Raw genomic sequence first — 112,852 nt, 5'->3', positions numbered from 1 at the left:
CGCCGCAGGCCCGGCACCCGCCGCCTGCCGTGACCGGGCAGTCCGACCTCCTCGGGCTGGATACGGGCGCGCCGCGAGCGCAGGAAGTCGCCGAGTTCCCGGTCCGGGGATATGTCCATGACGTGATCCTAGGCGCCGGAGCCGCTCCGCTCCTGGTACTGCCAGACCCAGGAAAACGGCAACCCTGGGTAAGGACGGCGGACCGGAGCAAGGTGAGGTCATCGCCGGGGGACGCCCGGCGGCACACCACCTCTCACCAGGAGTTCCCATGTCGTACGACACCCTCACCGGCCGTACCGCCGTCGTCACCGGAGCCGCCAGCGGGATGGGCGAGGCCACCGCCCGGCTGCTCGCCTCGCACGGCGTGCGGGTGGCACTGCTCGCCCGCCGGGCCGAGCGGCTGACGGAGCTGGCCTCGGAGATCGAGGCAGCGGGCGGGCAGGCCCTCGCGGTCGTCACCGACGTCACCGACCCGGCGTCCGTGGAGGCGGCGACGGCACGGGTGCACGCCGCGTACGGCCAGGTCGACCTGGTGGTCAACGCGGCGGGCGTGATGCTGCCGAACCCGATCACCGACGGCCGTGCCGACGAATGGCAGCGCATGCTCGACACCAACGTCGCCGGCGCGCTCCGCGTCATTCGCGCCTTCACACCCGACCTGCTCGCGGTGGCGGAGTCCGGCCGGACCGCGGACCTGGTCAACGTCTCCTCGATCGGCGCGCACATCCCCTTCCCGAATTACGCGGTGTACGGCGCGACGAAGGCCGCGCTGACGTACCTCTCGCAGTCCCTGCGCACGGAGCTGGGCCCGCGCGACGTCCGCGTCACCAACATCGAGCCGGGCCTCACCGACACCGAGCTGGGCGGCCACATCGACAACGCGGAGCTCTCCGGTCAGCTGGACGGGATGTTCGACGCCCTGATCGGCCTGTCCGCGGACGACATCGCGGACCTGATCGCGTACACGACCAGCCGCGCCCGCCACGTCAACCTGCGCCAGGCCATCGTGCTGCCGACCCGCCAGGCGTGAGCCGGGAGAGCGGGCGGGGAGGGGGAGCTGCCCGGTGTGTGAGACCTCGCACATCGGGCCGGTGAATCTGGTGGATTCCCGCGCTTTCCGTGTATGCCTGGTATTTGCCTTCGCCCGGTTGAGGCGAAGTGACCTGGATTACCCGGTGAGGTGCCGAAAGCGCAGCGCAATCACCGATATCCCATCTCCGCATTTCTTTGTCGAATTTCCGTACACCTGGGGGATTGCTCGAGAGGGGCAACAGAACCGTGCATCGTCTGAAGGTGGCCGCGACCACACTTGCCGTCGGGGCGCTCGTTTCCGTCCCGGCGATCGCCGAGGGCGCCGCGAAGTCCTCGTCCCAGCCGTCCACCACCGCCCGCCCCTCGGCTGCCGTCGCCCCCCGGCCCGCATCGGCCGGGCCGGCCGGAATTCCCGGCAGCTGGACGACGAAATTCGCCGATGAATTCAACGGTACGACGTTGTCCCGCACCTGGACGCCCGGCTGGTTCGGCACCGGGGTCACCAAGCCGGTCAACGGCAAGGAACAGGCCTGCTACGACTCCCGCAACGCCACGCTGCCCGGCGACGGCGCCCTGCACCTGAGGGTCAAGGCCGGCAGTTCGACCTGCGGCGGACAGACCAAGCCGAACACCGGGGCGCTGGTCAGCAGCAACGGCCGGTTCTCCTACACCTACGGCACCGTGGAGTGGCGCGCGTACCTCCCCTCCGGCGGGACGCAGATAGCCAACTGGCCCGCCCTGTGGTCCAACGGCCAGAACTGGCCGACGGACGGTGAGAACGACACGATGGAGGGCCTCGGCGGAAAGGCCTGCTTCCACTTCCATTCGCCCTCGGGCGGCCCCGGCAACTGCGTACCCGGCAACCTCAGCGGGTGGCACACCTTCGCCTCCGACTGGGAGCCCGGCAGCGTCACCTACTACTACGACGGCGTGAAGGTCGGCCGGATCGCGACGGGTGTCACCCGCTCCCCGCAGTACCTCGTGATGGACCACACGGTGTCGTCGTCGATCGGCGGACCGACCGTTCTGCCCAAGGACATGAAGGTCGATTACGTACGGGTCTGGCAGCACTGAGGCCCGCCGGGAGGGGCGTCCCGGCCAACCGCCATACTGCGTGCGATCTTTCTCCCCGCCCGAAGGGAATCGCACGACGTGAACCCGCCTGCCTCCGCCTCCTTCACCCGCACCTCGGTCGCCGTCGTCGGCGCCGGCCCCGCCGGGCTCACCGTCGCCAATCTGCTGCGCGCGGCCGGTGTCGACTGCGTGGTACTGGAGGCGGAGAGCAGGGAATTCATCGAACAGCGGCCGCGCGCCGGCTTCATGGAGGAGTGGGCGGTACGCGCCCTGGACCGGCACGGCCTGGCCGGCCGGCTGCTCGAAACGGCCGAGACCCAGGAGAAGTTCGAGTTCCGCTTCGACGGGCAGCGGCACACCTTCCGGACGGCCGAACTCTCCGGCCGCCGGCACTTCGTCTATCCCCAGCCGTTGTTGGTCACCGATCTGGTCGCGGCGTACGTCGACCGGGCGGGCGGTGACGCCCGCTTCGGCGTGCGCGACGTCCGGCTGCACGACATCGACGGCGACCGGCCCGCCGTGTCGTACACCGATCCCCGGACCGGCGCGCGGCACCACATCTCCTGCGACATCATCGCCGGTTGCGACGGCGCGCGGGGGGTGACGCGGGCGGCGATACCCGCCGGTCGGACCGTCCTGACCCGCTACGACCACGGCGTCGCCTGGCTCGCCCTGCTCGCCGAGGCCCCGCCGTCCGCCGCCGGCGTGGTCTTCGGCATCCACGAGCGCGGGCTCGGCGCCCATATGGCCCGCAGCCCTCAGGTCACCCGCTACTACCTCCAGGTCCCGCCCGGTGAGGACGCGGACGACTGGCCGCACGCCCGGGTCTGGGACGAGCTGCACATCCGGCTCGCCGCCGCCGGGGCCCCGCCCCTGACCGAAGGGCCGCTGCGGGAGAAGGTCGTCCTGGACATGCACAACTACGTCGTGGAGCCCATGGCATACGGCCGGCTCTACCTGGCGGGCGACGCCGCACATCTGGTCGCGCCGATCGCCGCCAAGGGCATGAACCTCGCGATCAACGACGCCCTGCTGCTCGCCGAGGCGCTGATCGCGCACCACAACGGCGACGACACCGGCCTGGCCGGCTACTCGGACGCCTGTCTGCGGCGGGTCTGGCAGTACCTGGAGTTCTCGCAGTGGCTCTCCGAGGTGCTGCACGGCGCCTCGTCCGGCGACCGGTTCCGGGCCGGCACGGCCTCCGCCCGGCTGCGGCGGCTGCTGGGTTCCCGTCCGGCGGCCGAGGCGTTCGCCGGTCTGTACCTCGGCGAGGAGGCCGATCTGTGAGGAACCGATCTGTGAGGAAGCCGTTCTGTGAGGAAGCCGTTCTGTGCGGAGGCTGATCTGTGCGGAGGCTCTGTGAGGTCGCCGGTCCGGCGGCCCGGGCGGGACGACTCGGAGGCACGACCCCCTGGCGGGACGGCTTCCGGTGGCATGGCTCACAGGGAGCCGGAGGGTGATGTCCCGGAACGCTGGGTACGGGCCTCATGATCGCCGGGCGGGATACCGCGTCGAAGTGGTAGAAATTCGGCGAAACGATCGATGAGCCGCCAGGGAGAAGGGAGACGCCATGTCCTCGAAGCGCCGTCGCAAGAAGAAGGCACGCCGCAAGAACGGAGCCAACCACGGCAAGCGGCCGCAGTCCTGAACTGAGGACACGACCGCCCTCACCCGTAGCCGGCACCCCTGGGGACGACTCCCGTCAACCCCACGGGCGTCGGCTACGCCTTCGTACGGCCGGGGCCTTACCGGTCCCGGTCAGTGCCCGGACGGGGGCTTCGTCAGGGCGTCGGCCATGCGCAAGGTGGCCTGGACCTGGGTGGCATCGCGCCGGACCGGGTTGAACGACAGGACCGCACGCCGCTGTTGGTCCCGCGTGGCGACCATGGCCGAGGCGTAGCCGAAGCGTTCGCCGGTCTTCCCCCAGAAGGTGATCCCGTTCACCGTGACCGTCTGCAGACCCGCGGCGTACCGCGCCGGGGTGCCGTCCAGCATCCGCACCTCCTCCGGCGGCAGGGTGAACATCCGGTCCAGCTCACGGGGCGGCAGCAGCTCACCGGAGAACAGGGCGGTGAGGAAGCGGTCCAGATCGCCCGTGGTGGAGATCATCTCGCCCTCGCCCCAGGCTTCCGACTGGTCGAAATCGGTGATGTCCAGCAGGGACCCGTCCGTCATCTCCATATAGCCGTGCACATGCGGGCCGTGGATCCGCGGGTCGTTGCCCGGCACGCAGGTGTGGTGCAGGCCGAGCGGGCGCAGTATGCGGTGCGCGACGACCTCTCCGTAGGGCCGGCCGGTCAGCCGCTCGACGAGCAGCGCCAGCAGGACGTAATTGATGCCGCGGTACTCCTGTTTCCGGCCGGGCGTGAACTTCATCGGGCCGGGCGGGAGGAGGGCCACGAGCTGCCGGGGTGTCCACCGGTCGTAGCGGTGCCGGGCGATGGCCTCGGGTGTGGACAGATCCGGTGTGCCCTCCTCGTCGGGGAGTCCGCTGGTGTGGTTCAGCAGCTGCAGCACCGTGATCGGTGGGTACCCGGCCGGCAGCAGCCCGGGCAGATGGCGCTGGATCGGCGACTCCACCACGACCCGTCCCTCGGCCGCCAGCTGGAGCACCACCGTGGCGACGAAGACCTTGGTGATGCTGCCGATGCGGAAGGTGTCGCGGGCCCGGACCGCCCGGCCGGTCTCCCGCTCCGCGACGCCCGCGGTGCCGTACCACCGGCCCGCCGAGCCGCTCACCCGCACCTGCGCCGCGGTCAGCTGCGGATGCTCCAGATCGCCGATGGCGGCCCGCAGCGCCGGAACGTTCAGCGGAGGCACCGGCACCGAGGGAGTGGGGTGGGCGGACGGGGCGGCGGGGACGGACGGGACGGTCCGGTGCGGCGGGCGCGGGCCGGGCGCGCGGCCGGCGGCCTGTGCGAGGCCCGACGTCGCCATGACCGCCGCACCGGACAGCGCCGCACCCACAACTGCCCTGCGGGACAAGGAAGAAGAACTCATGTGACTCAGCATGAGGAAAATCCGCCGCGATTCCGTCAGGGCTTTCCCCGACCTGTCCCTGATCCGCCCCTGAGACAGCCCTGAGACAGTCCTGACAGAGCCCCGATCCGGTGCTGATCCGGCGCTGCTCACGGCCGTGGCACGGCACGGCAGGGCACTGCACTGCGCGGCACTGCACCGAACGGCAGCGCAGACCGTGACACTCACTCTCAAACCCCCGGCTAACAGGAAACATCGGCATGTGATCTAGAATCGACGGATGATCTTCATTGTCGTCAAGTTCCCCGTGAAGCCCGAGTACGCCGAAGAGTGGCCGCAGCACGTCCACGCCTTCACCGGGGCCACCCGTGCCGAACCCGGCAACCTGTGGTTCGAGTGGTCACGCAGCCTGGAGGACCCGAACACCTACGTCCTCGTCGAGGCGTTCCAGGACGACGCCGGCGAGGCGCACGTCAACTCCGACCACTTCCGGGCCGGTCTGGAAACCATGCGCCCGCTGCTGCGCAGTACCCCCGAGATCGTGAGCACCACCATCGAGGGCGCCCACGGCTGGAGCGCGATGGGCGAACTCACCATCGACTGACGAGACCGACGAGACCGACGAGACCGACGAGACCGACGAGACCGACAAGGCTGACAAGGCTGACGACGAGCGAGGGCACCGGCACCGGCACCGGCCCGCTCAGCCGACCAGATGGTCGAGGAACCAGTCCCGGGCGAGCTCGGACACCTGGTCCAGGGCGCCGTGCTCCTCGAAGAGGTGGGTGGCGCCGGGGACCACGTCGAGACGGGTCTCGCAGCGCAGGGCGGATTCCGCGTCGCGGTTGAGGTCGAGGACCAGCGGGTCGTTGCCGCCGACGATCAGCAGGGTCGGCGCGCGGACGCCGGCCAGCAGCGGCCCGGCGAGATCCGGGCGGCCGCCGCGGGAGACCACGGCGCCGATGTCCGCGCTCGGGGAGGCGGCGGCCCGTAGCGCGGCGGCGGCCCCGGTGCTCGCGCCGAAGTAGCCGATCGGTACGGGAACGCGGCCGCGCAGCCACTCCGTGGCGTCGGTCAGCCGCTCGGCCAGCGTCTCGATCGCGAAGACGTTCGCCCGGTTGGCTTCCTCCGCCGGTGTGAGCAGGTCGAAGAGCAGGGTGCCCAGGCCCGCCCGGTTGAGGGCGGTGGCGACCAGGCGGTTACGGGGGCTGTGCCGGCTGCTGCCCGAGCCGTGGGCGAACATCACGACCGCCTTGGCGCCCGCCGGCAAGGTCAGATCGCCGGTCAGCCGGACCCCGGCGGCGTCGATGGCCACTTCTTCCTCGACGTCGACGTCCGCCACGGCGGCCGCGCCCTCCTCGGAGCCCGCGCCTTCCCCGGCGCCCGGGGTCTCCTCGGCGGCCGCGCCGGCACCCGTACCGGGCCGGGCGGCGGCCTGCGCCAGCAGGGAGACCACTTCGTCGTCGGGGGTCTGGGAGAAGTCCTGGTACCACTCGCCCACGGCGGAGAACCCGAACGGCGTGGAGAGGCAGATGAATTCATCGGCGCTGCTGCGGAGCCGTTCGGCCGCGTCCGGAGGCGCCACCGGCACGGCGAGCACCACCCGGGCCGCGCCCTGCGCCCGTACCACTTCACAGGCGGCGGCCGCCGTGGAGCCGGTGGCGATACCGTCGTCCACCAGGATCGCGGTCCGTCCTTCCAGGGACAGCCGGGGGCGGCCGGCGCGGAACTTCTCCGCCTGGCGCACCAGTTCCGCCTCCTCGGTGCGCTCGACGGACGCCAGGTCCGCCTGGCCGAGGTGGCCGCGACGGACGATGTCATCGCTGATCACCCGCACGCCGCCCTCGCCGATGGCGCCGAACCCCAGCTCACGCTGGTACGGGACGCCGAGTTTGCGGACCACGATCACATCGAGCGGCGCGTTCAGCGCCCGCGCCACCTGGAAGGCCACCGGGACCCCGCCCCGCGGCAGGCCCAGCACCACGGGCTCTTCCTGCGCCAGCTGCCGCAGCGCTTCGGCAAGGCGCTGACCTGCGTCGACGCGGTCGGTGAACAGCACGATGGGCACCCCCTGCCCAGGGGACGGACGCCACGTCCAACCCTGTCTCGGACCCCGTACACCTGTCTCCGACGTAACCGCAAGTGGAGGGCGGGCGCAAGTCGGGCCGGTCGCCGTCGGCCGTACACCGGCCGGATGCCGCCGACCGTGGTTACCGTCGTTCCCATGGAACACATCCGGGCGGTGCTGATCGATATCGACGGGGTGCTCACGGTGTCCTGGAAGGCGCTGCCGGGTGCCGTCGAGGCCATGGAACGGCTGCGCGCCGCGGACCTCCCGCTGGCCCTGGTCACCAACACCACCTCGCGCACCCGCGCCGAGATCGCCCGGCGACTGAGCGGGGAGGGCTTTCCCGTCGGCACCGACGACATCCTCACCGCGCCCGCGGTCACCGCCGCCTACCTGCGGAAACACCATCCTGACGCCCGCTGTCTGCTGATCAACAGCGGTGATGTCCGGGCCGATCTGGAGGGCGTCGAGATCGTGCAGGGGACGGACCGGCCGGGGACGGACCGTCCGGAGGCGGACCGTCCGGGGACCGACTCCGGGGCGGCGCCGGATGTGGTGGTCTTCGGAGGGGCGGGCGAGGAATTCAGCTACCCGGCGCTGAACGCGGCGTTCCGGCACCTGCGGTCCGGTGCCCGGCTCGTCGCCATGCACCGCAATCTGTACTGGCGCACGGCACAGGGGCTGGACCTGGACACCGGCGCCTTCCTCCTGGGCCTGGAACGGGCCGCCCGGGTCGATGCCGTGGTCACCGGAAAGCCGTCCGAGGCGTTCTTCGCCGCCGCGCTGGCGCACCTGGGCACGTCCGCCTCCGAGGCGCTGATGGTGGGCGACGACGTCGAGTCCGACGTGCTCGCGGCCCAGCGCTGCGGGATCACCGGGGTGCTGGTCCGGACCGGCAAGTACCAGTCCGAGGCCGTCGAGGCGGCCGACGGGACCCCGGACCGGGTCATCGACTCGTTCGCCGATCTGCCGGCGCTGCTGGGCCGCTGAGCAGCGCGGCGATGTCCGTGGCCGTCCAGTGGCCGTGGGCGCCCGGGCAGCCGGCCAGATAGCCGGCGGCGCGGCGTGCGCTCCAGCCGTGGGAGGCGATGATCCCGGTCGCGATGTGGCGCAGATAGGCCGCGGACGGCGGGTTCAGGTCGACGGCTCCGTCAGCACTGCTCCAGGGGGCCGTGAAGGTCAGCACCGGCAGGCCCTCCAGCCGCCCGGCACACACCAGCGTTTCGTACCGGCCCGGGCCGATGCGCGCCCGTCCCTCGCGCAGCACCTCCGCGAGATCGAGCTCCCCGCCCGGTTCCCGGTACATCTCCTGGGCGGCGATGTCGGAGAACTGCTGATGCGTCAGGAGATAGAGCCGCGCGGGGAGTTCGGGGGCCCGGCCGTCGGCGCCGTGCGGTGCTTGGGGGGCGCGGTGGTCGGGGTCGTAGAAGGCGCGGCCGCCGGTCCACACCTGCGAGGTGGTGGCGAAGTACATCCGGCCGGACAGCATGACCGGCTCGGTACGGGCGGGCGGGCGCGGGTCCCGGCAGCCGGGGTAGCTGCGCAGCCCGCCGGGCGGACGCCCGCCGGCCAGGTAGTACGTCAGCCGGTCGAGGTGCATGTTGGAGCCGTAGGCGGCGTACCACAGGTGACGCTCGCCGTCCGGAGGGGCGGTGGCGTCATCGAGGCGTCGGGGCCTGGTCACGTCTTCACGCTACGCGCCGGGGGAGGCGTTGCGCCTGCTCCGCCCCCGTGCGGTCGCCCGAGGGGGCCGGAAATGGCCTGACCTCGCCGGGTCGGCGAAAGGAGGGCGGCGGCGCGGGTTTTGCGCGGAATCGGCTGGAGAAGCGCACTGGACGGAAAGGGACGCCCGAAGGACGGAGGCAGTGTGCCGGACACCGCGCCAGGAACCGGAACGGACCGGACAGCACGGCGGACAACGGACGGAGCGCCGGGGAGGGCAGCGGGCGTCGGCCGCCGGGAGGCGCTCGCGGCGTCCGTGGCGGCCGGCCTCACGCTGCTCACCGGCTGCGGGGAGGCGCCGTCCGCCGGCCGCTCGGACGCCAAGCCCGCGCCCCGGTCCTCGCACGCCTCGCCCACCACGCCCGGCCCGCACGGTTCTCCCACCCCGGCCCGGACGCCGCACCGCCCCCGCCCTGAACTCCCCCGAGGAGGGCGGGAGTTGTTCCCGCGGTACCGGATGGTCGGCTTCTGCGGTCTGCCCGGTGCGGCGGCGCTCGGCCGGCTCGGGACCGGCGATCCGGCGGAGCGCGCCGACGAGATCGAGAAGACGGCCCGCCGTTTTGCGGCGGGGCGCGAACCGCTGCCCGTACTGGAGCTGCTGGCCGTCGTCGCCAACTCCACCCCCGGCCCGGACGGCACCTACCGCTCCCGGACGCCCGCCGCGACCATCGCCCGCTTCCACCGGCTGGCGCGCCGCCGGCGGGCGATGCTGCTGCTGAACGTCCAGCCCGGGCGGGCGGCGGTGCTCGACGAGGTCAAGGCGCTGCGGGAGTGGCTGGTCCACCCGGACGTGGGGGTGGCGCTGGACCCCGAGTGGGAGATGGGCCCCGGCGCGATACCGGGCGACTCCTACGGGCGGACCGACGGCCATGAGCTGACCTCGGTGGCCCGCTATCTGTCGGGGCTGGTCGAGGCGCACGACCTGCCGGAGAAACCGCTGGTCTTCCATCAGGTCGCCACGTCCGTCGTACGGGAGCAGTCCGCGCTGCGGCCGCAACCGGGCGTGGCGCTGATCAAGAGCGCCGACGGCATCGGCTCGCCGGGGCTCAAACGCGGTACCTGGAAGCGGCTGGTGCGCGAGCTGCCGGACGGGCTGCACACCGGTTTCAAGCTCTTCTACGAGGAGGACGCGCAGGGCGGCAGCCACCTGATGACGCCGAACGAGGTGCTGGCGCTCAGGCCGCAGCCGGAGTACGTGATGTACGAGTGAGCAGGCCGTCCACGGGGGGACTGGAGCTCAGTACCAGTGCCGGTCCGCCCGTTCCCGCCAGGCGTCGTAGGCGCGGGCGCCCAGCTCGGGGTGGAGCTGCTCCATCGTGATCGCGCGCCGGTCGAGCGGTTTGTCGAATTCCTCGTACTGGAACGAGTCGTCGAATCCCAGTTTCCGGGTCTCCTCCAGATCGCAGCCGAAATACACCGCGTCCAGCCGCGCCCAGTAGATGGCGCTCAGGCACATCGGGCACGGTGCGCCGCTGACGTAGATCGAGCAGCCTCGCAGCATCCGGGCGCGTGCGGGGACCGGATCGGAGGAGCCTTCCGGGCGCGGTACGTACGCCAGGGTGCTTTCGCCTTGGCGCTGCCGGGAAATGGACGGCGCCTCGGGGTTGAGCCGGCGCACGGCCTCGCGGATGCATTCCACCTCGGCGTGCGCGGTGGGGTCGCCGGTGAGCAGGACGCGGTTCTGGCCGCGGGCGACGATCTCGCCGTCGCGGGTGAGCACCGCGCCGAAGGGGCCGCCCCAGCCGTTCTCCACGGATTCGGTGGCGAGCCGGGCCGCCTCCGCCATGAGGTCCTCCGGGTCCATCGCACACCCTCCGATCGGCATCGCCCTGCGCGCACCACCGGGGAAGCCGGCTGAGCCGGCAGCTGCCCGTTCGGCGCAGAAATTGCTTGTGGGTGAGGCTACTTCACGGCGGGCCCACCTGCGCCGCGGGCCGTACGGAGGCACCATGGCCCTATGTTGCTGGCCGATCTCGCGCAGGTGTCAGGGGAGGTGGCCGCGACCTCCGCGCGGTCGCGGAAGATCGCGCTGCTGGCCGGGCTGTTCCGGGCCGCGGCGCCGGAGGACGTCCCGGTGGTCATCCCGTATCTGGCCGGGCGGCTGCCCCAGGGGCGGATCGGGGTCGGCTGGAGCGTGCTGCGCGAGCCGGTTCCGGCCGCGGAGCGGGCCACGCTGACCGTGGGGGAGGCGGACGCGGCGCTGACCGGGCTGGCCGGGGTCGCCGGGGCCGGGGCGCAGGCGGAGCGGCGCCGGCGGGTGCGGGAGCTGCTGGGCGCGGCGACCGCCGAGGAGCAGCGGTTCCTGGTCGCACTGCTCACCGGCGAGGTGCGCCAGGGCGCGCTGGACGCCCTCGCGGTCGAGGGGCTGGCCGCGGCGACCGAGGTGCCCGCCGAGGACGTGCGGCGGGCGGTGATGCTCGCCGGCTCGCTGCAGGACGTGGCCCGGGAGCTGCTCGCGGAGGGGCCGGCGGCGCTGACCCGCTTCCGGCTGACCGTCGGCCGGCCGGTCGGGCCGATGCTGGCGCACAGCGCCAAGTCCGTGGCCGAGGCCATCGACAAACTGGGGGCCTGCGCCGTGGAGGAGAAGCTCGACGGCATCCGCGTCCAGGTGCACCGGGACGGCCCGGACGTACGGATCTACACCCGCACGCTGGACGAGGTCACCGGGCGGCTGCCCGAGGTGACCGCCGCCGCCCGGGAGCTGCCGGCCGACCGCTTCATCCTCGACGGCGAGGTGATCGCCCTCGGACGGAGCGGCCGTCCGGTGCCGTTCCAGCAGGTCGCGGGCCGGTTCGGATCACGGGTCGATGTCGCCGCCGCGCAGGCCGCGCTGCCGCTCTCCGCGGTCTTCTTCGACGTCCTGGCGGTGGACGGCCGGGAACTGCTGGAACTGCCGGGCGCCCGGCGGCATGCGGAGCTGGCGCGGCTGGTGCCGGAGCCGATGCGGGTGCGGCGCTGTGTGGTCGAGGACCCGGCCGACCCCGCGGCCCGCGCGGCCGCCGAGGAGTTCTGGACCCGGACGCTGGACCGCGGCCACGAGGGCGTCATGGTCAAGGCGCTCGACGCCCCGTACAGCGCGGGCCGCCGGGGCGCCGCCTGGCTGAAGGTGAAGCCGGTGCACACCCTGGACCTGGTGGTACTCGCGGCGGAGTGGGGGCACGGCCGGCGCACCGGAAAGCTGTCCAACCTCCACCTGGGCGCCCGCGACCCGGACGGCGGGTTCGTCATGCTCGGCAAGACCTTCAAGGGGCTCACCGACACCGTCCTCGGCTGGCAGACCGAGCGGCTGCGGGAGCTCGCGGTGTCCGACGACGGGCATGTGGTGACCGTGCGGCCGGAACTCGTCGTGGAGATCGCCTACGACGGGCTGCAGACGTCCTCGCGCTACCCGGCGGGGGTGACGCTGCGGTTCGCGCGCGTGGTGCGCTACCGGGACGACAAGACGGCCGCGGAGGCGGACACGGTGGGCACCGTCCTCGCCGCGCATCCCGGCGGGGAGGCGTAGGCCGTGGCGGCGCGGCGCAGCGCCGGGCTGCTGCTGTACCGCAGGGGCGGGCCCGGCGTCGAGGTGCTGCTGGCGCACATGGGCGGACCGCTGTGGGCCCGGCGGGACGCGGGCGCCTGGTCCGTGCCCAAGGGGGAGTACCGGCCGCCCGAGGAGCCGTGGGCCGCCGCCCGGCGGGAGTTCGAGGAGGAGCTCGGGCTGCCGCCGCCCGACGGCACCTGTCTGCCGCTGGGGGAGACCCGGCAGTCCGGCGGCAAGGTGGTGACCGTGTGGGCCGTCGAGGGCGATCTCGACCCGGAACGGATCGTGCCCGGCACCTTCACCATGGAATGGCCGCGCGGCTCCGGCACGGTCCGCAGTTTCCCGGAGATCGACCGGGTGGCGTGGTTCTCCCCGGACGAGGCGCACGGGCGGCTGGTGACGGGGCAGCGGGTGTTCCTGGCCCGCCTCGCCGAGCGGCTCACGGCCGGCGACTGACTCCGGGGGCCCGCCAAGGCCCCGCCCCTGCCCCCTGGCCGGAACCGGCCGCCGGGCCGCTCGCGCACCGCGTCCCGCGCTCCCCGCCTTCACCACCTGTGCACACGGCCGGCCGGCCCTCGCCCTGGACACCCCGTCCCCGGCCCGGCAGGCTGACGGCGGGGCCCGGGGGAGGCCCGGAACACAGGGCTCCGGCAACGGGGTCATGAGCATGCTGCGGGGGCCGCATGTTGCGCATCCACTTCGAGGACCGGGACGTCGCGCGGCTGCAGATCGCCGCGGAACCCGACCCGCTCTGGGAAACGGTGCTGGCGATGCACCAGCTGGTGCCGGCCGGTCCCGGAGTGCCGGTGTACGCGGCCTGGCGGGCCCGGGCCCGGCGCGAGCTGGACGCCCGCGGGCTGGTCCGGGCCGCCCGGCTGATCAGCGTCCTCGCCCCGGCCGGCGCCCGCTACTTCCCGGACTTCCTCACCCCCGATGCGGCCCGCGACGGGCTCGCCGCGGGCCTGGCGGCGCTCCGCGACACCCCCGCCGACCGGCTGGTCGCGGAGGCCGCCCGGGCCGCGCTGCCGGCCCGGCTGCCGCGCTGGACCGGTGCGCTGGCCGCGGGCAGCCGGCAGCCGCTCGACGAACTGGCCATCGCCCTTGCGGAGGTGCACCGTGCGGTGGTCGCGCCGGACTGGACACAGGTGGCCGCCACGGTCGGCTGCGACCGCGGCACCCGGACCCGCGCGTTCTGCCGCGGCGGCGTGGACGGCATGCTCAACTCCCTTCGGCCGTCCGCGCGTTGGGACCCGCCGGTGCTGTCCGTGGACTATCCCTGCGAGCGCGAGCTGCATCTGCGCGGCCGCGGGCTGCGGCTGATCCCGTCCCACTTCTGCTGGCGCCGGCCCATCGCGCTCGCCGACCCCGGCCTGCCGCCGGTCCTCGTCCACCCGGTGGAACACGTCACCGGCTGGGCGCCGGATGCCACCCGCGGCTGCCGCCCGGAGGCGCTGTCCGCCCTGCTGGGCCGCACCCGGGCCCGGGTTCTCGCCGCCCTCGACGCGCCCGCCACCACCGGTGAACTGGCCCGCCGCCTCCGGGTCTCCGCGCCGTCGGCCAGCGAGCACGTCAGCGCGCTGCGCGAGGCCGACCTGGCCCGCAGCCGGCGCGACGGCGGCTGCGTCGTCCACGCCCTCACCCCGCTCGGCAGCGCGCTGCTGCACGGCGAGCTCGCGCCGGCACGCCTGGCGGAGTGAGGGCCGGGCACGTCCTACGGGCAGACCTGGATCTTGCGGCCCTGCCCGCCCTGGAACCGGCCGATCGCCTCGGCGTAGTGGTCCAGGGGGAGGCGGTCGCTGATGAAGACCTCCGGGTCGAGGACGCCCGCCGCGAAGAGTTCCGCGGCGCGTTCGTAGCTGTGCAGGACGGCCATCGAGCCGGTGATGGTGATCTCCTGGTTGTAGATCCGGTACGGCTCGATGACGGCGCGGGCGGCGTAGTCGGCCACGCCGAACTGGAGGAACGTGCCGCCCTTGCCGACCCGGCCGAGCGCGTCCTGGATGGCGCGTTCGTTGCCGGTGGCGTCGATGACCACGTCCCAGCCGCGCGGCCGGTCCAGCTCGTCGGCGGAGCCGGCGGCGTTGCTGCAGCCCAGTGTGCGGGCGGTGGCCAGCCGTTCGGGGTTGATGTCGATGACGTCCACGCCGGCCGCACCGGTCCGCTTGGCCAGCTCCAGCATCATCAGGCCCATCGTGCCCGACCCGTAGATCAGCACCTGGCTGCCCAGCTGCTGGGAGCGCAGGATGTCGTAGCCGCGGACCGCGCAGGACAGCGGCTCGATCAGGGCCGCGTCCTCGGTGCGGACGTGGTCGGGCAGCTTGACGCAGTTCGCGACCGGTGCCACGGCGAACTCGGCGGCGCCGCCGGCCGTGGTCACCCCGATCGCGGCCCAGCGCTCGCAGAGGTTGTTGCGGCCGATCCGGCAGTAGTGGCACTCGTGGCAGTACAGGGAGGGGTCGACGGCCACCCGGTCGCCCTCGGCGAGCTCGGTGACCGCGGTGCCGGTCGCGACGACCGTACCGGCGAACTCGTGGCCCGGGACGACCGGCAGGGTGGGCGCGAACTCGCCCTGGAGGATGTGCAGATCGGTGCCGCACAGCCCGCAGGCGGCCACCTGGACCACGACCTCGCGCGGCCCGGGGGTGGGGTCGTCCACGGTGGTGACCTCGACCTTGCCGGGGGCGCTGATCAGTGCGGCCTTCATTTCACGGTTCCCTTCGTTGCACGGCCGCGAGTCATTTCACGGCTCCGAGCGACAGGCCCTGGACGAGTTTGTCCTGGGCGGCGAATCCGGCGACGAGCACCGGGAGCGAGATGACGGTGGCGGCGGCGCACACCTTGGCCAGGAACAGGCCCTGGCTGGTCACGAGTCCGGTCAGGAACACCGGCGCGGTGCCGGCCACGATCCCGGTCAGGACCCGGGCGAACAGCAGCTCGTTCCAGCTGAAGATGAACGAGATCAGCGCCGTCGCGGCGATGCCGGGCAGGGCGACCGGAGCCACGATGCGGGTCAGCGTGGTGGTCAGCCCGGCACCGTCGATCGAGGCCGCCTCCAGCATCTCCACCGGCACCTCGGCGAGGAACGAGCGCATCATCCACACCGCGATCGGCAGGTTCATCGACGTGTAGAGGATGACCAGCAGCCAGACGCTGTCGAGCAGCCCGGTGTTCTGGGCGACGAGGTAGACCGGCAGCAGACCGGCCACCAGCGGCAGCATCTTCGTGGAGAGGAAGAAGAACAGGACGTCGCTCCACTTCCGTACCGGCTTGATGGCCAGGGCGTACGCGGCCGGGACGGCGAGCGCCAGCACGAGCAGGGTGGAAACCACCGATGCCGTCAGGGAGTTGAGCAGCGGGGGCCAGGGGCTGACGCCGCTGTCCGCGCCGAAGAACTCCCGGTAGCCGTGCAGGCTCAGCCCCGCGCCGACGCTCGGCGGGTTGGTCGCCGCGTCCGCCTCGCTGTGGAAGGACGTCAGCACCATCCAGGCGACGGGCAGGAAGAAGGCGATCCCGCACAGCCAGGCCGCCAGGCCCAGCAGGCTCCCGGTCCGCCGTGGGCGCCGGGTCAGGGGTGCGCGGTTCATCGGGTGACCTCCTCGCGCAGCAGGGACGAGACGGTACGCAGCGCGAAGGTCGCCACGAGCAGGGAGCACACGACCACGACGACGCCCTGCGCGGACGCCCGTCCGTAGTCGTGGGCCTGGTAGAAGGTCTGGTAGATGGTGTACGGGAGGTTGGCGGTGCCCAGGCCCCCGGACGTGATGGTGAACACCGCGTCGAAGTTCTGGACGACGTAGACGGTGCCCAGCAGCGCGGCCAGTTCGAGGTAGCGGCGCAGATGCGGCAGGGTCAGGTAACGGAAGATGTCGAAGGCGGTGGCCCCGTCCATCCGGGCCGCCTCGACCGCGTCGGCCGCCCGGCTCTGCAGCCCGGCCAGCAGGATCAGCATCATGAACGGCGTCCACTGCCAGATCAGCGACACCTCGACCGAGGCCAGCGGCACATCGGTCATCCAGTCCGGCTGCGGTGCGTTGTCGCTTCCGAACAGACCCCATATCCAGGTCAGCGAGCCGTTGATCAGCCCGTACGAGGCGTTGTAGAGGGCGTGCTTCCACAGCAGCGCGGAGGCCACCGGAACGACCAGGAACGGGGTGATGAGCAGCGTCCGGACGATGCCGCGGCCGCGGAAGCTGCGGTCCAGCAGCAGCGCCAGGCCCAGCCCGAGCACCAGGCTGACGAGCACCACGGTCACGGTCAGCAGCACCGTCGTGCCCACCGAGGACCGCAGGGCCGGATCGGTGAAGACCGCCCGGTAGTTGGCGAAGGCGGCGAAGCCGCGGTGGTCGGGGGCCAGCGCGTTCCAGCGGGTGAAGGAGATCACCACCGTCGCCACGAACGGGAGCTGGGTGACGACGATCAGGAAGACCAGGGCGGGCAGGAGCGGGGCGCGCCGGGCCCAGTCCTTGGCCCGCCCGGTGCGGCGGGCGCGGGCGGCCGGTCCGCCGGCCGGCGGTGCTCCCGGGGCCGCGGCCTCCCGGGCCGGTTCAGTGGTCTGCGTAGGCATCGGACACCTCCTGCGCCAGTCGCTGGCTCGCGGTAAGGGCCTCGGGCACGCTCTGCTTGCCGGCGATGGCCGCGCTGATCTCGTGCGAGACCTTGGTGCCGAGGTCGGAGAATTCGGGGATGCCGACGAACTGGATCCCGGGGGCGGGGCGTTGCTGGACGCCGGGGTCGCCGGGCCGGGCCGAGCCGATGGCGTGCTGCGTGGCCGCGGCGAAGGCGCCGGCGGACCGGGTGTAGTCGGGGTTGCGGTAGAGCGAGGCCCGTTTGCCGCCGGGCACCCTCGACCAGCCCAGTTCGCGGCCCACCAGCCGTTCGTACGAGGCGCCCGAGGCCCAGCGGATGAACTTCCAGGCGGCGTCCTGGTGCGTGCTGGCCTTCTGCACGCCCCAGGCCCAGGTGTAGAGCCAGCCGGAGGTGCGGGTGCGCTCGACCGGTGCGGGGGCGTAGCCGATCCTGCCGGCGACCTTGGAGCCGGTGGTTTCCAGGGAGCCGGCGCCGGCGGTGGCGTCGTACCACATGGCGACCTTGCCCTGCTGCATGTCGTTGAGGCACTCGGTGTAGCCGGCCTGCGGGGCGCCCGCCTCGCCGTGCTTGCGGACCAGATCGACGTAGAACCGGGTGGCCCGGGTGAATTCCGGGCTGTCGACCCGTGCCTTCCAGTCCTTGGTGAACCACGTTCCGCCGAAGGTGTTGACGACGGTGGTCAGCGGCGCGGCCAGCTGGCCCCAGCCGGGCTGGCCGCGCAGGCAGATGCCCTTCATGCCCTTGCGGAATCCGTCCAACTTGGCTGCGAGTGTGGCAACTTGGTGCCAGGTGGGGTGCGCGGGCATGGTCAGGCCGGCGGCCTTGAGCAGGTCCTTGCGGTACATCAGGAAGGACGATTCGCCGTAGAACGGTTCCGCGTAGATCTTGCCGTCGGCGGCGGTGAGGGAGCTGCGGAGCGGCGGGAGGATGTCGTTCTGGTCGAACGTCCGGTCCTTCGCGGCACGGGTGCCGAGTTCCGCCAGCCAGCCGTTGCGGGCGTAGATGGGGGTCTCGTAATTGCTGACGCTGGCCACGTCGTACTGGCCGGCCTGGCTGGAGAAGTCCTGGCTCATCTTGTCGCGCAGGTCGTCCTCCGGCAGCACGGTGAAGTTGACCTTGATGCCGGTCTCCTTGGTGAAGTGCTCGGCGGTGAGCCGCTGCAGATCCACCATCTGCGGGTTGTTGACCATCAGGACGTTCAGGGTGTTGCGGCCGTCGTTGCCGGCGTCACCGGCGCCGCGGTAGCAGCCGGTGGTGGACAGCGACAGGGCCAGGGCCAGGGCGGTGAGCCCCGCCGCGCGGGGGCCGCGGCGTGGCCCGGGGGATCGTGCTCGCACGGCTCATACCTCTCTTTTTCACTGCATGTCGGCATATCGGGGATACAAGGTCGTGCCGAGGCACGGTGGGGGAACCGCACGAGGGCCCGCGATGCGGTGCGGCCTCGGCGGCGGCTGGTGGTGTGGTGCGGACCGGTCCGGTCCGGGCCCTGGGTCAGACCCGGAGCACCTGCGGCCCCAGGAGGGAGTAGCGGTGGGCCTCCGGCGCGGACAGCCCCGCGTCGGTGACGATCGTGTCGAAGTCGCCGACCTCGGCGAACCGGCAGAAGCTGCTGGCGCCGAATTTGCTGTGCACCCCGACCAGCACCCGCCGCCGCGAGGAGCGGACGGCCTGCTCCTTCACCTCCGCGACCGCCGGGTCGGGGGTGGTCAGTCCGTGCTCCCGGGAGACGCCGTTCGCCCCGAGGAACGCCAGGTCGATCACGAACCGGGAGAGCATGTCGCGGGCCCAGGACCCCACCGTCGCCTGCGTCCCGGAGCGCACCCGGCCGCCGGCGAGCAGCACGGTGGCGGACTCCGCGGCGGAGACCAGGGACGCGGTCCGCAGCGAGGCGGTGATCACGGTCAGCGGGCGGTCGGTCGGCAGCAGCATGGCGACCAGCTCCGGGGTGTAGCCCTCGTCGACGAACACCGTCTCGGCGGAGCCGACCAGTTCCGCGGCGGCCGCGGCGATCCGCCGCTTCTCGGCCACCTGCTGGGTCTCCCGCCGGGCGAGCGTGGTCTCGAAACCGGCGCTCTCGACCGGGTACGCGGCCCCGTGCGTCCGCCGGACCAGCCCGCGGCGCTCCAGCTCGCTCAGGTCGCGGCGGACGGTCTCGCGGGCCACGCCGAACTCGGCCGCGGCATCGGCGACCTCGACCCGGCCGGACTGCCGGGCCAGCGCGAGGATGCGGTGCTGGCGTTCCTCGGCCCTCATGGCTCACTCCTGCCCGGTGTCCGGTGGTTTTCCGGTGGCTTCCGTTCGGTCACGGGCCTGCCCGTTTCCGCCCGCATCAGGTTTATAGCAACCGGGGCCGACCGAAGTCCTGCCCGTCAGGACAGAAAAACTGCCCGTTTTTGCCCGCTCCGGACCGCTTCTGCACCGGCCGCGGCCCCGGGCGGCTGCCCGTACCGCTCCTGTGGGGTGCCCGTCGCCCACTGCGGCCGCCCGATCGGATCCGGCCGCCCGCAGCGGTGGTGCCGGCGGCGGCGCCGCATAGTCTGGACGGCATGAGCTCGGAGATGCGGTCGTTGGCGGTCACCTCGGTCGTGGAGGCGGAGGAGTGCGCGGTGCTGCGGGTCAGCGGGGAACTCGACCTCCGCACCGAGCAGGCGTTCCTCGCCGAAGCGCGGTCGGTGGTCTCGGCCGGTCACCGCTTCCTCGTACTGGACCTGACCGCCCTGCGCTTCTGCGACTCCCGGGGGCTCAGCTGCCTGCTGGCCCTGGAATGGCTCTGCCGCCGCCTGGAGGGCCGGCTGCTGCTGGCCTCCCTCGGCGTACGGATGCTCCGGCTGCTGGTCGGCACGCAGTCCCTGGGCGTCTTCTCCTGCTACCCGACGGTCGGCCATGCGCTGGCCGCCGTCCCCGACGGCGCCCGCCCGGCCTGGCCGCCCGCCGTCGAGGACCCGTCCGTGTGAAGCGGCGGTTCACCCGGGTGACGGCCCCGGGCAGCGCATCCCCAGCCATGCCCCGTCGAACCGGGCGAAGGTGATCTTCCGGTACGGGCCGGTCTCGTAGAGCAGCCCGAACGTGCCGTCCGGCAGCCGGGTCAGCGTCGAGTATCCGGCCGGCCCCGGCACCACGGTCCGGGACACCGGCCAGCTCTTCCCGTCGTCGCACGAGCCCCGCACGGTGAGGTTCTCCCGGGCCCGGGCGCTCGCCGTATTGCTGAACAGCAGCCAGTGCGCCCGCGGCCGGCCGGCCGGCGCCGCCGGGTCGTACCGCAGGATCGAGGCGTTGTTGGCCGGATCGGGCAGCTCGTCGTCGGCCACCGGGGCGCTGTACGACAGCCCGCCGTCCCGCGAGTGCGCGACCAGCCGCCGGGGCGTGCTCGTGGTGCGGCTGTTGAGCAGCACCCGCCCGTCGGCCAGCTCGACGGTCTTGTTCTCGTCCATCCGCGGCCCCACCGGCGTCCCCAGGTGCCAGGTCGCCCCGTGGTCGTCGCTGTACGCGCTCGCCGCCCACATGCCGCCGTCCGCCGTGCGGAACGCGTACTGCTGCAGCAGCCGCCCGCCGGACAGCTGGCTGCCGGACCCGGACGAGGCGAAGATGCCGCGCCAGGACGGGTCCTTCAGGGCGCGGGTGATCCGGCGGTGCCGCCAGCTGCGGCCGCCGTCGTCGGACCAGCTGTAATCGGTGTGCAGCACGCTGGTGCTGTCGTGCGCGTTGCCGGTGCCCGCGGTGCCGAAACCGACCCCCTTGGGCGCGTACGCGTGGAAGAGGAAGATCCGCCCGGTCGTCCGGTCCACCAGCAGGCTCGGGTCCCCGGCCCCCACCCCGCCGTCGTAGTCCACCGCCGCCCGCGGCGCGCTCCAGGTGCGCCCCTTGTCGACACTGCGCCGCACCATCACGTCCACGTCGCCCGGCAGATCGGCCGCGCTGTGGTTCCGCCGGTCGTACGCCGCGATCAGCGTGCCGTCCGGCAGCGTGGCCAGCGCCGGGATGCGGTACGTGTGCGCGCCCTGCCCGGACACCGCCAGGTCCGTGGTCTCGAACAAACCCCGGCCGGCTCCCGGGCCCGGCACGGCGGCGGGGACCCCCGGAGCCGCCGGCAGGACGGCGCCGAGGCCCGCGACGAGCAGTACGGCCAGGGTGCGGAAGCGGGCGGCTGCGGGCACCGGGACCTCCAGGCGGACACGACGGCGGCCGCTCCAGCGTGCGCGCGGGCGACCCGGCGGGCGCGCCGACCGGCCCCGTCGGGGTGACCGGACCGCGCGCCCGGAGCAGCCGGCCACCTTGCGCAACCCCGCCCCGCCCAGAACCCTGGGACCGGGAACCCGGCAGTTCCGGAGCCCGGGACACCGCGTCCGCCGCCCGCCCCATGGACGCGCGACGGCACGCCCGTCATCCTTCGCACCACCGGTGCCCGACCGGCACCGGCTCCCGCACCGCGACACGGGAAGGCGGACCGGATGGCTTGTGACGCGGCATCGGCCACGGCCGCAGCGCCCCTCCCAGGACGGGCCGACGTGGTGATCGTCGGCGGCGGGGTGATCGGCGCGAGCATCGCCTTCCACCTGGCCGAGGCGGGCGTCGGCCGGGTGCTCCTGCTGGAGCGCGACCGGCCCGCTTCCGGGTCCTCCGGCAAACCGATCGGCGGCGTCCGCGCCCAGTTCTCCGACCCGCTCAACATCCGGCTCGGGCTGCGCAGCCTGGCCGCCTGGCGGGACTTCGCCCGCCGGCCCGGCGCCGACATCGGCCTGACCACCGTCGGCTACCTCTTCCTCCTCGCCGACGACCGCGAACTGGCCGTCTTCACCGAGGGCGTCGAGACCCAGAACCGGCACGGCGTCCCCAGCCGCCTCGTCGGCCCGCGCGCCGCCCGGGAGTTGTGCCCCTACGTCGACCCCCGCGGCATCGTCGCCGCCGCCTACTCACCCACCGACGGCCACGCCCTGCCCCGTGCCGCGGTCACCGGCTATCTGCGTGCCGCCCGCCGGCTCGGCGCGACCGTCCGCACCCGCTGCCCGGTCACCGCCGTCGACACCGCGGACGGCGTGATCCGTGCCGTGCGCACCCCGCACGGCACGGTCCGCACCTCCACGGTCATCTGCTGCGCGGGCGCCTGGTCCCGGGCGGTCGGCGCGCTGGCCGGGGTCGCCCTCCCGGTCACCCCGCTGCGCCGGCAGATCGCCTTCACCGGCCCGCTGCACCCCGCCCCGCCCCGGATCCCCTTCACCCTCGACTTCGGCTCCACCCTCTACTTCCACAACGACGGCGCCGGCGGACTGCTCATGGGCCTCTCCGACACCCGCCAAACCCCGGGATTCGGGCGGGAGTTCAGCCGTGAATGGCTGGCACCGCTGCGTGCCGCCGCGGCCCGCCGGGCCCCGGACCTCGCCGGCCTCCCGGTCGTCGACGGCTGGGCCGGCCTCTACGAGATGACCCCCGACCGCAACGCGCTGATCGGCGAGGCCGGCCGCCCCGGCCGGTTCCTGTACGCCACCGGCTTCTCCGGCCACGGCTTCCTCCAGGCCCCGGCCGTCGGCGAACTCGTCCGCGACCTCTACCTGGGCCGCGAGCCGTTCCTCGACATCGGCCCGCTCGCCGCGACCCGCTTCGACGACGGCGCACCGCCCGCGGCCCGCCCGGAGGCCCACATCATCTGACCCCGCCCGGTACCCGTCCCCTCCCCGCCCCCCCGGAGCTGCGTATGGTCCCCACCTGGCAACTGCGCGCCGCGTTCGCCCGCCGGCTGTCCGGCATGTACGGCACCGAAGTCCCCGCCTACACCACGCTGCTGGAGGTGACCGGGCAGATCAACGACGAGGTCGCGGCCCGGGACCCGGAGGCCGGCCGGCTCGGCGGCCCGGCCCGGGTCGGCGTGGAACGGCACGGCGCCATCCGCGTCGGCACACCGGAGGAACTCCGGCAGGCCGCCCAGGTCTTCGCGGCGCTCGGCATGCACCCGGTGGGCTGCTACGACCTGCGGGACGGCGGCGAGGGCGCGGTGCCGGTCGTCTCCACCGCCTTCCGGCCGACCGCCCCCGAGGAACTGGAACGCAACCCCTTCCGCGTCTTCACCTCCCTCCTGACCACCTCCGACCGCCGCTTCTTCGGCCCGGACCTCGCCGCCCGGCTCGACGCCTTCCTCGCCCGCCGGCAGCTCTTCCCGCCCGAACTCCTCACCCTGGCCGCCCGCGCCGAGGCGGAGGGCGGGCTCCCCGACCCCCAGGCCGAACGTTTCCTCACCCTCGCGGCCGCCGCGTTCGCCCTCTCACCGGAGCCGGTCGACCGCGCCTGGTACGCCGAACTGGAACGGGTCTCCGCCGTCGCCGCCGACATCGGCGGGGTGACGACCACCCACCTCAACCACCTCACCCCGCGCGTCCTCGACATCGACGCCCTCCACCGCCGCATGGGCGAACGCGGCATCACCATGATCGACCGGATCCAGGGACCCCCGCGCTGGGAGGGCCCGGACGTCCTGCTGCGCCAGACCTCCTTCCGGGCCCTGGCCGAGACCCGGACCTTCCGCGAGCCCGACGGCCGGCTCACCCGCGGCGCCCTGCGCGTCCGGTTCGGCGAGGTCGAGGCGCGCGGGATCGCCCTCACCCGCGCCGGCCGGGCCCGCTACGACCACCTCATGGCCGAGACCGACCGCCGGACGGTACTGCGCCCGGGCGCCGACCGGCAGCAGACCGCCCGCTGCCTCTGGCTCCAGGGCTTCCCCGGCTCCGAACATCAACTCGCCGTCTCCCACCTGGCGTTCTTCACCTACCGCCCGGATCCCGCGCGCCCCCGGGACGGCCGGCGCCCGCCCGCCGACCTGGCCGGCCTGCTCACCCACGGCTGGCTCACCGCCCACCCGATCGTCTACGAGGACTTCCTGCCGCGCTCCGCCGCCGGCATCTTCCGCTCCAACCTGACCGGGGCAGGCCGCCACGACGCGGACCTGGCCGGCGCGCCCTTCGACGCCCACCGGCTGTCCGAGGCGATCGGCCGCCCGGTGGCCGACCCGTTCGCGCTCTACGCCGGGCAGCAGGACCGTTCGCTGCGGCAGGCGCTGTTCACCCTCCGGGCGGGTGCCGCGCTACGCGCCCTGGACCACGGGGAACTGATCGACGCGGAACCCGTCCCCGCCCCCTGAACACCCCTTGGCCCCTTCTCACCCCAGGAGCGCGACATGCCCGCCGCCACCCCCGCCGGCCCCCGGCTCCCCGACACCGCCGCGCTGCGCGCCCGCGCGGCCACCGCCCTCCGCCGCTGCGGCGCCGACCTCGACGCCGTCACCGCCGCCACCGGCAAGACCCTCCCCGCCCGTACGCCCCTCACCGGCGGCCTCCTCGCCGACCTCGCCGCCACCACGCCCGAGCAGATCGACGCGGCCGTCGCCGAGGCGCACCGGACCTTCCAGGAGTGGCGCACGGTGCCCGCGCCGCGGCGCGGGGCGCTGGTCAAACGGCTGGGCGCGCTGCTGACCGCCCATCAGGAGGACCTCGCCGACCTGGTCACCATCGAGGCCGGCAAGATCCGCTCAGAGGCGCTCGGCGAGGTCCAGGAGATGATCGACATCTGCGACTTCGCGGTCGGCCTGTCCCGGCAGCTCTACGGACGCACCATCGCCGGCGAACGCCCCGGCCACCGGCTCTCCGAGAGCTGGCACCCGCTCGGCGTGGTCGGGGTGCTCTCCGCCTTCAACTTCCCGGTCGCCGTGTGGTCCTGGAACACCGCGATCGCCCTGGTCTGCGGCGACCCGGTGGTCTGGAAGCCGTCCGAGCTCACCCCGCTCACCGCGCTGGCCTGCGACGCGCTGCTCGCCCGGGCCGCCGCCGACACCGGCGCGCCCGCCGGGGTGCACCGGCTGCTGATTGGCGCCCGGGACTGCGGAGAGGCCCTGGTCGACGACCCGCGGGTGGCCCTGGTCAGCGCGACCGGCTCGGTCCGCATGGGACGCGAGGTCGCGCCCCGGGTGGCCGCCCGGTTCGGCCGCTGCCTGCTCGAACTCGGCGGCAACAACGCCGCCGTGGTCACCCCGTCGGCCGACCTGGACCTGACCGTCCGCGCCGTGGTCTTCTCCGCCGCCGGCACCGCGGGCCAGCGCTGTACGACGCTGCGCCGGCTGATCGTCCACGAGGACGTCGCCGACCGCTTCCTCACGCGCATCGTCCACGCGTACCAACGGCTGCCGGTGGGCGACCCGTTCGACCCGGCCACGCTGGTCGGCCCGCTGATCGGCCCGGCCGCCCGCACGGCGATGTCCGAGGCGCTGGCCGCCGCGCAGCGGGCCGGCGGCAAGCTGCTCACCGGTGGCGAACGGTGCCTGGCGGACGAGGCCCCCGAGGCCGCCTACCTTCGCCCGGCGATCGTGCGGATGCCCGAGCAGAACGCGATCGTCCGCACCGAGACCTTCGCGCCGATCCTCTACGTCCTGACCTACCGCACCTTCGACGAGGCGCTCGCGCTGCACAACGACGTGCCGCAGGGGCTGTCCTCCAGCATCTTCACCCGCGACCAGCGCGAGGCCGAACGCTTCCTCGCAGCCGACGGGTCCGACTGCGGGATCGCCAACGTCAACATCGGCACGTCGGGGGCGGAGATCGGTGGCGCCTTCGGCGGGGAGAAGGAGACCGGCGGCGGCCGCGAGTCCGGCTCCGACGCCTGGCGCGCCTATATGCGCCGGGCCACCAACACCGTCAATTACTCGGCGGACCTCCCGCTCGCCCAGGGCGTCAGCTTCCTGTGACCACCGCCCCGCCGCCCGGCTACCAGGTCCGGCCGAGGTCCCGGACCAGGGTGGGGGAGGGGCGCGGGATCTCGCCGAAGTCCTCGTCGTCGCTGTCCACCACGAGCTGGTTGATCACATGCTCCAGGGCGGCCGGCAGGGTCGGGGCGAGCCCGCTGTGCCACTGGACCAGGAGGTTGTGCCGGGCCGCGTCCGGGAGCAGCTGCTTCTCGTCGAACGCGGCCGCCGAGGGCCGCTCCTCGTCGGGCCCGTGCGCGGCCTGCTCGCGCCAGTACGCGGCGTCGCGGTACTCGCCGTTGCGGCGGTGCGAGAGGTACAGGCAGTAGGCGGCGGTCCGGCTGCCGGCGCCGGCGCCGAAGTGCCACCAGAAGTGCGCCGCGTCGGTGCGGCCCGTGATGTGCAGCAGACAGGCGAAGACCAGCGCGCCCTCGGGATCGATGTGGTGGTCGTCGACCAGCCGCTCCAGGCTGGCCGCGGCCGCCGCGGCGTTCACCACCAGCGCACAGGCCAGCTGGAGTTCATGGGTGGCCTCGTCCCGGGTACTCGGATAGCCGCTCGGCGCCGCCCGGTCGGCCCGGCCCGGCCGCCCGGCCGGCCCTGCCCCGTCCGCCGCGAGGGCACCCGCCGGTACGGGGACGCCGATCCGGCCGGGGCCGCCGGGCGGCGTCGGCCCGCCGGGACCGTACAGGCCCGCCGGCCCGTCGGTCCCGGCGACCGCGGCGGCGGCGCCGAGCAGCGTCTCGACGGTCTCCCGCCGCCCGGTGGAATGGGTGTGCGACATGGTCAGTTCCCCCTGGGATTTCCCTGATCGATACCGAGCGCCGCGGCGAGCTTGCGCTTGCCGCGGCTGGCGTAGGAGCGGACGGTGACTTCGTCGACGCCGAGCAGGGCGCCGATCTGGGCGTCGCTGTAGCCGATGACGTGCCGGAGCACGATCACGTCGCACTGCCGCTCCGGCAGTCTGGCGATCGCCGCGTACAGCCCCAACTGGCTTTCCAGCATGGCGAACTGCTGCTGACACTCGCGCAGCAGGGCATGGGTGACCACGGCGAAGGCGGCGGTCTCGGTGAGGGCGGTGGGCTGCTGGTGGTCGTAGAGCCACTCCACCACCCGCTCCTTGAGGACCGACCAGGCGTACGCCTCCACCGACGCCTGCCGCAGCGCGTGCGGCCACAGCCGGCCGAGCTGCTCGTAGGCGGACAGCGCGACCTCGCGGGCCGCGGGCTCGCTGCCCGTGTGCAGATAGGCATAGGTCAGCCACTTGCGGGCATGGGTCGCGAGGAACGCCTCGAAGGTTATGGACAATTGGCGGTCGGACCGGGCCGGTGTGACGGGCGGAAGCGGGCACCGGGGGAGCGCGGCTAACTCCGTGATGAGGGCGTGCGCCGGGGCGCACGCCGGTAGAAGTCGGTCCCGGTCTGCGCTCACGAGCAGTCCTCGTTCCGTTTGCCGTGCACCGCTGACCGGGTGGCGGTGTCCCGAGGACAGCGGGAGGACGGTTTGCCCTCACCCTCCAATGAACAGGAAACAGGGCCCGTTTGTGGCACGGGGGGCGCAAAAATCTTCCGCTGCGTATTCATATGACTACCCATGACGATGGCATGTGACGAATCGTGACACCGACATGGCGGGCTGTCACTGTCTGCGCGGGTGTGCGCCCCGCATGATCCGGCCGTCACCGGGCAGAGCTCCCACAGCCCAGCGCACAACGGCCGAAAGCCCGCGCTGGGGGCGCACGCTTCCTTCGCATGCGCCCCCGACCCGCCGGCCGGCGGCGCCGGACCCGAGTGTGAGCCGTACCTGGGGAGGCAGCGGACGATGAACGAGCACGAGCCCGTGGTGGACCTACAGCTGGACCGGGCCCACTCGTCCCGGATCTACGACTACTTCCTGGGCGGCAAGACCAATTTCCTGGCCGACCGGATGGCCGCCGGCAGCGTGCTCGGGGTGTTCCCCGCCGCACTGGTCGCGGCCCGCATCAACCGCGAGTTCATGCACCGCGCCACCCGCTTGCTCGCGGAGTCCGGCCTGCGCCAGTTCCTCGACATCGGCACCGGCATCCCCACCCCGCCCAACCTGCACGACATCGCCCAGGGCAGCGCCCCCGACGCCCGGATCGTCTACACCGACAACGACCCGATCGTCCTCGCACACGCCGCAGCCCTGCTGCTCAGCACCCCCGAGGGCCGCACCGCCTACGTCCAGGCCGACGTCACCGACCCCGCGGGCATCCTCGGCGCGCCGCAACTCCTCGACACCCTCGACCTCTCCCGGCCGGTCGCCCTCAGCCTCAACGCCCTGATGCACTTCGTCCCCGACGACGGCCGGGACCGCGCGCACACCATCGTCGAGACCCTCAAGGCGGCCCTGCCCAGCGGCTCCACGCTCGCCATGAGCCACGCCACCGCGGACTTCGCCCCCGAGACGATGCAGAAGATCCTCAAGATCTACGGCGATGCCGGGACCCGCCTGCAGTTCCGCTCCCGCCCGGAGTTCCTCCGCTTCTTCGACGGCTGGGACCTGCTGGAACCGGGCATCGCCCTCTCCCACCAGTGGCGGCCGGACGACCCCGCCGACGCCACCCACGTCACCGACGCCGAGGCCGCCTGCTACGCGGCCGTCGCCCGCAAGCCCTGACGCGAGGATTGCCGGGGGGGCGAAAGTGGGCCGGCAGCGGCCGAACGGGCCGCCCCGCCCGCTCATTCCTTCCGGTAGCCGTACGCCTCCCCGGCCGCCGCCGCGACCGCGTCCAGATCCGCCCCGGCCGAGGCGGTGACCACCGCGGCCACCGCCCCCTCCACGAAGGGGGCGTCCACCAGCCGCGCGCCCTCGGGGAGCTCGTCCCCCTCGGCGAGCAGCGCCTTGACGGTCAGCACCGCGCTGCCCAGATCGACCAGCAGCGCCACCCCCGCACCGCGGTCCACCCGCCGGGCCGCCTCGGTGATCAGCTCCGCGCTGGTGCCCAGCCCGCCGTCCGGGGTGCCGCCGGCGGCGGCCACCGGCGCCTTGGTGCCGCCCCCGGCCAGCCCGACGGCCAGCGCGGCCACCGACTCCGCGACCGGCCCGCTGTGCGACACCAGCACCACCCCGACCAGCGCCTCCGCGCCGCCGGCCGGGCCCCCGCCGCTCACTTCGCCACCTCGGCGAGTGCCGCGAACAGCAGTGCCGAGGACGTGGCCCCCGGGTCCTGGTGCCCGATGCTGCGCTCGCCGAGATAGCTCGCCCGCCCCTTCTTGGCCAGCATCGGCACCGTCGACCGCGCACCCTCCTCGGCCGCCCCGGCCGCCGCCTCGAAGGACGTGGCCAGCGCCTCGACGGCGGGCACCAGCGCATCCAGCATCGTCTTGTCACCCGGCGCCGACCCGCCGAGCTGCCCCACCGCGGCCACCCCGGCCCCCAGCCCGGCCCGCAGCTCCTCGGCGGACACCTGCGCCGCGTCGCCCAACGCCTTCCCCGTACGCCGCAGCAGCGTGCCGTACAGCGGTCCGGACGCCCCGCCCACGCTGGAGATCAGCTGCCGCCCGGCCGCGGTCAGCACCGCCCCGGGCGTGGCCGGCGGCTCGGCCTCCACCATCTTCACCACGGCCGCGAAACCACGCTGCATGTTCGTGCCGTGGTCGGCGTCACCGATGGCCGAGTCCAGCTCGGTGAGCCGCTCCGCCTCCCGGTCGATGGCGGCGGCCGCCGCCGTCATCCAGCGTACGAAGAACGCGGCATCCAGGGCCGTTCCGGACACGGACCACTCTCCTAAAGATCGGGTTGCTCTCGGTTCACCTGCGGCAACGGGTACCCAGCTACATACACGAGCATCAGGACGGGTAAACGGCCCGGCGCCGCGGCGGCTCCGCTACCGGCCCCACCGGAGTCCGGCCGTCTGCACCGGCGCGTCCCACAACCGCAGCAGCTCCCCGTCCACCTGACACAGCGTCACCGAACAGCCCGCCATGTCCAGCGACGTCACGTAGTTGCCGACGAGCGTACGGGCCACCGCCACCTTCCGCTCGTCGAGCACCCGGCGCACCTCCGCGGAGAACCCGTACAGCTCCAGCAGCGGGGTCGCGCCCATGCCGTTGACCAGCACCAGCACCGGCAGCCGCGGTTCGAGGTCCTCCAGGACCGCGTCCAGCGCGAAGTCCGCGATCTCCCGCGAGGTCATCATCGGCCGCCGCTCCCGCCCCGGCTCGCCGTGGATGCCCACCCCCAACTCCAGCTCGCCGGCTGGCAGATCGAACGTCGGGCTGCCCTTGGCCGGCGTCGTGCAGGCGCTCAGTGCCACCCCGAAGCTGCGCGAGGAGCGGACGACCTGCCGGGCCACCGCCTCCACCCGCTCCAGCGGCATGCCCTCCTCGGCCGCCGCTCCGGCGATCTTCTCCACGAACAGCGTCGCGCCCGTGCCGCGCCGCCCGGCCGTGAACGTCGAGTCCGTCACCGCCACGTCGTCGTCCACCAGCACGCTGGCGACCTGGATCCCCTCGTCCTCCGCCAGCTCCTCCGCCATCTGGAAGTTGAGCACGTCCCCGGTGTAGTTCTTCACCACGAACAGCACCCCGCGTCCGCTGTCCACCGCGGCCGCCGCCCGCACCATCTGGTCCGGTACGGGCGAGGTGAACACCTCTCCGGGGCACGCCGCGTCCAGCATCCCGGGCCCGACGAACCCCGCGTGCAGCGGCTCGTGCCCGCTGCCGCCCCCGGACACCAGCGCCACCTTCTCCGCCACCGGTGCGTCCCGCCGCACCACCACCCGGTTCTCGGCGTCCACCACCAGCTCCGGATGTGCGGCGGCCATCCCCCGCAGCGCATCCCCGACGACGGTCTCCGGCACGTTGATCAGCATCTTCACGGGTACCTCCTGGTGGGCGGGCCGGTCCGGCGGTTCAAGTATCGGCCCGCGGCGGCGCCGACGGCACCGGCACGCGCCGGGTGTCTCCGCGCGCGTGATCGGCCCGGAGGTGGTCTGCTGGAACGGGGGCCGTCCGCACGTTCCCGCCGCACGCCCCCGGAGGGCCGTATGAGGAGTTATCGCGCCGCCCAGGTGGCCGCCGTCCAAGGCCCGTTCGAGATCGTCGAGCGCGAGGTGCCGGAACCCGGGCCCGGGCAGGTGAGGGTGGCCGTGGACGCCTGCGGGATCTGCCACAGCGATTCCGTCTTCGTGGACGCCCAGGTCCCGGGCGTACGGTTTCCGCTGGTCCCCGGGCACGAGATCGCCGGGCGCATCGAGGCGCTGGGCGCGGCCGTGGACGACGGCTGGCACGTGGGCGACCGGGTGGCCGTCGGCTGGTTCGGCGGCAGCTGCCACCACTGCCCGCCGTGCCGGCAGGGCGACTTCGTGGTGTGCCAGAACCTCAAGGTCCCGGGCTGGGCGTACGACGGTGGCTACGCGGACGTGGTGATCGCGCCGACCGACGCCCTGGCCCGCATCCCGGAGGCGCTCCCGGCGGCCGAGGCGGCGCCGTTGGCCTGCGCGGGGGTGACCACGTTCAACGGGCTGCGGCGCAGCCCCGCCCGGCCGGGCGACCTGGTCGCCGTCCTCGGCATCGGTGGCCTCGGCCACCTCGGCGTGCAGTACGCGGCCGCGATGGGCTTCGAGACCGTGGCCATCGCCCGTGGCGCGGCCAAGGCCGACTTCGCCAAGCGGCTCGGCGCGCACCACTACGTCGACAGCACGGCGGCCACCCCCGTCGCGGACGCCCTGCAGTCCCTCGGCGGCGCCAAGGTCGTCCTGGCCACCGCGGCCAACTCCGAGGCCATCGCCGCGACCGTGGACGGGCTGTCCCACCGCGGCGAGTTGGTGGTCATCGGGGTGTCCCCCGAGCCGCTGGGGATCGGCCCGGTGCAGTTGATCATGAGCGGCAAGGCCGTTCGCGGTCATCCGTCCGGCACCGCCCAGGACGTGCAGGACACCATGGCCTTCAGCGCGCTGCACGGCATCCGCCCGATGATCGAGACCGCGCCGCTGGACCGGACCGACGAGGCCTACCGGAAGATGCTCTCCGGAACGGCCCGCTTCCGGATGGTGCTCATCCCGCGCTGACGCGCACCCCACGTTCCGCCGTGGCGCTCGTGCGAGGTAGTGTTGATAATGGTTTCCATTATCGATAACTTCTGCTGTGCGACCGCGCCCGACGAGAGGTAGTTATTACATGTCCGCCCACTGCCAACTGACCGGCGCCCGGCCGGGCTTCGGCAAGACCATCTCCCATTCGCACCGCCGGACGTCCCGCCGGTTCGACCCGAACATCCAGCGCAAGCGCTACTGGCTGGCGAGCGAAGGCCGCCATGTGCGGCTCACCCTCAGCGTCAAGGGGATCAGGACGGTCGACGTCATCGGGGTCGAGGCCGCGGTGGCCCGCATCCGCGCGCGAGGGGTGAAGGTCTGATGGCCAAGCAGAGCAAGATCGCGAAGAACGAGCGGCGCAAGGTGATCGTCGAGCGGTACGCGGCCCGGCGCGCCGAGCTGAAGGAGATCATCCGGCGGCCCTCGTCGTCCGAGGACGAACGCGCCGCCGCCCAGGCCGAGTTGCGCCGGCAGCCGCGCGATGCGAGCGCGACCCGGGTGCGGAACCGGGACGGTGTGGACGGCCGGCCGCGCGGGCACCTGCGGAAGTTCGGTCTGTCCCGGGTGCGGGTGCGGCAGCAGGCGCATGCCGGGTTCCTCCCCGGGGTCACCAAGTCCTCCTGGTAGGCGGGGGAGGCGGCGCACCGGCAGATGAGGCAGCGGCCCGGGCGGGTGCCCGGGCCGCTGGGCCGTGAGGGGTCCGGCCCGTGCCGACGGTTAGCTGTCAGACAAGACTGCCCGCGCCGGCCGGGATCCGGCCGAGTTCCTCGGCGCGCAGCCGTGCGTAGCCGGGGAGGACGACCTCGTTCAGCAGCGCGGTGCGCTCGTCGAAGGGGAGGAAGGCGGACTTGACCGCGTTGACCGTGAACTCCTCCAGTTCGGCCGCGCCGTAGCCGAAGGTGCCGGCCAGGTGCTGGAACTCCTGCGTCATCGTCGTGCCGCTGACCAGGCGGTTGTCGGTGTTGAGGCACACCCGGAAGCCGAGCCGGCGGAGCAGGTCGATCGGGTGCTCGGGGTAGCCGGCGGCGGCGCCCGTCTGGAGGTTGGAGGTGGGGCACACCTCCAGGGCGATCCGCATGTCGCGGACGTACGAGGCGAGCCGCCCCAGCGTGACCCGGCCGTCGGGACCGGTCGAGAGGTCGTCGGTGATCCGCACTCCGTGGCCGATGCGGTGGGCGCCGCAGCGCAGCACCGCCTCGTGGATGGAGTCCATGCCGACCGCCTCACCGGCGTGGATGGTCACCCGGGCGCCCTGGGCGCGGAGGTAGTCGAACGCCTCGGCGTGGTTGCTCGCCGGGTTGCCGATCTCGCCCCCGGCGATGTCGAAGCCGGCCACCCCGCGGTCGCGGTGCGCGACCGCGAGCCGGGCGATCTCCAGCGAGCGGTCCGCGTGGCGCATGGCGCACAGCAGGGTGCCGACCCGGATGCGGTGGCCGGCGGCCGCGGCCCGGCGCTCGCCCTCCCGGAAGCCGGCGTTGACCGCGTCCACGACCTCGTCCAGGGACAGCCCGCCGGCCAGGTGCTGCTCGGGGGCGTAGCGCACCTCGGCGTAGACCACGCCGTCGGCCGCGAGGTCCTCGGCGCACTCCGCGGCGATCCGGAAGAGCGCCTCCGGGGTCTGCATGACCGCGCAGGTGTGCGCGAAGGTCTCCAGGTAGCGCTCCAGCGAACCCGAATCGGCGGCGTCGCGGAACCAGCGGCCCAGCGCGGCGGGGTCGGTGGTGGGCAGGTTCCGGTATCCGACGTGCCCGGCCAGCTCGATGACGGTCGCGGGGCGCAGGCCGCCGTCGAGGTGGTCGTGCAGCAGCACCTTGGGAGCACGCCGGATCTGCTGCTCATCGAGCGCGTGGGGAGCCGCCAGCGGCAGCTTGTCAGACAAGGTCATGGGGCGGGAGTATGACACGACTTCCCGGGGACGGCGAACGCGTCCCGGGAGGGGGCCGGCCCGGTGAGCGGCGGGTCGTCCCGGCGAGGGCCTGCCGAACGCCCGCCGGCCGGCTACCGGGCCTGCCAGACCGGCAGGGCGGGCGCACCCGGCGGCAGCATGTGCTTGGCCGCCAGCAGCGGCGTACGGTCCAGCCGGACGACCTGGGTGACCAGTACCGCGGGGGTGTCCGCCGGGCGGCCCAGCTGCGCCCCGCGCTGCCGGCCGAGGGTGGTGGCCACCACCGTGCTGCCACCGGTCAGCGGCAGTCCGCGCCCGGCCGCGAGCAGCAGCCGGAGCATCGACGACGAGCCCGCCGCCGGCCCGTCGAACGCCTCCGCCGCCGCCGGCAGCAGCTCGACCAGCAGCTCGTCCTGCGCCGCCCACTCCTGCGTCAGGCACGAGGGCAGACCGGCCACCTCGACCAGGCTCTCCCAGAAGCGCACCCGGCAGGTGCCCGGCAGCAGCAGGTGCTGGGTGGAGAAGTCGGTCGGCTCCTCGTACGTACGGGCCAGGGCGGTGGTGGCGACCTGGCGGCCCTCGCCCAGCAGCTCCTCGACCGGCTTGAGGTACTCGAAGCCGCGCGGCGGCAGATGGTGGCTGACCGTGCGGCCCACCCCGCGCCGCACGTTGATCACGCCGTCCTCCTGGAGCAGGATCAGCGCCTCGCGCAGCGCCGGCCGGCTCACGCCCAGCTCGCTGGCCAGTCGGGGCTCGGTCGGCAGGGTGGAGCCCGGCGGATAGGTGCCGTCCCGGACCGCCTCGACCATGCGCTCGTAGAGGGCGACGACCGGTCGTCGCTGAGGTTGCCTGCCGGCCATGTCGGTCTCCCTCTCCCACGGCATCCCACCCTGTCCGACAAGTCTGCCCCACCTGCGGCGGATCATGGGCCGGTGGCCGACCGGCGGTACGGCAGGGCCGGCGCGGCGGAGGAGGGCTAACATGAACAAATGGGGCGTTCACAGGGGACCGTGACGCAGCGCTTGATCAGCGACCACCTGGTGTCCGGCCGGATGGAACCGGGCGAGGAGATCGCCCTGCGGGTGGACCAGACACTCACTCAGGACGCCACCGGCACGCTGGTGATGCAGGAGCTGGAGGCGCTGGCGCTGGAACGGGTCCGGACCGAGGTCAGCGTGCAGTACGTCGACCACAACATCCTGCAGGCCGACGAGCGCAACGCGGAGGACCACCTCTTCCTCCGCTCGGCCGCCCGCCGTTTCGGACTGTGGTTCTCCAAACCCGGCAACGGCGTCTCCCATCCGACGCATATGCAGCACTTCGGAATTCCCGGGAAAACCCTGGCGGGTTCGGATTCCCACACCTGCGCCGCCGGCTCCCTGGGAATGCTGGCGATCGGAACCGGCGGGCTGGAAGTGGCCCTCGCCATGGCCGGACGGCCGCTGCACCTCACCATGCCGGAGATCTGGGGAATCCGGCTGACCGGCGAACTCCCGCCGTGGGTGAGCGCCAAGGACATCATCCTGGAAATGCTGCGCCGCCACGGCGTCCAGGGCGGTGTCCACCGCATCCTGGAATACCACGGTCCCGGACTGGCCTCCCTCACCGCCATGGACCGGCACGTCATCGCCAATATGGGCGCGGAACTCGGCGCCACCACCACCGTTTTCCCCGCCGACGACGCCGTACGGGTATTCCTCGAAGCCGTCGGGCGGGGCACCGACTTCACCGAACTCGTCGCCGAAGGGGACGCTGCCTACGACGTGGCGGAGGAGATCGACCTGGCGTCGCTGGAACCGCTGATCGCCCGGCCCACCTCGCCGGGAAACGTCGTCCGCGTACGGGAGGCCGCCGGGGAGCCGGTCGGCCAGGTCGTCATCGGCTCGTCGGCGAACCCCGGATTCCGCGATTTCGCGGTGCCCGCCGCCATGGTGCAGGGACGGCAGACCGCCCCCGGAGTGAGTTTCGACATCAATCCCACCTCCCGGGAAATCCTCCAGGACCTGACCCGGTGCGGGGCCACCTTCGAACTGATCGCGGCCGGCGCCAGAATTCACCAGTCGGGCTGCCTCGGCTGCATCGGCATGGGGCAGGCGCCGGCCGCGGGCCGCAATTCGCTGCGCACCTTCCCGCGGAACTTCCCCGGCCGCTCCGGCACCGACGACGACGCGGTCTGGCTCTGCTCGCCGGAAACCGCCACCGCCTCCGCGCTCACCGGCACCATCACCGATCCCCGCGCATGGGCCGCCCGCTGCGCCGTGGACCACCCGGCCCCCGACGCCCCGGACCCGGTATCGGTCAACGACGCCATGCTGGAACCCCCGTTGCCACCGGACGAGGCGCTGCGGGTGGAGCTGGAACGCGGACCCAACATTTCCGCACTGCCCGAACTCGACCCGCTGCCGGACGAGATGGAACTCCCCGTTCTCCTCAAGGCCGGGGACGACGTCTCGACCGACGAAATCTCCCCGGCGGGCGCCAAGGCACTGCCCTACCGTTCCAACATCCCGAAACTCGCGGAATTCACCCTGACCCGGCTCGACCCCAACTATCCGCGGCGCGCGAAAGCGGCCCAGGAGGACGGCGGACACTTCATCGTCGCCGGGGCGAATTACGGGCAGGGTTCCTCACGGGAACACGCCGCCATCACTCCGCGCTATCTCGGCCTACGCACCGTCATCGCGAAGTCGTACGCCCGGATCCACTGGCAGAACCTCGCCAACTTCGGCGTGCTGGCCCTGGAATTCGACGATCCGGACGACTACGGGCGCATCGAGCCCGGGGACCGGCTGCGGCTCACCGGGCTGCACGAGGCGCTCGCGGAGCACGGCCCGCCGGCCCTCCGCGTCCGCAACACCACCCGCGACGAGGAGTATCCGGTCCATCACCGGCTCTCACCCGGCCGGCGCCAAGCGGTCCTGGCGGGCGGCATCATCCCGGCCCTGGCGCGCTGAGACCGGGCTCAGCGCGGGCCCGGACCGGTGGCCGGGCTCCGCTCGCGGCGGATGCGGCGCAGCAGGACGACCAGGTCCAGCGCGGCGAGGAGCACCAGCACCCCACAGACCACGGCCAGCGCCAACAGCGCGGTCGGGCCGGGGGAGTCCTGCGTGCCGGCTGTCGCCGACCACACCGCGAAACATGCCGTTCCGGCGCCGAAGACCACCACGGCGGCGGCCGACAGGACCATCCGGACCCGCAGCGGACTGCGGGCCGTGAGCGGCTCGGTGCCGCTGCGCCGGCGGCCTGGCGGCCCGGGCTCGTCCCAACGGTCCTCGGGCACGGTCGCGTCCCCTTCCGATCGGCCGACCCCGTGCCGGGAAATCCCCGGCACGGGGGCCGCTGAGCCGAGCCGTTCGCCACCGGGGGCACCGCGGCGGTTCCCTCACCCACCACCTGCGGACCCGGGGCGCGGCCCGCCCTCCCTTCCATTCTCCCACCCGGTGCTCCGGCACGGGCGGCGCGGCGGGGCCGCCCGGTCGTCTCGCGCGCATCCGCCCCTGGCCGCACAGTGGAAACGATGAGCTGGACGAGCAGCGGGCGGGCAGCCCGCGAGCAGGGGGAAAAGGCTGATCGGGAAGGCTGATCGGGAGGCGTGAGGCGCGATGACCAGCGGTGCCGGTTCCGGCCGGTACGCGCACCTGGACCCGGACACCGGGGCGGCCTTCGAGGAACTGGCCACGCTGGCCGACGGTGACCGCAAGGAGAGGCTGCGCGAGGAGATCCTGCGGGCCTGGCTGCCGATGGCCCACCGGCTGGCCCGCCGCTACACCGGCCGCGGTGAGAGCGACGAGGACCTGCGGCAGGTGGCCGCGCTCGGCCTGCTCAAGGCGATCGACGCGTTCGACCCGCGCGCGGACACCCCGTTCGGCGCGTTCGCGGTGCCCACCATCGTCGGCGAGCTCAAGCGGCACTTCCGCGACGCGATGTGGGCGGTGCACGTCCCACGCGGCGTCAAGGACCTGCGCACCAAGGTCTTCCACGCCCGGGAGGAACTGGCCGCGCGCGCCGGTCAGCAGGAGGTCACCGTCCGCGACCTGGCCGCCCACACCGGCCTGACCCAGGAAGAGGTCCTGCTCGGCCTCGACGCCGAGAACACCTTCACCGCGCTCTCCCTGGAACGGCCCCTGGGCGGCGACGGCTCCGACACGCTCGGCGAGCTCGTCGGGCAGGAGGACCCGGCCCTGGCCCTGGTCGACGACCGGGCGGCGGCCACCGTGGGCCTGCGCATGCTCCCCGAGCGTGAGCGGCGCATCCTCTACCTGCGCTACTTCATGGGCCTCACGCAGAAGGAAATAGGCGACCGGGTCGGCCTCTCCCAGATGCACATCTCCCGCCTCCTGCGCCGCTCCTGCGATTTCGTCCGCGAACAGACCTTCGCCGCGCCGCGGACGTAGGAAGACCGGTGCGCGCGGCACCCCTCGGCCGGGTCGCCGCCCCGCTCCGGGCGGGGCACCCTGGAAGCGTAATCGCGTGCCACGAGCCGAGCTGTGAGGTGCCCGATGAGCACTCTCGAAGAACACATAGACATCAGCGTTCCGCTCGATACGGCATGGCAATGCCTGCATCGGGCGGACGCGTATCCGCAGTTCCTGGACGGGGTGCGGGCCGCCCGTTCGGAGGGTGAGCGGACCCGTCTCGACGTCGAGGCGGGCGGCCGCACCCGGGAGTTCGAGATCACGATCACCGATCGGGGCGGGGAGAACGTGATGACGTGGCGGACCACGAGCGGACCCAGCCTCGGGGGCGCCTTCTCGCTGTTGTCCCTCGACGACGACCACACCCGCCTGCAGGCCCGCTTCGAGTACGAGCCGGGGACCATCACCGACGCCTTCGGCGGGCCCAAGGGCTTCGCCCAGGCCGCCGCCATCGAGCGGGGCCTGCGCAGCGACCTGCAGCAGTTCAAGGAGCTGGTGGAGCACGGCGGATGAGCCGCGCCGGTCCTTCCTGACGCGACAGGGGGCGGTGTCCTGACGCGAGGGGCGGTTTCCTGACGGGAGACGGCGATGCCGGACGCAGTGGTGATCGGTGCCGGGCCCAACGGGCTGGTCGCGGCGAACCTGCTGGCCGACGCCGGGTGGACGGTCGAGGTGCTGGAGGAGCAGGAGGAGCCGGGCGGCGCGGTCCGCAGTGACCGTGGCGTGCACGCCGACTACGTCAGCGACCTGTGCAGCTCCTTCTACCCGCTGGCCGCCGCCTCGCCGGTCCTCGCGCGCCTGGACCTGTACGAGCAGGGGCTGGTGTGGAGCCATGCGCCCCGGGTGCTGGCCCACCCGCTGACGGACGGCCGCTGCGCGGTGCTGGACCGTTCCCCCGGGGACACCGCGGCCGCACTGGAGGCCTTCGGCGCCGGCGACGGGGTCGCCTGGCAGGGGCTGTGCGGCATCTGGGACCGGATCGGCCCGGACCTGCTCCACGCCCTGTTCACCCCGTTCCCCCCGGTCCGGGCGACGGTCCGGCTGGCCGCCCGGCTCCGCGCCGCGGGCGGGCTGCGGCTGGCCCGGCGGCTGCTGCTGCCCGTACGGCGCCTGGGCGACGAGGAGTTCCAGGGCGAGGCCGGGCGGCTGCTGCTGGCGGGCAACGCGCTGCACGCCGACCTCGCCCCGGAAGCGGCGGGCAGCGGCGGGTTCGGCTGGCTGATGTCGATGCTGGCGCAGGCCTACGGCTTCCCCGTGCCGGCCGGCGGGGCGCAGGAGCTGACCTGGGCGCTGGTCCGGCGGCTGCAGCGGCGCGGCGGGGTGCTGCGCTGCGGGGAGCGGGTGGTCGGGATCGTGGTGCGCGCCGGACGCGCGGTGGCGGTGCGCACCGCGATCGGCGAGACCGTGCCGGCCCGCCGGGCGGTGCTGGCCGATGTGTCCGTCCCCGCGCTGTACGGCCGGCTGCTCGACCCGCACGAGCTGCCCGGTCGGCTGCTGGCGGACCTGCGGCGCTTCCAGTGGGACTTCGCCACGTTCAAGGTGGACTGGGCGCTGGGCGGTCCGGTGCCGTGGGCGGCCGAGGCGGCCGCCACCGCCGGCACGGTCCACCTCGCCGACGGGATGGACGAACTCACGCGGTTCGCCGCCCAGATCGCCATGGGACAGGTACCGGACCGGCCGTTCGCGCTGTTCGGGCAGATGACCACCGCGGACCCCACCCGCTCGCCGCCCGGCACCGAGTCGGCCTGGGCCTACACCCACGTACCGCAACGGGTCCGCGGGGACGCGGCGGAGCGGGGCGGGATCACCGGCGCCTGGGACCGCGGGGAGCAGGAGGCGATGGCGGACCGGGTGGAGGCGCAGGTCGAGCGGTTCGCCCCCGGTTTCCGGGCGCGGATCAAGGCCCGGCGCATCCTCGCCCCGCCCACCCTGGAGGCGCTGGACGCCAATCTGCACGGCGGCGCGATCAACGGCGGCACCACCGCCCTCCACCAGCAGCTGTTCTTCCGGCCGCTGCCGGGGCTGGGACGCCCCGAAACCCCCGTCGAGGGGCTCTACCTGGCCTCGGCCGGCGCGCATCCGGGCGGCGGGGTGCACGGCGCACCGGGGGCCAACGCGGCCCGGGCGGCCCTGCGCCGCGCGCCGGGCAGCCTGCTCCACCGCACCCAGCGCGCCCTGGGGCGGGGCGCCCCGCTCCGCGCCGGCACCTGGCCGTGACTCCCGGCGATGCGCCCTAGGACGCCTGGCGGTCGCCGTCCCGCCCCGGCACGACCAGGACGGGTGCGGCCGCGCGGTGCAGCACCTCGCCGCTCACCGACCCCAGCATCAGCCGGCGCAGGCCCCGGCGGCCGTGGGTGCCGACGACCACCAGGGCCGCGCCGCGGGACGCCTCGGTCAGCATCGCGGCCGGGCGGAGGCGTTCGACGCGGGCCTGCACCGTGACCTCGGGGAAACGGTCGAGGCGCTTGGCGGCCTCGGTACGGAGGATCTCCAGCGCGGCGGCGTCGAGCGCCTCGAAGTCCGGCGCCACCAGGCTGGGGCCGGTCGGCACCTCGCCGGGGTGAAAGGTGGCGTGCAGCAGCTGCAGGCTCGCCCCGCGCGCCGCCGCCTCCTCGTACGCCACGTCCAGCGCCCGCGCGCGCAGGTCGCCGAGGTCCACCCCGACCACCACCCGGTTGTCCGGGTCCGCGGAGGTCTCCCCGGGCCGTACGACGATGACCGGGCAGTCGGCGTGGGTGGCCACCTGCTGGCTCACCGACCCCAGCGACAGCCGCGGGAAGCCGCCGCTGCCGCGGTGGCCGAGGACGAGGAAAGCGGCCTCCGCGGAGCGCTCCAGCAGGACCGGCGCGGGCCGGCCGGGCACCGTCTCCGTGGTCACCGTGATGCCGGGGAACTCCACGCGGGCCAGCTCGGCGAGCCGTTCGGTGACGGCGGCCGCCGGCGCCGGCGGCCCGTGCCCCTCGCCGTCGCCGTCCCTCGTGGTACCGGCGGAATCCGGGTGGCCGGTGACATGGAGCAGATGCAGCGGGGTGTGGTGCAGCCCGGCCTGCCGCGCGGCGTGCCGGACCACCGTCCGTTGGTCGCTTCCTTCGTCAACACCGGCCAGGACCGGGCGGATCGGTGAGGCACCGGACATCGGAGTCACTCCTGTTCGGGTCGGGCACGCCGGGGCCGGGCGACCCCGGGGGAAGGGCGGCTACCCCGCGGCGGAGCGGTCAAGCGGGCCTGTCCGGTCCGATCGTGTCCGGGGCCAGCAGCATGAGCGCCACGTCGTCCTGGCGGTCCGCCCCGGAGTACCGGTTCTCCAGCAGGACGTCCGCGAGGGCGTCGGGCTGCCGGGGCGGTGCCGCGCTCAGCCGGCCGGCCAGCTCGGCGACCGCACGGCCCAGGTCGACCCCCGGCTGCTCCACCAGGCCGTCGGTGTAGAGCGCCAGTACGGAGTCCGGCGGCAGGTCGATCTCGGTGGCCTCGTACCGGGCGTCGGGGTCGATGCCCAGCAGCAGCCCGTGCGGCACGTCCAGCACCCGGGTGTGCCGGTCGGGGTGGCGGAGCAGCGGCGGCGGGTGGCCGGCACTGGCCAGACAGGCCCGGCCGGAGCGCAGGTTGATGTGGACGTACAGGCAGCTGGTGAACAGGTCGGGGTCCAGGTCGGTCAGCAGCCGGTTCGTCCGGGCCAGCACCTCGCCCGGGGAGGCGCCCGCCGTCGCATGGGCGTGCACGGCGGTGCGGGCCTGCCCCATCAGGGCGGCCGCCGCCGCGTTGTGGCCCTGGACGTCACCGATGACCGCGGCCACGCTGTCCTCGTCCAGGCGGATCAGGTCGTAGAAGTCGCCCCCGATGTCCATTCCGCGGGTCGACGGCAGATAGCGGGCGGCGACCGCGAGGCCGGGCACCGACGGCAGACCGTGTGGCAGCAGCCCGGCCTGCAGGTCGTGGGCCAGCTGCTGTTTGGCGTCGTACAGCCGGGCCCGGTCCAGCGCCTGGGCGATCAGTCCGGCCAGCGAGGTGAGGACCTGGTGCTCGTCCACGCTGAAGGTGCGGGGGTGGTCGTAGGAGAGGATGCAGCAGCCGACCGGGCGGCCGGAGACGATCAGCGGCAGCACGGCCCGGGCCGCCTTGCCGGTCAGCTGCGGCAGCCCCGGGTAGTCGCGTTCCATCTGCTCGGGCGTGGTGTAGAAGCTGGGCTCCCCGGTGGACAGGGCGTGCACGGCCGGGCTCTTCGCGGCACCCAGCGCGAGCCCCTCGAAGGCGGCGATGGCCTCGGCGGGGTAACCACGGTGGCCGATGGTCCGCAGCCGGCCGGCTTCCGCCGCGTACATCAGCATGCCCTGGGCCCCGAAGGCCGGCACGATCTGGTCGGCGACGAGGTCGACGACGTCCTGGACGCCCACCGCCTCGGTGAGCGCGGCCGCCAGGTGCAGCACGTGGTAGATCTGGCCGGCCCGGGGCGGCACCGCCTCTCCCGGTGCGGGCACCGGCAACGGGCCGTACTCCTTGCCGGCCGGGACCTCCGAGGGCGCGATCCACACACTCAGGCCGCGGCCGTCCGGGAACAGCCGGAAGGTGAGCCACCGGTCGGGCGGGCGGAAGGCGACGAAGGACATCGGCTGACGGCTGATCACCGCGGCGCGGTACCGGTCCTCGAACACCGGGTCGCGCAGCCAGGGCAGCGCCTCCCAGGGGCGCGCCCCGAGCAGCCGGTCCGGCCCGGCGCCCAGCAGTTCCGCGGCGCCGGTCGTGATCAGGGTGAGGGAGCCGTCCAGGTCGAGCGCGCAGGCGCCGCCCGGCAGGCGTTCGGCGAAATCGACCGCGGCCAGCGCCTCCTCGGGGCCGACGGTCCGGGCCGCCGGCGGGGTCAGCACCCGCGGCTCGACCGGCCGCGGCGGGTCTTTGTCGGGCCGCGGGGGGTACCCCGCCAGCACCGCTGCGAGCTGCCGGCAGCCGTTCTCGACGCGTTCCCGCTCGTCCGCCGACAGGTGCGGCGGATGATCCGCCGGCCACAGCAGCAGCAGCGCGCCCCGGCCCCCGTCCGCGTCCCGGTCGCCGATCGGCGCCGCGGCCAGCGCGAAGTCGTACGGCACGGCCACCGCCGTACGGGGGAAGTCACGGACCAGCTGCTGACGGCTGCCCGCCCACACCAGGTGCCGCCGGCGCACGGCGACCGCGACCGGGATGGGGGCCGCCAGCGCCACCCGGCTCCACGGCTCCAGGACCGGCGCGGGCACCCCGCTCATGACGGTCAGCTGCAGCACCGGCTCGTCGTCCGCCAGCACGTACACACCGCCGGCCGACGCCCCGGCGTCCAGCATCGTCCGGAGCAGTGCCCGGTCCAGCGGGTCGGTCCCGGTCCCGCCGCTCATCTCGCACCTTCGCACCGCTGTCGTCGTGACATCTGCGACCCGCTCCGGCCCGCCGTCGGTCCGGAACAGTGCCGACGTTACGCCGACGGCCGGACCACGGCATGCGAGCGGCCGCCGGCGCCCGGGTGCCGGCGGGGCGGGCGTGGGGCCAGTCGGCTGCGGGCCGTCTGGCTCGCGATATAGGACAAACCGCCGTATATCATGTAATGGCGCCTCTTGAACCTGGCGCGGGCAGCATGTCACCTCCGAATCCTGAGAGGAAACATGGCCGCAGACGAAGAGGACGAGGAAGCACCGGAGCAGCGCCCGAGCCGCGAGAAGACGGCCGGGAAAGGCAGCGATGCACCTTCCGGCAGCCGGAAAACGGACCGGGAAACGGATGAGAGTGGAACGGAGAGTGGAACGGAGCGCGCCGCCCGCCGCGTTTCCGCGCCGCGGGCGATGCGCTACGCGGCCGAGCAACTCCAGGAGCTTCTGGGCCGGGCCCCCGAGTCCGTCTCCGCGGTCCAACCGACGGAGGACGGCTGGATGGCCGACGTGGAAGTCCTGGAACTCGAACGCGTCCCCACGACGAGCAGCGTGATGGCGAGCTACCGGGTGACGCTCGACGAAGAGGGCGAGCTGATGTCCTACGAGCGCACCCGCCGCTACACCAAAGGTCAGATCGGCCAGAGCTAGGCCGGGTGACGCCCGACATCACCGTTCGCCAAGTGAACGACACGGCCACTTCGAAGGAATCCGGAGTGCGCCGGTGAAAGGGAGGCACCGTGAGTGTAGTGCCGCAAGGAGGAGGAGCCGTTGCGACGGGTGGCGGACAGGCCACCGGCAACCTCTACGACGTCGTGGAACTGCTCCTGGACCGTGGTCTGGTCATCGACGTCTTCGCACGCGTCTCGCTGGTGGGCCTGGAGATCCTCAAGGTCGACGCCCGCATCGTCGTGGCCAGCGTGGACACCTACCTGCGCTTCGCCGAGGCCTGCAACCGCCTCGACCTGGAGTCCGGCCGCAAGGCCCCCTCCAAGCTGACGGACGTCGTCGGCGAGGTCACCGAGGGCGGCGCGCGAGGCAAGACCAAGGGGGCCCTGAGCGGTGTCGCGGAGTCCGTGGCGGACGCTCTCAAGGCCGGCGTCCAGGAGTCCGAGGAACGGCACAAGGAGCCCGCGGCCAAGCGCGAGCGACCGGTGAGGCACCGAAAGGACTGAGCCATGCCCGTCTACGTCTACGCGATCGTCTCCCGCAGCCATCCGCAGAAGCTGGACGGTTTGCACGGAGTGGGCGACCCGCCGTCAGAATTGCGCACGGTGGTCGGCGAGGAGCTGACCGCGGTGGTCAGTGATGCCCCCGAAGAGCTACGGCCCAAGCGCCGCGACCTCGCCGCCCATCAGGCCGTGCAGGAACGGCTGATGGCCGACGGCACGGCCCTGCCGCTGCAGTTCGGCTTCACGGCCGACGACGAGGACGCGGTGCGGACCGTGCTGGAGGAACGCGCGGAGGAGTACGCCGAGCGGCTGCAGGCGCTGAAGGGCTGTGTCGAGTACCACCTCAAGGCCGCCCAGAGCGAGGACGCGATGCTGCGCCAGATCCTCACCGAATCGGACCAGGCGCGCCGGATGAACGAGGAGGTCAGAACCGGCCGGGCCGGCCCGGACCTGCCGCTCGCGCTCGGTGAACTGGTCTCGAAGGAGGTCGACGCGCGCAAGGAACGGCTGGCCGCAGCGGTCTCCGAGGCGCTGAGCGGGTTCGCCCGCGAGGAAAGCACCTACAAGGCGGCCGGGGACGATTTCCTCAGCGTGTCCTTCCTCGTCGACCGGGACCAGGAGGAACGCCTGCGTACCGCGGTGCAGAAGATCGCCGACGAACTGGGCGAGGACTTCGACCTGCGGCTGCGCGGTCCGCTCCCGGTCTACAGTTTCGTCTGATCCGTCCGGCCCGGCCGGTCGTCCGGTTCTTCCGGACGTCCGGTCCGCGGCCTCGTCCAGGGAGTTCCCATGGGTCTGCTGGGACAGATCGTCACCCTTCCGGTCGCTCCGGTGCGCGGCATCGTCTGGGTCATGGAGAAGGTGGTCGAGGCCGCCGAGAACGAGTACTACGACCCCGCTCCGGTGGAGAAACAACTCGCGGCCCTGGAACGGCAGTTGCTGGCCGGGGAGATCGACGAGGAGACGTTCGACCGGCGGGAGGACGAACTGCTGGACCGGCTGGAGGAGATCCGGGCCCATATCCGGGGCGCCGGCGGCTGAGCCGGGGCGCCCGGCCGCCGGATCGGCGGGGAATCGAGGTGCAGGTCCGTGAGTGAACCCCTTTCCAGGAGGCTGGGTGACCATCCGTCCAGGGCCGCCCCGTCCGGCGGCCAGGGCACCTCGGCCAACCTCGCCGACATCCTGGAACGCGTCCTGGAAAAGGGCCTCGTCATCGCCGGTGACATCCAGATCAACCTGCTCGACATCGAGCTGCTCACCATCAAGCTGCGGCTGCTGATCGCGTCGGTGGACAAGGCGAAGGAGATGGGCATCGACTGGTGGGAGCACGACCCCGCACTGTCCTCCCGGGCCTCCGACGGCTACCGCTCGCTCGCCGAGGAGAACCGGCGGCTGCGGGCCGAACTCGCCGCGGCGCGCGACCGGCCCGCGAACGACGAACTGCCGCCGGGCGACACGGCGGAGCAGCCCGGCGAAGCTGCGGCGGGCGAGGAGGCCGAGAACGTCCGGGCGAACGAGCGGGCCGCGGTGACCAGGCAGGCCGGGCAGGCCAAGCGGGTCAAGGCGGCCGAGCCGGCCGAGCCGGCCGAGCCCTCCGAGCCGGCCGAGCCCTCCGAGCCGGCCGAGCCCTCCGAGCCGGCCGAGCCGGCCGAGCCGGCCCCGCCCAAGGACCGTCCGGCCAACCGCGGACGGCGCAGCGTGAGCGGCAACCCGGGCACCTCGGGCACCTCGGGCACCTCGGGCCGGGCCCGCACCTCCGGCACCGCACGCAAGCGGGCCGAACCGCGCCCCCGGGGCAAGAAGCGGGACGAGCCATGACCGAGCTCATCAGCTACGCCTACGCGGTCGCGCGGGACGCCGACGGATCCCTGGAAGCGGAGCTGTCCGGGCTCCCCGGGGTGGCCGACGCACCGGTGCGCCTGGTGCGTACCGGCGACGACGGCGATGTGGTCGTCGCCGTCAGCGCGGTGCCCGCGGCGGACTTCGACGAGCGCGCACTCCGTTCCCACCTGGAGGACCTGGACTGGCTGGAGGCGGTCGCCCGCGCCCACCACCGGGTGATCGAGGCGCTGGCCGCCCGCAGCACCGTGCTGCCGCTGCGGCTGGCCACCGTCTACGTCGACGACGAGAGCGTCCGGCTGATGCTGGCGGACCGCCGGCGGGCGTTCGCCGACCGGCTCACCGAGCTGGCCGCACAGACCGAGTGGGGGGTCAAGATCTACGTCGAGGCCGCCGAGGCCCCCGAGGAGCCGTCCGCCGACCAGGACGTGAGCCCGGGGCGGGCCTACCTCAGCCGGCGCAGGGCCCAGCGCCACGCCCGCCAGGACGCCTACCGGCACGCCGAAGAGGCGGCCCGGCGGGTCGAGGAGACGGCCCGCACCTACGCCGTCGACCAGGTCCGGCACCGGGCACAACAGGGCGAACTGGCCCAGGGCCCGGGCGAGAACGTCGTCAACGACGCCTACCTCGTGCCGCAGCAGGACGCCGAGGACTTCCGCGCCGACGTCCTCCGGGCCGGTGACGGCTTCCCCGGTGTCCGCGTGGAGGTCACCGGGCCCTGGGCGCCCTACTCCTTCGCGGTCCCCGAGCCCGAACCCGTGCGGAGAGCCGCGCCGTGAGGCCCGTGGGCGGGGCGCCGGCCAGGTCGGACGAGCCGCTGCCGAACCAGCAGGTCGCGCTGATCGACCTGCTGGACCGGCTGCTCAGCGGCGGTGTGGTGCTCACCGGCGACGTGGTGCTCTCCATCGCCGACATCGACCTCGTCCGCATCACGCTGCGCGCGCTGGTCGTCTCCATCAGCGCCGCGAACCCCTCCCCGTGGCCGTCGCGCGAGGAACTGGCGCAGCGGGGCGAGTTGCCGTATCTGGAGGAGCCGATGCTCCCGGAGAACGGACCATGACACCTGACGCCCGGTGGCCGGCCGGCGCCCGCTTCGACGAGGTCGCGGACGCGGCGGCGCGCGCCTTCCGCCTGCTGCCCGCGGCACCGGAGGACGATGTGCTGCGCACGCCGGGCGGTCCGTCGCACCGGCCCGCCCACCGGATCGCCACCGATCCCGACACCGTGGAACGCGACCTCATGAAGCTCGTCCTCACCCTCGTCGAGCTGCTGCGGCAACTCATGGAGCGCCAGGCCCTGCACCGGGTCGACGCCGGGGACCTGACCGAGGAGCAGGAGGAACGGCTGGGCGAGACGCTGATGATCCTGCACAGCCGGATGGTGGACCTCTGCGCCCGGTACGACCTGTCGCTGGAAGACCTCAATCTGGACCTCGGCCCCCTCGGGACCTTGCTGCCACCGGCACCGTCCTGACCGGAGCCGTCCCGGACCGCACCCCGACCACACCGCCACGAGCACGACAACGAAGCCCACGACAACAAGCCCCACGACAACAAGGCCCACGACACCAAGGGAGCACGACACCAAGGGAGCACGAGAGGAGCGCGAGATGGACATCAGGAAGAAGACCCGGGAGCTCAGCGGTACCGCCGCGGGCAAGGCCAGGGAAGCGATCGGCAGGACCAAGGAAACGACCGGCAGGGCCCGCGGCGACGCGGGGCTCGAACACCGGGGCAGGGCCGAGAAGGCCATGGGCAAGGTCAAGCAGGCCGTGGAGAAGGGCCGGCACACGCTGAAGCACTGAGCCCGCCGCCCGGCGGAAACCGTCGCCGGAACTGTCGCGACGAAACCGGTCCCCGCCGCCCGTGTCTCCGTGCGGGCGGCGGGGACCGGTGGCGTGTGCGGGCGGCCCGGTCTCGGCCGGTTCAGCCGCCGGCGTCGGGCAGCCGTACCCGCACCGTGCCGTCGGACTCCACGCTCACCTGGAACGCGGGCTGCGGCGCGGTGGCCGGCCCCCGTACGTTGGCGCCGTCCGCCAGCCGGAAGACGCTGCCGTGCCAGGGGCACTCCACACAGCCGTCCGCGACCTTCCCGTCCGACAGCGGCCCGGCCAGGTGGCTGCACCGGTCGGCGAGGACGTGGATGTGACCGCCCGGCTGCCGCACCACCACGAGGGGCACCTCGCCCAGCTCCCGGCGCACCGCCTCGCCGACCGGGAAGTCCTCCACCCGGCCCACGGTGTGCCAGCCCGCCGCCACGAGGTGCGGCACCGGCTGGGCCTTGTTGCCGCCCGCGGCCTGCCGGTAGGCGAGGTGCCCGCCCAGCAGCCCGCCGGTACCGGCCGCGCACAGCCCCGCGAACCCGAGCGCCTTGCCCAGCGCGGTACGGCCGCGGCCGCGCTGCACCCAGGAGTTCGCGTACAGGCCGATGGCCGTGGCGATCGACGCGGCGTGCACCAGCCCGGTGCGCATCTGGTCCTCGTGCTGCTCGGCCCAGTCCACCCAGCCGGCCAGCGCGGCCGGTACCGCGGACAGCACGCCCACCCCCACCAGCACCCGGGCCCCGCGCCGGGCGCCGGGCACCAGGTCGAGCACCGCGGCGGACAGCCACGAGCCCAGCGGGAGCTGTACCAGCGCCGGGTGCAGCGGATGGCCGATCGGCAGCCCGTGCAGCACATCGCGCCAGCGCCCCAGCGGCAACCCACGGACCGCCCGCTGGAGCGGGCCGATCACCGGGTCCAGCTTCTCCAGGCGGCCCAGTTCGTCGAGGGAGCGCAGGAACGTGGCCTCGGTGCGGGCCGCGGCGCCTCTCAGCGTGCCGGTGTCGCCGCCGGAACCGGTGGCCGTCTGCAGGATGCCACCCGTACCCGGGGAGAGGACGGCGAATTTCGTGTACCGCGCGGAGAGCCGCATCAGCCTCACTCCTCTTCGGTCTCTTCCTCGTCCTCTTCGGCGGGTGCTTCCTCTTCTCCCTCGTCCGCTTCCGCTTCCTCTTCCGCGGACTCCTCGCCTTCCTCGCCCTCCTCCCCCTCTTCGCCCTCCTCTTCCGGTTCCTCTTCCTCTTCTTCCTCGGCCGCCTCGCTCTCCTCTTCCTCGACGACCTCTTCATGGGTCCGGACGACCTCGCCGTCGCGGATTTCGCCGCGCCAGCCCTCCGCTTCCTGGTCGGTGAGGGTCACGTAACGCTGGAAGTGCTTGAAGTCCAGCCGCAGCCGTCGTCCCTGCACCCGCCAGATGTTTCCGGTCTTCTCGAAGAAGCCCGAGGCGTAGTACTCGACGACCAGCACGATGCGGGTCAGATTCGGCGCCAGCTCGTGGAAACTCACCGCGCCCCGGGTCGATCCCTTGGCCCCCTCCGAGGTCCAGACGATCCGGTCGTCCGGTATCTGTTCCTGGACGGTCGCCTTCCAGCCCCGGGTCGACGGTCCGACCTTGGCCTTCCAGTCGCTGGACGTCTCGTCGTGCGGCGACACGTTGCGCACGCCTTTGGTGAAGCGGCTGAATTTCTCGTACTGCGTCCAGTGGTCATAGGCGGTACGCACCGGCACACCGACGTCGAGGACCTCGATGATGTTGGTGACCTTCTTGTCGCCCGAGCTGCGTTTTCCGCCGCCGAAGGCCTCCTTGGCCTTCCCGACCAGGCTGTCCTTGACGCTTTTCGCCGTTCCGGAGAGCACCGCCTTGGCGGGGGATTTGCCGCCCAGCAGGCCCATGCCGATCTCCTTGCCCAGGGAGCCGCCGTGCTCGGCGACGTCCGTGAGCCGGTCCGTCATGTCCGTCAGCTTGTCGCCGGCGCGTTCGGCGAGGCTCCCCACCCACGCCGTCATGAGGTTGCCGAACTCCTCCTTCACCCGGTCCAGCCCCGAGTCCAGGCCCGTTCCCGTGCGTGCCATGACCGGTCACCTCCCGCCTCTGCCGCGCGACGTGGTCTTCTTGGCGGCGCTCTTCTTCGCCGGAGCCTTCTTGGCCGCCTTGGCCGTCTTCTTCGCCGCCGGGGCCTTCTTGGCGGCGGCCTTGCGTGCCGGGGCCTTCTTGGCGGCCTTCTTGGCCGGGGCCTGCCGGCCGGCGGTCTTCTTCTCCGGGGCCCGTTCCCCGCGGGCTCCGCCGCCGCGGCGAGGCGGCTCCTCGTCCTCCTCTTCCTCCTCCGGCCCCTCCTCGTCCTCGCGGTCGTACTCGCCTTCTTCTTCCTCTTCCTCCTCCTCGGGCTCTTCGTCCTCCTCCCGCGGCTCCTCCTCGTACTCCTCCTCCTCGTCCTCGTACTCTTCCGGGCCGAGTTGGAGGCGACGGGTACGGTCCTGGAGGGTCTCGGCGAGCGAGGCCAGCTGGCGGGTGGCGGCGGACGTCAGGGCCTTGCGGCCGGCGTCCATCACCTCACCGCGGAGTTGGTCGCCCAGCTCCGCGACCTGGGGGATGTCCCCGAGCTTGCGGACGCTGTCGGACACCAGCTGACGGGGGTCGAGGCCGGATTGGCGCCCGGCGAGATAGGACGCCGCCGTGAGCGCGAGCCGGCCCTTCTTGGTACGGCCCAGCACATAGCCGCCGGCCATGGCGGCGGCGAGCATGATCTTCGTTCTCTCGTTCATGGACGTGTCACCTTTTCCTGGGCAGCCTGCCGATCGGCGCCATATCTCCAGAGTGATCCCTTTGGTGACCTGCGCATCTCGGGCGTCTTGCGCGAGTGCGGGGCGCGGCGGCGCCCCGTGGGCAGGCCGGAACAGCGGGTCCGCCCGCCGTCACGGGCGGCCCGTTCTACGGGTTACCGGCGGTCCGGAAGAAAAACACGCGGGTCCGTCAAACTGGCGTCGATGCGGTCAAAAAGCGGTCAAAAAACCGCAGGATGTCCGCCCTGCCGCCGGGCCGTAGGTGTGCGGACGGAAGACGACGGTCCTACGCTCGGAATATGCCGGGATCACGCCGTGCCCCGCCTCGTACGGGGGCAGATCGTGTGGGAGCCGGGGGAGCGCGGCGTGCCCGCCGGTGTGCGGCCGCGGCCCGGCTGCCGGCCGTGGCGGCCGTGGCGGCGGTGGTGGCGCTGCTCGGCGTGCCGGCCGGCGCCTCCGCCGCCCCGGCGGGAACTCCCGTGCCCGCGGCCGCCGGTGAACCGTCCCCCGGCCCCGGGCCGGCGCGCTTCTACCAGCAGCGGCTCTCCTGGGCACGGTGCGGACCGGACGTGCGAAAGAGCGCCCGCAGCCAGGGCGACACCGCGCCGCCGGGCTTCTACGACCGGCTGGAATGCGCCCGGCTGACCGTCCCGCGGGACTACGACCACCCCGACCGGACCGCGCTGCAGGTCCAGCTGGTCCGGCTGCCGGCCACCGGGCCCGGCAAGCGGCTCGGTTCCCTCGTGCTCAACCCCGGGGGCCCGGGCGCTTCCGGCGTCGACTACCTGATCGGCAGCGGCAGCGCCTTCGCGCGCCCCAACCAGCGCTACGACATCGTCAGCTTCGATCCGCGCGGCACCGGGCGCACCGAACCCGTCTCCTGCGGCAGCCGGCTCGCCCCGCCGCCCGGCAACGCCGCCGACGACACCCTCGCGGCGAAGGAGAAGCGCATCAACGAGGCGTGCGGGCGGTACTCCGGCGGAATGCTTCCCTGGGTCGGCACCGCGGACGTCGCCCGGGACATGGACGTGCTGCGCGCCGCGGTCCACGACGACAAGCTCAACTACCTGGGATTCTCCTACGGCACCAAGCTCGGCGCGGTCTACGCCCATGAATTCCCGGACAAGGTCGGCCGGATGGTGCTGGACGGCGTCGAGGACCCCACCAAGAACACCTGGCAGACCGCGCTCGCCCAGGCCCGGGGCTTCCAGCGGGCGCTGGACGACTTCACCGCCGACTGCGTCCGTGCCGCCGACTGCCCGCTCGGCACGGACGACGGCCGCGCCCAGGACCAACTGCTCCGCTGGTACCGGCAGTTGACCGATACGCCACTGACGGTGCAGGGGCGTACGGTGGACGAGACCACCTATGTCTACGCGCTGCGCGAGGCCCTCTACAGCCGGAGCGACTGGCCCGCCCTGCGGCAGGCCCTGGCGCAGCTGCGGCGCGGTGACGGCGCGGGCATCCTCCGGCTCAGCGACAGCGGCGGCAGCCTGGCCCCCACCAGCAGCACGGCCCGCGGCGGCACGGCTGTTGCCGTACCGCCGCGGGCCGGAATCCCGCCGCGGCGGACCGGGCAGGACGACCAACTGCCGCCGCAGGACCAGCTGGCCCTGCGCGCGATCTCCTGCCGGGACACCTCGGAGCGCTACGGCGCCGCGGACTATCCCCGGGCCGAGCGCGAACTCACCCGGGCCTCACCGCTGTTCGGCCCGGACATCGCTCCGACCCTGCTGGACTGCTACGCCTGGCCGGTCGCCGGCGACGACTCCTCCCGCGACGTCGCGGCGCCGGACGCGCCGCCGATGCTGCTGGTCGCCACCACCAACGATCCGGCGACCCCGTACGAGGGCGCCTTCAACATGGCCCGGGCGCTGGACAACTCCAGTGTCGTGCTGACCTTCCGAGGGGAAGGGCACGCCGCCTACACCACCGGCGACGCCTGTATCCAGAATCATGTCGACCGGTTCCTGATGGACGGCGTGCTGCCCGAGCGGGACACCAGCTGCGGCTGAGCGGTCCGGTGCCCGGCAGCCCGGTGAACTACCCCCGGTAGTAACGGTTGTCCTCGACGTCGACCACCGGAGCGCCGGGGGCGGGCGGCTGGGTGCGCCGCCGTTTGAGGATGCTCACGTACGTCGCGAGTCCGATGATGCCGACGATCATCATGATGATGCCGACCAGGTCGAGATTGATCCCGGCCATGTGCCAGTCGGTCGCGAACGTGAGGATCGCCCCCACCGCCAGCAGACCGATGCACCCGCCGATACCCATGGTGTTTGCCTCCATAACTGGTTTTGACGGTCAGGTCTGTTGACAGTGCGGTTACCCCGCGGCGGGGGCCTTATGTCCGTGCCGCGGCGGGACGTCCGGCGCGGGCGGGAGGGGCGGGGCCCCGGAGCCGGGCCCGGGCGGGCGGCTCAGCCGGCGCGCCGGCCGCCGCGGCCCGCGGTCTTCTTCGCCGCGGCCGGTTTCTTCGCGGCGGCCTTCTTCGTGCCTGCCGTCTTCTCCGCGGTCTTCTTGGCGCCCGTCGTCCTGGCGGCCGTCTTCTTCTCCGCGGCCCTGCGCCCCGGGGCCTTCTTCGCGGTCGCGGCCGGGCCGGACTCCTCGTCCTCGCCGCGCGACCGCTTCGCCGCCCGGACGCTGTCCTGCAGCGCCGCCATCAGGTCCATCACCTGGCCGGCCGGGGGCTCCTCGCCGGTCTCGAACTCCGGCTCGCGGTCGGCCAGCTTCGCCGCCACCAGCTCTTCGAGGGCCTCGCGGTAGTGGTCGTGCACGTCCTCCTCGGACAGTCCGCCGAAGGAGTCCATCAGCGCCTCCGCGGCCGCCACCTCGTTGGCGTGCACCGGCGCCTCGCGCTCGGGCAGCACTCCCTGCAACGGGCGGATCTGGTGCGGCCAGAGCAATTGCTGCATCACGAGGACGTCGCCCATCGGCCGGATCATCGCCAGCGTCTCCCGGCCGTGCAGGGCGATCTTCCCCAGGCCGACCCGCTGGTGCCGTTCCATCGCCTCGCGCAGCAGGACGTACGGTTTGGCCGCGGCCGGGCCGTCGATGCCCAGGTAGTAGCCCTTGCCGAGCTGCAGGGGGTCGATGTCACCGCCGGCCACGAAGGCGAGGATGGTCAGCGTCTTGGCGGTCGGCAGCGGGAGGGCCTCCAGGTCCTCGTCGCTGAGCGGGACGACCGTCTCGCCGTCCCCGGGCCGGTAGCCGCGGCCGATCTCGTCGGGGGAGACCTCGGTGTCCTCCAGGGAGCACACCGGCTGGTTGCGCACCCGTCCGCCGTCCTTGGTGTGGATGCGGACGAAGCTGACCGACGCGGAGGTCTCCGTGGCGTTGTACGCGGCGACCGGGATCGTGACCAGGCCGAAGCTGATGGCGAACTTCGCCGTGGGACGCATGGGGGCCGCCTTCATCGGTGCGTTCGGCTCCATGCTAAGCGGGCCGGGCGAACCGTACATCCCGGGTCATATCGGGCGTGGCCCGATCGGGTCGGGCGGCGGCCGACGGGGGCGCCCGGATACCGGGCGGCCCCTGGGCCGGGTCAGGTCACGCCACGGCGTGCCGGTGGTCTCCCGCGCAGAGCGCCCAGATGATGAAGATGTCGATGGCGACCAGCGTCAGGGCCCAGAACGGGTAGTACGGGATCCACAGGAAGTTCGCCAGCGCGCTGAGACCCGCGAGGACGACACCGAGGATGCGCGCCCAGGTCGCCCCGCTGGCGATCAGGGCGACGCCCGCCGCCAGGATCACGATGCCGAGGATGAGGTGGATCCATCCCCAGCCCGTGAGGTTGAAGGAGAACACGTAGTTCCGTGTCGTGAGAATGACGGTGTCCTTCGCGATGGCGGAGATGCCCTCCAGCAGGGTCATCGCCCCACCGAAGATCATCAGGACGCCCGCGAAGGCCGTCCATCCCCCGACGATGGTGGGTTTCTGCGTGGCCATGGCCCACTCCTCACCTGAGAAACCTGGCCGGCCGCCGGCACGATCCCGGCGGTGGTCATGTGGTCATGCACTGTTTCCACGTTTCCACAGGGACCGGCCGGCCGCATGTCAGGGGTGAGGGGCCCGCATTGAGGGGGGATCAGCGCCGGCCGTCCCCGGGGAGCGGGGCTGCGGCCGCGTCCGAGGTGCCCGGTGCGGGCAGCGGATCGGGCGCGGGGCCCGGTTCGGGCCCCGGCGTGGGCGGCGCCGGATGCGGCGGGATCGGATCCGGCTCGGGGGCCGGTACCGGCGGCGGAACCGGATCCGGTCCGGGGGCGGGCACCGGGCCGGGGCGCGGGCCCGGCGTGGGCCCGGGCGGCCCGGGCCCCGGGCCCGGCGTCGGTGGTACGGGGTCGCGGGCTCCGCGCCCCCACTGACGGCACGTCGCGTCCGGGACGAGATTCGTTACGAGATCCGGCACAAGACCTCCTTCGCTACGGCCCCACGGGCGGCAGGCGCCCCATGAGGCCCCTTCGGGACACCACCCTTGTTGCCGTTTTCGGGCCCGGCATGCGGCGTGGCGGGCGGCCGCCACCCGGACGCCGGAGCGTACGGCGGCCCGCAGCGGGTACCCCCGCCCGCATGGAGGACACGGACAGGGACCAGGAAACCGGCAGGAAAGCGACCGGCAAGGACGGCACCACCGGGAAGTCCGGCAAGGCCGGCAAGGGCAGCAAGGGCGGTACGAAGACCGTGCGGGCGGGCGGCCGGACGGTGGAGGTGCACCGCCCGGACAAGGTGCTGTTCCCGGACGACGGGCTGACCAAGGCCGATGTCGTCGACTACTACCGCCAGGTGGCCGCGGCCGCGGTCCCGCACCTGCGGGACCGCCCGCTGATGCTGGAACGGCTCCCGGAAGGGCTGGACGGGCCGCACTTCATGCAGAAGGAGACCCCGGACCACTACCCCGACTGGATCCGCCGCGAAGAGGTCGCCAAGGAGGGCGGCACCGTCACCCATCCCGTCTGCGACGACAAGGCCACCCTGCTCTACCTCGCCGACCAGGCCTGTCTCACGCTGCACCGCTGGCTGTCCCGGGCCGGCCGGCCCGACCACCCGGACCGGCTGGTGTTCGACCTCGACCCGCCCGGCTCCGGCTTCGAGCCGGTACGACAGGCCGCACGGCAACTCGTCGGGCTGCTGGACGAACTCGGGCTGCCGACGATGCTGATGACCACCGGCTCGCGCGGGCTGCACGTCATCGTCCCGCTGGACGGCCGCGGCGACTTCGACACCGTGCGCGGCTTCGCCCAGGACGTGGCGGAGGTGCTGGCCGGGCGCCACCCGGACCGGCTCACCACGGCCGTGCGCAAGAAGGCCCGCGGCGACCGGCTCTACCTGGACGTCCAGCGCAACGCCTACGCACAGACGGCCGTCGCCCCCTGGTCGCTACGGGCCAAGCCGGGCGCGCCGGTCGCCGCGCCGATCCGCCACGAGCAGCTCGACGACCCCGAACTGACCGCGCGCAGCTGGTCGTTGACGGACCTGGCGGGAGTCCTGGAGCAGGCGCGGGCCCGGCCCTGGTCGGAGGTGCCGGCCCGCGGGCGGTCGCTCCGCACGGCCCGCAAGCGGCTCGACGCCCTGCGCTGAGGGGCCGTCGGCCCGGTCAGTCCGCCGGCGGTCCGGTCTCCGGCGCGTGCCGCCCGGCGGGCCGTCGTCCGCCGTCCGGTCCCGGCGCGTGCCGTTCGCGGTCGGCGAGCACCGTCTCGTCGAGCAGTTCGCGCTCCCGGCGGGCCCGTTCCCGGTCCTCGGCCGAGGCCTCCGTGACGTCCAGGAAGATCTGGTCGGCGACCGGCCACCGGCGCCGGATCTCCTTCTTCACCCGGACCAGCACCTCCTCGACCTCCTCGCTGTCCAGCCCGCCGACGAGGTCGATCCGGGCCGCGACCAGCGTCGACCGGGTGCCCAGCCGCATGGTCAGCAGGGTCGTCACCGCGTCGATCTCCGGCTGCCGGTCCAGGAAGCGCGCGAGCGCCTGGCGCAGCGCCGGGTCGGCGGCCTCACCGATGATCCGGCCGCGGGACTCCTTGGCGAGCTGGTAGGCGACGTACATCAGCAGTGCCCCGATGACCACCGACGCCCAGCCCTCCCACGCCACCTCGCCGGTGAGCAGGTGCAGCCCCACCCCGGCCATCGCGACCAGCACGCCGAAGCAGGCGGTGGCGTCCTCGGCCAGCACCGTCCGCAACGCCGGATCGTCGCCCGCACGGATCGCGGCCGGCATGCTCCGGCCGGTCTCCCGTGCCTGACCGCGGACCTGCGCCAGCGCGCGCAGCAGCGACGAGCCCTCGGCGAGCAGCGCGACCACCAGGACGACCAGCCCGACCGTGTAGCCCGTGCGGCTCTCCGAACCGCCCGAGCGCAGTGCCTCGACCCCCTGGAAGAACGAGAAGCAGCCGCCCATCACGAAGATCCCGACGGCGGCGAGCAGGGACCAGAAGTACCGTTCCTTGCCGTAGCCGAACGGGTGCCGGGAGTCCGGAGCGCGGGCGCTGCGCTTGACGGAGGCGAGCAGGAAGAGCTCGTTGAGGCTGTCGGCGACCGAGTGCGCGGCCTCGGAGAGCAGCGCGGGCGAGCCGGCGATCAGCCCGCCGGCCACCTTGGCCAGGGCGATCACCAGGTTGGCGCCGAGCGCCACGAACACGGTGACCGCGGTCCTGGCGTCCGCCCCGTCCTGCGACGGACCGTCCTGCGACGGCCCGTTGTGCGTCTCGTCCTGCGTCTCGTCCTGGGTCTCGTCCTGGGTTCCGTTCGACACCATGTGCCTCCGGTGGTCGGTCGGCCGGCCGACGCGAGGGTAGCCGCCCGCGGCGCGGCGCGCACCCGGGCCGACCGGTTGGTTCCCGCCCCGGGAAGGGGGCAGCCTGGAAGCGGAGGAGATCCGCAGCCCGACGACGTCAGGAGCCGGCCATGGGCGGTACATCCGACCGGGCCCTTGCCCGTACGCTGCTGGAACGGCACGGCACGACCTACGCGCAGGAGAGCGGCATCCGGCTGCGCAACACCCCGCAGCCGCTCTACCAGGTGCTGGTGCTGGCCCATCTGCTCAGCGCCCGGATCCGGGCCTCCGTGGCGGTGGCCTCGGCGCGTGCGCTGTTCGAGGCCGGTCTGCGCACGCCGCGGCGGATGGCCGACGCGACCTGGCAGCAGCGGGTCGACGCGCTGGGGGAGGGCGGCTACCGGCGCTACGACGAGCGGACCGCCACCCAGCTCGGGGACGCCGCGGAGCTGCTGCTGGACGAGTACGGCGGGGATCTGCGGCGGATGCGGGACGCGGCGGACGGCGACGTGACCGAGCTGCGCGGCGCGCTGCGCAAGGTGCCCGGCCTCGGGCCCGCGGGCTGCGACATCTTCCTGCGCGAGGTGCAGGGCGTCTGGCCCGAACTCGCCCCCTGCGTGGACGGCAAGGCCCTCCAGGGCGCCGGGCGGCTGGGCCTCCCGGAGGACGGCCGCAGGCTGGCCCGGCTGGTGGGCGAGGACCAACTGGCGGCGTTCGCCTCGGCGCTGGTGCGGGCCGCGCTGGACAGGTCCGTGGTGGACGACGTGCGCGGGGCGGCGGACGACTGAGGCGGCGGACTGAGGCGGCGGACGGCCGAGGCGGCCGGGAGCCTCCGGCGGCCGGTGACCGCCGGCAGCCGTCAGGCGATCAGGGCGCCCAGCAGGGTGACGCCCGCGAGGAACCAGGCGACGTAGTCGCCGACATGACCGGAGTGCACCCGGCGCAGCGGAACGGTCAAGCGGGCCGGTTCGTCGCCCACCGGCCGCCGCACGGTCCACAGCGCGAGACCCGCGGCCAGTGCGGTGGCCACCAGACCCCACAGCACCCCGGAGGCGGTCCAGTGCGGCGGGGGAGTGGGCACCGGCTCCGCCGCCCGGCCGTGCAGCACCGCCGCGAGGTAGCCGGTGTGGTCGGTGAAGGCGTCCGCGGCCTGTCCGATGCCGGTCCGCAGGCCCGGGAGCAGCCCCACCGCCAGGGCCACGGCGAGCAGCACCGCCGGCACGGTGAGCATGGTGTCCGGGACCCGGGAGAGCAGACCGCCCCGGGTCTCCGGCTCCTCCTCACCGGTCGTCTCGTCGGCCGGGTGCTCACCGGCGTCGGCCGGCCGGGCGCCCAGACCGAGGAACACCCGGGCCCCGGCCCGCAGCACCGCGCCCCCGGTGACCGCCGACACCAGGACGAACAGCGCGGTCGCCCAGCCGCCCACGGCCTCCTCGGTGACCGCCTTGCCCAGCGCGGTGCCGAACGGCGGCAGCCCGGCCAGCGCCAGCCCGCCGGCCCCGAACAGCGCGCCCACCCAGGGCAGTTCGCGCCCCCGGCCGTACAGCTGGCGCTCGTCGACGCTGGCGAACCGGTCCAGCAGGATGCCCACGCACGCGAACAGCGCCGCCTTCACCCCGGCGTGCCCCAGGACGTACACCGCGACGCCGCCGACCCCCTCCGGGCTGAGCACCGCGATACCCACCAGGAACAGTCCGGCGTGCGCCACCGTGGAGTAGGCGAGCAGCCGCTTGAGGTGGCGCTGCTGCCAGCACATCAGCGCGCCCAGGACGGCGGTCAGCACGCCCAGGGCCAGCAGCGCCCGGTGGACGTCCGGCGCCGGCAGCCCGCCCGGACCGGCGAACACCGTCCAGTAGACCCGGGCGGTGCCGTACAGCCCCAGCTCGACCATCACCCCCGACATCAGCATGCAGACCGGTGTCGGGGCCACCGCATGGGCGTCGGCCAGCCAGAAGTGGAACGGCACCGCCGCCGCCTTGACCAGCAGTCCGGTCACGACCAGGGTGAAGGCGGCGATCAGCAGCGCGTCCGGGGCGCCGCCGGGCGACCGGGCCAGGGCGTTGCCGATCTGTGCGAAGCCCAGCTCGCCGGTGTGCGCGTAGAGCAGGCCGACGCCCAGCAACGTGGCGTATCCGCCGAGGGAGTTGACCACGCCGAAGACCAGGGCGCCCTGGACGGCCCGGGCCTCCTCCACCCGGTAGCCGGTCAGCGCGTACGCGACCACGCCCATCAGCTCGAAGAACACGAAGGCGTTGAAGAGGTCGCCGGTGAGCGTGAAACCGCACATGCCGGCCTGGAAGAGCAGCACCTGCGCCGGGAACGAACCGGCGTGCCGGCGCGGCGGCTCGTCGAAGTACCGCCAGGCGTACGCGAGCGCCGCCAGCACCAGCAGCGAGACCAGGGTGGCCAGCCCGAGGCCGGTCCGGTCGCCGACCAGCACGATGCCCACGCTCACCCCGCCGTGCGGCCGCCAGCCGCCCACCCACTCGGCGGGCTGCCCGGCCGACGACCCGGTGGCCGCCAGCGCGAGCAGGGCGAGCACCGCGGCACCGGCCGCGAACAGGCAGCCCAGCGTCTCGGCGGCGTACCGGGGCAGCCGCCGGCCCGCCCCCACCAGCAGCGCCGCACCGAACATCGGGGTGACCACGATGAGCGGCAGGGTCTGTGCGACGCTCACCCCCGCAGCTCCGACAGCTCGTCCGGGTCCACCGTGCGGTGGCGCTTGGCGACCTGGATGACCAGCGAGAGCAGCAGCGCGGTCACGGTCGCGCCGATGACGATGTCGGTCAGGGTGAGCGCCTGGACGACCGGATCGACGACCGGGCGCGAGCCCGGGGCGATGTCGGAGAACACCGGCGCGGTGGCGCCGGAGCGGTAGCCGACGGCCAGCAGCAGGACATAGGTCGACGACTGGCAGACCGCCAGACAGCCCACCGCGTGGATGAGGTTGCGGCTGGTCGCGAGCCCGTAGCACCCCATCAGGAACAGCCAGCCCGCGACCACGTACGGCACTGCGCTCATGCCCGGTCCTCCGCCTCCTCGTCCGTACTCGCGATCTCCACCGCCTGGTCCAGGAATCGGGCCAGCAGCACCACCACCCCGGCGGCGACCTCCACGCCGATGGCGGCGTTGAGCAGCGGGACGGTGCCGCCCGAGGAGAGGGTGTTGAAGGTGCCGTAGGGCAGGAAGTTGCCCAGGAACGCCCACCCCGCCAGCAGCGCCGCGGCGCCCACCAGGACGTACGCCGCCTCACCCGCGGCGTCCGCGACCTCGTACATCCCGAGCGGCCGGATCCGTTCCAGCGCCCGGTAGTCCACCGCGATGTAGAGCAGGTGCAGCGAGGTCGCCACCACCACCCCGCCCTGGAAACCGCCGCCGGGACTGAGCTGGCCGTGCGCGACGATGTACAGCCCGATCAGCAGGGTGACCGGCAGCGCGAACAGCGCGTAGCGGCGCACCGACGGTGCGACCCGGGCCGGCTCCGGCTCCTGCCGGTCCTCGTCCCGGGTCTGCCGCAGCAGGACGAGGGTGCCCAGCACCGAACCGAAGAGGATGGACTCCTCGCCGAGGGTGTCCAGGGCCCGCTGGTCGAAGTTGACCGAGGAGACGGTGTTGGCGGTGTGCCGGGCGAGCGCGGCCCGCACCGCCCGGTCGCCGTACGGGTGCCAGTCGCCGCCGAACGACGGCAGGCGGAGGCAGGCCAGGACGTACAGCACCGCCGCGCCCAGCCCGCCCAGGGCCAGCACCCACATCCGCAGCCGCATAATCATTCCCGCTCCTCCCGGCGCTCGCTGCGGGCCTTGCGGCGCACCTTGCGCACGGACAGCAGCACCATCAGCGGCGTCAGGGCGGAGCCGACCGCGAGCTGGGAGAGCGCGACGTCGGGCGCCTGCAGCAGCAGGAAGAGGGCGGCCAGCGACAGCCCGAGCAGGGACAGCCAGAAGGACTGGCGGACGGGATCGCGCACCAGGACCGCCCCGGTCCCGGCGGCGGCCACCAGCAGCAGGCCCAGCAGCACCGGCAGTTCACCGGTCATCGGACATCCCCTCCGCGGGTGCGCCCCGCCCGTGCCCCATGGCCGCCGCGGCCTGCACGGCCCGGGTCGCCACCCGGCACCCCAGCGCCAGCAGCACCCCGATGACCAGCAGCTTCACCATCGCCCGGCCGGGCCCGGTGGCGACGCAGAGCGGCAGCACCACGGCGGCCACCGCGACGTAGTTCACCGCCGTCAGCCCGCGCAGCCACCGCTGCCCGGGCGGATGGTCCGCCAACTGGTCGGCGAGCAGCCGCACGAAGAGCAGCGTCCCGGCCGGGCCCAGCACCGAGAGCATCAGCGCGGTGTCGACGTAGGCCGGCCGGGCGAAGCCCTGCGACAGCAGCAGGAAGACCAGGCTGAGGAACGTGGTCGCCACGTTCTGTGCGGGCACCCGCCGCCGGGCCCGCCCGGTGGCCACACCGCAGGCGGCCGGGGCGAAGCCGCACAGCAGCAGCGCGGTGCCCGCGGCGGTCCAGCCGTTCACCGGTCGTCGACCGCACGCCGGGCCCCGCGGGCCGCCGCGGCGGCGACCAGTCCGGCGCCCGCACCGACCGCCCACTCCAGGGTGTCGACCGGACCGATCAGCATGATCCACAACAGCGTCAACGCCGCCCACCAGCCCAGGAGTTCACCCCCGGCCGCCAGCGCTCGCACCATCCGCCACACACCTCCCTGCCGACCGGGTACCCGGGCCTCAGGCTCACATGCGGCGCCCCGGCCGCCCCGTCACCGCGCCGCGCATTACTCCGTCGGGGCGCGCGGCGCGAGCGTGCGGCGCGGCCCGTCGGCCGACCGGCCGGTCAGCCGGACCAGGTCCAGTCGGCGACCTCGGGCAGATCGGTGCCGTGCTCCCGGATCCAGGCGTGGTGACGGGTGCGGACGTCCGCCATCGCCTGGCGCAGTGCGACGGCGCGTACGCCGAGGCCGGGCACCCGGTCGATGACGTCCATCACCAGCCGGTAGCGGTCGAGGTCGTTGCGGACGACCATGTCGAAGGGCGTGGTGGTGGTGCCCTCCTCCTTGTAGCCGCGGACGTGCAGGTTCGGGTGGCCGGCCCGCCGGTAGCCGAGCCGGTGGATCAGCCACGGGTAGCCGTGGTACGCGAAGATCACCGGCTTGTCGCGGGTGAACAGCGCGTCGTACTCGGCGTCCGCCATGCCGTGCGGGTGTTCCCGCGCCGGCAGCAGCCGGGCCATGTCGACGACGTTGACCACCCGCACGGCCAGCTCCGGCAGATGACGGCGCAGCAGGTCGGCGGCGGCCAGCGTCTCCTGGGTGGGGACGTCGCCCGCGCAGCCCAGCACCACGTCGGGCTCGCGGCTGCCGTCCTCGGTGCCGGCCCACTCCCAGGCGCCGGCGCCGCGGGCACAGTGCGCGCGGGCCTCGTCCAGGGACAGCCAGTCGAAGGTGGGCTGCTTGCCGGCCACGATCACATTGACGTAGTCCCGGCTGCGCAGCGCATGGTCGGCCACCGACAGCAGGGTGTTGGCGTCCGGCGGCAGGTAGACGCGGACCACCTCGGGGCTCTTGTTGAGGATGTGGTCGACGAACCCGGGGTCCTGGTGGGAGAAGCCGTTGTGGTCCTGGCGCCAGACGTGCGAGGTCAGCAGGTAGTTCAGCGAGGCGATGGGACGCCGCCAGGGCAGCCGGCGGGCCGTGCGCAGCCACTTGATGTGCTGGTTGACCATCGAGTCGACGATGTGCGCGAACGCCTCGTAGCTGGAGAACAGGCCGTGCCGCCCGGTGAGCAGATAGCCCTCCAGCCAGCCCTGGCACAGGTGCTCGGAGAGCACCTCCATGACCCGGCCGTCGTGCGCCAGGTGCTCGTCGGTGTCCAGCACCTCGGCCTGCCACGCCTTGCCGGTGACGTCGTAGAGCGCCTCCAGCCGGTTGGAGGCGGTCTCGTCCGGGCCCACCACCCGGAAGTCCCGGCGGCCGGCGGTGGCCGACATGATCCCGGACAGCAGACCGCCCAGCACCCGGGTCGGCTCGTGCAGCACGGTGCCGCGCTTGTCGACCTCGACGGCGTACCGCTCCAGCGGCGGCACCGGCAGGTCCCGCAGCAGCAGCCCGCCGTTGGCGTGCGGGGTGGCGCCCAGCCGGCGCGGCCCCTCGGGGACGCAGGCCAGCACGTCCGCGGTGGGCCGGCCCTGCGCGTCGAAGAGCTCCTCGGGGCGGTACGAGCGCAGCCACTCCTCCAACTGCCGCAGGTGCCCGGGATTGTCGCGGACGCCGGCCAGCGGGACCTGGTGGGAGCGCCAGGTGTTCTCGACGGGCTTCCCGTCGACCTCGTGCGGGCCGGTCCAGCCCTTGGGCGTGCGCAGCACGATCATCGGCCAGCGCGGGCGGTCGGTGCGGCCGTCGTTGCGGGCCCGGCCCTGGATGTCGAAGATCCGGTCCAGGCAGCGGTCCATGGCGGCGGCCAGCGCCTGGTGCACCGCCGTCGGGTCGTCACCGGTGACGTGCACCGGCTCGTGTCCGTAGCCGCGCAGCAGCGCGTCCAGCTCCTCCTCGGGCAGCCGGGCGAGCACCGTGGGGTTGGCGATCTTGTAGCCGTTGAGGTGCAGGACCGGCAGGACGGCGCCGTCGTGCACCGGGTCGAGGAACTTGTTGGCGTGCCAGGACGCGGCGAGCGGGCCGGTCTCCGCCTCGCCGTCGCCGACGACGCAGGCGACCAGCAGACCGGGGTTGTCGAAGGCCGCGCCGTAGGCATGGGTGAGGGAGTAGCCCAGCTCACCGCCCTCGTGGATGGACCCCGGTGTCTCCGGGGCGACATGGCTGGGGATCCCGCCGGGGAACGAGAACTGCCGGAACAGCCGGGCCATGCCCTCGCCGTCCCGGGTGACGTCCGGATAGGTCTCCGCGTACGTGCCGTCCAGCCAGGAGTTGGCCACCACGGCGGGGCCGCCGTGCCCCGGCCCCCAGATGCACAGCGCGTCCAGCCCGCGGGCCTTGACGACCCGGTTCAGATGGGTGTGCACCAGGTTCAGTCCGGGGGAGGTGCCCCAGTGGCCCAGCAGCCGGGGCTTGATGTGCTCGGGGCGCAGCGGCGCTTCCAGCAGGGGGTTCGCCATCAGGTAGATCTGCCCGACGGAGAGGTAGTTGGCGGCCCGCCAGTGGGCGTCCAGGGTGCGCAGCTCGGCGGCGTCCAGCGGCCCCGGCGCCGCCGATTCCCCCGTTCCGGGCGCGGCCGGGGCGTGCGCGTCGGACATGCTCAGCTCCTCACGACGGTGGGGTGCAACGGACGGTCCCGGTCACAGGTTCCGCAGCGCGGGCAGCAGCTTGGTCTCCGCCCAGTCCAGGAACGGCTCCTGGTGGCCGCCGCCGATCTGCACCAGCGCGACCTCGGTGAAGCCCGCGTCCACGTACGGGCGCACCGCCTCGACGAACCGGCCCACGTCGTCGCCGCACGGAATGGCCTCGGCGACGTCCTCGGGCCTGACGTACCGGGTCGCCCCGGCGAAGCCGTGCGGCCCCGGGATTTCGGAGTTGACCTGCCAGCCGCCGAGCATCCAGCGGAACTGGTCGTGCGCCCGGGCGACGGCCGCGTCACGGTCGGGGTCGTAGCAGACCGGCAGCTGGCCGACCCGGGGTTTGCCGGTGCCGCCGTGCCGGTCGAAGGACGTCAGCAGTTCGGCCTTGGGCTCGGTGGCGATGACCAGGTCGCCCAGCTTCCCGGCGATCTCACAGGACCGTTCGCCCGACACGGCCACCCCGATCGGCGGCGGCTCGTCGGGCAGGTCCCACAGCCGGGCGTGCACCACGTCGAAGTGGGTGCCGTGGTGGGTGACCTCACCGCCGCCGAAGAGCTTGCGGATGATCTCGATCGCCTCGGCCAGCTTGTCCAGCCGTACGGGTGACGCCGGCCAGCCCGCGCCCACCACGTGCTCGTTGAGGTTCTCGCCGGAGCCCAGCCCCAGCCGGAACCGGCCGCCGGAGAGCAGCTGCATGGTCGCGGCCTTCTGGGCGACGACCGCGGGGTGGTAGCGGGTCGTCGGGCAGGTCACGTAGGTCATCAGCGGGATGCGGGTGGTGGCCTGCGCCGCGGCGCCCAGCACGCTCCAGGCGTACGGGGCGTGGCCCTGCGAGTCCAGCCACGGGAAGTAGTGGTCGGAGGTCACCGAGAAGTCGAAGCCGGCGCGTTCGGCACCGACGACATGACCGACCAGGGCCCGCGGGCCCGCCTGTTCGGTCATCATTGTGTATCCGATTTGCACCATTCAACACACCTTGCTGTCGCGAGACGGGGCCTGCAACCGGGGGCGTGACCAGGGCGGTCGTGTCAGTCGGGCGGTTCGGGCGCGGGATGCTCTCCCGGCTCCGCCCCGGGCGGCTCGGCGGGCGCGGTGCCCGGCTCCTCCGGTTCCGGCTCCGGCTCGGCCGGCACCGGGTCCCGCGGCAGCGGATCCGGCTCGCTCGGTACGGGTCCCGGCCCCTTGGGTGCGGGTTCAGTGCTCACATGGGTCATAGCGCTCTCCTTCCTCTCCATCCTGCGTCCCATGCGGGTACTCGGCCCGTTCGGGGCGGAAACCTCGTCCGCGGAGGAAAGACGGAGGAAAGACAGAGGAAAGGCAGAGGAAGGACAGCGGGGAGGCAGCGGGGAGGCAGCAGGAGGGGGAACGCGGAGCCGTTCGGGCCCGGCCCTCGGGGTGGAGCGGCGCAGCCGTCAGTACACGTCCCGCACGTACCGCTTCTCGGCCGCGAGCTGTTTGACGTACCCGGTGGCGGCGTCCTCCGTCAGGCCGCCGTGGGCCACCGCGATCTCGCGGAGCGCGCGGTCGACGTCCTTGGCCATCCGCGAGGCATCGCCGCACACGTAGAAGTGCGCACCGTCCTGCAGCCAGGACCACAGCTGGGCGCCGTGTTCCCGCATCCGGTCCTGGACGTAGACCTTGGCGCGCTGATCGCGGGAGAAGGCGGTGTCCAGCCGGGTGAGCAGTCCGTCGTGGTGCAGCCGGCCGAGCTCCTCCTCGTAGTAGAAGTCCGTGGCGCGGCGCTGCTCGCCGAAGAACAGCCAGTTGGGGGCGCGGTGGCCGCGGGCCCGCCGCTCGTCGAGGAAGCCGAGGAAGGGCGCGACGCCGGTGCCGGGCCCGACCATCACCATCGGCGTGGCCGGGTCGGCCGGTGGCCGGAAGTGTGCGCTGCGCCGCACGAAGATCTCCACCGGGCTGCCGGGCTCGGCATCCGCCAGGAACGCGGAGGCCACGCCCTTGCGCGGGCGGCCCTGCCGGTTCTCGTAGCGGACCACGGAGACCGTCAGCCGGAGGAGCGCGGGGTCGGTCAGCGGGCTCGACGAGACGGAGTACAGCCGCGGCCGCAGGCGGGGCAGGAGCGCGGCCCATTCCCGTGCGTCCGCCCGCACCCGGTGCTCGGCCACCACGTCGACGGCCTGCCGGCTCCAGGTCCACCGGTCCAGCTCGCCCTTGTTGCCGGGCCGCAGCAGTTTCCGCAGCGTCCGGTCCCCGGTCTGTTCGGCGGCCAGCCGGAGCAGCGCGGGGGTGATCCGGGTGATGTCGAGATGGCGGTGCAGCGCCTCGCCGAACGCCACCGTGCCCACCCCGTCGACGTCCACCGGGGCCGCCGGGTCCAGACCGGTCAGATCCAGCCACTCCGCCACCAGCTCCGGGCAGTTCAGCGGCTGCACCCCGAGCGCGTCACCGGCTTCGTACGCCAGCGGCACCCCCTCGGCGTCCCGGGTGTCGAAGGTGAACCGGCGCACCTCCTTGGTGGCGCCGGGCCGGCTGAGCAGATCGTTGCCGACGAGCCGGGCGGTGACGGTGGGGTCCTTGGCGGGGGCGGCGGGGGTGGCGGGGCTGGCCGGGGCCGGTGGCGTCCCGGTGTGCCCGTCGGCCGCCGGTTCCGCCGATCCCTCCTCCAGCGCCCGCAGCACCTGGTCGAGCCACTGCCCGGCCGGCTGCGCGTAGTCCGGCTCGCAGTCCGTGCGCGGCGCCAGCCGGACCGCGCCCAGCTCCGCCAGCCGGGCGTCCAGCCGCCGCCCGTGGCCGCAGAAGTCGTCGTACGAGGAGTCGCCCAGCGCCAGGACCGAGTAGCGCAGGCCCTCCAGCCGCGGGGTGTCCGGCGCGTTGAGCGTGTCCCAGAAGCCGGAGCCGTTGTCGGGGGCCTCGCCGTCGCCGAAGGTGCTGGTCACGATGAGCAGGTCCGCGGTGCGCGGCAGGGCGGCCGGGGTGCTGTCGGCCATGCTCACCAGCGTCGCCTCCCGTCCGCTGCCCTTCAGCCGGCGGGCGGCGTCCGCGGCGACCTCCTCCGCGTTGCCGGTCTGCGAGGCCCACAGCACGATCACCGTACGGGCAGCGGAATCTGACGAGTCGTCATCCGTATGCGAAGGGTCGTGCTGCGCCGCCGTCCCGGTCCGCTCGTCCGCGGTCCGCGAGAACATCCCGGCCAGCACGCCGTTCACCCACAGCGCGGTGTCCGCGCCGAACGGCGCGTGGGCGGGCAGTACCGGCGTACCGCCGGACGGACGGGACGCCAGCCCGGTGAGGAAGCCGGACAGATAGCGGCGCTCGTGCTCGGCCAGGGCCGGCGGGGCGGGGTCGGTCAGCCGGAAGAGGTCGGTCAGGACCGCCACCGCGCCCCCCGCGGCGCCGCCGCCCGGGCCGCCCGCCGGACCGCCCCCCGCCCGGTCCGCCGGGCCGCCGGGTTCCGCGTCCGGGCCCGCCGCCGCGCCCGGGAGCGCCGCGCTCTCCGCGTGGCCGGCGCCTCCCGGCACCCTGGTCAGCGCGACCGCACACGCCTTGAACTCGGGCTGGAAGGAGACCGGATCGACCGCGTCATGGGTGACCGCGTTGACGCTCAGGTACTCACCGAAGAGGTCGTTCCAGTGGAACGGCGCGAAGCAGTTCCCGGGCCGTACCCGGTCGGTCACCACGGCCGGCAGCACCGCCCGCCCGCGCCGGGAGGCGACCTCCACCGCATCGCCCTCCACCACGCCCAGCCGCTCGGCGTCCTCGGGATGCAGCTCCACGAACGGCCCCGGGTTCAGCTTGCCCAGCTTGGCGACCTTGCCGGTCTTGGTCAGGGTGTGCCACTGGTGCGGCAGCCGGCCGGTGTTGAGCAGGTACGGGAAGTCGTCGTCGGGCAGTTCGGCCGCCGGCAGGTGCGGACGGGCGAAGAACACGGCCCGCCCGCTGGCGGTGGGGAAGACCAGCCGGGGGCGGCTGCCGTCCGGCCGTACGACCGGCTCCCGGCCGGCCCCGTCGTTCAGATAGCGCACCGGATTGCGGTCCGGCCCGTCGGCGGCCGCGCTCGGCCACTGCACGGGCGTCTCGCGCAGCCGCGGATAGCTCACTCCGCGGAGGTCGTACCCGGTCCGCGGATTGCCCGCGTGCTTGAGCTCCTCGAATATCTCCTCCGCGCTGTCGTAGGAGAAGGCGTCCGCATAGCCCATCTCGCAGGCGATCCGCGCGATGATCCGCCAGTCCGGCCAGGCCTCGCCGGGCGGATCGGCGGCCCGGCCCACCAGCGTGAGGTTGCGCTCCGAATTGACCATCACGCCCTCGGACTCGGACCACATGGCGGCCGGCAGCACCACATCGGCGTACGCGGTGGTCTCGGTCTCCGCGAACACGTCCTGCGCCACGACGAACTCCGCGGCCTCCAGGCCCTCGATGACGGTGCGGCGGTTGGCGACCGAGGCGACCGGGTTGGTGCAGATGATCCAGCAGGCCCGGATGTCCCCGTCCGCCATCCGCCGGAACATCTCGACGGTGCCCTGTCCGCCGTCGTCCGCCCGCAGCGTCCCCGGGGCCAGGCCCCACAACTCCTCGGTGAACGCGCGGTCCTCGGCGACCAGCGCCGACCGCTGGCCGGGCAGCCCCGGGCCCATGTAACCCATCTCCCGGCCGCCCATCGCGTTGGGCTGGCCGGTCAGCGAGAACGGGCCGCTGCCCGGGCGGCAGATCGCGCCGGTCGCCAGGTGCAGGTTGATCAGCGCGTTGGTGTTCCAGGTGCCGTGGGTGCTCTGGTTCAGCCCCATCGTCCAGCAGCTCGTCCAGTCACCCGCGGCACCGATCCACTCGGCCGCCCGGCGCAGCTCCGCCTCCGGTATCCCGGTGATCTCGGCGACCTTCGCGGGCGGGTAGTCCGCCAGGAACGCGGGCATCTCCGCCCACCCCTCGGTGTGCCCGTCGATGAACTCCTCGTCGATGTCGCCGTTCTCCACCAGCAGGTGCAGCAGCCCGTTCAGCAGCGCCAGATCGGTACCGGGCGCGATCTGCAGGAAGAGGTCCGCCTTGGCCGCGGTGGCGGTGCGCCGGGGATCGACCACGATCAGCTTGGCGCCGGCCTTGACCCGTTCCAGCAGCCGCAGGAAGAGGACCGGATGGCAGTCGGCCATGTTGGAGCCGATGACGAGGAACACGTCGGCGCGGTCGAGGTCCTCGTAGGAGCCGGGCGGGCCGTCCGCGCCCAGCGACAGCTTGTAGCCGCTGCCCGCACTCGCCATGCACAGCCGGGAGTTGGACTCGATGTGGGTGGTGCGCAGGAACCCCTTGGCGAGCTTGTTCGCCAGGTACTGCGCCTCCAGCGTCATCTGCCCCGAGACATAGAGCGCGACGGCGTCCGGGCCGTGCGCGTCGACGATCTCGCGCAGCCGGGCGGCGGACTGCTTGATCGCGGTGTCCATGGCGGTGGGCACCGGTTCGTCGCCCCGGTCGCCGCGGACCAGGGCGCCGGTCAGCCGGCCGGGCGCGCTGAGCAGTTCGGCGCTGGTCGCGCCCTTGGTGCAGAGCCGGCCGTGGTTCGCCGGATGGGCCTTGTCCCCGCTGGCCCGGCGCACGGTCCGCCGGCCGTCCCCGTCCGTCGCGACCTCCAGCACGATCCCGCAGCCGACACCGCAGTACTGGCACGCCGTGCGCACCTGCGTGAGGTGCTCTGCCGGTGTTTCCGCTGCGGTCACGGACGGTCCCCTTCGTGGTCGGAAGCTGGGCACCGACCCTACGAAGGGCCCGTTAACCACGTGTCACACCAGGCGATCATCCGTCGTTACGGCGACCACACACCCGGACCCGGGGCCGCGTGAGGCCCGTCCAGGAGACCCGCACCGAAGGTACAGCAACACGAAAAGTACAGTTGTTGTACTTTCACATCCGATGTGCTTTTCTGTGGTCCATGCATCCCACCACCCCTCCCCGCATCGCGATCATCGGAGCCGGCCCCGGCGGGCTGACCTGCGCCCGGGTCCTCCAGCGGCACGGCCTGCCGGTCACCGTCCTCGACCGGGACGCCTCCGCCGGGGCCCGGCCGCAGGGCGGCACCCTGGACCTGCACGCGGCCACCGGCCAGACGGCGTTGCGCACGGCCGGTCTGTACGAGGAGTTCGCCGCCCTGGCCCGCCCCGAAGGGCAGGAGATGCGGCTCTACGGCCGTGACGCCACCCTGCTCTTCCGGCACGCCCCGACCGCGGACGTGACCGAGCGCCCCGAGATCGACCGGGGAGAGCTGCGCCGGCTGCTGCTGGACTCCCTCACGCCCGGCACCGTCCGCTGGGGCCACTACCTGCGCGCCCTGCATCCGCTGGGCGACGGCCGGCACAAGGCGGAATTCGACGACGGCCACACCGAGGAGTTCGACCTGGTCATCGGCGCCGACGGCGCCTGGTCGCGGGTCCGCCCGCTGCTCTCCGACGCCACCCCGCACTACTCCGGCGTCACCTTCGTCGAGTTCTCCTTCGACGACGCCGACGCCCGCCACCCCGCGATCGCCCACCTGGTCGGCGGCGGCAGCATGATGGCGTCCGCCGCCGACCGGGCGCTGATCGTCCAGCGCAACAGCCGCGGCCACCTCCGCGGTTACGCCGCCTTCCGGGGCTCGGAGGACTGGGCCCTGGAGGCCGGGGTGACGATGACGGACACCGGGGCGGTACGGGCCGCGCTGCTCGGCCGGTTCGCCGGCTGGGACGACCGGCTGCTGGCGCTGCTGACGGACAACGACGACGGATTCGTCAACCGGCCGCTGTTCGCCCTGCCGGTGCCGCACACCTGGGCGCACACCCCCGGCGTGACGCTGGTCGGCGACGCGGCCCACCTGATGACGCCGTTCTCCGGCATGGGCGCCAACCTCGCGATGCTCGACGGCAGCGAACTCGCCCTGGCCCTCGTCCGGCACCCCGACCGGGACGCGGCCCTGCGCGCCTACGAGGCCGTACTGCTGCCCCGCTCCGCCGACGCCGCCGAGGCGGCCGCCCGCGGCCTGGCCAACGCCCTCGCCCCGGACGCCCCGGCGGGCTCGCTGCGCCACCTGCGGATGACGGCCGGCAACGCCTAGCGGCTCGACGCCCGGTGCGCGGAGCTCCGGTTGCGGCCCCCGCCCGCCCGTCGGACGATCGGCAGCGTACGGACAGCCACCGGCACCGCACGGAGACGGAAACCCACCGTGAAGATCACCGAGCCCACCCCCGGCGCGCCCTGCTGGGTGGAGCTGGGCACCTCGGACGTCGACGCCGCCAAGGTCTACTACCGCGAGGTCTTCGGCTGGCGCGCCGAAACGGACCTGCGCCCGGAGGCCGGCGGGTACACCGTCTTCCATCTGGGCGCCGCCCCGGTCGCCGCGGTCACCCCGCTCTACGCCCCCGGCCAGCCGACCGCCTGGACCGTCTCGTTCGCCACCCGGGACGCCGATGCGCTGGCCGCGGCGGTCACCGAGGCCGGCGGGCGGCAGCTGATGGCACCGATGGACGTCTTCCAGCAGGGCCGTTTCGCGGTGCTGGCGGACCCGGAGGGCGCGCTGTTCTCGGTCTGGCAGGCCCGGGACTTCCCCGGCGCGGCACTGCTCAACGCGCCCGGTTCGCTGGGCTGGGTGGAGCTCGCCACCCGTGACGAGGAGGCCGCCAAGCACTTCTACACCCGGGTCTTCGGCTGGTCCGTGGGCACCCACGAGGACTATCCGCAGTGGGGCATCGACGGCGCCGACTTCGGCGGGCTGAGCGCGCTGGACGAGTTCTACCCCGATGACGTCCGGGCGCACTGGCTGCCGTACTTCGCCGTCGCCGATGTCGACGGGACCGCGGCCCGGGCCGCGGAGTCCGGCGGGATGCTGCTGGTGCCTCCCACGGACGTGCCCGAGGGCCCGCGGATCGCGGTGGTCCGGGACCCGCAGGGGGCCTCCTTCGGCATCCACCGCGCGGGCACCGAAGGCTGACTGTCACACGATCGGCGGCCTGTTCGTCGTTTCACCACATTCTTGGGGTGGTTTGCGCGTAATGTCCACTTCGCACCAATGGGTGGCATCGCGCGTCAAGAACAGGAGACCCCCATGTCCACGACCGAATTCCTCGCGGTCCGCGGCAGGAAGCTCGCCGCCGGCGCGGGCGCACTGACCACGGCGCTCGCCCTCGGGGCGACGCTGTCCGCCATGGCCCCGGCCCAGGCGGCGCCCGGCCCGACCGCCAAACCGTACGGCGTCATCACCGCCAAGATGGGCCTGAGCGAGCGTCAGTACCCGAGCACCGACGCCTCGGTGAAGGGCTACCTCCGGCACCGCGCCCAGGTCAACCTGGTGTGCAAGGTCCGCACCCAGCCCGTCGGCGGCAACAGCGTCTGGTACCTGACCGGCGAGGGGCGCGCGACCTGGGTCGCGGCGAAGTACGTGACCAACAACGGCTCCGTCAAGTACTGCAAGGAAGTGCAGCGCGGCCGGATCGCGCCCCACAACAACGCGGCCAAGCACGCCGTGGGCTGATGGCGCCCGGCACCCAGGCCCGGTCCGGTACCCGCAGGTGCCGCACCGGGCCTTCGTGCGCCCGCCCGCCCGCGCCCTTCCGAATTTCTGCAACAAGTTCTACTGTGCCCCCGATCCGTGAACCGACGGACCGTCAGTAACGGACGGCCCGCCGGGCGGACGACCGGACCACCGGACGACCTGGAGGGGCCGTGCACCTCGAATACACCCCCGAGCAGCAGCAGTTGCGCGCCGAGCTGCGCACCTACTTCGCCGAGCTGGTGCCGAACGACGCCTCCGCCCGGTACGTCGATCCGGCCGGGCAGAAGCGGTTCTACCGCGAGACCATCCGCCGGCTCGGCGCGGACGGCTGGCTCGGCGTGGGGTGGCCGAAGGAGTACGGCGGACGCGGCATGACGGCGATGGAACAGTTCATCTTCTTCGACGAGGCCGCCCAGGCCGGCGTCCCGCTGCCGCTGATGGCGCTCAACACCGTCGGACCGACGCTGATGCAGTTCGGCACCGAGGAGCAGAAGGCGTACTTCCTCCCGCGCGTCCTCTCCGGCGAGATCGACTTCGCCATCGGCTACAGCGAGCCCGAAGCGGGCACGGACCTGGCCGCGCTGAAGACCAGGGCCGTACGCGACGGCGACACCTACGTCGTCAACGGCCAGAAGATCTGGACCACCAACGGCGACACCGCCGACTGGGTGTGGCTGGCCGTCCGTACCGACCCCGACGCGCCCCCGCACAAGGGCATCACCATGCTCCTCGTGCCGACCTGTGACCCCGGCTACTCCTGCACCCTGATCAACACGCTCGCCTCGCACGACACCACGGCGAGCTACTACGAGAACATCCGCGTCCCCGTCTCGCGCCGCGTCGGCGAGGAGAACAAGGGCTGGCGGCTGATCACCAACCAGCTCAACCACGAACGCGTCACGCTCGCCGCCCACGGCACCATGGCCATCCGCGCCCTGCACGACGTACAGCGCTGGGCGACGGGGACCAAGCTCGCCGACGGCCGCCGCGTCGTGGACCTGCCCTGGGTCCGCCGCCGCCTCGCGCAGACCCACACCAAGCTGGACGCCATGAAGCTCCTCAACTGGCGCATGGTGAACGCCCTCCAGGAAGGCACCCTCACCCCGCAGGACGCCTCCGCGGTCAAGGTCTACGGCTCCGAGGCGCGGCGGGACGCCTACGCCTGGCTCATGGAGGTCGTCGCCGCCGCGGGCGCCCTGAAGGAGGGCTCGGCGGGCGCCGTCCTGCACGGCGAACTGGAACGCGGCTACCGCTCCGCGGTGATCTTCACCTTCGGCGGCGGCAACAACGAGATCCAGCGCGAGATCATCGCCTGGATCGGCCTGGGGATGCCGCGGGTGCGCCGCTGAGGGTCAGGGCAGCGTCCAGATCTGGGTCGTCACGACGTAGAAGACGACGGCCCAGAAGGCCATCACCGCGGCGACGACGCCGAGGCCGACGAGGTTGGTTCTGGCCCGCGGTGCGTCCGGCGGCGGCCGCAGCCACCGCTTCAGCAGCCGGTTCACGTAGTGGGGCATCGTCAGGAAGCTCATGATGAAGCTCGACAGCAGGTTGCCCACGAGCAGCCCGAGCCAGAGCGGCATGCCCAGCGGCGCCAGGGCGAGCGTCAGCAGCACCACGGTCGGGTACAGGCCGACCCAGACCGCGACGGCGGACTTGGTTTCGGAGGGCGGTGGCGCTTGTCTGCCGTTCTCGTCGAAGGCGAACCAGCTGCCGAACGAGTTGTCGATCGTGCGCAGCCTGAAGTCGTTGAACTTGCTGCCCTCGGCGAGCACCTCCTGCCGCTCGGCCGAGGTCAGCCAGGCATCGAGGTGCTCGGCGTTGTCGAAGCGGTACAGCGTGGTCCATTCGTCCTGGAGCCCCTCGACCGGACGGAAGAGCTCGGTTCCGCGGAAACCTTCGAATGCGCTCTCCTCCTGGTCCATGCGGCGCTGCCAATCGAGGAAGTCGTCCACCTGGTCCGGGTGGACGCGGTGCGTCACCACGACGGTCACCAGGGGGTCCGCCGGCCGGCTGCCGCCGCTGACGACCTGCTGGGTCGCGGGGCCGTCGAAGAACGTGCGGCCGGTGTCGAGGAAGCGCTGCCGGGTGGCGCTGTTGATCCAGGCCTGCAGATGGGCTATCGAATCGAAGCGGTAGACGACGGTCCAGTCCGGCTGCCGGGGCGTCGGCCGGGAGATCTCGGCGCCGAGGAAACCGGCGTAGTGGGCGGCGGCGGCGTTGACGTCCTCCTGCCACGCCTCGTACTCCCGCTCCCGTCCGGGCAGCACCTTCTGGCCGACGATCGCTGTCGCGGCGGCGTCGTCGAGCTTTTCCGTGGTCATCTGCTCAGCCCGTCCCTGTGCTCACGCCGCCGGTACCGACCGGCTCTCGTTGAGCCGGCGGTAGATGCGTTCCGGAGTCAGCGGCAGCGCCCGGAATCGGACGCCCGTGGCGTCGTGCAGCGCGTTCGCCAGGGCAGGGGCCACCGGGTTGATACAGCATTCCGCCATCCCCTTCGACCGCAGGGGCCCCACGGAATCCGACGACTCCACCAGCAGCACCTCGGTGCGGGGGACATCGGCGTAGGTGGGGATGCGGTAGTTGCGGAAATTCGGGTTGACCATGACGCCGTGCGTGTCGACGTGGTGATTCTCGGTCAGCGCGAAGCCGATTCCCTGGGCGACGCCGCCCTCCACCTGCCCGCGGACCTGTGCGGGATTGATGACCACGGCGGCGTCGGTCGCCTGGACGCTGTGCAGGATCCGGATCTCGCCCGTCACCCGATGGACGGCGATGCGGAACCCCTGCGTATTGGAGGTGACGCTCCGGGGCGATCCGTAGGCCTTGCGGGCGGCGGTGAAGCGGATGCCGCGTGCCCGGGCCAGCGCGACGAGTTCGGCCAGCGACAGGCGCCGTTCGCCGCAGACGACCCCCTCGTCGTGCAACGAGCACAGCACGAGGTGGACGCCCGTATGGGCGGCGGCGAATTCCAGGATGCGGTCGCGCACGGCATTGGCCGCCCGCAGGACCGCGTTGCCCGCCACGAAGAGCCCCGCACTCGCGAAGGCGCCGGTGTCGAAGCCGGTGCGGTCGGTATCGGATTGGACCAGGCGGATCCGTGACGGTGTCGTGCCCAGCTGGTTGGCCGCGATCTGGACGTGCGCGGTCGACGTGCCCTCGCCGAATTCGACGGTGCCGACGGCGAGTTCGTACACGAGGTCGTCGCCCAGCGTGACCCACGCCTCGGAGACGTGCTCCGTCGGCGGCGCGGTCTCGTGCAGGGAACTCGCGACGCCGGTCCCGACCAGCCACCCGGGGCCGGGGGAGGGCTCGTCGGCCGTCCGGGCCAGGGCCTCTTCCACCAGGTCGAGGCACTTCGCCAAGCCGTCCTCGCTGAACGACACGTCGTCCGGGCCGGCACTCATCGCGATGAGCGGATCACCGGGGCGCACGAGGTTGCGGCGCCGCAGTGCGAGCGGATCGATGTGCGCGGCGCGAGCCAGCTCGTCCATCGCCGACTCCACCGCGTACGCCGGCTGCGTCATCCCGTAACCCCGCAGTGCCCCGCTAGGGACGGTGTTCGTGTAGACGGAGTAGGCGTCGTACTTCTTGTTGGGACAGCGGTAGATCATGACGGCGGCGCCGCCCGCATAGAGCGTTTCGCCACCGTGGTTGCCGTAGGCACCCGTGTTGGACACATTGCGGACCTGGATCGCCGTGAGCGTTCCGTCCGCCTTCGCGCCGAGTTTGACCGTCAACGACATCGGATGCCGCGGGGACGCCGTGGTGAACTCCTCCTCGCGGGTGAATTCGAAGCAGACCGGGCGCCCGGTGTCCAGGGTGGCGAGCGCGACCAGATCCTCCGAGATCACTTCCTGTTTGCCGCCGAAGCCGCCGCCCACGCGTGTGCAGAACACCCGGAGCTGGTCCGGACGCAGCGCGAACAGGTACCCCAGTTTGGCCTTCGCGATCGACGGCGACTGCGAACTGGTGCGGACGTTCAGCCGGCCGTCGGCCATCCAGGCGATCGAGCCGTGGGTCTCCAGATGCGCGTGCTGCACGCGCGGAGAGAAGTACGTGCCTTCGTGCACCACGTCGGCCTCGGCGAACCCGGCCTCGACATCGCCGACGTGCCCGTGGAGCTCCAGGAGGATGTTGTGGGCGGGGTCGCGGACGAAGGGGTCGTGCGAGCCGTGCAGTGGCGGTGCCCCCTCGGCCATGGCCTCTTCCGGGTCGAACACCGCCGGCAGCGGCTCGTATTCGACCACGACCTTCCGGCAGCCCTCCTCGGCCGCCGCGACCGTGTCGGCCAGCACCGCGACGACGCGCTGGCCGACGAAGCGGACCGTGTCGTCGAGGATCCGGGTGTCGTCGGGATCGACGAGATGGTCGGTGTGGATCGCCGTGGTGAAGCGCCTGTTCGGCACGTCCTCCCAGGTGTAGACCCGGTGCACGCCGGGGACGGCGAGCGCGGCGGTCTTGTCGATCGACGCGATCCGGGCGTGTGCGTGGGGCGAGTGCACCACCTTGAGGTGCAGCATGCCGTCGAGGTGGGTGTCCATCGTGAACTCGGCGCGTCCGGTCACCACTTCGTTGCCCGCCGGCGCCCCGACGCTCGTCCCGACGGCCTTTCCCGGCGCGGCCGTCTCCAGACCGGTGACGCCCTTCACGGCGTCCTCGATCCCCCGGTATCCGGTGCAGCGGCAGAGGTTGCCCTTCAGCGCCCTCGGCAGGTCCGCCTTCTGGGCCTCGGTGAAGGTCGCCGACGTCATGATCATCCCCGCGGTGCAGAAACCGCACTGAAAGCCGGGGGCGTCGCGGAACTGCCGCTGCATCGGATGCAGAGTGCCGGGCGATCCGAGCCCCTCGATCGTCGTCACCTCATGACCGTCCGCGCGGAAGGCCGGGGTGATGCAGCTGTGTACCGGATCGCCGTCCAGCCACACCGTGCACGCACCGCAATCGCCCGCGTCACAGCCCTTTTTGACGCCGTACTGGCCGAGCGAGCGGAGGAACGTGCGCAGGCACTGCCCGGGACCCGGTTCCTCGGCGAAGCGCCGGCCGTTCACGGTGTACGTCATGCCGGGCACCCAGCCATGAGTTCGCGACGGATCTCCTCGGCGAAGTGCCGCGTCAGGTGGCGGCGGTGGTCCGGGGTCCCGTTCGGGTCGGCGAACCAGACGTCGGCGGGAATGACATCGATGCTCTGCTGCAGCGTCCGGGCATCGGGCATCGTGTCGAAGGCGAGGCGCACCGGCCGGGTGGTGCCGGCCGTGACGGTGAGCAGCAGGTCGCTCGTTCCCGGCGTTTGCGTACCGATCAGGAACACCGTCGAACGGCCGAGCCGGGTCAGCGTGAAGCGGCGGTGTGCGGAGCGTTTCCGCAGGGCGTGCGCCGGGACGGTGATGCGCCGCAGGATTTCGCCAGGGGCGAGGACGTTGCGGTGGTCACCGGTGACGAAGTCGAGGGCGTCGACGGCCCGCGCGGACCCGTCAGGAGCCCACAGTTCGTACCGCGCCTCCAGGGCGACCGTCAGCGTGATCATCGGGCCGGCCGGCAGCGACATGCAGATGTTGCCGCCGACCGTCGCCGCGTTCCAGACCTTGAACGAGGAGAGAAACGCCTCGCAGCTTTGCGCGAGGAGGCCGCCCGCCGTCCAATCACCGGGCGGCGCAAAGGCGTACAGGTCGCGGATGGTGCACGTGGCACCGATGTCGAGGCCCGCTTCGCCCGCGACGAGGGGCTCCCAGCGCAACGCCGTCAGGTCGATCAGGCGACGCAGGTCCGGCTGCTCCACGGAGAACAACCACGTGCCGCCGGCGAGCCAGGCGTCGCCCTCGCGCCAGTCCGCGCCCGGCCGGTCGGACGGCCGGCGGACGACTTCGGTGAGGGTGTTGAGGTCCATGCAACCGACCTCCGTCGAATGCCGACGGGTCACCATGCGCGCCAGGGGCACCACACCCGCGAGCGGCACAGCCGAGAGGGTCCGCCGCGGCCGAACCGCGCAGGTGGACCGGCGGGCACACATTCCCTTCAGGGACTTTCAAGGATATGCAGAACCGTTCGGCCTCGCCACGGCAGGGCTTTCGGGGCGGGGCGGGGCGGGGCGGGGCGGGGCCGGGGCGGCGCCGGTGGCCGGCGGGCGCCCGGCTGCGCCCGCCGGTCTTCTCCCGGCGGGTGCAGTGTGAGCAAATGGAGGGGTGCGGCCGACGGCCCGGCCGGGTGACGGGCACCTCGGGGCCGCGCCGGACGTGGGAGGTGTGGTGGGCGCAGGTGACCCGGGTCTCTTCGGCCCCTCGTCGGTGACCTGGCAGATGCACGGTGACCCGTTGATGTGGATCGCCGGGATCCGCGCGCTCTACCTGCAGGCCCTGTATCCCCGCGCGGTGCGGGGCGTCCTGCAGAACTCGGACTTCCGGCACGACGCCTGGGGCCGGCTGATGCGTACCGCGAACTTCGTCGGCACGACGACGTACGGCACCACCGACGCCGCCGAACGGGCCGGTGCCGCGGTCCGCGGACTGCACCGGAGGCTGACCGCCACCGACCCGGCCACCGGCGAGCGGTACCGCATCGACGAGCCGGAGCTGCTGCTGTGGGTGCACTGCGCCGAGGTCGACTCCTACCTCCAGGTGCTGCGCCGCTCCGGCTGTCCGCTCACCGACGCCCTGGCCGACATCTACCTGCGCGAACAGCGGGAGAGCGGCCGGCTGGTCGGGCTGGATCCGGCGCGGGTCCCCGGCGACCGCGCCGCGCTCGCCGCGTACTTCGCACGGGTCCGGCCCCGGCTCGCGGCGACCCCCGAGGCCCGGGAGGTGGACGCGTTCCTCCGCCGTCCGCCGGTGCCCGCCGGGTTCGTCCCGGCCCGTGCGGTGCTCTGGCCGTGGGTCGCCCGGCTCGCCTACGACTCCCTCCCGGCGTACGCCCACCGGCTCTACGGGCGCCCGGCGCCGCCGCCCGCCACCGTCACCCGCCGTCTGCGCGCCACCGGCCGTCTGCTTCGCGCCATTCCGCCCACCGTCCGCCGGCAGCTGCCGCCCCGGCACATCCTGCGTGCCGTCGCCCGACTCGGGCCCGACACCCGCCCGTCGGCCTACAAGCTGCGCCGTGCCGCCGCCATACTGGACGGGCAGGGGGAGCGACGCGGCTGGTCGTGAGGGCGGGGACGGGGGCGGCGACAGACGATGGCGGAGAACCGGCTGATCCAGGGGCGGTACCGGCTGCTCGGCACCATCGGGCGCGGCGGCATGGGCGAGGTCTGGCGGGCCCGCGACGAAGCACTGGGCCGGCAGATCGCCGTCAAGTGCCTCAAGCCGCTGGGGCCCCGGCACGAGCGGGAGTTCCTCGACGTCCTGCGCGAGCGCTTCCGCCGCGAGGCCCGGGTCGCGGCCGCCCTCCAGCACCGCGGCATCACCGTCGTCCACGACTTCGGCGAGGACCAGGGCACCCTCTTCCTCGTCATGGAGCTGCTCACCGGCCGCAACCTCAGCCAGCTGCTCGACGACAACCGGCGCCAGCCGCTGCCCGTCCCGGACGTCATCGACATCGCCGAACAGGTCACCGCCGCCCTCGCCTACACCCACGGGCAGGCCGTGGTGCACCGCGACCTGAAGCCGGCGAACATCGTCCGCACCGCCGACGGCACGGTCAAGATCTGTGACTTCGGCATCGCCCGGCTGGGCCACGACATCGGTTTCACCGCCCGGCTCACCGGCACCGGCGTCGCGATGGGCAGCCCGCACTACATGTCGCCCGAGCAGATCGGCGCGCATCCCGTCGACCACCGCAGCGATCTGTACTCCCTCGGCTGTGTGCTGTACGAACTCGCCACCGGCGTCCCGCCGTTCGACCTCGGTGACGCCTGGGCGGTGCTCGTCGGACACCGGGACACCGCGCCGACCCCGCCGCGCTCCCTGCGCCCCGACCTGCCCCCGGCCTACGAGCGGATCGTGCTCCAACTGCTCGCCAAGGACCCCGACGAGCGGCCCCGCGACGCCGACGACCTGGCCAAACGCCTCGCCGACGCCCGCCAGGACCACGACGGCACGGTCCCCGCCCTGCCGGCCTGGACGGAGGGCATCACCCCCGGTTCACCGGCCGGCCCCGCCCACCGCCCGCCCCGCTCGGTACCGAGCCGCGCCGGCACGGTCCTCACCGACGCCTGGACCGGCGGCGGCGACCCCCGGTCCGGCGACGCCGCCGTGGCCGCCGGGATCGCCAGCCCCGCACCCCCGGACGACCGCCGCACCGCCCTCGCCGCCCGTCTCGCGGCCGGCCGGGCCCTGGGGGAGGACGGCCGGTACTTCGAGGCCCACCAGATCTACGCCGAGGTGCTGGCCGCCCAGGAACGCACCCTGGGACCCGACCACCCCGACACCCTCGACTGCCGTCACCACCTCGCCCGCAACCTCGGCCGGCTGGGCCGGCTGGAGGACTGCCGGGCCATGACGTGGGACGTGGCCGCGGCCCGGGCCCGGGTCCTCGGTGCCCACCACCCCGACACCCTCACCACCTGCTACGAACTCGGCCATGTCCTCGGCCGGCTGGGCAAGTGGGCCGAGGCGCTGCGCACCTACCAGGAGGTGACGGCGGCCCGTACGGCCACGCTCGGCCCCGACCACCCCGACACCCTCGACGCCCGCTCCGAGGTCGGCATCGGCCTCGGCCGGCTCGGCCGCAGCGCCGAGGCGCTGATGCTCTACCACGACCTGGTCGCCGCCCGCACCCGCACCCAGGGCGACGACGACCCGGACACCCTGCGCGCCCGGCACGGCCTCGGCGTCAACCTCGGGCGGCTGGGCCGCTGGCCGGAGGCGCTCGCCGAGGCCAAGGAGGTGGCCGCGGCCCGCGAGCGGGTGCTCGGCCGCGACCACCCCGACACGCTGGTCAGCCTCCGGGAGACCGCCGTGGCCCTCGGCTGGCTGGGTCGCTGGGACGACGCGCTGGACCGCTACCGCCGGGTCGCCGACGCCCGCACCCGGGCGCTGGGCGCCGCCCACCCCGACACCCTGGCCAGCCAGAGCGACCTCGCCCAGTGCCTGGAACAACTCGGCCGCCAGGACGAGGCGGCCGCCCTGCACCGCCGGATCGCCGCCCTCCGCCGGGAGCGCGCGGCGCACCGCCCGTAGGCCCTGTCGTCAAACTCCCGCCTGCCTCGCGACGCCTGGCACGCACGCTCTCCCCCACGCCTGAACGGCGTGGGGGTACCCCCACCGTTGTCGGGCTCATCCCGGTACGCCCAGTACCGGGATGACCCTCCGCCTTGCGATCGCACGCACCAGACGCCGCGAGGCCCGCCCTCCGGGCGAACGACGGGAGTTTGACGACAGGGCCTAGCAGGCCGCTCAGTCGGCCGGCGTCACCCGGTACAGCACCGTGCCGTGCGCCGGCACGTCGCGCGCCACGATGTCCCCGTCGCTGTGCCTGCGGTGACCGGTGACCAGATCGTGCAGCCGGTACGAGGACGCCTCCGGCAGCCCGGCCGCGCCCGCGGTGACCGACAGCGTGCGCGGCGTGTCACCGGAGTTGAACAGGGCCACCGCCCGGTCGCCGTTCTGCAGCGGCTTGGCCAGGACGGCCGAGTGCTCGTCCTGCGCAACGATGCGCCCCTGGACCCCCAGCGGATCCTGGTCGACGGCGATGACGTGCGCGTTCCCCAGCACCGCAAGGGCCTCCGGAGAAAGTTTGCCGAGGTCCGTGCTGGAGATCAGCGGCGCCGCCATCATCGCCCACAGCGACATCTGGCTCTGCATCTCGTCCCGGCTGAGCCCCGAGTCCCCGGCCAGCAGGAAGTCCGGGTCGTTCCACCGTCCGGGGCGCTGCAGATCGGCGAGGTTCGCGTTGTAGTGGAAGTTGTAGACGATGGAGGACCACTTGGCGGCCGGGGTGCTCTGCTGCAGCGCCACGTCCCTGCCGCCCCGCCACAGGTTCCCCAGTTGGGACGACCAGCCGATGACCCGGTGCCAGACGCTGTCGCCGTCGAACTGGAAGTAGGCCGGCGCGGACACCGAGAAGGTGATCGGCCGGCCGCCGGCCCGCAGCGCGCGGCTCATCCGGCCGTACAGGTCCCGGTAGGTCTCCTCCTTGCTGTGTCCCGGCGTGGTGGGCACGTTGCAGCCGTCCGCCTTGACGTAGTCCACCTGCCAGCTCGCGAACAGCTTCGCGTCCTCGGCGAAGTGGCCGAGACTGCCCGGGTACTTCTCACAGGTGAGCGTGCCGACGTCCTCGTAGATCCCGAACTTCAGCCCCATGGCGTGCAGTTGCTGCCCCAGGTGAGCCATGCCGTGCGGGAACTTCACCGGGTCCGGCAGCAGCTCGCCCTTGGGGCCGCGCTGCTTGGCCATCCAGCAGTCGTCGACCGTGACGGTCCGGTAGCCCCGGTGCGCCAGCCCCGAACGGACCAGTGCCCGTGCGTTGTCGAGCACCACCTTCTCGTCGACGTGGCAGGTGTAGTACGACCAGTTGTTCCAGCCCATCGGGGGAGTGGGGGCCAGGTTCGGGTAGGGGCCGGCGGCGGGCGCCGGGTCGGACGCGCGGCCCGGGTCGGGGGCGGCGGAGGCGGGCGCCGGGGAGGCCAGCAGCCCGGCCGAGCAGGCGGCGACGGCGGTGAGTCCGGCGAGGGTGCGGCCGATGCGGGGTACCGAAGGACGGGACACGGGGTCACCTCACGGGTGTGCGGGACGGCCTGACGGGGGGACAGCCGGGGCGGTGCCGAGGTGGAGCACGGCCGGACGCTAGGAGCAGCCCCGGACCCGGTCAAGAAGCCGCACCGCCCGCAGTGGAGGTTTCAGCCGCGTGCACCTGGCCTCCGCGATCACCGCGTGCTACCAAGGGGCATGCCGGAACGGACTTCGTACGACGCGGTCATCGTCGGTGGCGGGCACAACGGACTGGTGGCCGCCGCCTATCTCGCACGCGCCGGTCTGAGCGTGCTGGTGCTGGAGCGGCTGGACCACACCGGTGGTGCCGCCGTGTCGACCCGGGCCTTCACCGGTGTCGACGCCCGGCTGTCCCGTTACTCCTACCTCGTCAGCCTGCTGCCGCCGAAGATCGTGCGGGACCTCGGGCTGCGCTTCGCGGTCCGCAAACGCACCGTCTCCTCCTACACCCCCACCGTGCGCCACGGCCGCCCCACCGGCCTCCTGGTCGGCGGCGGTGAGGCCCGCACCCGCCGCTCGTTCGCCGAACTCACCGGTTCCGACCGGGAGTTCGCCGCCTGGGAGCGCTTCTACGGCACCACCCGCCGGCTCGCCGAGCGGGTCTTCCCCACCCTCACCGAACCGCTGCCCACCCGCGCCGCGCTGCGCGCCCGGGTCGACGACGAGGCCACCTGGCACGCCGTCTTCGAGCGGCCCCTGGGCGAGCTGGTCGAGGAGACCTTCACCGACGACCTGGTCCGCGGGGTGGTCCTCACCGACGCCCTCATCGGCACCTTCGCCACCGCCCACGACCCCTCCCTGCGTCAGAACCGCTGCTTCCTCTACCACGTCATCGGCGGCGGCACCGGCGACTGGGACGTTCCCCTGGGCGGTATGGGCGCCCTCACCGACGCCCTGGCCGACGCCGCCCGCCGGGCCGGTGCGGAGATCGTCACCGGCTGCCCGGTGACCGCCCTGGCCACCGACGGCCGCACCGCCGAGGTCACCTGCGAGCGGGGCACGATCGGCGCCCGCCGGGTCCTGGTGGGCGCCTCGCCGCGGGAACTCGCCCGCCTCCTCGGCGAGGCGCCGCCGCCGCCCACCGAGGGCGCCCAGCTCAAGGTGAACATGCTGCTCACCCGGCTGCCCCGGCTCCGCGACACCGGGGTGGACCCCCGGGAGGCCTTCTCCGGCACGTTCCACATCGCCGAGGGCTACGACCAGTTGGAACGGGCCTACCGGCAGGCCGCCGCCGGCAGCCTGCCCGCCGCCCCGCCCTCCGAGATCTACTGCCACTCGCTGACCGACCCCTCCATCCTCGGCGCCGACCTGGTCCGCCGCGGCTACCAGACGCTCACCCTCTTCGGGCTGCACACCCCCGCGCGGCTGTTCGCCGAGGACACCGCCGACCACGCCGCCACCCGCGACCGCCTCCTCGCGGCCACCCTCGCCGAACTGGAGAACCACCTCGCCGAACCCCTCGCCGACTGCCTCGCCCGGGACGCCGACGGCCGCCCCTGCGTCGAGGCCAGGTCCCCGCTCGACCTGGACCGCGAACTCGGCCTGCCGGGCGGCAACATCTTCCACCGCGACCTGGCGTTCCCGTACGTGGATCCGGAGGCGGAGGCTCCGGCCGGCGCGGCGGCGCGCTGGGGGGTGGCCACCGGCCACGACAACGTCCTCCTGTGCGGCGCGGGCGCGGTGCGGGGCGGCGGGGTGAGCGGCATCCCCGGCCACAACGCCGCGATGGCGGTGCTGGAGGAGGGCGTGGTGTGACGGCCGGGGAAGGCGCGGCGATCCCGGGCCGGCCGGGCCCACCGACAGTTTTCTGACGCTGCATCAGAAAATCTCTTCCCTCGTACGGCGCCCTGCGGCATCCTGCGCGCATGCAGACGGAGCTGAGCAACAGGCTGGGCGCGGAGCACGCCGTCTTCGGGTTCACCCCCTTCCCCGCGGTCGCCGCGGCGATCACCCGGGCCGGCGGGTTCGGGGTGCTCGGCGCGGTCCGCTACACCGCGCCGGACGCCCTCGCCCGCGACCTCGACTGGATGCAGGAACACACCGACGGGCTCCCGTACGGGCTCGATGTGGTGATGCCCGCCAAGAAGGTGGCGGGCGTCAGCGAGGCCGACGTCGAAGCGATGATCCCGGACGGGCACCGCCGGTTCGTCGACGGACTCCTCGACACCTACGGCGTACCGCCGCTCGCCGAGGGCGAGGCGTCCGGCTGGCGGATCACCGGCTGGATGGAACAGGTCGCCCGCACCCAGCTCGACGTGGCCTTCGACTACCCGATCACCCTGCTCGCCAACGCCCTCGGCCCCCCGCCCCCCGACGTCGTCCGACGCGCCCACGACCACGGCGTCCTGGTCGCCGCACTCGCCGGCAGCCCCCGGCACGCCCGGCACCACAAGGCCGCCGGCATCGACATCGTCGTCGCCCAGGGCTACGAGGCCGGCGGACACACCGGCGAGATCGCCACCATGGTCCTCACCCCCGAGGTGGTGGCCGCCGTCGACCCGCTGCCGGTGCTGGCGGCCGGCGGCATCGGCAGCGGCGAGCAGATCGCCGCCGGACTCGCCCTGGGCGCCCAGGGCGTCTGGCTCGGCTCGATCTGGCTCACCACCCGGGAGGCCGAACTCCACTCCCGGCGGCTGACCGCCAAACTGCTCGCCGCCGGCCCCGGCGACACCGTCCGCTCCCGCGCCCTGACCGGCAAACCCGCCCGCCAGCTGCGCACCGAGTGGACCGACGCCTGGGACGACCCGGCCGGACCCGGCTCGCTGCCGATGCCGCTGCAAGGACTGCTGGTCGCCGAGGCGAACTCGCGCATCCAGCGGCACGAGGTCGAGCCGCTGCTGGGCACCCCGGTCGGCCAGATCGTCGGCCGGATGACCAGCGAACGCAGCGTCCGGGCCGTCTTCGACGACCTGACCCGCGGCTTCGAGCGGGCCATCGACCGCATCAACCGCATCGCCGGACGCGCATGAACCCGAGGAGGACAGCGGAATGACCAACTCCCCACCGCCCAACGGCTTCTGGGCACAGGCCGCCGCCGACCCGGACCGCACGGTGCTGATCGCCCCGGACGGCGAGGAGTGGACCGCGGGCCGGCTGCACGCCGCGAGCAACCGGCTGGTCCACGGGCTGCGCGCGGCCGGCCTGGAACGCGGCGACGCCTTCGCCGTGGTCCTCCCCAACGGCGTGGAGTTCTTCACCGCCTACCTCGCCGCGTCCCAGGCCGGTTTCTACCTCGTCCCGGTCAACCACCACCTCATCGGCCCGGAGATCGCCTGGATCGTCGCCGACTCCGGGGCGAAGGTGCTGATCGCGCACGAGCGGTTCGCCGACGCGGCCCGGCAGGCGGCGGACGAGGCGGAGCTGCCGGCCGGCCGCCGCTATCTGGTCGGCACCGCGGACGGCTTCCGGCCGTACCGCGAACTCCTCGACGGGCAGCCCGGGTCGGCGCCCGACGGCCGGACGCTGGGCTGGGTGATGAACTACACCTCCGGCACCACCGGACGGCCGCGCGGCATCCGCCGCCCGCTGCCCGGCACCCCGCCCGAGCAGGCCCATCTCGGCGGATTCCTCGGCATCTTCGGCATCCGGCCGTTCGACGGCAACGTCCACCTGGTCTGCTCACCGCTCTACCACACGGCCGTCCTGCAGTTCGCCGGCGCCTCGCTGCACCTCGGCCACCGCGTCGTCCTGATGGACAGGTGGACCCCCCAGGGCATGCTGGCCCTCATCGACCGGCACCGCTGCACCCACACCCACATGGTGCCCACCCAGTTCCACCGCCTGCTCGCGCTCCCCGAGGCGACCCGGGCGGCCTACGACGTCAGCTCGCTGCGGCACGCCATCCACGGCGCCGCGCCCTGCCCCGACCACGTCAAACGCGCCATGATCGACTGGTGGGGCGGCTGCGTGGAGGAGTACTACGCGGCGAGCGAGGGCGGCGGCGCCTTCGCGACCGCCGAGGACTGGCTGAAGAAACCCGGAACGGTCGGCCGCGCCTGGCCGATCAGCGAACTGGCCGTCTTCGACGACGACGGCAACCGCCTGCCGCCCGGCGAACTCGGCACCGTCTACATGAAGATGACCACCGGCGGCTTCCGCTACCACAAGGACGAGGGCAAGACCCGGAAGAACCGGATCGGGGACTTCTTCACCGTCGGCGACCTCGGATACCTCGACGAGGACGGCTACCTCTTCCTCCGGGACCGCAAGATCGACATGATCATCTCGGGCGGGGTGAACATCTACCCCGCCGAGATCGAATCCGCCCTGCTCGGCCACCCCGCCGTCGCCGACGCCGCGGCCTTCGGCATCCCGCACGACGACTGGGGCGAGGAGGTCAAGGCCGTCGTCGAGCCCGCCGAGGGCCAGCAGCCCGGGCCCGCTCTGGCCGCCGACATCCTGGCGCACTGCGAGCGCCGACTCGCCGGCTACAAACGGCCCAGGTCGGTCGACTTCATCGCCGTCATGCCGCGCGACCCCAACGGCAAGCTGTACAAGCGCAGGCTCCGCGACCCCTACTGGGAGGGCCGGGAGCGAGCCGTGTAGCGGTACTTGACCTCGCACCGGGCCGCCCGCAGGATCCCGCCATGACTGATGTGCGCAGCAGCACGGTGGACGGGATCCTGCGGCGGAGCGCCCGGCGGGTGCCGTACCGCACCGCGGTCCGGTACGGCGACCGGGAGTGGACCTACCGGGAGCTCGACGAGGCCGTGTCGGCCGCGGCCGCGGTGCTCCGCGGGTCCGGACTGCGCCCCGGCGACCGGGTCGGCTCCTACGGCCACAACTCCGACGCCTACCTCATCGGCTTCCTCGGCTGCGCCCGCGCCGGACTGATCCACGTCCCCATGAACCACCACCTCACCGGCGACGAACTGCGCTACCTCGTCGAGCAGTCCGGCAGTTCCCTCGTCCTCGCCGATCCGCAGCTCGCCGGGCGGCTGCCGGGCTCCGCGCGGGTCCTGCCGCTGCGCGACACCGACGACTCGCTGCTGGTCCGGCTGCGCACCGCGCCCGCGGCCCCGGACCCCGCGGCGCCGGACGAAGGCGACCTGGTCCAGCTGCTGTACACCTCCGGCACCACCGCACTGCCCAAGGGCGCGATGATGACCCACCGCGCCCTGGTGCACGAGTACGTCAGCGCGATCACCGCCCTGGACCTCGCGGAGACCGACCGCCCGGTCCACTCCCTGCCGCTGTACCACTCCGCGCAGATGCATGTCTTCCTGCTGCCGTATCTGGCGGTCGGCGCGGAGAACACCATCCTCGACGCGCCCGACCCGGAGCGGCTCCTCGACCTGGTCGCGGCGGGCCGGGCGGACAGCCTGTTCGCACCGCCCACGGTGTGGATCGGCCTGTCGCAGCACCCCGGCTTCGCCGACCGCGACCTGAGCGCGCTGCGCAAGGCGTACTACGGCGCCTCGATCATGCCGGTGCCGGTCCTCGAACGGCTCCGCGCCCGGCTGCCCGGGCTGGCCTTCTACAACTGCTTCGGGCAGAGCGAGATCGGCCCGCTGGCCACCGTACTGGGCCCGGACGAGCACGAGGGGCGGATGGACTCCTGCGGGCGCCCGGTGCTCTTCGTCGAGGCGCGGGTGGTCGACGAGTCGGGCCGGGAGGTGCCCGACGGCACCCCGGGCGAGGTCGTCTACCGCTCCCCGCAGCTGTGCACCGGCTACTGGGACAAGCCCGAGGAGACCGCCGAGGCGTTCCGCGACGGCTGGTTCCACTCCGGGGACCTGGCCGTCCGGGACGCGGAGGGCTACTTCACCGTGGTGGACCGGGTCAAGGACGTCATCAACTCCGGTGGCGTGCTGGTCGCCTCGCGCCAGGTGGAGGACGCGCTCTACGCCCACCCCCAGGTGGCCGAGGTCGCGGTCATCGGGCTGCCGGACGAGCGGTGGATCGAGGCGGTGACCGCCGTGGTGGTGCGGCGCCCGGAGGGGGGAGCGGTCGGCGAGCAGGAGCTGATCGAGGCGGCCCGGGCCCGGCTCGCGCCGTTCAAGGCCCCCAAACGGGTGGTGTTCGTGGACGCGTTGCCGCGCAACGCCAGCGGCAAGGTCCTCAAGCGGGAGCTCCGGGAACGGTTCGCGGCGTCCTGAGCCGTCGGCCGCGCGGCGCATCGTACGGCGCGCGGGACGTGTGCGGAGGGCGACTGTCAGTGCCCCCTGCCATGCTGAAAACGTGGCCGGGGAACAGCCGGCCGACGGCCCTGCACGTCTCGTTCCGTACGACGGAGGACACCATGCTGACCACCCGTTACGTCCCCGGCTCCCCCAACTGGCTCGACCTGGGGACGCCCGATGTCGACGCCGCCGTCGCCTTCTACTCCGCCGTGTTCGGCTGGAGCTTCGCGTCCGCCGGCCCGGAGTCCGGCGGTTACGGCTTCTTCCAGCTCGACGGGAAGACCGTCGGCGCCGTCGGCCCGCTCACCGAGGAGGGCGCGAGCCCCGCGTGGACGGCGTACTTCCACACCACCGACGCGGACGCCACGACCAAGGCGGTGGAGCAGGCCGGCGGCGCGGTGCGGGTCCCGCCGATGGACGTCTTCACGGCCGGCCGGCTGGCCGGCTACACCGACCCCACCGGCGCCGACTTCGCGGTCTGGCAGCCCGGCGACGTGCCGGGCCTGGAGCGGGTCATGGAGCCGAACACCCTGTGCTGGACGGAGCTGTACACCACCGACGTGGCCATGGCGAAGGGCTTCTACCGCTCGGTGTTCTCCTGGAGCTTCCAGGACATGCCGATGGGCGGCGACCGGTTCTACTCGATCGTCTCCTCGCCGGGCGGCGGCGAGGGCGAGGACACCGGCCAGGGCGGCGTGCTGCAGCTGGCGGAGGAGAATCTGGCGGCCGGCTCGGCCTCGGAGTGGCACCCGTACTTCGGCGTGACCGACTGCGACGCGACCTACGCCGCCGCCCTCGACCACGGCGCCACGGTCCTCATCCCGCCGACCACCGCCCCCGGCGTCGGCCGGCTGGCGATGGTCACGGACCCGGCCGGCGCCCCGTTCGCCCTGATCAAGGGGGACCCGGAGATGACCTGAGCGGTCACGCGGGGTCCCGCGGCCGGGCGTCCACGATCCGCTTGATCTTGCCGACCGAGCGCTCCAGCGTCTCCGGATCGACGATCTCCACGGCGACCGAGACCCCGATGCCCTCCTTCACCCCGCGGGCGATCAGCCCCACGGCCGCCGTACGCGCCTCGGGGCCGGCATCGGGGCGGGCCTCGGCGCGTACGGTCAGCTGGTCCATCCGGCCCTCGCGGGTGAGCCTCAGCTGGAAGTGCGGGGCGACACCGGGCGTGCGCAGCACGATCTCCTCGATCTGCGCCGGGAAGAGGTTGACCCCGCGCAGAATGATCATGTCGTCGCAGCGTCCGGTGATCTTCTCCATCCGGCGGAAGGCCGGCCGGGCGGTGCCCGGCAGCAGCCGGGTCAGATCGCGGGTGCGGTAGCGGACGACCGGCATCGCCTCCTTGGTGAGCGAGGTGAAGACCAGCTCGCCGTGCTCACCGTCCGGCAGCACCTCACCGGTGACCGGGTCGACCACCTCCGGGTAGAAGTGGTCCTCCCAGATGTGCAGCCCGTCCTTGGTCTCCACGCACTCCTGGGCGACCCCGGGGCCCATCACCTCCGACAGCCCGTAGATGTCCACGGCGTCGATCGCGAACCGCTCCTCGATCTCCCGGCGCATCTGCTCGGTCCAGGGCTCGGCACCGAAGATGCCGACCTTCAGCGAGGTCGACCGCGGATCGATGCCCCGCCGCTCGAACTCGTCCAGCAGGGTGAGCATGTAGGACGGCGTGACCATGATGATCTCGGGCCGGAAGTCCTGGATGATCTGCACCTGCCGGCCGGTCATCCCGCCGGACGCCGGGACGACCGTGCAGCCCAGCCGCTCCGCGCCGTAGTGCGCGCCCAGCCCGCCGGTGAACAGCCCGTAGCCGTAGGCGATGTGGATCGTGTGGCCGGGCCGGCCGCCGGCCGCGCGGATCGAGCGGGCGACCACGTCCGACCAGTGGGCGAGGTCGCGTTCGGTGTAGCCGACCACGGTCGGGCGGCCGGTGGTGCCGCTGGAGGCGTGCAGGCGCCGCACCTCCTCCTTGGGGACCGCGAACATCCCGAAGGGGTACTGCGCACGCAGATCGTCCTTGACCGTGAACGGGAAACGGGCCAGGTCACCGAGCGTCCGGCAGTCCTCGGGGCGGACCCCGGCCCGGTCGAACGCCGCACGGTAGAAGGGCACGTGGTCATAGGCATGGCGCAACGAAGCGCGCAGCCGGGTCAGCTGGAGGTCCCGCAGGGCGTCCGGCGCGAGCCGTTCCGCGTCGTCGAACGCCGTGCTGTCCGTCGCCCTGCCCGTGGCCGCTTCCGGCATGGGGTGTCACCGCCTCGTCTCCCTACCGATCATTCGGTAGCTGCATGCTGATCCAAGTAATCAGCGTGCGGCGAACACGTCAAGGGGCGTGCCGCAGCCTGCCCCCGGGTAGCGTCCAGCGCATGAGTGACGTCCGGAAAGTGCAGGTAGGTGACGTTCGGCTGGCGTACCGGGTGTGGGGAGAGGAGGACGCGCCCCCGGTGGTGCTGCTGCATTGCCTCGGCGAGGACGGCGAGGACTGGCGCGGTGTGGTCGGCCGGCTCGCCGGCACCCACCAGGTCTTCGCCCTCGACCAGCGCGGCCACGGGCACAGCGACTGGCCGGGGGAGTACGGCTTCGCCCGCTGGCGGGACGATGCGACCGGCTTCCTCCAGGCGCTCGGGCTGAAGCGGGTGACCCTCGTCGGCCACTCGTCCGGCGCGCTGACCGCGCTGCTGGTGGCCGCCGACCGGCCCGAGCTGGTGGACCGGCTGGTCCTGGAGGAGGCCGCCCCGCCGCTCCCCGCCGACCCGCCGCAGGAGGCACCGGAGCAACCGGCCGGCCCGCAGGCCTTCGACTGGCGCGCCAAGACGGCGGTGGTGGCCGAACGCAACGCCCCCGACCCGCAGTGGTGGGAGTGCCTGCCGCGGATCACCGCCCCCACCCTCGTCATCGCCGGCGGCCCCACCAGCCACATCCCCCAGGACCACCTCGCGCGGATGGCCTCGCTGATCCCCGACGCCCGCCTGGTGACCGTCGAGGGCGCCGGCCACCTCGTCCACGAGGACCGCCCGGGCGAATTCCTCGCCGCGGTCACCTCGTTCCTGCCGCCCCCGCGGTAGCCGGCCGCGCGGACCCGGGGCCGGCGGGCGCGCCCGTCCCTTAGGCTCGCGGCCGTACGCCTCCCCGCGTACGGCCCGCCGGGGGAACTCCCCCCGGCCGCCCGGACGTTCCAGAAAGGCCGACCGTGCAGCTGACCCTCTCGACGCGTCGCGCGCTCATCGCCGGCGCCGCCGCGACCCTGCTGTTCACCGGGGCCGGCGGTGCGGTCGCCGCCCCCGCGGCCCCTGCCTCTGCCCCCGCACCCGCGGCCCCGGCCGTCGCCCGGGCGCACTCCCCGTACGCCGCGCTCCGCCCGCTCGCCGCGCTGTCCGCGGAGCGGCTGGCAACCGGCGACCTGGTGGCCGCGGCGAAGTGGGGCACCGGCGGCCCGATCGACGATCCGGCCCGCGAGCAGCAGGTGCTGGACGCGGTGGCCGAGCAGGCCCGGCAGCTCGGCGCCGACCCGGCCGCGACGGTGCGGATCTTCCGGGACCAGATCGAGGCCAACAAGATCGTGCAGCGTGGCCTGCACCGCCGCTGGGAGGCCGATCCCTCCCAGGCCCCGGCCGAGCGCCCCGACCTGGGCGAGGTCCGCAAGGAGATCAACCGCATCAACACGGAACTGGTCCGCGCCATCGCCGCCTCCGCGCCGGCCCGCTCGGCACCGTCCTGCCACCCGCTGCTGACGGTGGCCGGCGCCCGGGTGCGCCACGCCCGCCACCTGGACCCGCTGCACACCGTGGCCCTGGCCCGCTCGCTCGCGTCGGTGTGCGGGGCGGCCGGCTGAACGGCCGGGCCCCGGCCGACGACCGGGGCGGTACGGGCGGGCGCGCCGTCGCGGCCCTCACGCCCGCCGTTCGCCCGCCGCCACCGCCTTCGCCCAGCGGTAGTCGGCCTTGCCGCTCGGGGAGCGCTGGATGCGGTCGGTGAAGACCACCGCGCGCGGGACCTTGTAGCCGGCCAGCCGGGTGCGGCAGTGGGCCTGGAGGGCGGCCAGGTCCAACGGCCCGCTGCCGTCGCGGAGTTGCACCACCGCGGAGACCCGGTTGCCCCACCGTTCGTCCGGGACGCCCGCCACCAGCGCGTCGTAGACGTCCGGATGGGCCTTCAGCGCCTGCTCGACCTCCTCCGGATAGACCTTCTCGCCACCGGAGTTGATGCACTGCGAGCCCCGCCCGAGGACGGTGACGATGCCCTCCTCGTCGACGGTGGCCATGTCGCCCAGCAGCACCCACCGGTCGCCCCGCGCCTCGAAGAAGGTCTCGGCGGTCTTCGCCGGGTCGTTGTAGTAGCCCAGCGGGACGTGACCGCACTGCGCCAGCCGCCCCACCTCGCCGGCCGGCACCGGCTCGTGCGTCGCCGGATCGACCACGGCCGTACGGGAGTTGACCCGCAGCCGGAACCCCTTCGCGGGACCCGAGTCGTCGGTGGCGGTGCCGTTGAAGCCGGACTCCGAGGAGCCGAAGTTGTTGAGCAGCACCGCGTTCGGCACCAGCGCGGTGAACTGGGCGCGTACGGTCTCGGAGAGGATCGCGCCGGAGCTGCTGACGCTGAACAGCGAGGAGCAGTCGGTGCCCTTGAGCGGCCCGGCGAGCGCGTCGACGAGCGGGCGCAGCATCGCGTCGCCCACCAGCGACACACTGGTGACCCGCTCCCGCTCGACGGTCCGCAGCACCTCCTCGGGCACGTACTTGCGGTGCAGGACGACCTTCTGGCCGAAGTGGAAGGCGATGAACGCGGTCAGGGCCGAGGTGCCGTGCATCAGCGGGGGAGTGGGGAAGAAGACGATCCCCTCGCCGCCCGCCGCGACCCGTTCGGCCAGCTCCTGCGGCCGGCCGACCGGGTCGCCGGTCGGGGCCCCGCCGCCCATGCCGGAGAAGAAGAGGTCCTCGTGCCGCCACATCACGCCCTTGGGCATCCCGGTGGTGCCGCCGGTGTAGATGACGATCTGGTCGTCGGCGGAGCGCGGCCCGAAGCCGCGGTCCGGTGAGCCGGCCGCCTCGGCGTCCGCGAGCGCGACCGGCGCCAGGGCCGGTTCGGGGGCGCCGTCCGGCGGGGTGCCGACCCGGACCAGGTGCCGCAGCCGCGGCGCCCGCGGCAGGGCGGCGGCCACCCGGCCGGTGAACTCCGCGTCGAAGACCAGCCCCACCAGGTCCGCGTCCCGGTAGAGGTACGCCAACTCCTCTTCGACATAGCGGTAGTTGACGTTCACCGGCACGGCGCGGATCTTCAGGCAGGCGTACACCGCCTGGAGGTAGGGGACGCCGTTGTAGAGGTGCAGCCCGACGTGGTCCCCGGGGCCGATGCCCCGGTCGGCGAGGTGGTGGGCCAGCCGGTTGGCGGCGCGGTCCAGCTCCGCGTAGGTCAGCCGCCGCTCCGCGCCGGTCCCCGGGTGGTCGAGGTACACCAGGGCCTCGCGATCGGGCACGGTGTCCACGATCGACTCGAAGAGGTCGGCAAGGTTGTACTCCACGTCTCCTCCAGACCGGGCGGCGTCGGCGCAGGGAGGCCCGCGGGTCCGGACCCCGGCGGTCATTAGAGCGCCCGGGGCAGGAGCAGGGAAGGGGCCCGGCGCAAGTAATCTGACTACCTGTCAGAAAAGCCTTGAACTCACCGTGCGGCTACTGCAACCTGTTCTCGTTCCTGCAGACGGGAGACCGCAATGGGTGGGACCGAACACCTCACCGTGCAGCGCGAAGGCGCCACACTGGTGCTCACGCTCAACAGGCCCGACGCCAAGAACGCACTCTCGCTCCCCATGCTCGTCGGCCTCCACGACGGCTGGGTGGCGGCCGACGAGGACGACGCGATCCGCTCGATCGTGCTCACCGGCGCCGGCGGATCGTTCTGCGCCGGGATGGACCTCAAGGCCCTGGCCGGCAAGGGCATGGCGGGGCAGCAGTACCGCGACCGGCTCACCGCCGACCCCGACCTGCACTGGAAGGCGATGCTGCGGCACCACCGCCCCCGCAAACCGGTGATCGCCGCCGTCGAGGGCCACTGCGTGGCGGGCGGCACCGAGATCCTCCAGGGCACCGACCTCCGCGTCGCGGGCGAATCCGCCACCTTCGGGCTCTTCGAGGTCAGGCGCGGACTGTTCCCCATCGGCGGCTCGACGGTCCGCCTGCAACGCCAGATCCCGCGCACCCACGCCCTGGAGATGCTGCTCACCGGCCGCCCGTACACCGCCCGCGAGGCCGCCGGCATCGGCCTGATCGGCCATGTCGTCCCCGACGGCACGGCACTCACCAAGGCCCTGGAGATCGCCGAGCGGATCAACGCCTGCGGGCCGTTGGCGGTGGAGGCCGTCAAGGCGTCGGTGTACGAGACCGCCGAGATGACCGAGTCCGACGGGCTCGCCGCCGAACTCGCCCGCGGCTGGCCGGTCTTCGACACCGCCGACGCCAAGGAGGGCGCCCGCGCCTTCGCGGAGAAGCGACCGCCCGTGTACAAGCGCGCCTGACCCCGAGGAGCCCGTGATGCCCGCAGTCCTCAAAGCCCCGCTCGTCGTCGAATTCCCCTTCACCCGCTCCCTCGGACCCGTCCAGAGCGCCTTCCTCACCGGACTGCGCGAACGCGTCGTCCTCGGCGTGCGGACCCGCGACGGCCGCACCCTGGTCCCGCCCGTCGAGTACGACCCCGTCACCGCCGAGGAGATCGGCGGCCGCGGCGGCCTGGTCGAAGTGGCCCCCACCGGCACGGTCACCACCTGGGCCTGGAACCCCGAGCCCCGCCGCGGCCAGCCCCTCGGCACCCCCTTCGCCTGGGTCCTGGTCCGCCTCGACGGCGCCGACACCGCCCTGCTGCACGCCCTCGACGCCCCCGGCCCCGAGGCCGTACACACCGGCATGCGGGTCCGCGTCCGCTGGGCGGCGGAACGCACCGGCGCCATCACCGACCTCGCCTGCTTCGAACCGTACGACGGCGACCCGGCCGAACCCACCCACCACACTGGCGGGTTCACCGACCCGGTCACCGGCATCGTCGCCCCCGCCCGCCTCGACTACGTCTACTCGCCCGGCCGCGCCCAGACTGCCTACATCCACGCCCTCTCCGAGCGGCGGACCGTGGGCGAACGCTGCCCGTCCTGCCGGAAGGTGTACGTCCCGCCCAGGGGCGCCTGCCCCACCTGCGGAATCGCCACCTCCGAGCAGGTCGAGGTGGGCCCGCGCGGCACCGTCACCACCTACTGCATCGTCAACATCAAAGCGAAGAACCTGGACATCGAGGTCCCCTACGTCTACGCCCACATCGCCCTGGACGGCGCCGGCCTCGCCCTGCACGGCCGGATCGCCGGCATCCCCTACGACCAGGTGCGGATGGGCCTGCGCGTCGAGCCGGTGTGGACCGAAGGCGGCCGCTACCCCGACCACTACCGCCCCACCGGCGAACCCGACGCGGAGTACGACACCTACAAGGAGCTGCTGTGACGCGTGAGATCGCGGTCGTCGCCTTCGCCCAGACCGGCCACCGGCGCACCAGCGACGAGCTCTCCGAGGTGGAGATGCTCCTCCCGGTGCTGCACGAGGTCCTCGACCGGACCGGCCTGAGGACCAGCGACATCGGCTTCACCTGCTCCGGCTCCTCCGACTACCTCGCCGGCCGTGCCTTCTCCTTCACCATGGCCCTCGACGGCGTGGGCGCCTGGCCGCCGATCTCCGAGTCGCACGTCGAGATGGACGGCGCCTGGGCCCTGTACGAGGCGTGGACGAAACTGCTCACCGGCGACGCCGACACCGCCCTCGTCTACGCGTACGGCAAGTCCTCACCCGGCTCCGTGCGCGACGTCCTGACCCGCCAGCTCGACCCGTACTACGTCGCACCCCTCTGGCCGGACTCCGTGGCGCTCGCCGCGCTCCAGGCACAGGCGCTCATCGACGCGGGCGAGACGGACGAGCCCGCCCTCGCCGCGATCGGGGCCCGCAGCCGCACGGACGCCGCCGCCAACTCCCATGCCCAGCTGCGCGGTCCGGTGCCGCACGGCGACTACGTCGTACGGCCGCTGCGCACCGGCGACTGCCCGCCCATCGGCGACGGCGCCGCTGCGGTGATCCTCGCCGCCGGGGACCGGGCCAGGGAGCTGTGCGCCCGGCCCGCCTGGATCCGCGGCATCGACCACCGCATCGAGGCGCACGGCCTCGGCGTCCGCGATCTGACCGACTCGCCGTCCGCCCGGCTGGCCGCCGAGAAGGCCGGAGCCTTCCAACGGCCGGTCGACACCGCCGAGTTGCACGCACCCTTCACCGCGCAGGAGGTCGTCCTGCGCAAGGCGCTGCGGCTCGGCGACGAGGTGTGCGTCAACCCGTCCGGCGGGGCGCTCGCCGCCAACCCGGTCATGGCCGCCGGCCTCCTCCGCATCGGCGAGGCCGCCGCCCGCATCCACCGCGGCGCGTCCGACCGCGCCCTCGCCCACGCCACATCCGGCCCCTGCCTGCAACAGAACCTGGTCGCCGTCCTCGAAGGGGATCCCCGATGAGCAAGGAGCCCGTGGCCGTCGTAGGCATCGGCCAGACCAAGCACGTGGCCGCGCGGCGGGACGTGTCGATCGCCGGACTCGTCCGCGAGGCGGCCCAACGCGCCCTGTCGGACGCCGAGTTGACATGGGCCGACATCGACGCCGTCGTCATCGGCAAGGCGCCCGACTTCTTCGAGGGCGTCATGATGCCCGAGCTCTACCTCGCCGACGCGCTCGGCGCCGTCGGCAAGCCGATGCTGCGGGTGCACACCGCCGGCTCGGTCGGCGGCTCCACCGCGCTCGTCGCCGCCAACCTCGTCGCGGCCCGCGTCCACGGCACGGTCCTCACCCTCGCCTTCGAGAAGCAGTCGGAGTCCAACGCGATGTGGGGCCTCTCGCTCCCCGTCCCCTTCCAGCAGCCGCTCCTCGCCGGCGCCGGCGGCTTCTTCGCCCCGCACGTCCGCGCCTACCTGCGCCGCACCGGCGCCCCGGACCACGTCGGCTCCCTCGTCGCCTACAAGGACCGCCGCAACGCCCTCAAGAACCCCTGGGCCCACCTCCACGAACACGACATCACCCTGGAGAAGGTCCAGGCCTCACCCATGCTGTGGGACCCGATCCGCTACTCCGAGACCTGCCCCTCCTCCGACGGCGCCTGCGCGATGATCCTCACCGACCGGGCCGGCGCCGCGCGCGCCCCGCACCCGCCGGCCTGGATGCACGGCGGGGCGATGCGCAGCGAGCCCACCCTCTTCGCCGGCAAGGACTTCGTCTCCCCGCAGGCCGGCAAGGACTGCGCCGCCGACGTCTACCGCCAGGCCGGCATCACCGACCCACGCCGGCAGATCGACGCGGTGGAGATGTACGTCCCCTTCAGCTGGTACGAACCCATGTGGCTGGAGAACCTCGGCTTCGCCGACGAGGGGGAGGGCTGGAAGCTCACCGAGTCCGGCGTCACCGAGCTCGACGGCGACCTCCCGGTCAACCCCTCCGGCGGCGTCCTGTCCACCAACCCCATCGGCGCCTCCGGCATGATCCGTTTCGCCGAGGCGGCGCTGCAGGTGCGCGGCCGGGCCGGCGACCACCAGGTCGCCGGTGCGCGCAGAGCACTCGGACACGCCTACGGCGGCGGCTCGCAGTTCTTCTCCATGTGGCTGGTCGGCGCCGAACCGCCCGCCACCTGACGGTTGTGCCGGCCCGCCCCGCCACGTCCTCTGTCCGTCCCCGGGCACAGTGGCTAGGCTGACCGCGGACGGCGAACCGGGAGGAGCGGCGACGTGGCCGACAGCATCACCGAGCAGCGGCTCGCGGGCGGGCCCAGGCCCGATCTCGACCTGACCCAGGCCGAGTGGCAGTCCAGCAGCCAGGGCGTGGGCGACGTGCAGATCGCCTTCGTCGAGGGCTACATCGCGATGCGCAACCGCCGCAGCCCGGAGATCCCGGCGCTGATCTTCAGCCCCGCCGAGTGGCGCGCCTTCGTCCTCGACGCCCGCGACGGGGAGTTCGACCTCACCTAGGGCGGCGGCCGCCGTCAGGTGAGCACCACGCACCCGTTCGCGCGCAGCGCCCGGACCGGCTCCGCACCGTCGTCCACGGCGTTCCAGCGCAGATCCAGTTTCTCCAGCGACGCAAGCCCGGTGATCCACCCCGGCAGCTCCGCGATCCGGTTGCCGCGCAGATCGAGCCGGGCCAGCCGGGGGAGCCCACGCAGCGCCCCCGGCACCCCGGGCAGGGCGTTGTCGCGCAGCTCCAGCACCCGCAGCTCGTGCAGCGCGGAAACGCCCGCCGGCAGCCCGGTCAGCGCATTGCCGCCCAGCCACGCTTCACGCAGCCGCCCGAGCCGCCCCACCGCCGGCGGGAGCTCGGCCAACCCGGCGCGCTGCGCACGGAGTTCGACCAGCGAGGCCATCCGGCCCAGCGCGTCCGGCAGCCGGCCGAGCGGGTTGTCGCCGACGTTGAGGTAGCCCAGCCGGTCCAGCCGGCCGAGCGCCTCCGGCAGGGCGGTGAGGCGGTTGTCGTGCAGATAGAGGTAGCGGGTCAGCCCGGTCAGCTCGCCGATCTCCTCGGGGATCCCGGTCAGCGCGTTGTGGCCGAGGTCCACGGTGTGCAACGCCCGCAGCCCGCCCAGCGCCGCCGGGACCGAGTCAGGGCGTTGTCGGCGAGGATCAGCACCTCCCAGTCGGCGCGCCGCCACACCTCGGGCGGCACCGAACTCAGCCCGGCCTTCCAGAAGTTGAGCGTGCGGGGCGAGGTGAGCACGGCGGAGTCCCTTCAGGGGGTGAGGGCGGGGCGGTCGGGAGCCGACCGGGCGGACCGGGCGCGTCCCTACGGCCAGTCGAGCAGCTCCGGCAGTGCGGCCGGGCGGCCCGACCGGCGGCACTCCAGCGGCCGGTGCGGAGCGCGGCCGGCCAGCCAGGCCGCCAGGTCGGTGAGACGGCCGCGGACGGTCACCTCCGGCGCGCCGGCGGCACCGTACTCCCGCCGGAACGCCTCGTCGGTGGCCTCCACCACGAGAGGTACGTCCTTCGGGGCGCGCGGCGCCAGATGACTCAGCAGGTGGTGGCACAGCCCGTGCGGCCAGTCCTGCGGGCCGTGGCCGAGCCGGGCGTCCGCGGTGTGGATCTCCAGCTCCCGCCACCAGGCCCACAGCACCGTGCGCAGATCACCGTCCCGGTAGCGCACCGGGCGCGACCAGTCGGCCGGGCCGACCGCCGCCCAGGCCGCCGAGGACTCGTCCAGCGCGGCCCCCACCGCGTCCCGCAATTGTGCCGCGCCCCGCACCGCACCGGCCTCGATCCCGGCCGCCCGCTCCGGGCGCCCGCCGTCGTACAGCTCGACCAGCTCACCGCGCAGCGCGTAACGGGCCTGCCGGGCGGTGGCCCGGGCGATGCCCTCGATGTGCGCCAGGACATGGGCGCGGGACCAGCCGGGCAGCGCGCTCGGCTCGCGTACCGCGGGGTCCGTCAGCCCGGGCAGCAGCGCCCGCAACCGCTCCTGGCCCGCCTCGATCGCCTCGCGGACCGCCTCGGCCGACAGGGTGGGTTCCTTCGTCACGGCCACAGCAGCTCCTTCCTCCGGTTCTCGCCGGTCCGGCGGTGGGCCGGCCGGGTGTGCTCGCGTTCCACCGGGTCGCCGGGCGGGTCCACCGGATCGGAGAGCGGCCGTGCGCCCGCGAACACCGAGTGTGCGCACGGCAGTTGACGAAGAACGACCATGTTCCCCGCTGGGCTCCCCCGACGTACCTAATGGTTGGCGGCGACGTTACCATTAGTCCCATGACCGCAACACGGCTCGCACTGGATCTCGCCGTCACCATCCGCCACGACGGCCACGGCGGTGTCACCGACGACCTGGCCGACCCGGACGGACTCACCGCCTGGATCGCCGACCGGACCGCCCTGCTCGACTGCGCCGCCGACCCGGCCACCGCCGACCCGGCACTCCACACCGCCGTACGCGAACTGCGCGCCGCGGTCCGCGCGCTCTTCGCCCGCGCCGTCCGCCCCGGACCGCCCAGCTCCGCCGACGCCCACCGGCTCCTCCCCGAAGACACCGCACTGCACCGGCTGAACACCGCCGCCGCCCTCGTGCCCACCTCCCCCCGCCTCAGCTGGGAGCCCGACGCCCCGCCCACACTGCGGCTGCACCCGCACGGCACCCCGCCCGCCGCCGACCGGATCGTGGCCGCACTGGCCCGCGCCGCCCTCACCTTCCTCGCCGGCCCCGACCGCGCCCGGCTGCGTGCCTGCCCCGCCCCCCGCTGCGTCCGCTACTTCGTCAAGGACCACGCCCGCCAGGAATGGTGCAGCCCCTCCTGCGGCAACCGCGCCCGGGTCGCCCGCCACCACGAGCGGCACAAGGAAGGACGGCCCAACCCCTCGTAAGGTGGGCGGCATGACCGGTGAACGCGACCTTCCGACCCTGCTGAGCGGGATGCGCCCCGAACTGAACGAGGGCCGGTACGTCTTCACGACCGTGCGCGGCGCGATCCCCGCCGGACTCGCCCCGGTCGTCACCGTCGCCGAACCCGAAGGACTGACCCTCGTCCTGCGCCAGGAGGAAGCCGACCGCACCGGCCTGCCGTACGACTACGTCGCCGGCTGGATCACCCTGCGGGTGCACTCCGCACTGGACGCGGTCGGGCTCACCGCCGCCGTCGCCACCGCCCTCGCCGACGCCGGCCTCAGCTGCAACGTCGTCGCCGGCTTCCACCACGACCACCTCTTCGTGCCCCACGAGGCGGCCGACGAGGCACTGCGCCGCCTCGGTGAACTGGCCGGACGGGCCTGACCCCCGGCACCCCGCACACCACCCGCCCCACCTGCGCGCACACCGCCCACGACCCCGACGTCCGGCGCGGCGGCCCCGGCCGGGCCACGTACGATGGCGGCATGTCCTTCCTCCGCCGCCGCAGCGCAGCCACGCCCGCCGGTCCCGACTTCGACGTTCTCGCCATGGACCCGGGGGACTGGCCGGGCAATCTGGGCGCCGGCCTGCTGCCCGCACCCGACGGGAGCTGCCAGGGCGTCTTCCTCCGCTACGACCTCTTCGGCGGCCGCGGTCCCGCGATGATCATCGGCAACCTCCCGGAGGGCTCCCCGGCCCGCGAGCTGGAGGACGACCAGGTGCCCTTCGAGGTCGCCCAGCTGCTCGCCGCGCTCGGCAACGACGACCCGGTCACGGTCGTCGAGAGCGAGGACACCCCCGTGATGCACGACGACAACCTGCTGATCGTCAAGCGCATCAAGTGCTCCGAGAGCCGCATCTCCTGCGCCCAGTTCGACCGCAGCGACGGCGTCCTGGTCACCATCGCCAGCTGGGACCGGCCGATCACCGACGACCTCTACGCGCTGCTCAAGCCGCTGCCGGCGGAGCTCTTCCAGCAGGGCTGACACCCCGGACGGGGCAGCACGGCGCGCCCGGTGGACGGCATCCCGTCCACCGGGCGCGCGGCTCATCCGCTCACCCGGGCATCCGGGTCACGACGCCGACCGCCGCACGTCCACGTCGGCCGCCCGCACATAGCCCACCCGGTGCCCCAGCTGGATCTCGTAGTAGACGTCCGCACCCCGCACGATCGTGTGCTTCGAGACGTCGAACGTCGGCGCGTAGAAATACTCGCCGGTCACCCGGCCGCCGACCGCGTACCGCTGCCCCGCGCCGATCGTGTACGGCAGCGGGGCAACCGACTGGTACGGCACCCCGGCCGGATAGGCGGCCTTCTCCGGGTACGCCCGGCCGTAGACCGGGATCTCCTCCCGGCCGGACTTCGGCGTGGCGATCAGCCCCTTGGCGTTCACCGCTGTCGGCGCACCGTGCGGATTGCGGAACCACGCCACCTGCCCGAGGTACCAGATCGCGGTCCAGTCACCGTCCCGGCCCGCCAGCGCGAACCGCTGCCCCGTCGTGGCCCGGGCCCCGGTGTCGTTCACGCCGTCCGTCGAGTCGCTGCCGTCCTGGTGCAGCCCGACGTCCTTGACCAGCGGAGCGCTCCCGCTCGGGGCGGTGTGCAGCCGGACCGCCGCGGAACCGTGCGGCGCGCAGGCGTCCCCCGGCTTCTCGCAGCCGGAGTAGCGCGGCCGGTTGCGGTCGTAGTCGGGAAGGATGGTGACCAGCCCGCCGTGCTTGCCCGCCGTGGCGTGGAACGGCTTGCCCAGCAGCTCGAAGTAGTGCGCCCAGTCCCAGTACGGCCCGGGGTCGGTGTGCATCCCCGGGATCGTGGACGTCGTCGTGCCGGGCACATTGTCGTGACCCAGGATGTGCTGCCGGTTCAGCGGCACGTCGTACTTGCGGCTCAGGTACTTCACCAGCCGGGCCGAGGACCGGTACATCGCCTCCGTGTACCAGGCGTCCGGCGCGGCCAGGAAACCCTCGTGCTCGATGCCGATGGAGTGCGAGTTCACGTACCAGTTGCCGGCGTGCCAGGCGACGTCCTTGCCCGGTACGTGCTGGGCGATCAGCCCGTCCGAGGACCGCACGGTGTAGTTCCAGGACACGTACGTCGGGTCCTTGATCAACTTCAGCGTGACGTCCCACGACCCCTCGGTGTCATGGATGACGATGGTGTCGACCTTCTGGTCCCGCGGCCGGTCCGCCTTGTCGTGGTTGCCGTAGTCGTGGTCGCCGAACTCCTCGTACGGCGCCGGGACCGACTCGCACGCCACCTTCCGCGGGCACTCCGGCCCGCGGTCACCACCCGGCGCCGAGGCCCTGGTGACGGCGCCGCCGAGACGTTTCTGCTGCCCGGCGGCGGGGACCAGCCCCGGGACCGCGGGCAGGCCGACCCGCTGCCCGGCATCCGTCGTCCGCGCCTCGCCCTGGCGGATCACCGAGAACACCTCGTCCGCGAACGCCTTGCCGGCGCGCGGATCGTCCTGGCCGCCGTAGCGCGCCACCGCCGCGTACCACCGCGCCGGATCGTCCTCGGCGGACAGCCCGAGCCCGCGCTGCTCCGCGGCGAGCAGCGCCGCACCGCCCAGCACGTTCGCCGCCGGGTCCGTACGCAACCGCTCGGCCGGCAACCCGGTCAGCCGGGCCGCGGCCGGCAACGTACGCAGTCGGGCCGGGAGTTCGGCGGGCAGCGCGGCCTGCTGTGCCGCACCCGCCGGCACCCGCCTGCGGGCGCGCGAGGCGTCGCCCCGGGCGTCCTCGTCACCCTCGCTGAACTCCGGCGCCCGCGCCAGCGCCGTCCGGGCGTCGGTCAGATGCATCGGGCCGTAGCCCCCGGAGACACTCGGCGCGCCGCCGTGACCGTCCCACCGCGACTCCAGGAACGAGACGCCGAGCAGCACACTGCGCGGCACGTGGAAGCGGGCGGCGGCCTTGGTGAAGGCCCGCTGCAGGGCGTCCGTCCGGGGCTGCCCGGCGCTCGCGGACGGGGCTCCGGTGAGCGGGAGCAGCAGCACCGCCGCCGCCACCGCGGTGGTGGACCTGCGCAGGGCGGGGCGATGGGTTCTCTGGTCTTCCGGGGCGGATCCTCGCACAACAGCCTCCTCGAGCCGGCCCGAGCCGGGCGGTGTGACGGATGGTGCACCAACGGCCGTACGGGGTGGACCCGAGAGTAGAGCCCCACGGGGCCCAGAGCCATAGGTGGGCCGACGGCCCGTCATATACCGCACCGGATCGGGATTTCGCATGTCAGGGCATCTCCAGAGGAGCCTTCCCGGACCGCCGCCCGGCCTGCGGGGCGTCAGTGGAATGGACCAATGACCGCGCAGCGCACATGGGTGAGCGGCGCCTCCCGCACAACGGGTGCGCCGCTCACAATCCCCCGCGGGGAAGTGCCGGCAGACAAAGGCACTCCCCCTGGGCGGTCAGCGGGTGCCGACCGCCGCCCGTACCGCACGACGGGCCATCTGGCAGTCGTCGTGCAACCGGCGCAGGAGCAGCCGCTGCTCCTCGCCCGCCGTGGGAACGCCGGGCTGTCCCGGGCCCTGCGTCCCCGTCGGCGTGGGTTCGCGCATGGTCCGCTGCACCGCGGTTTCGTAGCGCCGGATCTCCCGGGTGAGGATCAGCATCAGATTCACCAGGAAGGAGTCCCGCGAGGCGGGACCGGCGTTCTGCGCGAGCTGGCTGATCTGACGGCGCGCCACCGGGGCGTCGCCGAGCACCGACCACAGCGTCGCGAGGTCGTAGCCCGGGAGGTACCAGCCGGCGCTGTCCCAGTCCAGCAGCACCGGGCCGGCCGGCGACAGCAGGACGTTGTTCAGCAGCGCGTCGCCGTGGTTGAACTGGCCCTGGACGTGCGACAGACCGTGCATCAGCTTCTGCAGGTCACCGAGGTCGCGGTCGGTGAGCAGCCCCAGGTCGTGGTAGCGGCCGATCCGGCCGGCGTAGTCCAGCGGGGCGTCGAACAGCCCGGCCGGCGGACGCCAGCGGTTCAGCTGGCAGACCGCGCCGATCGCGGCCCGGATGTCGGCCCGGGGCGGCGCCTCGGCGGGGTGGCGCGTCATGGCCGCGACCCGGCCGGGCATCCGCTCCACGATCAGCGTGCAGTTGTCGGGATCCGCCGCCACCAGCCGCGGCACCCGTACCGGCGGACGATGCCGGACGAATGCGCGGTATGCGCTTATTTCCTGCCGGAACCTTTCCGCCCACGCGGGGGACTGGTCCAGTAAACACTTGGCGACCGCGGTCATACGGCCTGTCGTGCCGACGAGGAGGACGGATTTCCCGCTCCGGCGCAGCACCTGGACCGGATTGAACTCGGGACAGATGCGGTGCACCGAGGCGACCGCGGCGCGCAGCTGTGCGCCCTGGGGCCCGGACAAGTCGAGTCTCCCGCTGAGCGGTTGGGTGCCCGTCCCCGGTGCCCGCCGGGTCCGGCCCCCGGGGAGACCGGGAACCGCCCCCGCGGAAGGAGTCGGGGCGAGATACGGCCCGCTTCCTGTCGGGTGCGGGCGGTGCGGCCGGGCGGGGGCGGTCACGGCGGACGATGCTGCATACATGGGTGAGACAGATCCCTTCGTGCGCCGACGAGTTGCTGTGCGCTCCCCGGCCCGGTGGAGGGAACCCGTGAACGGGCCCCGTGCAGGAGGCCGATCCAGGGCCCCTGTGAAGGGCGCGCACCCTGGGGAATGCGGTCCCGCCACCGGGCCGGGGGCGGCACGTCTACAGAACACTCGGCTGCGGGTGGCAGACCATCTGGCGTGCCCTGGCGAACCCTGGCGAATGGTCGCAGCGCATGTCACCGGCGGTTACTGTCAACTCAGTCGAGGAACCTGGGGGCTTGACGTGGACAGGCAGCCGAACACCCGTCTCGCGGACCTTTTCGGCCTGGCCGGCTGGTCCAAGGGAGAGCTGGCGAGGCTCGTCAACCGGCAGGCGGCGGCCATGGGCCATCCGCAGCTGGCGACCGACACCTCGCGAGTGCGGCGCTGGATCGACATGGGGGAGACCCCCCGGGATCCCGTGCCCAAGGTCCTGGCTTCACTGTTCACCGAGCGCCTCGGCCGTGTCGTAACCATCGAGGACCTCGGGTTCGCCAGAACCGGTCGCTCGGGGAAGCGGCAGGCCATGGACGGTCTGCCGTGGGCTCCCGAACGGACCGCTGCGGTCCTCACGGAATTCACGGGAATGGACCTCATGCTCAACCGACGCGGCTTGGTGGGTGCGGGCGCGGCGCTCGCCGCGGGCTCCGCACTCACCGGCGCCATGCACGACTGGCTGCACACCGATCCGGCCCCCCTCGGCGCCTCCCGCCACGACGACCCGTTCGCTTCCGACTCCTTCGACGAATTCGACCAGATCGGCCTCGACCGCTACGAGGCGGCCCCCGTGGGGTCGCAGGAAATCGACGCGCTGGAGCGCTCGGTGGAGGTCTTCCGCGCCTGGGACGCGGCCCGCGGCGGCGGGCTGCAGCGCAAGGCGGTGGTGGGCCAGCTCAACGAGGTGGGCGGCATGCTCGCCTACCGCCACCCCGACCACCTCCAGCGCCGGCTGTGGGGCGTGGCCGCCAACCTCGCCGTGCTGGCCGGCTGGATGTCGCACGACGTCGGCCTGGAGCCCACCGCCCAGAAGTACTTCATCATCGCCGCCCATGCGGCCCGTGAGGGCGGCGACCGCCCGCGCGCCGGTGAGGCCCTCTCCCGCGCCGCCCGTCAGATGGTCCATCTGGGCCGCCCGGACGACGCGCTGGACCTGATGAAACTCGCCAAGTCCGGCTCCGGCGAGGAGACCCTGCCCCGCACCCGCGCCATGCTGCACACCATCGAAGCGTGGGCCCAGGCGTCCAAGGGGCAGAGCCAGGCGATGCGGCGCACCCTCGGCGAGGCCGAGGAACTGTTCATCTCGGACAAGGGCGACGTCCCGCCCCCGTGCTGGATGCAGATGTTCGACGAGGCGGACCTGCACGGCATGCAGGCCCTGGCGTTCCGCACCCTCGCCGAACACGACCCCGCGGCCGCCAAGATCGCCCAGCACCACGCCAAGCAGGCCCTGGCCCTGAGGGAGGGCGGCCGCCAGCGGTCGCAGATCTTCGACTACATCTCCATGGCCTCGGCCTGCTTCATCGGCGACGACCCCGAACAGGCCGACCGTTACGCCAGATTGGCCCTGGTGTCCATCGGTGAGAACTCCTCCCACCGCACCTGGGACCGGCTCCGCGAAATGTTCCGGCTCACGGGCCAGTACGCGAACTACGCCAAGATCCAGGACCTGCGCGAGGAGATCCAGCATGTCCTGCCGAAGCCCCGGCCCAAGTCCAAGGAAGCACGGCTGGGCCCGGGCATCGGCACGGGCCTGGGGCCGAACCTCTCGGTCTGACGCCCGCCGCCCGCCGCCGACCCCGCTCCGTCAACCCAGGGCCCCGTGCGCTACGGGTCCGACGGCCCCTTGGCTCACGGCCCCTTGGGCCACGGGTTGGCTCAGGGCCCCTTGGGCCACGGGCCCGACGGCCTCCTGCCTCACGGGCCCGCCCACCGACGGCTTCTCGCCTCATGCGGGCGGGGCGGCCGGCTCGCACGATGCCGGTCCGCCCTCGGCTGCCGCGGTGTGTGTCAGTCGCCGACCCTGGCGATCAGCACGCACGCGTCGTCCTCACGCTCGGCGCTGCCGAACTCCTCGACGACGATGCGGACGCTGTCCTGCGCACTGCGGGCCGCGGCGAACCGCGGTGCCAGTGCCAGCAGCCGCTCGGCACTCTCCAGGACCGGGCCGGTGCCGTACGTCGGGCGGGGCGTCAGCCCGTCGGTGTGCAGCACGAGCACGTCACCCGGCTCCAGTTGCTCGGAGCGCTGGGTGTACGCCGCCCCCGACGTCGCCCCCAGCAGAACGCCCTCGGGCGGGTCCAGCGCGCGCCCCGTGCCGCCGCGGAAGAGCAGCGGTGCGGGGTGCCCGGCCTGGGCCCACTCCAGCGTCCGGGTCCGCGGATCGAAGGTGCCGCACACCGCACTGCCCAGCGCCGGCTGGGCGGCGGTGTCCAGCAGTTGGTTGAGCAGCCCCATCAACTGCTCGGGCCGGTGGCCGGCGACCGCCATCCCGCGCAGCGCGCCGAGCACCATCGCCATCCCCGAGGTGGCCGCGACACCGTGCCCGGTGAGATCGCCGACGCTCAACAGCGTCCGGCCGTCCGGGAGTTGCATCGCGTCGTACCAGTCCCCGCCGATCAGCGTGTGGGTACCGGACGGCAGATAACGCCCGGCCAGGTCGAGGGTGACCCGACCGTCCTGCGGGAACCGCAGGGAGCCCCGCCACGGCGGCAGCACGGCCTCCTGCAGCTCGACCGCGAGCCGGTGCTCGGTCTCGGCGATCTGCCGTTCGCGGTGCAGTGAGTCACGGGTCTCGCGCACCGCCTGCTGGCTACGGCGCAGCTCGCTGACGTCCCGCAGTACGGCCCACATGCAGGCCGTACTGCCGTCGGTGTCCAGCACCGGCTCGCCGACCATGTGCACCGTGCGCAGGCTCGCGTCCGGACGCACGATGTTGAACTCGCCGTCGATCGGCCGGCCGTCCACCAGACAGTCGGTGACCATCGTGGCCAGCCCCTCCTGGTCGTCCGCGTACACCAGGGACGGCAGTTCGTCGAGGGTCAGCGGGCCGTCGGCGGGGGACCGGCCGAAGATGGCGAACAGCTCGTCGGACCAGCTGACCTCGTCCGTGAGCAGATTCCACTCGGCGCTGCCCACCCGGCGCAGCAGTGCGCCGCGCTCAGGGGACTCGGGCCCGGCCGGGACCGCCGGTACCTCGGCCGCCGGCTCCGGGGCATCGTCACTCTCGGTGGGCAGGCCCTCTCTCAGCTGGTCGAGATGACCCCCGAGATCGTCGAGGTGATGCACGGCGAGATCGCACAGCGCCCGCTGCCAGCGCAGCTGCGGGTCGGGGGCGAGGCCGGTGTCCACCGTGGACTCCCGGCGCACCGCGTCGAGGTCGCCGCGCAGGCGGCGCGCCTGCGTGATCAGGGCCTCGACCGTGTCGCGCTCGGGGGGCCGGTCGGCTGGATGGTCCGCGAAGAGAGGGGACGGCATGACGTACTCCGTGATCAGGCGGCGCCGGGCTGAAGGGCCGGTAACGACTGTTGCACAGGCGGCGACCGTGCGTAAGGGATTTGGCACTACCCGATACGGTGGTGCAGCTGACATATGCCCCCGGCCTCCCTTGGCAGGCCGGGGGGAATCGGCGGAATGACAGGTTCCAGGCTAGGCTTCGGCCGCCGTACTGCAGGCGTTGCTGTCTATCCATGGTGGGAACGAGGCATACGGCCCGTGGTCACCGGCAAGAATGCCGGTCAGCGGAAATCCCGTTGCCAGCCCGTCCCCCGCACCGGATGCTGACCTCATGTTCGATCCAGACATAGCGCCCAGTGGCACCCTGCTCGGCCTCCTGCAGCGAGGCCGCGGCGACGGGACCCTGCACGCCCTCGCGGCCCCGAGGGCCGAGGCGCTCGGCGCGCTCAACGACAGCGTGCTGCGCGACCCCCGGCGCGACTGGCAGGTGGAGAACCGCTCGCTGTACTACGCGCGCCTCTACATGCAGCTCGACGGCGGGCTCGAGGAGATCGAACGCCACCTCTTCCACCCCGACGACCGCACCGACACCGGTGAGGAGCGCACCGGCCTGGCCCTCGCGGTCCTCGGCCACCTCGCCGCGTACGGCAGGGACGCCGCGCGGCTGCTGCTGCGCAGCTACGCCGCGGTCGGCAGCAACTGGCGCTGGGCGCTGGACGAGCTCGCGCTGCGTGACGACGACGCCGGGCTGATGTCGCTCGCCCCCGCCGTCCTCGCCCGCTTCCCGGAGGACGAGCAGGGCCGGGCCGACCTGGCCGCCGCCGTCCGGGACGCCTTCGAGCCCCGCCCCTGGCGGCTGTGGGCCGAGGACCCCCGGTACGGCCCGCGGCTGGCCGCCGCCGGCGAACAGGGCTCCTTCGACCGCTGGCAGCGCCAGCTGCGGCCGCGCGGACCGCGCCCCGGCTGGAGCGTCGCGGACGTCCTCCGCTGGGCCGAGGAGGGGCTGGAGCTGGAGCCCGCCGAGCACCGGTACCTCGCCGCCGCCCGCTGCCTGGCCGCCGTGGTCGGCCCGGACGACCGCCCCGAGCTGCTCCGGGCGGCGCGCAGCGGCCCGGACGCGGCGCGCGCCGCGGTGCTGCACCACCTCGCCGAGCGCGGCGACCCCGACGTCCTCGACCTGATCGAAACCGTCGTCACCTGCCCCCTCTCCTCCGAGCCGCTGGTCGCCGCCGGGCTCTCCGCCTTCGAGCGGATGCGCAGCGCGGCCGTCGTCGAGCGGGCCCGCGGCTGGGCGCCGCGTACCGACCGGCTGGGCGCGTCGGCCGCCGCCGTGCTCGCCCGTCGTGGTGCGCAGCAGGACGCCGACCTGGTCCTGGCCGCGCTGCGCCGGACCGTCCGAGAGGAAGGCCCGGACGCCGCCGGCCTGTGGGAACTGGTCGACGGCACCGGCCGCCTCGGCGTGGCCTGCGCCGCCCCCGTACTCCGGCACATCTACCGCGAGACGTCCTCCTCCCAGCTGCGCGGCCGGGCCGCCGCCGCGCTCGCCGTCACCGACCCCGGTTTCGCGGCGGGATTCGCCGTCGAGTGCCTCTGGGACTGCGAGGAGACCACCCGCGAACTGGCCGCCCGCCATGCCGCCACCGGCGACGACCGGGTCGTCGAACAACTCCGCCGCCTCGCCGCCGACCCGGCCGAGGAGGCCGAGGTCCAAACGGCCGTCCGCAGCAGATTCGGCCCCGACGCGTCGGCGGTTTGACGCCCACGTACTTGGCTTTCCCGCCGCGGTTGTGGTTCGCCGTTGCGCTTTGCGGCGCCCCCGCACGTACCTGTCTGTCCCGCCGCGGGGCGTCTCGCCGTGCGCTTTGCGGCGCCCCGCACGTAGCCGTCTGTCCCGCCGCGGGGCTCGCTCGCCGTTGCGCTTTGCGGCGCCGCGTACGTGGCTGTCTGCTGCGCCGCGGGTGGTCTGGCCGTTGCGCCTGCGGCGGGCTGGGTGGGTGTCGGGTGCGGTGACGGGCCTGCGGGGCCGGTGTTTGGGACTGCTGTCGCTTTACGTCCC

At 73.3% G+C, this 112,852-nt stretch carries 104 protein-coding genes and 2 pseudogenes (1 of these 106 cut by a window edge); 56 read left to right on the top strand and 50 right to left on the bottom strand.

The features are described 5' to 3' along the window. Positions 1-119 carry the start of a helix-turn-helix transcriptional regulator gene (locus AB0E02_RS12200; RefSeq protein ID WP_362137964.1) on the bottom strand. Its footprint begins 730 nt before the window's first position, so 119 of the gene's 849 nt are visible here — the first part of the coding sequence; it begins with the start codon at positions 117-119; its stop codon lies beyond the left edge, outside the window. Positions 120-268: 149 nt separating this feature from the next. On the opposite strand from AB0E02_RS12200, the gene AB0E02_RS12195 reads away from it, so the two are divergent. The 3 genes from AB0E02_RS12195 to AB0E02_RS12185 all read left to right on the top strand — a co-directional run bounded on the left by AB0E02_RS12195 (position 269) and on the right by AB0E02_RS12185 (position 3,393). After that, the gene (locus AB0E02_RS12195) at positions 269-1,030 is read left to right on the top strand and encodes an SDR family oxidoreductase (protein WP_362137962.1); all 762 of its coding nucleotides are present in this window, start codon (positions 269-271) and stop codon (positions 1,028-1,030) included. A gap of 248 nt (positions 1,031-1,278) precedes the next feature. After that, complete coding sequence (locus AB0E02_RS12190; protein ID WP_362137960.1) at positions 1,279-2,106, top strand: glycoside hydrolase family 16 protein; 828 nt, start codon at positions 1,279-1,281, stop codon at positions 2,104-2,106. 78 nt (positions 2,107-2,184) lie between these two features. After that, positions 2,185-3,393 carry a 4-hydroxybenzoate 3-monooxygenase gene (locus AB0E02_RS12185; RefSeq protein WP_362137957.1) on the top strand — a complete coding sequence of 403 codons (1,209 nt, stop codon included), beginning with the start codon at positions 2,185-2,187 and terminating at the stop codon, positions 3,391-3,393. A gap of 471 nt (positions 3,394-3,864) precedes the next feature. Here AB0E02_RS12185 and AB0E02_RS12180 read toward each other — a convergent pair whose 3' ends face one another. Further along, entirely contained in the window at positions 3,865-5,106 is a 1,242-nt protein-coding gene (locus AB0E02_RS12180; RefSeq protein WP_362137955.1) for a serine hydrolase domain-containing protein, read from the bottom strand. Between the two features lie 259 nt (positions 5,107-5,365). Here AB0E02_RS12180 and AB0E02_RS12175 point away from each other — a divergent pair, with 259 nt between their 5' ends. Beyond that, positions 5,366-5,689, top strand: a complete 324-nt coding sequence (locus AB0E02_RS12175) for a putative quinol monooxygenase (protein WP_362137953.1) — start codon at positions 5,366-5,368, stop codon at positions 5,687-5,689. Between the two features lie 99 nt (positions 5,690-5,788). On the opposite strand, the gene AB0E02_RS12170 is transcribed toward AB0E02_RS12175, so the two are convergent. Continuing rightward, complete coding sequence (locus tag AB0E02_RS12170) at positions 5,789-7,144, bottom strand: phosphoribosyltransferase family protein (RefSeq protein ID WP_362137951.1); 1,356 nt, start codon at positions 7,142-7,144, stop codon at positions 5,789-5,791. Positions 7,145-7,309: 165 nt separating this feature from the next. Between AB0E02_RS12170 and AB0E02_RS12165 the strand changes: the two genes are divergently transcribed. Continuing rightward, positions 7,310-8,143 (top strand): HAD-IIA family hydrolase, encoded by an 834-nt coding sequence (locus AB0E02_RS12165; RefSeq protein WP_362137948.1) that lies wholly within the window; start codon positions 7,310-7,312, stop codon positions 8,141-8,143. Here the strand turns inward: AB0E02_RS12165 and AB0E02_RS12160 are convergent. Continuing rightward, entirely contained in the window at positions 8,100-8,753 is a 654-nt protein-coding gene (locus AB0E02_RS12160) for a histone deacetylase (RefSeq protein ID WP_362138121.1), read from the bottom strand. The two genes, AB0E02_RS12165 and AB0E02_RS12160, sit on opposite strands and share 44 nt — an antisense overlap. A gap of 378 nt (positions 8,754-9,131) precedes the next feature. Between AB0E02_RS12160 and AB0E02_RS12155 the strand changes: the two genes are divergently transcribed. Further along, complete coding sequence (locus AB0E02_RS12155) at positions 9,132-10,085, top strand: hypothetical protein (RefSeq protein ID WP_362137946.1); 954 nt, start codon at positions 9,132-9,134, stop codon at positions 10,083-10,085. Between the two features lie 27 nt (positions 10,086-10,112). Here AB0E02_RS12155 and AB0E02_RS12150 read toward each other — a convergent pair whose 3' ends face one another. Then, entirely contained in the window at positions 10,113-10,679 is a 567-nt protein-coding gene (locus tag AB0E02_RS12150; RefSeq protein WP_362137944.1) for a nucleoside deaminase, read from the bottom strand. 153 nt (positions 10,680-10,832) lie between these two features. Here AB0E02_RS12150 and AB0E02_RS12145 point away from each other — a divergent pair, with 153 nt between their 5' ends. The 3 genes from AB0E02_RS12145 to AB0E02_RS12135 all read left to right on the top strand — a co-directional run bounded on the left by AB0E02_RS12145 (position 10,833) and on the right by AB0E02_RS12135 (position 14,098). Further along, entirely contained in the window at positions 10,833-12,380 is a 1,548-nt protein-coding gene (locus AB0E02_RS12145) for an ATP-dependent DNA ligase (protein ID WP_362137942.1), read from the top strand. Positions 12,381-12,383: 3 nt separating this feature from the next. Further along, a complete protein-coding gene (locus tag AB0E02_RS12140) occupies positions 12,384-12,857 on the top strand; it encodes an NUDIX domain-containing protein (protein WP_362137940.1) in 474 nt (157 codons plus the stop codon). Positions 12,858-13,084: 227 nt separating this feature from the next. Beyond that, positions 13,085-14,098 (top strand): winged helix-turn-helix domain-containing protein, encoded by a 1,014-nt coding sequence (locus tag AB0E02_RS12135; RefSeq protein ID WP_362137938.1) that lies wholly within the window; start codon positions 13,085-13,087, stop codon positions 14,096-14,098. A gap of 14 nt (positions 14,099-14,112) precedes the next feature. Here AB0E02_RS12135 and AB0E02_RS12130 read toward each other — a convergent pair whose 3' ends face one another. From AB0E02_RS12130 to AB0E02_RS12110, 5 genes are all read right to left on the bottom strand, one after another. Further along, positions 14,113-15,105 carry a zinc-dependent alcohol dehydrogenase family protein gene (locus AB0E02_RS12130; protein ID WP_362137935.1) on the bottom strand — a complete coding sequence of 331 codons (993 nt, stop codon included), beginning with the start codon at positions 15,103-15,105 and terminating at the stop codon, positions 14,113-14,115. A gap of 31 nt (positions 15,106-15,136) precedes the next feature. Next, the gene (locus AB0E02_RS12125) at positions 15,137-15,985 is read right to left on the bottom strand and encodes a carbohydrate ABC transporter permease (RefSeq protein ID WP_030411223.1); all 849 of its coding nucleotides are present in this window, start codon (positions 15,983-15,985) and stop codon (positions 15,137-15,139) included. Further along, entirely contained in the window at positions 15,982-16,965 is a 984-nt protein-coding gene (locus AB0E02_RS12120) for a sugar ABC transporter permease (protein ID WP_362137932.1), read from the bottom strand. The genes AB0E02_RS12125 and AB0E02_RS12120 overlap by 4 nt, the downstream gene beginning before the upstream one ends. Continuing rightward, positions 16,946-18,268 (bottom strand): sugar ABC transporter substrate-binding protein, encoded by a 1,323-nt coding sequence (locus tag AB0E02_RS12115; protein WP_362138119.1) that lies wholly within the window; start codon positions 18,266-18,268, stop codon positions 16,946-16,948. The genes AB0E02_RS12120 and AB0E02_RS12115 overlap by 20 nt, the downstream gene beginning before the upstream one ends. Before the next feature lie 211 nt (positions 18,269-18,479). Next, the gene (locus tag AB0E02_RS12110) at positions 18,480-19,241 is read right to left on the bottom strand and encodes a DeoR/GlpR family DNA-binding transcription regulator (protein ID WP_030411226.1); all 762 of its coding nucleotides are present in this window, start codon (positions 19,239-19,241) and stop codon (positions 18,480-18,482) included. A gap of 305 nt (positions 19,242-19,546) precedes the next feature. Between AB0E02_RS12110 and AB0E02_RS12105 the strand changes: the two genes are divergently transcribed. Then, positions 19,547-19,942, top strand: a complete 396-nt coding sequence (locus AB0E02_RS12105; RefSeq protein ID WP_030411227.1) for an STAS domain-containing protein — start codon at positions 19,547-19,549, stop codon at positions 19,940-19,942. Between the two features lie 9 nt (positions 19,943-19,951). On the opposite strand, the gene AB0E02_RS12100 is transcribed toward AB0E02_RS12105, so the two are convergent. After that, entirely contained in the window at positions 19,952-21,142 is a 1,191-nt protein-coding gene (locus AB0E02_RS12100; RefSeq protein WP_362137928.1) for a sialidase family protein, read from the bottom strand. A 294-nt stretch (positions 21,143-21,436) separates the two neighbouring features. Here AB0E02_RS12100 and AB0E02_RS12095 point away from each other — a divergent pair, with 294 nt between their 5' ends. The 3 genes from AB0E02_RS12095 to AB0E02_RS12085 are packed head-to-tail and all read left to right on the top strand — an operon-like array spanning position 21,437 to position 25,710. Then, positions 21,437-22,633, top strand: coding sequence for an FAD-binding oxidoreductase (locus AB0E02_RS12095; RefSeq protein WP_362137926.1), 1,197 nt, complete (start codon positions 21,437-21,439; stop codon positions 22,631-22,633). Positions 22,634-22,677: 44 nt separating this feature from the next. Then, a complete protein-coding gene (locus AB0E02_RS12090) occupies positions 22,678-24,114 on the top strand; it encodes a VOC family protein (protein WP_362137924.1) in 1,437 nt (478 codons plus the stop codon). Positions 24,115-24,150: 36 nt separating this feature from the next. Then, positions 24,151-25,710 carry an aldehyde dehydrogenase family protein gene (locus AB0E02_RS12085; protein ID WP_362137922.1) on the top strand — a complete coding sequence of 520 codons (1,560 nt, stop codon included), beginning with the start codon at positions 24,151-24,153 and terminating at the stop codon, positions 25,708-25,710. A 19-nt stretch (positions 25,711-25,729) separates the two neighbouring features. Here the strand turns inward: AB0E02_RS12085 and AB0E02_RS12080 are convergent, their stop codons facing one another. After that, the gene (locus tag AB0E02_RS12080) at positions 25,730-26,491 is read right to left on the bottom strand and encodes a hypothetical protein (RefSeq protein WP_362137920.1); all 762 of its coding nucleotides are present in this window, start codon (positions 26,489-26,491) and stop codon (positions 25,730-25,732) included. A 2-nt stretch (positions 26,492-26,493) separates the two neighbouring features. After that, complete coding sequence (locus tag AB0E02_RS12075) at positions 26,494-27,015, bottom strand: sigma-70 family RNA polymerase sigma factor (RefSeq protein WP_362137919.1); 522 nt, start codon at positions 27,013-27,015, stop codon at positions 26,494-26,496. Between the two features lie 513 nt (positions 27,016-27,528). Here AB0E02_RS12075 and AB0E02_RS12070 point away from each other — a divergent pair. Continuing rightward, positions 27,529-28,347 carry an SAM-dependent methyltransferase gene (locus AB0E02_RS12070; protein WP_362137918.1) on the top strand — a complete coding sequence of 273 codons (819 nt, stop codon included), beginning with the start codon at positions 27,529-27,531 and terminating at the stop codon, positions 28,345-28,347. Between the two features lie 62 nt (positions 28,348-28,409). On the opposite strand, the gene AB0E02_RS12065 is transcribed toward AB0E02_RS12070, so the two are convergent. The 3 genes from AB0E02_RS12065 to dhaK form a co-directional block, all read right to left on the bottom strand. Next, on the bottom strand, positions 28,410-28,841 hold the full coding sequence (locus AB0E02_RS12065; protein WP_362137917.1) for a PTS fructose transporter subunit IIA: 432 nt from the start codon (positions 28,839-28,841) through the stop codon (positions 28,410-28,412). After that, positions 28,838-29,446 carry a dihydroxyacetone kinase subunit DhaL gene (gene dhaL / locus AB0E02_RS12060; RefSeq protein WP_362137915.1) on the bottom strand — a complete coding sequence of 203 codons (609 nt, stop codon included), beginning with the start codon at positions 29,444-29,446 and terminating at the stop codon, positions 28,838-28,840. The genes AB0E02_RS12065 and dhaL overlap by 4 nt, the downstream gene beginning before the upstream one ends. Before the next feature lie 111 nt (positions 29,447-29,557). After that, positions 29,558-30,550, bottom strand: coding sequence for a dihydroxyacetone kinase subunit DhaK (gene dhaK / locus AB0E02_RS12055; protein ID WP_362137914.1), 993 nt, complete (start codon positions 30,548-30,550; stop codon positions 29,558-29,560). A gap of 168 nt (positions 30,551-30,718) precedes the next feature. Between dhaK and AB0E02_RS12050 the strand changes: the two genes are divergently transcribed. From AB0E02_RS12050 to rpsN, 3 genes are all read left to right on the top strand, one after another. Continuing rightward, a complete protein-coding gene (locus tag AB0E02_RS12050; protein WP_362137913.1) occupies positions 30,719-31,741 on the top strand; it encodes an alcohol dehydrogenase catalytic domain-containing protein in 1,023 nt (340 codons plus the stop codon). A 109-nt stretch (positions 31,742-31,850) separates the two neighbouring features. Continuing rightward, positions 31,851-32,087: a 50S ribosomal protein L28 gene (rpmB, locus tag AB0E02_RS12045; protein WP_362137912.1), complete on the top strand. Its 237-nt coding sequence runs from the start codon at positions 31,851-31,853 to the stop codon at positions 32,085-32,087. Next, positions 32,087-32,392 (top strand): 30S ribosomal protein S14, encoded by a 306-nt coding sequence (gene rpsN / locus AB0E02_RS12040; protein ID WP_030411240.1) that lies wholly within the window; start codon positions 32,087-32,089, stop codon positions 32,390-32,392. Before rpmB ends, rpsN begins: the two co-directional genes overlap by 1 nt. Positions 32,393-32,489: 97 nt before the next feature. Here the strand turns inward: rpsN and AB0E02_RS12035 are convergent, their stop codons facing one another. Both AB0E02_RS12035 and AB0E02_RS12030 read right to left on the bottom strand, forming a co-directional pair. After that, positions 32,490-33,650, bottom strand: a complete 1,161-nt coding sequence (locus AB0E02_RS12035; protein ID WP_362137911.1) for an adenosine deaminase — start codon at positions 33,648-33,650, stop codon at positions 32,490-32,492. 113 nt (positions 33,651-33,763) lie between these two features. Continuing rightward, positions 33,764-34,510, bottom strand: coding sequence for a GntR family transcriptional regulator (locus AB0E02_RS12030; RefSeq protein ID WP_362137909.1), 747 nt, complete (start codon positions 34,508-34,510; stop codon positions 33,764-33,766). Between the two features lie 129 nt (positions 34,511-34,639). Between AB0E02_RS12030 and AB0E02_RS12025 the strand changes: the two genes are divergently transcribed. Continuing rightward, positions 34,640-36,604, top strand: coding sequence for an aconitate hydratase (locus AB0E02_RS12025; protein ID WP_362137908.1), 1,965 nt, complete (start codon positions 34,640-34,642; stop codon positions 36,602-36,604). 8 nt (positions 36,605-36,612) lie between these two features. Here the strand turns inward: AB0E02_RS12025 and AB0E02_RS12020 are convergent, their stop codons facing one another. Further along, a complete protein-coding gene (locus AB0E02_RS12020; RefSeq protein WP_362137907.1) occupies positions 36,613-36,930 on the bottom strand; it encodes a DUF6343 family protein in 318 nt (105 codons plus the stop codon). Between the two features lie 322 nt (positions 36,931-37,252). Between AB0E02_RS12020 and AB0E02_RS12015 the strand changes: the two genes are divergently transcribed. From AB0E02_RS12015 to AB0E02_RS12005, 3 genes are all read left to right on the top strand, one after another. After that, entirely contained in the window at positions 37,253-38,044 is a 792-nt protein-coding gene (locus AB0E02_RS12015) for a SigB/SigF/SigG family RNA polymerase sigma factor (protein ID WP_362137906.1), read from the top strand. Positions 38,045-38,149: 105 nt separating this feature from the next. Beyond that, entirely contained in the window at positions 38,150-38,578 is a 429-nt protein-coding gene (locus AB0E02_RS12010; RefSeq protein ID WP_362137905.1) for an SRPBCC family protein, read from the top strand. A 75-nt stretch (positions 38,579-38,653) separates the two neighbouring features. Next, on the top strand, positions 38,654-40,282 hold the full coding sequence (locus tag AB0E02_RS12005; protein ID WP_362137903.1) for an NAD(P)/FAD-dependent oxidoreductase: 1,629 nt from the start codon (positions 38,654-38,656) through the stop codon (positions 40,280-40,282). 16 nt (positions 40,283-40,298) lie between these two features. Here AB0E02_RS12005 and AB0E02_RS12000 read toward each other — a convergent pair whose 3' ends face one another. Both AB0E02_RS12000 and AB0E02_RS11995 read right to left on the bottom strand, forming a co-directional pair. Next, positions 40,299-41,201: a universal stress protein gene (locus tag AB0E02_RS12000; protein WP_362137901.1), complete on the bottom strand. Its 903-nt coding sequence runs from the start codon at positions 41,199-41,201 to the stop codon at positions 40,299-40,301. A 79-nt stretch (positions 41,202-41,280) separates the two neighbouring features. Next, positions 41,281-43,425: a SpoIIE family protein phosphatase gene (locus AB0E02_RS11995; protein ID WP_362137899.1), complete on the bottom strand. Its 2,145-nt coding sequence runs from the start codon at positions 43,423-43,425 to the stop codon at positions 41,281-41,283. 264 nt (positions 43,426-43,689) lie between these two features. On the opposite strand from AB0E02_RS11995, the gene AB0E02_RS11990 reads away from it, so the two are divergent. The 9 genes and pseudogenes from AB0E02_RS11990 to AB0E02_RS11950 all read left to right on the top strand — a co-directional run bounded on the left by AB0E02_RS11990 (position 43,690) and on the right by AB0E02_RS11950 (position 48,267). After that, the gene (locus AB0E02_RS11990) at positions 43,690-44,103 is read left to right on the top strand and encodes a gas vesicle protein (RefSeq protein WP_362137898.1); all 414 of its coding nucleotides are present in this window, start codon (positions 43,690-43,692) and stop codon (positions 44,101-44,103) included. A gap of 89 nt (positions 44,104-44,192) precedes the next feature. Next, positions 44,193-44,627, top strand: a complete 435-nt coding sequence (locus AB0E02_RS11985) for a gas vesicle structural protein GvpA (protein WP_030411251.1) — start codon at positions 44,193-44,195, stop codon at positions 44,625-44,627. Between the two features lie 3 nt (positions 44,628-44,630). Continuing rightward, positions 44,631-45,344: a GvpL/GvpF family gas vesicle protein gene (locus AB0E02_RS11980; RefSeq protein ID WP_362137896.1), complete on the top strand. Its 714-nt coding sequence runs from the start codon at positions 44,631-44,633 to the stop codon at positions 45,342-45,344. A 69-nt stretch (positions 45,345-45,413) separates the two neighbouring features. After that, positions 45,414-45,665 carry a gas vesicle protein GvpG gene (locus AB0E02_RS11975; RefSeq protein WP_362137895.1) on the top strand — a complete coding sequence of 84 codons (252 nt, stop codon included), beginning with the start codon at positions 45,414-45,416 and terminating at the stop codon, positions 45,663-45,665. A gap of 72 nt (positions 45,666-45,737) precedes the next feature. Further along, a pseudogene (locus tag AB0E02_RS11970) lies at positions 45,738-46,031 on the top strand (gas vesicle protein); the annotation flags it as partial. A gap of 407 nt (positions 46,032-46,438) precedes the next feature. After that, positions 46,439-47,242 (top strand): GvpL/GvpF family gas vesicle protein, encoded by an 804-nt coding sequence (locus AB0E02_RS11965; RefSeq protein WP_362137894.1) that lies wholly within the window; start codon positions 46,439-46,441, stop codon positions 47,240-47,242. Further along, positions 47,239-47,523, top strand: a complete 285-nt coding sequence (locus tag AB0E02_RS11960) for a gas vesicle protein (protein WP_362137893.1) — start codon at positions 47,239-47,241, stop codon at positions 47,521-47,523. The genes AB0E02_RS11965 and AB0E02_RS11960 overlap by 4 nt, the downstream gene beginning before the upstream one ends. Next, positions 47,520-47,936, top strand: a complete 417-nt coding sequence (locus AB0E02_RS11955; RefSeq protein ID WP_362137892.1) for a gas vesicle protein K — start codon at positions 47,520-47,522, stop codon at positions 47,934-47,936. The genes AB0E02_RS11960 and AB0E02_RS11955 overlap by 4 nt, the downstream gene beginning before the upstream one ends. A gap of 136 nt (positions 47,937-48,072) precedes the next feature. Then, positions 48,073-48,267: a CsbD family protein gene (locus tag AB0E02_RS11950; RefSeq protein ID WP_030411258.1), complete on the top strand. Its 195-nt coding sequence runs from the start codon at positions 48,073-48,075 to the stop codon at positions 48,265-48,267. 121 nt (positions 48,268-48,388) lie between these two features. Here the strand turns inward: AB0E02_RS11950 and AB0E02_RS11945 are convergent, their stop codons facing one another. The 3 genes from AB0E02_RS11945 to AB0E02_RS11935 are packed head-to-tail and all read right to left on the bottom strand — an operon-like array spanning position 48,389 to position 51,045. Beyond that, positions 48,389-49,375 carry a Rieske (2Fe-2S) protein gene (locus AB0E02_RS11945; RefSeq protein ID WP_362137891.1) on the bottom strand — a complete coding sequence of 329 codons (987 nt, stop codon included), beginning with the start codon at positions 49,373-49,375 and terminating at the stop codon, positions 48,389-48,391. A gap of 5 nt (positions 49,376-49,380) precedes the next feature. Next, entirely contained in the window at positions 49,381-50,355 is a 975-nt protein-coding gene (locus AB0E02_RS11940) for an SRPBCC family protein (RefSeq protein ID WP_362137890.1), read from the bottom strand. A gap of 6 nt (positions 50,356-50,361) precedes the next feature. Continuing rightward, positions 50,362-51,045 (bottom strand): histone protein, encoded by a 684-nt coding sequence (locus AB0E02_RS11935; RefSeq protein WP_362137889.1) that lies wholly within the window; start codon positions 51,043-51,045, stop codon positions 50,362-50,364. 422 nt (positions 51,046-51,467) lie between these two features. Between AB0E02_RS11935 and AB0E02_RS11930 the strand changes: the two genes are divergently transcribed. Next, positions 51,468-53,078: an alpha/beta hydrolase gene (locus AB0E02_RS11930; protein ID WP_362137887.1), complete on the top strand. Its 1,611-nt coding sequence runs from the start codon at positions 51,468-51,470 to the stop codon at positions 53,076-53,078. Between the two features lie 28 nt (positions 53,079-53,106). On the opposite strand, the gene AB0E02_RS11925 is transcribed toward AB0E02_RS11930, so the two are convergent. The 3 genes from AB0E02_RS11925 to AB0E02_RS11915 form a co-directional block, all read right to left on the bottom strand. Next, on the bottom strand, positions 53,107-53,337 hold the full coding sequence (locus AB0E02_RS11925) for a hypothetical protein (protein ID WP_030411263.1): 231 nt from the start codon (positions 53,335-53,337) through the stop codon (positions 53,107-53,109). A 146-nt stretch (positions 53,338-53,483) separates the two neighbouring features. Further along, the gene (locus tag AB0E02_RS11920; protein WP_362137886.1) at positions 53,484-54,464 is read right to left on the bottom strand and encodes a Ku protein; all 981 of its coding nucleotides are present in this window, start codon (positions 54,462-54,464) and stop codon (positions 53,484-53,486) included. Positions 54,465-54,612: 148 nt separating this feature from the next. Continuing rightward, complete coding sequence (locus tag AB0E02_RS11915; RefSeq protein WP_362137885.1) at positions 54,613-55,011, bottom strand: hypothetical protein; 399 nt, start codon at positions 55,009-55,011, stop codon at positions 54,613-54,615. Between the two features lie 621 nt (positions 55,012-55,632). Between AB0E02_RS11915 and ligD the strand changes: the two genes are divergently transcribed. Next, positions 55,633-56,640: a non-homologous end-joining DNA ligase gene (gene ligD / locus AB0E02_RS11910; protein ID WP_362137884.1), complete on the top strand. Its 1,008-nt coding sequence runs from the start codon at positions 55,633-55,635 to the stop codon at positions 56,638-56,640. Between the two features lie 16 nt (positions 56,641-56,656). Here the strand turns inward: ligD and AB0E02_RS11905 are convergent, their stop codons facing one another. Further along, positions 56,657-57,811, bottom strand: a complete 1,155-nt coding sequence (locus AB0E02_RS11905) for a cation diffusion facilitator family transporter (RefSeq protein WP_362137883.1) — start codon at positions 57,809-57,811, stop codon at positions 56,657-56,659. A gap of 149 nt (positions 57,812-57,960) precedes the next feature. On the opposite strand from AB0E02_RS11905, the gene AB0E02_RS11900 reads away from it, so the two are divergent. Further along, positions 57,961-58,617 (top strand): endonuclease, encoded by a 657-nt coding sequence (locus tag AB0E02_RS11900; RefSeq protein ID WP_362137882.1) that lies wholly within the window; start codon positions 57,961-57,963, stop codon positions 58,615-58,617. Positions 58,618-58,688: 71 nt separating this feature from the next. Here AB0E02_RS11900 and AB0E02_RS11895 read toward each other — a convergent pair whose 3' ends face one another. From AB0E02_RS11895 to AB0E02_RS11850, 10 genes are all read right to left on the bottom strand, one after another. Then, the gene (locus tag AB0E02_RS11895) at positions 58,689-60,506 is read right to left on the bottom strand and encodes a complex I subunit 5 family protein (RefSeq protein ID WP_362137881.1); all 1,818 of its coding nucleotides are present in this window, start codon (positions 60,504-60,506) and stop codon (positions 58,689-58,691) included. After that, a complete protein-coding gene (locus tag AB0E02_RS11890; protein WP_362137880.1) occupies positions 60,503-60,850 on the bottom strand; it encodes a sodium:proton antiporter in 348 nt (115 codons plus the stop codon). The genes AB0E02_RS11895 and AB0E02_RS11890 overlap by 4 nt, the downstream gene beginning before the upstream one ends. Continuing rightward, positions 60,847-61,599, bottom strand: coding sequence for an MnhB domain-containing protein (locus tag AB0E02_RS11885; protein WP_362137878.1), 753 nt, complete (start codon positions 61,597-61,599; stop codon positions 60,847-60,849). The genes AB0E02_RS11890 and AB0E02_RS11885 overlap by 4 nt, the downstream gene beginning before the upstream one ends. Further along, complete coding sequence (locus AB0E02_RS11880) at positions 61,596-61,865, bottom strand: hydrogenase subunit MbhD domain-containing protein (protein WP_362137877.1); 270 nt, start codon at positions 61,863-61,865, stop codon at positions 61,596-61,598. The genes AB0E02_RS11885 and AB0E02_RS11880 overlap by 4 nt, the downstream gene beginning before the upstream one ends. Next, a complete protein-coding gene (locus tag AB0E02_RS11875) occupies positions 61,855-62,349 on the bottom strand; it encodes a monovalent cation/H+ antiporter complex subunit F (protein ID WP_362137876.1) in 495 nt (164 codons plus the stop codon). Before AB0E02_RS11875 ends, AB0E02_RS11880 begins: the two co-directional genes overlap by 11 nt. Then, a complete protein-coding gene (locus AB0E02_RS11870; protein ID WP_362137875.1) occupies positions 62,346-62,522 on the bottom strand; it encodes a hypothetical protein in 177 nt (58 codons plus the stop codon). Before AB0E02_RS11870 ends, AB0E02_RS11875 begins: the two co-directional genes overlap by 4 nt. 143 nt (positions 62,523-62,665) lie before the next feature. Then, positions 62,666-65,077, bottom strand: a complete 2,412-nt coding sequence (locus tag AB0E02_RS11865) for a phosphoketolase family protein (RefSeq protein WP_362137874.1) — start codon at positions 65,075-65,077, stop codon at positions 62,666-62,668. Positions 65,078-65,119: 42 nt separating this feature from the next. Next, complete coding sequence (locus tag AB0E02_RS11860) at positions 65,120-66,085, bottom strand: LLM class F420-dependent oxidoreductase (protein WP_362137873.1); 966 nt, start codon at positions 66,083-66,085, stop codon at positions 65,120-65,122. A 62-nt stretch (positions 66,086-66,147) separates the two neighbouring features. After that, on the bottom strand, positions 66,148-66,333 hold the full coding sequence (locus AB0E02_RS11855) for a hypothetical protein (protein WP_362137872.1): 186 nt from the start codon (positions 66,331-66,333) through the stop codon (positions 66,148-66,150). A gap of 198 nt (positions 66,334-66,531) precedes the next feature. After that, complete coding sequence (locus AB0E02_RS11850; RefSeq protein WP_362137871.1) at positions 66,532-70,782, bottom strand: bifunctional nitrate reductase/sulfite reductase flavoprotein subunit alpha; 4,251 nt, start codon at positions 70,780-70,782, stop codon at positions 66,532-66,534. Between the two features lie 212 nt (positions 70,783-70,994). On the opposite strand from AB0E02_RS11850, the gene AB0E02_RS11845 reads away from it, so the two are divergent. From AB0E02_RS11845 to AB0E02_RS11830, 4 genes are all read left to right on the top strand, one after another. Continuing rightward, positions 70,995-72,149 (top strand): NAD(P)/FAD-dependent oxidoreductase, encoded by a 1,155-nt coding sequence (locus AB0E02_RS11845; protein ID WP_362137870.1) that lies wholly within the window; start codon positions 70,995-70,997, stop codon positions 72,147-72,149. A gap of 108 nt (positions 72,150-72,257) precedes the next feature. Beyond that, a complete protein-coding gene (locus tag AB0E02_RS11840) occupies positions 72,258-73,022 on the top strand; it encodes a VOC family protein (RefSeq protein WP_362137868.1) in 765 nt (254 codons plus the stop codon). A gap of 114 nt (positions 73,023-73,136) precedes the next feature. Further along, positions 73,137-73,562, top strand: a complete 426-nt coding sequence (locus AB0E02_RS11835) for an SH3 domain-containing protein (protein WP_351536598.1) — start codon at positions 73,137-73,139, stop codon at positions 73,560-73,562. Positions 73,563-73,753: 191 nt separating this feature from the next. Next, positions 73,754-74,932 carry an acyl-CoA dehydrogenase family protein gene (locus AB0E02_RS11830; RefSeq protein WP_362137867.1) on the top strand — a complete coding sequence of 393 codons (1,179 nt, stop codon included), beginning with the start codon at positions 73,754-73,756 and terminating at the stop codon, positions 74,930-74,932. Positions 74,933-74,935: 3 nt separating this feature from the next. Here the strand turns inward: AB0E02_RS11830 and AB0E02_RS11825 are convergent, their stop codons facing one another. Genes AB0E02_RS11825 through AB0E02_RS11815 form a run of 3 tightly spaced genes read right to left on the bottom strand, consistent with a single transcriptional unit; the run spans position 74,936 to position 79,470 of the window. Then, a complete protein-coding gene (locus AB0E02_RS11825) occupies positions 74,936-75,907 on the bottom strand; it encodes an antibiotic biosynthesis monooxygenase (protein ID WP_362137866.1) in 972 nt (323 codons plus the stop codon). A gap of 21 nt (positions 75,908-75,928) precedes the next feature. Continuing rightward, entirely contained in the window at positions 75,929-78,646 is a 2,718-nt protein-coding gene (locus tag AB0E02_RS11820; protein ID WP_362137865.1) for a molybdopterin cofactor-binding domain-containing protein, read from the bottom strand. After that, on the bottom strand, positions 78,643-79,470 hold the full coding sequence (locus AB0E02_RS11815) for an FAD binding domain-containing protein (protein ID WP_362137864.1): 828 nt from the start codon (positions 79,468-79,470) through the stop codon (positions 78,643-78,645). The genes AB0E02_RS11820 and AB0E02_RS11815 overlap by 4 nt, the downstream gene beginning before the upstream one ends. Before the next feature lie 409 nt (positions 79,471-79,879). Here AB0E02_RS11815 and AB0E02_RS11810 point away from each other — a divergent pair, with 409 nt between their 5' ends. Beyond that, positions 79,880-80,722 (top strand): oxygenase MpaB family protein, encoded by an 843-nt coding sequence (locus AB0E02_RS11810; protein ID WP_362138117.1) that lies wholly within the window; start codon positions 79,880-79,882, stop codon positions 80,720-80,722. Between the two features lie 27 nt (positions 80,723-80,749). Continuing rightward, positions 80,750-82,693, top strand: coding sequence for a serine/threonine-protein kinase (locus AB0E02_RS11805; RefSeq protein WP_362137863.1), 1,944 nt, complete (start codon positions 80,750-80,752; stop codon positions 82,691-82,693). Between the two features lie 216 nt (positions 82,694-82,909). On the opposite strand, the gene AB0E02_RS11800 is transcribed toward AB0E02_RS11805, so the two are convergent. Continuing rightward, positions 82,910-84,220: a glycoside hydrolase family 27 protein gene (locus AB0E02_RS11800; RefSeq protein WP_362137862.1), complete on the bottom strand. Its 1,311-nt coding sequence runs from the start codon at positions 84,218-84,220 to the stop codon at positions 82,910-82,912. A gap of 180 nt (positions 84,221-84,400) precedes the next feature. Here AB0E02_RS11800 and AB0E02_RS11795 point away from each other — a divergent pair, with 180 nt between their 5' ends. From AB0E02_RS11795 to AB0E02_RS11775, 5 genes are all read left to right on the top strand, one after another. Further along, positions 84,401-85,978 carry an NAD(P)/FAD-dependent oxidoreductase gene (locus AB0E02_RS11795; protein WP_362137861.1) on the top strand — a complete coding sequence of 526 codons (1,578 nt, stop codon included), beginning with the start codon at positions 84,401-84,403 and terminating at the stop codon, positions 85,976-85,978. A 110-nt stretch (positions 85,979-86,088) separates the two neighbouring features. Further along, positions 86,089-87,192, top strand: coding sequence for a nitronate monooxygenase family protein (locus AB0E02_RS11790; protein ID WP_362137859.1), 1,104 nt, complete (start codon positions 86,089-86,091; stop codon positions 87,190-87,192). Positions 87,193-87,211: 19 nt separating this feature from the next. Beyond that, positions 87,212-88,768: an acyl-CoA synthetase gene (locus AB0E02_RS11785; protein WP_362137858.1), complete on the top strand. Its 1,557-nt coding sequence runs from the start codon at positions 87,212-87,214 to the stop codon at positions 88,766-88,768. A gap of 41 nt (positions 88,769-88,809) precedes the next feature. Next, positions 88,810-90,321 (top strand): acyl-CoA synthetase, encoded by a 1,512-nt coding sequence (locus tag AB0E02_RS11780; RefSeq protein ID WP_362137857.1) that lies wholly within the window; start codon positions 88,810-88,812, stop codon positions 90,319-90,321. Between the two features lie 143 nt (positions 90,322-90,464). Next, positions 90,465-91,265, top strand: a complete 801-nt coding sequence (locus AB0E02_RS11775) for a VOC family protein (RefSeq protein WP_362137856.1) — start codon at positions 90,465-90,467, stop codon at positions 91,263-91,265. A gap of 4 nt (positions 91,266-91,269) precedes the next feature. On the opposite strand, the gene paaK is transcribed toward AB0E02_RS11775, so the two are convergent. After that, entirely contained in the window at positions 91,270-92,598 is a 1,329-nt protein-coding gene (gene paaK / locus AB0E02_RS11770) for a phenylacetate--CoA ligase PaaK (RefSeq protein WP_362137855.1), read from the bottom strand. A 122-nt stretch (positions 92,599-92,720) separates the two neighbouring features. Between paaK and AB0E02_RS11765 the strand changes: the two genes are divergently transcribed. Both AB0E02_RS11765 and AB0E02_RS11760 read left to right on the top strand, forming a co-directional pair. Then, on the top strand, positions 92,721-93,419 hold the full coding sequence (locus AB0E02_RS11765; RefSeq protein WP_362137854.1) for an alpha/beta hydrolase: 699 nt from the start codon (positions 92,721-92,723) through the stop codon (positions 93,417-93,419). Positions 93,420-93,544: 125 nt separating this feature from the next. Next, positions 93,545-94,186, top strand: a complete 642-nt coding sequence (locus AB0E02_RS11760; RefSeq protein ID WP_362137853.1) for a chorismate mutase — start codon at positions 93,545-93,547, stop codon at positions 94,184-94,186. A gap of 57 nt (positions 94,187-94,243) precedes the next feature. On the opposite strand, the gene AB0E02_RS11755 is transcribed toward AB0E02_RS11760, so the two are convergent. Next, positions 94,244-95,872, bottom strand: a complete 1,629-nt coding sequence (locus AB0E02_RS11755) for an acyl-CoA synthetase (RefSeq protein ID WP_362137851.1) — start codon at positions 95,870-95,872, stop codon at positions 94,244-94,246. Between the two features lie 189 nt (positions 95,873-96,061). Here AB0E02_RS11755 and AB0E02_RS11750 point away from each other — a divergent pair, with 189 nt between their 5' ends. The 5 genes from AB0E02_RS11750 (at position 96,062) to AB0E02_RS11730 (ending at position 100,371) form a co-directional block, all read left to right on the top strand. Then, positions 96,062-96,862, top strand: a complete 801-nt coding sequence (locus tag AB0E02_RS11750; protein ID WP_362137850.1) for a crotonase/enoyl-CoA hydratase family protein — start codon at positions 96,062-96,064, stop codon at positions 96,860-96,862. 16 nt (positions 96,863-96,878) lie between these two features. Continuing rightward, entirely contained in the window at positions 96,879-97,829 is a 951-nt protein-coding gene (locus tag AB0E02_RS11745; RefSeq protein WP_362137849.1) for an OB-fold domain-containing protein, read from the top strand. Then, the gene (locus tag AB0E02_RS11740; RefSeq protein WP_362137848.1) at positions 97,826-98,875 is read left to right on the top strand and encodes a thiolase domain-containing protein; all 1,050 of its coding nucleotides are present in this window, start codon (positions 97,826-97,828) and stop codon (positions 98,873-98,875) included. Before AB0E02_RS11745 ends, AB0E02_RS11740 begins: the two co-directional genes overlap by 4 nt. Next, positions 98,872-100,038 (top strand): thiolase domain-containing protein, encoded by a 1,167-nt coding sequence (locus AB0E02_RS11735; protein ID WP_362137847.1) that lies wholly within the window; start codon positions 98,872-98,874, stop codon positions 100,036-100,038. The genes AB0E02_RS11740 and AB0E02_RS11735 overlap by 4 nt, the downstream gene beginning before the upstream one ends. Before the next feature lie 93 nt (positions 100,039-100,131). Next, positions 100,132-100,371: a DUF397 domain-containing protein gene (locus tag AB0E02_RS11730; RefSeq protein ID WP_030798778.1), complete on the top strand. Its 240-nt coding sequence runs from the start codon at positions 100,132-100,134 to the stop codon at positions 100,369-100,371. 14 nt (positions 100,372-100,385) lie between these two features. Here AB0E02_RS11730 and AB0E02_RS11725 read toward each other — a convergent pair. The 3 genes and pseudogenes from AB0E02_RS11725 to AB0E02_RS11715 all read right to left on the bottom strand — a co-directional run bounded on the left by AB0E02_RS11725 (position 100,386) and on the right by AB0E02_RS11715 (position 102,069). Continuing rightward, a pseudogene (locus AB0E02_RS11725) lies at positions 100,386-101,113 on the bottom strand (leucine-rich repeat domain-containing protein). A gap of 66 nt (positions 101,114-101,179) precedes the next feature. Beyond that, the gene (locus AB0E02_RS11720) at positions 101,180-101,908 is read right to left on the bottom strand and encodes a maleylpyruvate isomerase family mycothiol-dependent enzyme (protein WP_362137846.1); all 729 of its coding nucleotides are present in this window, start codon (positions 101,906-101,908) and stop codon (positions 101,180-101,182) included. Continuing rightward, positions 101,905-102,069, bottom strand: coding sequence for a hypothetical protein (locus tag AB0E02_RS11715; RefSeq protein ID WP_362137845.1), 165 nt, complete (start codon positions 102,067-102,069; stop codon positions 101,905-101,907). Before AB0E02_RS11715 ends, AB0E02_RS11720 begins: the two co-directional genes overlap by 4 nt. 60 nt (positions 102,070-102,129) lie before the next feature. Between AB0E02_RS11715 and AB0E02_RS11710 the strand changes: the two genes are divergently transcribed. The 3 genes from AB0E02_RS11710 (at position 102,130) to AB0E02_RS11700 (ending at position 103,746) form a co-directional block, all read left to right on the top strand. Continuing rightward, on the top strand, positions 102,130-102,738 hold the full coding sequence (locus AB0E02_RS11710) for an ABATE domain-containing protein (RefSeq protein WP_362137844.1): 609 nt from the start codon (positions 102,130-102,132) through the stop codon (positions 102,736-102,738). 10 nt (positions 102,739-102,748) lie between these two features. Then, positions 102,749-103,144 (top strand): ACT domain-containing protein, encoded by a 396-nt coding sequence (locus AB0E02_RS11705; protein WP_030798786.1) that lies wholly within the window; start codon positions 102,749-102,751, stop codon positions 103,142-103,144. A 101-nt stretch (positions 103,145-103,245) separates the two neighbouring features. Next, the gene (locus tag AB0E02_RS11700) at positions 103,246-103,746 is read left to right on the top strand and encodes a hypothetical protein (RefSeq protein ID WP_030411306.1); all 501 of its coding nucleotides are present in this window, start codon (positions 103,246-103,248) and stop codon (positions 103,744-103,746) included. 87 nt (positions 103,747-103,833) lie between these two features. Here AB0E02_RS11700 and AB0E02_RS11695 read toward each other — a convergent pair whose 3' ends face one another. Both AB0E02_RS11695 and AB0E02_RS11690 read right to left on the bottom strand, forming a co-directional pair. Then, positions 103,834-105,837 carry an N-acetylmuramoyl-L-alanine amidase gene (locus tag AB0E02_RS11695; protein WP_362137843.1) on the bottom strand — a complete coding sequence of 668 codons (2,004 nt, stop codon included), beginning with the start codon at positions 105,835-105,837 and terminating at the stop codon, positions 103,834-103,836. Between the two features lie 330 nt (positions 105,838-106,167). Then, positions 106,168-107,301 (bottom strand): aminoglycoside phosphotransferase family protein, encoded by a 1,134-nt coding sequence (locus tag AB0E02_RS11690; protein ID WP_362137841.1) that lies wholly within the window; start codon positions 107,299-107,301, stop codon positions 106,168-106,170. Between the two features lie 286 nt (positions 107,302-107,587). On the opposite strand from AB0E02_RS11690, the gene AB0E02_RS11685 reads away from it, so the two are divergent. After that, positions 107,588-109,117 (top strand): hypothetical protein, encoded by a 1,530-nt coding sequence (locus AB0E02_RS11685; RefSeq protein ID WP_362137840.1) that lies wholly within the window; start codon positions 107,588-107,590, stop codon positions 109,115-109,117. Between the two features lie 233 nt (positions 109,118-109,350). On the opposite strand, the gene AB0E02_RS11680 is transcribed toward AB0E02_RS11685, so the two are convergent. Next, positions 109,351-110,817 carry a SpoIIE family protein phosphatase gene (locus AB0E02_RS11680; protein ID WP_362137838.1) on the bottom strand — a complete coding sequence of 489 codons (1,467 nt, stop codon included), beginning with the start codon at positions 110,815-110,817 and terminating at the stop codon, positions 109,351-109,353. A 310-nt stretch (positions 110,818-111,127) separates the two neighbouring features. On the opposite strand from AB0E02_RS11680, the gene AB0E02_RS11675 reads away from it, so the two are divergent. After that, entirely contained in the window at positions 111,128-112,552 is a 1,425-nt protein-coding gene (locus AB0E02_RS11675; RefSeq protein WP_362137837.1) for a HEAT repeat domain-containing protein, read from the top strand. The last annotated feature ends 300 nt before the right edge of the window (positions 112,553-112,852 follow it).

The organism is Streptomyces sp. NPDC048196 (assembly GCF_040652715.1).
GTDB classification, from domain to species: domain Bacteria; phylum Actinomycetota; class Actinomycetes; order Streptomycetales; family Streptomycetaceae; genus Streptomyces; species Streptomyces siderophoricus.
This window is presented reverse-complemented; position numbering and strand designations above follow the sequence as displayed.

Bases quoted from the DNA above. Each gene is read 5' to 3' on its own strand.
- AB0E02_RS11845 (WP_362137870.1), top strand. From the start codon at position 70,995: ATGCATCCCACCACCCCTCCCCGCATCGCGATCATCGGAGCCGGCCCC.
- AB0E02_RS12105 (WP_030411227.1), top strand. From the start codon at position 19,547: ATGCGGTCGTTGGCGGTCACCTCGGTCGTGGAGGCGGAGGAGTGCGCG.
- AB0E02_RS11710 (WP_362137844.1), top strand. From the start codon at position 102,130: ATGACCGCAACACGGCTCGCACTGGATCTCGCCGTCACCATCCGCCAC.
- AB0E02_RS12095 (WP_362137926.1), top strand. From the start codon at position 21,437: ATGGCTTGTGACGCGGCATCGGCCACGGCCGCAGCGCCCCTCCCAGGA.
- AB0E02_RS11885 (WP_362137878.1), bottom strand. From the start codon at position 61,599: ATGATTATGCGGCTGCGGATGTGGGTGCTGGCCCTGGGCGGGCTGGGC.
- AB0E02_RS12035 (WP_362137911.1), bottom strand. From the start codon at position 33,650: ATGACCTTGTCTGACAAGCTGCCGCTGGCGGCTCCCCACGCGCTCGAT.
- AB0E02_RS11785 (WP_362137858.1), top strand. From the start codon at position 87,212: ATGACCAACTCCCCACCGCCCAACGGCTTCTGGGCACAGGCCGCCGCC.
- AB0E02_RS12025 (WP_362137908.1), top strand. From the start codon at position 34,640: ATGGGGCGTTCACAGGGGACCGTGACGCAGCGCTTGATCAGCGACCAC.
- AB0E02_RS12150 (WP_362137944.1), bottom strand. From the start codon at position 10,679: ATGGACCCGGAGGACCTCATGGCGGAGGCGGCCCGGCTCGCCACCGAA.
- AB0E02_RS12135 (WP_362137938.1), top strand. From the start codon at position 13,085: ATGTTGCGCATCCACTTCGAGGACCGGGACGTCGCGCGGCTGCAGATC.
- AB0E02_RS11825 (WP_362137866.1), bottom strand. From the start codon at position 75,907: ATGACCACGGAAAAGCTCGACGACGCCGCCGCGACAGCGATCGTCGGC.
- AB0E02_RS11990 (WP_362137898.1), top strand. From the start codon at position 43,690: ATGGCCGCAGACGAAGAGGACGAGGAAGCACCGGAGCAGCGCCCGAGC.
- AB0E02_RS11915 (WP_362137885.1), bottom strand. From the start codon at position 55,011: ATGGCCACGCAGAAACCCACCATCGTCGGGGGATGGACGGCCTTCGCG.
- AB0E02_RS11680 (WP_362137838.1), bottom strand. From the start codon at position 110,817: ATGCCGTCCCCTCTCTTCGCGGACCATCCAGCCGACCGGCCCCCCGAG.
- AB0E02_RS11880 (WP_362137877.1), bottom strand. From the start codon at position 61,865: ATGACCGGTGAACTGCCGGTGCTGCTGGGCCTGCTGCTGGTGGCCGCC.
- AB0E02_RS11855 (WP_362137872.1), bottom strand. From the start codon at position 66,333: ATGACCCATGTGAGCACTGAACCCGCACCCAAGGGGCCGGGACCCGTA.
- AB0E02_RS12070 (WP_362137918.1), top strand. From the start codon at position 27,529: ATGAACGAGCACGAGCCCGTGGTGGACCTACAGCTGGACCGGGCCCAC.
- ligD (WP_362137884.1), top strand. From the start codon at position 55,633: ATGGAGGACACGGACAGGGACCAGGAAACCGGCAGGAAAGCGACCGGC.
- AB0E02_RS12130 (WP_362137935.1), bottom strand. From the start codon at position 15,105: ATGAAGGCCGCACTGATCAGCGCCCCCGGCAAGGTCGAGGTCACCACC.
- AB0E02_RS12125 (WP_030411223.1), bottom strand. From the start codon at position 15,985: ATGAACCGCGCACCCCTGACCCGGCGCCCACGGCGGACCGGGAGCCTG.
- AB0E02_RS11705 (WP_030798786.1), top strand. From the start codon at position 102,749: ATGACCGGTGAACGCGACCTTCCGACCCTGCTGAGCGGGATGCGCCCC.
- AB0E02_RS11815 (WP_362137864.1), bottom strand. From the start codon at position 79,470: ATGGACCTCAACACCCTCACCGAAGTCGTCCGCCGGCCGTCCGACCGG.
- AB0E02_RS11870 (WP_362137875.1), bottom strand. From the start codon at position 62,522: ATGGTGCGAGCGCTGGCGGCCGGGGGTGAACTCCTGGGCTGGTGGGCG.
- AB0E02_RS12015 (WP_362137906.1), top strand. From the start codon at position 37,253: ATGACCAGCGGTGCCGGTTCCGGCCGGTACGCGCACCTGGACCCGGAC.
- rpmB (WP_362137912.1), top strand. From the start codon at position 31,851: ATGTCCGCCCACTGCCAACTGACCGGCGCCCGGCCGGGCTTCGGCAAG.
- AB0E02_RS11925 (WP_030411263.1), bottom strand. From the start codon at position 53,337: ATGGGTATCGGCGGGTGCATCGGTCTGCTGGCGGTGGGGGCGATCCTC.
- AB0E02_RS12145 (WP_362137942.1), top strand. From the start codon at position 10,833: ATGTTGCTGGCCGATCTCGCGCAGGTGTCAGGGGAGGTGGCCGCGACC.
- AB0E02_RS11775 (WP_362137856.1), top strand. From the start codon at position 90,465: ATGCTGACCACCCGTTACGTCCCCGGCTCCCCCAACTGGCTCGACCTG.
- AB0E02_RS12080 (WP_362137920.1), bottom strand. From the start codon at position 26,491: ATGTCGCACACCCATTCCACCGGGCGGCGGGAGACCGTCGAGACGCTG.
- AB0E02_RS12195 (WP_362137962.1), top strand. From the start codon at position 269: ATGTCGTACGACACCCTCACCGGCCGTACCGCCGTCGTCACCGGAGCC.
- AB0E02_RS11945 (WP_362137891.1), bottom strand. From the start codon at position 49,375: ATGCGGCTCTCCGCGCGGTACACGAAATTCGCCGTCCTCTCCCCGGGT.
- AB0E02_RS11765 (WP_362137854.1), top strand. From the start codon at position 92,721: ATGAGTGACGTCCGGAAAGTGCAGGTAGGTGACGTTCGGCTGGCGTAC.
- AB0E02_RS11975 (WP_362137895.1), top strand. From the start codon at position 45,414: ATGGGTCTGCTGGGACAGATCGTCACCCTTCCGGTCGCTCCGGTGCGC.
- AB0E02_RS11900 (WP_362137882.1), top strand. From the start codon at position 57,961: ATGGGCGGTACATCCGACCGGGCCCTTGCCCGTACGCTGCTGGAACGG.
- AB0E02_RS11750 (WP_362137850.1), top strand. From the start codon at position 96,062: ATGGGTGGGACCGAACACCTCACCGTGCAGCGCGAAGGCGCCACACTG.
- AB0E02_RS11995 (WP_362137899.1), bottom strand. From the start codon at position 43,425: ATGAGCGGCGGGACCGGGACCGACCCGCTGGACCGGGCACTGCTCCGG.
- AB0E02_RS12160 (WP_362138121.1), bottom strand. From the start codon at position 8,753: ATGCACCTCGACCGGCTGACGTACTACCTGGCCGGCGGGCGTCCGCCC.
- AB0E02_RS11965 (WP_362137894.1), top strand. From the start codon at position 46,439: ATGACCGAGCTCATCAGCTACGCCTACGCGGTCGCGCGGGACGCCGAC.
- AB0E02_RS11700 (WP_030411306.1), top strand. From the start codon at position 103,246: ATGTCCTTCCTCCGCCGCCGCAGCGCAGCCACGCCCGCCGGTCCCGAC.
- AB0E02_RS11690 (WP_362137841.1), bottom strand. From the start codon at position 107,301: ATGTATGCAGCATCGTCCGCCGTGACCGCCCCCGCCCGGCCGCACCGC.
- AB0E02_RS11865 (WP_362137874.1), bottom strand. From the start codon at position 65,077: ATGTCCGACGCGCACGCCCCGGCCGCGCCCGGAACGGGGGAATCGGCG.
- AB0E02_RS12090 (WP_362137924.1), top strand. From the start codon at position 22,678: ATGGTCCCCACCTGGCAACTGCGCGCCGCGTTCGCCCGCCGGCTGTCC.
- AB0E02_RS11715 (WP_362137845.1), bottom strand. From the start codon at position 102,069: ATGGTCGTTCTTCGTCAACTGCCGTGCGCACACTCGGTGTTCGCGGGC.
- AB0E02_RS12030 (WP_362137909.1), bottom strand. From the start codon at position 34,510: ATGGCCGGCAGGCAACCTCAGCGACGACCGGTCGTCGCCCTCTACGAG.
- AB0E02_RS11890 (WP_362137880.1), bottom strand. From the start codon at position 60,850: ATGAGCGCAGTGCCGTACGTGGTCGCGGGCTGGCTGTTCCTGATGGGG.
- AB0E02_RS11745 (WP_362137849.1), top strand. From the start codon at position 96,879: ATGCCCGCAGTCCTCAAAGCCCCGCTCGTCGTCGAATTCCCCTTCACC.
- AB0E02_RS11860 (WP_362137873.1), bottom strand. From the start codon at position 66,085: ATGGTGCAAATCGGATACACAATGATGACCGAACAGGCGGGCCCGCGG.
- AB0E02_RS12005 (WP_362137903.1), top strand. From the start codon at position 38,654: ATGCCGGACGCAGTGGTGATCGGTGCCGGGCCCAACGGGCTGGTCGCG.
- paaK (WP_362137855.1), bottom strand. From the start codon at position 92,598: ATGCCGGAAGCGGCCACGGGCAGGGCGACGGACAGCACGGCGTTCGAC.
- AB0E02_RS11935 (WP_362137889.1), bottom strand. From the start codon at position 51,045: ATGAACGAGAGAACGAAGATCATGCTCGCCGCCGCCATGGCCGGCGGC.
- AB0E02_RS12175 (WP_362137953.1), top strand. From the start codon at position 5,366: ATGATCTTCATTGTCGTCAAGTTCCCCGTGAAGCCCGAGTACGCCGAA.
- AB0E02_RS12000 (WP_362137901.1), bottom strand. From the start codon at position 41,201: ATGTCCGGTGCCTCACCGATCCGCCCGGTCCTGGCCGGTGTTGACGAA.
- AB0E02_RS11805 (WP_362137863.1), top strand. From the start codon at position 80,750: ATGGCGGAGAACCGGCTGATCCAGGGGCGGTACCGGCTGCTCGGCACC.
- AB0E02_RS12180 (WP_362137955.1), bottom strand. From the start codon at position 5,106: ATGAGTTCTTCTTCCTTGTCCCGCAGGGCAGTTGTGGGTGCGGCGCTG.
- AB0E02_RS11955 (WP_362137892.1), top strand. From the start codon at position 47,520: ATGACACCTGACGCCCGGTGGCCGGCCGGCGCCCGCTTCGACGAGGTC.
- AB0E02_RS12165 (WP_362137948.1), top strand. From the start codon at position 7,310: ATGGAACACATCCGGGCGGTGCTGATCGATATCGACGGGGTGCTCACG.
- AB0E02_RS11950 (WP_030411258.1), top strand. From the start codon at position 48,073: ATGGACATCAGGAAGAAGACCCGGGAGCTCAGCGGTACCGCCGCGGGC.
- AB0E02_RS12085 (WP_362137922.1), top strand. From the start codon at position 24,151: ATGCCCGCCGCCACCCCCGCCGGCCCCCGGCTCCCCGACACCGCCGCG.
- rpsN (WP_030411240.1), top strand. From the start codon at position 32,087: ATGGCCAAGCAGAGCAAGATCGCGAAGAACGAGCGGCGCAAGGTGATC.
- AB0E02_RS12120 (WP_362137932.1), bottom strand. From the start codon at position 16,965: ATGCCTACGCAGACCACTGAACCGGCCCGGGAGGCCGCGGCCCCGGGA.
- AB0E02_RS11920 (WP_362137886.1), bottom strand. From the start codon at position 54,464: ATGCGTCCCACGGCGAAGTTCGCCATCAGCTTCGGCCTGGTCACGATC.
- AB0E02_RS11810 (WP_362138117.1), top strand. From the start codon at position 79,880: ATGCACGGTGACCCGTTGATGTGGATCGCCGGGATCCGCGCGCTCTAC.
- AB0E02_RS11940 (WP_362137890.1), bottom strand. From the start codon at position 50,355: ATGGCACGCACGGGAACGGGCCTGGACTCGGGGCTGGACCGGGTGAAG.
- AB0E02_RS11790 (WP_362137859.1), top strand. From the start codon at position 86,089: ATGCAGACGGAGCTGAGCAACAGGCTGGGCGCGGAGCACGCCGTCTTC.
- AB0E02_RS11905 (WP_362137883.1), bottom strand. From the start codon at position 57,811: ATGGTGTCGAACGGAACCCAGGACGAGACCCAGGACGAGACGCAGGAC.
- AB0E02_RS12050 (WP_362137913.1), top strand. From the start codon at position 30,719: ATGAGGAGTTATCGCGCCGCCCAGGTGGCCGCCGTCCAAGGCCCGTTC.
- AB0E02_RS11675 (WP_362137837.1), top strand. From the start codon at position 111,128: ATGTTCGATCCAGACATAGCGCCCAGTGGCACCCTGCTCGGCCTCCTG.
- AB0E02_RS12010 (WP_362137905.1), top strand. From the start codon at position 38,150: ATGAGCACTCTCGAAGAACACATAGACATCAGCGTTCCGCTCGATACG.
- AB0E02_RS11780 (WP_362137857.1), top strand. From the start codon at position 88,810: ATGACTGATGTGCGCAGCAGCACGGTGGACGGGATCCTGCGGCGGAGC.
- AB0E02_RS11835 (WP_351536598.1), top strand. From the start codon at position 73,137: ATGTCCACGACCGAATTCCTCGCGGTCCGCGGCAGGAAGCTCGCCGCC.
- AB0E02_RS12110 (WP_030411226.1), bottom strand. From the start codon at position 19,241: ATGAGGGCCGAGGAACGCCAGCACCGCATCCTCGCGCTGGCCCGGCAG.
- AB0E02_RS11735 (WP_362137847.1), top strand. From the start codon at position 98,872: ATGAGCAAGGAGCCCGTGGCCGTCGTAGGCATCGGCCAGACCAAGCAC.
- AB0E02_RS11820 (WP_362137865.1), bottom strand. From the start codon at position 78,646: ATGACGTACACCGTGAACGGCCGGCGCTTCGCCGAGGAACCGGGTCCC.
- AB0E02_RS11795 (WP_362137861.1), top strand. From the start codon at position 84,401: ATGCCGGAACGGACTTCGTACGACGCGGTCATCGTCGGTGGCGGGCAC.
- AB0E02_RS11980 (WP_362137896.1), top strand. From the start codon at position 44,631: ATGCCCGTCTACGTCTACGCGATCGTCTCCCGCAGCCATCCGCAGAAG.